85 protein-coding genes, 4 tRNA genes and 5 pseudogenes (1 of these 94 only partly in view) are annotated in these 115343 nt (G+C 60.4%); 63 read left to right on the top strand and 31 right to left on the bottom strand.

Annotated elements, in window-relative coordinates:
- Nucleotides 1–29 precede the first annotated feature (29 nt).
- Entirely contained in the window at nt 30–1187 is a 1158-nt protein-coding gene (locus ACIOTN_RS06620; RefSeq protein ID WP_402734963.1) for an NADH:flavin oxidoreductase, read from the top strand.
- Nucleotides 1188–1385: 198 nt separating this feature from the next.
- The gene (locus tag ACIOTN_RS06615; RefSeq protein WP_402734962.1) at nt 1386–2813 is read left to right on the top strand and encodes a hypothetical protein; all 1428 of its coding nucleotides are present in this window, start codon (nt 1386–1388) and stop codon (nt 2811–2813) included.
- Between the two features lie 189 nt (nt 2814–3002).
- Here ACIOTN_RS06615 and ACIOTN_RS06610 read toward each other — a convergent pair whose 3' ends face one another.
- From ACIOTN_RS06610 to ACIOTN_RS06600, 3 genes are read right to left on the bottom strand one after another with little or no spacing between them, the layout of a single operon-like run.
- A complete protein-coding gene (locus ACIOTN_RS06610; RefSeq protein ID WP_402734961.1) occupies nt 3003–4238 on the bottom strand; it encodes an ABC transporter permease in 1236 nt (411 codons plus the stop codon).
- On the bottom strand, nt 4235–4942 hold the full coding sequence (locus ACIOTN_RS06605; protein WP_105658038.1) for an ABC transporter ATP-binding protein: 708 nt from the start codon (nt 4940–4942) through the stop codon (nt 4235–4237). Before ACIOTN_RS06605 ends, ACIOTN_RS06610 begins: the two co-directional genes overlap by 4 nt.
- A complete protein-coding gene (locus ACIOTN_RS06600; RefSeq protein ID WP_332488687.1) occupies nt 4932–6011 on the bottom strand; it encodes an efflux RND transporter periplasmic adaptor subunit in 1080 nt (359 codons plus the stop codon). Before ACIOTN_RS06600 ends, ACIOTN_RS06605 begins: the two co-directional genes overlap by 11 nt.
- An 835-nt stretch (nt 6012–6846) precedes the next feature.
- On the opposite strand from ACIOTN_RS06600, the gene ACIOTN_RS06595 reads away from it, so the two are divergent.
- The gene (locus ACIOTN_RS06595; protein WP_402734960.1) at nt 6847–14742 is read left to right on the top strand and encodes an LPXTG cell wall anchor domain-containing protein; all 7896 of its coding nucleotides are present in this window, start codon (nt 6847–6849) and stop codon (nt 14740–14742) included.
- A 167-nt stretch (nt 14743–14909) separates the two neighbouring features.
- On the opposite strand, the gene ilvD is transcribed toward ACIOTN_RS06595, so the two are convergent.
- A complete protein-coding gene (gene ilvD, locus ACIOTN_RS06590; protein WP_105661080.1) occupies nt 14910–16829 on the bottom strand; it encodes a dihydroxy-acid dehydratase in 1920 nt (639 codons plus the stop codon).
- 85 nt (nt 16830–16914) lie between these two features.
- Here ilvD and ACIOTN_RS06585 point away from each other — a divergent pair, with 85 nt between their 5' ends.
- On the top strand, nt 16915–17694 hold the full coding sequence (locus tag ACIOTN_RS06585) for a helix-turn-helix transcriptional regulator (protein ID WP_402697527.1): 780 nt from the start codon (nt 16915–16917) through the stop codon (nt 17692–17694).
- Between the two features lie 434 nt (nt 17695–18128).
- Here ACIOTN_RS06585 and ACIOTN_RS06580 read toward each other — a convergent pair whose 3' ends face one another.
- Entirely contained in the window at nt 18129–19277 is a 1149-nt protein-coding gene (locus ACIOTN_RS06580; RefSeq protein WP_402734959.1) for an ATP/GTP-binding protein, read from the bottom strand.
- Nucleotides 19278–19419: 142 nt separating this feature from the next.
- The gene (locus ACIOTN_RS06575; protein WP_332498684.1) at nt 19420–20178 is read right to left on the bottom strand and encodes an alpha/beta fold hydrolase; all 759 of its coding nucleotides are present in this window, start codon (nt 20176–20178) and stop codon (nt 19420–19422) included.
- 116 nt (nt 20179–20294) lie between these two features.
- Between ACIOTN_RS06575 and ACIOTN_RS06570 the strand changes: the two genes are divergently transcribed.
- From ACIOTN_RS06570 to ACIOTN_RS06550, 5 genes are read left to right on the top strand one after another with little or no spacing between them, the layout of a single operon-like run.
- Nucleotides 20295–21020 (top strand): NrtR DNA-binding winged helix domain-containing protein, encoded by a 726-nt coding sequence (locus ACIOTN_RS06570; protein ID WP_332489031.1) that lies wholly within the window; start codon nt 20295–20297, stop codon nt 21018–21020.
- A 51-nt stretch (nt 21021–21071) separates the two neighbouring features.
- Complete coding sequence (nadA, locus tag ACIOTN_RS06565) at nt 21072–22355, top strand: quinolinate synthase NadA (RefSeq protein WP_332489029.1); 1284 nt, start codon at nt 21072–21074, stop codon at nt 22353–22355.
- Nucleotides 22352–23995: an L-aspartate oxidase gene (gene nadB / locus ACIOTN_RS06560; protein WP_402734958.1), complete on the top strand. Its 1644-nt coding sequence runs from the start codon at nt 22352–22354 to the stop codon at nt 23993–23995. The genes nadA and nadB overlap by 4 nt, the downstream gene beginning before the upstream one ends.
- Nucleotides 23992–24858, top strand: a complete 867-nt coding sequence (gene nadC, locus ACIOTN_RS06555) for a carboxylating nicotinate-nucleotide diphosphorylase (protein WP_332499035.1) — start codon at nt 23992–23994, stop codon at nt 24856–24858. The genes nadB and nadC overlap by 4 nt, the downstream gene beginning before the upstream one ends.
- Nucleotides 24855–25997, top strand: a complete 1143-nt coding sequence (locus ACIOTN_RS06550) for a cysteine desulfurase family protein (protein WP_402734957.1) — start codon at nt 24855–24857, stop codon at nt 25995–25997. Before nadC ends, ACIOTN_RS06550 begins: the two co-directional genes overlap by 4 nt.
- A gap of 65 nt (nt 25998–26062) precedes the next feature.
- On the opposite strand, the gene ACIOTN_RS06545 is transcribed toward ACIOTN_RS06550, so the two are convergent.
- On the bottom strand, nt 26063–27490 hold the full coding sequence (locus tag ACIOTN_RS06545; protein ID WP_402734956.1) for a D-alanyl-D-alanine carboxypeptidase family protein: 1428 nt from the start codon (nt 27488–27490) through the stop codon (nt 26063–26065).
- A 449-nt stretch (nt 27491–27939) separates the two neighbouring features.
- On the opposite strand from ACIOTN_RS06545, the gene ACIOTN_RS06540 reads away from it, so the two are divergent.
- Complete coding sequence (locus ACIOTN_RS06540; protein ID WP_166650847.1) at nt 27940–28449, top strand: GNAT family N-acetyltransferase; 510 nt, start codon at nt 27940–27942, stop codon at nt 28447–28449.
- A gap of 69 nt (nt 28450–28518) precedes the next feature.
- Nucleotides 28519–28995, top strand: coding sequence for an SRPBCC domain-containing protein (locus ACIOTN_RS06535; RefSeq protein ID WP_105658050.1), 477 nt, complete (start codon nt 28519–28521; stop codon nt 28993–28995).
- A gap of 13 nt (nt 28996–29008) precedes the next feature.
- Here the strand turns inward: ACIOTN_RS06535 and ACIOTN_RS06530 are convergent, their stop codons facing one another.
- The 5 genes from ACIOTN_RS06530 to ACIOTN_RS06510 all read right to left on the bottom strand — a co-directional run bounded on the left by ACIOTN_RS06530 (nt 29009) and on the right by ACIOTN_RS06510 (nt 32512).
- Entirely contained in the window at nt 29009–29602 is a 594-nt protein-coding gene (locus ACIOTN_RS06530) for a dihydrofolate reductase family protein (RefSeq protein ID WP_402697539.1), read from the bottom strand.
- 109 nt (nt 29603–29711) lie between these two features.
- Nucleotides 29712–30395, bottom strand: coding sequence for a hypothetical protein (locus ACIOTN_RS06525; RefSeq protein ID WP_105661090.1), 684 nt, complete (start codon nt 30393–30395; stop codon nt 29712–29714).
- A 122-nt stretch (nt 30396–30517) separates the two neighbouring features.
- A complete protein-coding gene (locus tag ACIOTN_RS06520) occupies nt 30518–30976 on the bottom strand; it encodes a MarR family winged helix-turn-helix transcriptional regulator (protein WP_105658053.1) in 459 nt (152 codons plus the stop codon).
- Nucleotides 30960–32093: an LLM class flavin-dependent oxidoreductase gene (locus ACIOTN_RS06515; RefSeq protein ID WP_105661548.1), complete on the bottom strand. Its 1134-nt coding sequence runs from the start codon at nt 32091–32093 to the stop codon at nt 30960–30962. The genes ACIOTN_RS06520 and ACIOTN_RS06515 overlap by 17 nt, the downstream gene beginning before the upstream one ends.
- 185 nt (nt 32094–32278) lie before the next feature.
- Entirely contained in the window at nt 32279–32512 is a 234-nt protein-coding gene (locus tag ACIOTN_RS06510; RefSeq protein WP_402734955.1) for a hypothetical protein, read from the bottom strand.
- A gap of 87 nt (nt 32513–32599) precedes the next feature.
- Between ACIOTN_RS06510 and soxR the strand changes: the two genes are divergently transcribed.
- A complete protein-coding gene (soxR, locus tag ACIOTN_RS06505; protein ID WP_105661092.1) occupies nt 32600–33109 on the top strand; it encodes a redox-sensitive transcriptional activator SoxR in 510 nt (169 codons plus the stop codon).
- On the opposite strand, the gene ACIOTN_RS06500 is transcribed toward soxR, so the two are convergent.
- From ACIOTN_RS06500 to ACIOTN_RS06490, 3 genes are read right to left on the bottom strand one after another with little or no spacing between them, the layout of a single operon-like run.
- Entirely contained in the window at nt 33090–33644 is a 555-nt protein-coding gene (locus ACIOTN_RS06500) for a response regulator transcription factor (protein WP_286134521.1), read from the bottom strand. The genes soxR and ACIOTN_RS06500 overlap by 20 nt on opposite strands.
- Nucleotides 33602–33766: a hypothetical protein gene (locus ACIOTN_RS06495; RefSeq protein ID WP_286134522.1), complete on the bottom strand. Its 165-nt coding sequence runs from the start codon at nt 33764–33766 to the stop codon at nt 33602–33604. The genes ACIOTN_RS06500 and ACIOTN_RS06495 overlap by 43 nt, the downstream gene beginning before the upstream one ends.
- Before the next feature lie 15 nt (nt 33767–33781).
- Nucleotides 33782–35131 carry a sensor histidine kinase gene (locus ACIOTN_RS06490; RefSeq protein WP_402734954.1) on the bottom strand — a complete coding sequence of 450 codons (1350 nt, stop codon included), beginning with the start codon at nt 35129–35131 and terminating at the stop codon, nt 33782–33784.
- Nucleotides 35132–35271: 140 nt separating this feature from the next.
- Here ACIOTN_RS06490 and ACIOTN_RS06485 point away from each other — a divergent pair, with 140 nt between their 5' ends.
- From ACIOTN_RS06485 to ACIOTN_RS06475, 3 genes are all read left to right on the top strand, one after another.
- Nucleotides 35272–36195: an ATP-binding cassette domain-containing protein gene (locus ACIOTN_RS06485; protein ID WP_402734953.1), complete on the top strand. Its 924-nt coding sequence runs from the start codon at nt 35272–35274 to the stop codon at nt 36193–36195.
- Entirely contained in the window at nt 36192–36641 is a 450-nt protein-coding gene (locus tag ACIOTN_RS06480) for a hypothetical protein (RefSeq protein ID WP_402734952.1), read from the top strand. The genes ACIOTN_RS06485 and ACIOTN_RS06480 overlap by 4 nt, the downstream gene beginning before the upstream one ends.
- 72 nt (nt 36642–36713) lie before the next feature.
- Entirely contained in the window at nt 36714–36986 is a 273-nt protein-coding gene (locus ACIOTN_RS06475; protein ID WP_402734951.1) for a hypothetical protein, read from the top strand.
- Between the two features lie 71 nt (nt 36987–37057).
- Here ACIOTN_RS06475 and ACIOTN_RS06470 read toward each other — a convergent pair whose 3' ends face one another.
- The 3 genes from ACIOTN_RS06470 to ACIOTN_RS06460 are packed head-to-tail and all read right to left on the bottom strand — an operon-like array spanning nt 37058 to nt 38397.
- Nucleotides 37058–37495: a hypothetical protein gene (locus tag ACIOTN_RS06470; protein WP_402734950.1), complete on the bottom strand. Its 438-nt coding sequence runs from the start codon at nt 37493–37495 to the stop codon at nt 37058–37060.
- Nucleotides 37488–37910 (bottom strand): organic hydroperoxide resistance protein, encoded by a 423-nt coding sequence (locus tag ACIOTN_RS06465; RefSeq protein WP_105658061.1) that lies wholly within the window; start codon nt 37908–37910, stop codon nt 37488–37490. The genes ACIOTN_RS06470 and ACIOTN_RS06465 overlap by 8 nt, the downstream gene beginning before the upstream one ends.
- A 34-nt stretch (nt 37911–37944) precedes the next feature.
- The gene (locus tag ACIOTN_RS06460; protein WP_181148888.1) at nt 37945–38397 is read right to left on the bottom strand and encodes a MarR family winged helix-turn-helix transcriptional regulator; all 453 of its coding nucleotides are present in this window, start codon (nt 38395–38397) and stop codon (nt 37945–37947) included.
- A 231-nt stretch (nt 38398–38628) separates the two neighbouring features.
- On the opposite strand from ACIOTN_RS06460, the gene ACIOTN_RS06455 reads away from it, so the two are divergent.
- The 3 genes from ACIOTN_RS06455 (at nt 38629) to ACIOTN_RS06445 (ending at nt 40441) form a co-directional block, all read left to right on the top strand.
- Entirely contained in the window at nt 38629–39069 is a 441-nt protein-coding gene (locus ACIOTN_RS06455; RefSeq protein ID WP_402734949.1) for a DUF6153 family protein, read from the top strand.
- 93 nt (nt 39070–39162) lie between these two features.
- A complete protein-coding gene (locus ACIOTN_RS06450; RefSeq protein ID WP_402734948.1) occupies nt 39163–39768 on the top strand; it encodes a DUF305 domain-containing protein in 606 nt (201 codons plus the stop codon).
- A 34-nt stretch (nt 39769–39802) separates the two neighbouring features.
- Nucleotides 39803–40441: a CueP family metal-binding protein gene (locus ACIOTN_RS06445; protein ID WP_402734947.1), complete on the top strand. Its 639-nt coding sequence runs from the start codon at nt 39803–39805 to the stop codon at nt 40439–40441.
- 87 nt (nt 40442–40528) lie between these two features.
- On the opposite strand, the gene ACIOTN_RS06440 is transcribed toward ACIOTN_RS06445, so the two are convergent.
- Nucleotides 40529–43876: an efflux RND transporter permease subunit gene (locus ACIOTN_RS06440; protein WP_402734946.1), complete on the bottom strand. Its 3348-nt coding sequence runs from the start codon at nt 43874–43876 to the stop codon at nt 40529–40531.
- 250 nt (nt 43877–44126) lie between these two features.
- Between ACIOTN_RS06440 and ACIOTN_RS06435 the strand changes: the two genes are divergently transcribed.
- Entirely contained in the window at nt 44127–44405 is a 279-nt protein-coding gene (locus ACIOTN_RS06435) for a hypothetical protein (RefSeq protein WP_105658066.1), read from the top strand.
- A 70-nt stretch (nt 44406–44475) separates the two neighbouring features.
- Here ACIOTN_RS06435 and ACIOTN_RS06430 read toward each other — a convergent pair whose 3' ends face one another.
- From ACIOTN_RS06430 to ACIOTN_RS06420, 3 genes are all read right to left on the bottom strand, one after another.
- On the bottom strand, nt 44476–45969 hold the full coding sequence (locus ACIOTN_RS06430) for a malate:quinone oxidoreductase (protein WP_286134275.1): 1494 nt from the start codon (nt 45967–45969) through the stop codon (nt 44476–44478).
- Nucleotides 45970–46041: 72 nt separating this feature from the next.
- On the bottom strand, nt 46042–47886 hold the full coding sequence (locus ACIOTN_RS06425; RefSeq protein WP_181148976.1) for an ABC transporter substrate-binding protein: 1845 nt from the start codon (nt 47884–47886) through the stop codon (nt 46042–46044).
- Between the two features lie 150 nt (nt 47887–48036).
- The gene (locus ACIOTN_RS06420) at nt 48037–48969 is read right to left on the bottom strand and encodes a 2-hydroxyacid dehydrogenase (protein WP_105658069.1); all 933 of its coding nucleotides are present in this window, start codon (nt 48967–48969) and stop codon (nt 48037–48039) included.
- A gap of 173 nt (nt 48970–49142) precedes the next feature.
- Between ACIOTN_RS06420 and ACIOTN_RS06415 the strand changes: the two genes are divergently transcribed.
- From ACIOTN_RS06415 to ACIOTN_RS06390, 6 genes are all read left to right on the top strand, one after another.
- Nucleotides 49143–49215 (top strand) — tRNA-Lys (locus tag ACIOTN_RS06415).
- 49 nt (nt 49216–49264) lie between these two features.
- A tRNA-Lys gene (locus ACIOTN_RS06410) sits at nt 49265–49337 on the top strand.
- Between the two features lie 506 nt (nt 49338–49843).
- A tRNA-Lys gene (locus ACIOTN_RS06405) sits at nt 49844–49916 on the top strand.
- A gap of 66 nt (nt 49917–49982) precedes the next feature.
- The gene (gene bcp / locus ACIOTN_RS06400) at nt 49983–50474 is read left to right on the top strand and encodes a thioredoxin-dependent thiol peroxidase (protein WP_105661104.1); all 492 of its coding nucleotides are present in this window, start codon (nt 49983–49985) and stop codon (nt 50472–50474) included.
- 92 nt (nt 50475–50566) lie between these two features.
- A tRNA-Leu gene (locus tag ACIOTN_RS06395) sits at nt 50567–50651 on the top strand.
- 117 nt (nt 50652–50768) lie between these two features.
- Entirely contained in the window at nt 50769–51329 is a 561-nt protein-coding gene (locus ACIOTN_RS06390; RefSeq protein ID WP_105658071.1) for a MarR family winged helix-turn-helix transcriptional regulator, read from the top strand.
- A 20-nt stretch (nt 51330–51349) separates the two neighbouring features.
- On the opposite strand, the gene ACIOTN_RS06385 is transcribed toward ACIOTN_RS06390, so the two are convergent.
- Nucleotides 51350–52813, bottom strand: a complete 1464-nt coding sequence (locus tag ACIOTN_RS06385) for an SDR family oxidoreductase (RefSeq protein ID WP_105661105.1) — start codon at nt 52811–52813, stop codon at nt 51350–51352.
- A complete protein-coding gene (locus ACIOTN_RS06380; protein ID WP_402734945.1) occupies nt 52810–53640 on the bottom strand; it encodes a tryptophan-rich sensory protein in 831 nt (276 codons plus the stop codon). The genes ACIOTN_RS06385 and ACIOTN_RS06380 overlap by 4 nt, the downstream gene beginning before the upstream one ends.
- Before the next feature lie 113 nt (nt 53641–53753).
- Between ACIOTN_RS06380 and ACIOTN_RS06375 the strand changes: the two genes are divergently transcribed.
- The 10 genes and pseudogenes from ACIOTN_RS06375 to ACIOTN_RS06330 all read left to right on the top strand — a co-directional run bounded on the left by ACIOTN_RS06375 (nt 53754) and on the right by ACIOTN_RS06330 (nt 60582).
- On the top strand, nt 53754–54242 hold the full coding sequence (locus tag ACIOTN_RS06375) for a MarR family transcriptional regulator (RefSeq protein ID WP_332728506.1): 489 nt from the start codon (nt 53754–53756) through the stop codon (nt 54240–54242).
- 12 nt (nt 54243–54254) lie between these two features.
- Nucleotides 54255–55358, top strand: coding sequence for a polyprenyl synthetase family protein (locus ACIOTN_RS06370; RefSeq protein ID WP_332727841.1), 1104 nt, complete (start codon nt 54255–54257; stop codon nt 55356–55358).
- A gap of 5 nt (nt 55359–55363) precedes the next feature.
- The gene (locus tag ACIOTN_RS06365; protein ID WP_402734944.1) at nt 55364–56308 is read left to right on the top strand and encodes a phytoene/squalene synthase family protein; all 945 of its coding nucleotides are present in this window, start codon (nt 55364–55366) and stop codon (nt 56306–56308) included.
- Nucleotides 56299–56367 (top strand): annotated as a pseudogene (locus ACIOTN_RS06360) (hypothetical protein); the annotation flags it as partial. The gene ACIOTN_RS06365 and the pseudogene ACIOTN_RS06360, both read left to right, overlap by 10 nt.
- Nucleotides 56368–56370: 3 nt before the next feature.
- Entirely contained in the window at nt 56371–57897 is a 1527-nt protein-coding gene (gene crtI, locus ACIOTN_RS06355) for a phytoene desaturase family protein (protein ID WP_353616142.1), read from the top strand.
- Nucleotides 57894–58256, top strand: a complete 363-nt coding sequence (locus tag ACIOTN_RS06350; protein ID WP_105661111.1) for a lycopene cyclase domain-containing protein — start codon at nt 57894–57896, stop codon at nt 58254–58256. The genes crtI and ACIOTN_RS06350 overlap by 4 nt, the downstream gene beginning before the upstream one ends.
- Nucleotides 58246–58566 (top strand): lycopene cyclase domain-containing protein, encoded by a 321-nt coding sequence (locus tag ACIOTN_RS06345; protein WP_105658079.1) that lies wholly within the window; start codon nt 58246–58248, stop codon nt 58564–58566. The genes ACIOTN_RS06350 and ACIOTN_RS06345 overlap by 11 nt, the downstream gene beginning before the upstream one ends.
- The gene (locus tag ACIOTN_RS06340; protein ID WP_105658080.1) at nt 58563–59426 is read left to right on the top strand and encodes a prenyltransferase; all 864 of its coding nucleotides are present in this window, start codon (nt 58563–58565) and stop codon (nt 59424–59426) included. Before ACIOTN_RS06345 ends, ACIOTN_RS06340 begins: the two co-directional genes overlap by 4 nt.
- A gap of 26 nt (nt 59427–59452) precedes the next feature.
- On the top strand, nt 59453–59977 hold the full coding sequence (gene idi / locus ACIOTN_RS06335; RefSeq protein ID WP_402734943.1) for an isopentenyl-diphosphate Delta-isomerase: 525 nt from the start codon (nt 59453–59455) through the stop codon (nt 59975–59977).
- An 80-nt stretch (nt 59978–60057) separates the two neighbouring features.
- Complete coding sequence (locus ACIOTN_RS06330; protein WP_402734942.1) at nt 60058–60582, top strand: hypothetical protein; 525 nt, start codon at nt 60058–60060, stop codon at nt 60580–60582.
- An 81-nt stretch (nt 60583–60663) separates the two neighbouring features.
- Here the strand turns inward: ACIOTN_RS06330 and ACIOTN_RS06325 are convergent, their stop codons facing one another.
- Complete coding sequence (locus ACIOTN_RS06325; RefSeq protein ID WP_105658083.1) at nt 60664–61125, bottom strand: hypothetical protein; 462 nt, start codon at nt 61123–61125, stop codon at nt 60664–60666.
- Nucleotides 61126–61744: 619 nt separating this feature from the next.
- On the opposite strand from ACIOTN_RS06325, the gene ACIOTN_RS06320 reads away from it, so the two are divergent.
- The 3 genes from ACIOTN_RS06320 to ilvC all read left to right on the top strand — a co-directional run bounded on the left by ACIOTN_RS06320 (nt 61745) and on the right by ilvC (nt 65304).
- Nucleotides 61745–63628, top strand: coding sequence for an acetolactate synthase large subunit (locus tag ACIOTN_RS06320; RefSeq protein ID WP_402734941.1), 1884 nt, complete (start codon nt 61745–61747; stop codon nt 63626–63628).
- A 3-nt stretch (nt 63629–63631) separates the two neighbouring features.
- Entirely contained in the window at nt 63632–64150 is a 519-nt protein-coding gene (gene ilvN, locus ACIOTN_RS06315; RefSeq protein WP_105658085.1) for an acetolactate synthase small subunit, read from the top strand.
- 122 nt (nt 64151–64272) lie between these two features.
- On the top strand, nt 64273–65304 hold the full coding sequence (gene ilvC, locus ACIOTN_RS06310) for a ketol-acid reductoisomerase (protein ID WP_013348730.1): 1032 nt from the start codon (nt 64273–64275) through the stop codon (nt 65302–65304).
- 115 nt (nt 65305–65419) lie between these two features.
- Here the strand turns inward: ilvC and ACIOTN_RS06305 are convergent, their stop codons facing one another.
- Nucleotides 65420–66028, bottom strand: a complete 609-nt coding sequence (locus ACIOTN_RS06305; protein WP_402734940.1) for a hypothetical protein — start codon at nt 66026–66028, stop codon at nt 65420–65422.
- 212 nt (nt 66029–66240) lie between these two features.
- Here ACIOTN_RS06305 and ACIOTN_RS06300 point away from each other — a divergent pair, with 212 nt between their 5' ends.
- Nucleotides 66241–66945: a class I SAM-dependent methyltransferase gene (locus tag ACIOTN_RS06300; RefSeq protein WP_402734939.1), complete on the top strand. Its 705-nt coding sequence runs from the start codon at nt 66241–66243 to the stop codon at nt 66943–66945.
- A 56-nt stretch (nt 66946–67001) separates the two neighbouring features.
- On the opposite strand, the gene rfbA is transcribed toward ACIOTN_RS06300, so the two are convergent.
- Complete coding sequence (gene rfbA / locus ACIOTN_RS06295) at nt 67002–67919, bottom strand: glucose-1-phosphate thymidylyltransferase RfbA (protein WP_402734938.1); 918 nt, start codon at nt 67917–67919, stop codon at nt 67002–67004.
- A gap of 105 nt (nt 67920–68024) precedes the next feature.
- Here rfbA and rfbB point away from each other — a divergent pair, with 105 nt between their 5' ends.
- The 11 genes from rfbB (at nt 68025) to ACIOTN_RS06240 (ending at nt 89764) form a co-directional block, all read left to right on the top strand.
- Nucleotides 68025–69041, top strand: coding sequence for a dTDP-glucose 4,6-dehydratase (rfbB, locus tag ACIOTN_RS06290; RefSeq protein WP_105658120.1), 1017 nt, complete (start codon nt 68025–68027; stop codon nt 69039–69041).
- The gene (gene rfbD / locus ACIOTN_RS06285; RefSeq protein WP_133834687.1) at nt 69041–70462 is read left to right on the top strand and encodes a dTDP-4-dehydrorhamnose reductase; all 1422 of its coding nucleotides are present in this window, start codon (nt 69041–69043) and stop codon (nt 70460–70462) included. The genes rfbB and rfbD overlap by 1 nt, the downstream gene beginning before the upstream one ends.
- A 435-nt stretch (nt 70463–70897) precedes the next feature.
- Complete coding sequence (locus ACIOTN_RS06280) at nt 70898–73426, top strand: LuxR C-terminal-related transcriptional regulator (RefSeq protein WP_402734937.1); 2529 nt, start codon at nt 70898–70900, stop codon at nt 73424–73426.
- Complete coding sequence (locus ACIOTN_RS06275; RefSeq protein ID WP_133834686.1) at nt 73423–76110, top strand: LuxR C-terminal-related transcriptional regulator; 2688 nt, start codon at nt 73423–73425, stop codon at nt 76108–76110. Before ACIOTN_RS06280 ends, ACIOTN_RS06275 begins: the two co-directional genes overlap by 4 nt.
- A 568-nt stretch (nt 76111–76678) precedes the next feature.
- The gene (locus ACIOTN_RS06270) at nt 76679–78208 is read left to right on the top strand and encodes a sugar transferase (protein ID WP_133834685.1); all 1530 of its coding nucleotides are present in this window, start codon (nt 76679–76681) and stop codon (nt 78206–78208) included.
- Nucleotides 78209–78835: 627 nt separating this feature from the next.
- Nucleotides 78836–79369, top strand: coding sequence for a hypothetical protein (locus tag ACIOTN_RS06265; protein ID WP_146112301.1), 534 nt, complete (start codon nt 78836–78838; stop codon nt 79367–79369).
- Complete coding sequence (locus ACIOTN_RS06260; RefSeq protein ID WP_105661122.1) at nt 79366–80631, top strand: hypothetical protein; 1266 nt, start codon at nt 79366–79368, stop codon at nt 80629–80631. The genes ACIOTN_RS06265 and ACIOTN_RS06260 overlap by 4 nt, the downstream gene beginning before the upstream one ends.
- 39 nt (nt 80632–80670) lie before the next feature.
- A complete protein-coding gene (locus ACIOTN_RS06255; protein WP_402734936.1) occupies nt 80671–86121 on the top strand; it encodes a PKD domain-containing protein in 5451 nt (1816 codons plus the stop codon).
- Between the two features lie 244 nt (nt 86122–86365).
- The gene (locus ACIOTN_RS06250) at nt 86366–87109 is read left to right on the top strand and encodes a CDP-alcohol phosphatidyltransferase family protein (protein WP_105658095.1); all 744 of its coding nucleotides are present in this window, start codon (nt 86366–86368) and stop codon (nt 87107–87109) included.
- A gap of 76 nt (nt 87110–87185) precedes the next feature.
- Nucleotides 87186–88478 carry a Wzz/FepE/Etk N-terminal domain-containing protein gene (locus ACIOTN_RS06245; RefSeq protein ID WP_332595080.1) on the top strand — a complete coding sequence of 431 codons (1293 nt, stop codon included), beginning with the start codon at nt 87186–87188 and terminating at the stop codon, nt 88476–88478.
- Between the two features lie 2 nt (nt 88479–88480).
- A complete protein-coding gene (locus tag ACIOTN_RS06240) occupies nt 88481–89764 on the top strand; it encodes an O-antigen ligase family protein (RefSeq protein WP_133834680.1) in 1284 nt (427 codons plus the stop codon).
- A 78-nt stretch (nt 89765–89842) separates the two neighbouring features.
- Here the strand turns inward: ACIOTN_RS06240 and ACIOTN_RS06235 are convergent, their stop codons facing one another.
- Complete coding sequence (locus tag ACIOTN_RS06235; protein WP_402734935.1) at nt 89843–92389, bottom strand: right-handed parallel beta-helix repeat-containing protein; 2547 nt, start codon at nt 92387–92389, stop codon at nt 89843–89845.
- A gap of 397 nt (nt 92390–92786) precedes the next feature.
- On the opposite strand from ACIOTN_RS06235, the gene ACIOTN_RS06230 reads away from it, so the two are divergent.
- From ACIOTN_RS06230 to ACIOTN_RS06210, 5 genes are all read left to right on the top strand, one after another.
- Nucleotides 92787–93974 carry a DUF1972 domain-containing protein gene (locus tag ACIOTN_RS06230; RefSeq protein WP_105658099.1) on the top strand — a complete coding sequence of 396 codons (1188 nt, stop codon included), beginning with the start codon at nt 92787–92789 and terminating at the stop codon, nt 93972–93974.
- 109 nt (nt 93975–94083) lie between these two features.
- Nucleotides 94084–94524: an adenylyltransferase/cytidyltransferase family protein gene (locus ACIOTN_RS06225; protein WP_402734934.1), complete on the top strand. Its 441-nt coding sequence runs from the start codon at nt 94084–94086 to the stop codon at nt 94522–94524.
- Nucleotides 94525–94543: 19 nt separating this feature from the next.
- A complete protein-coding gene (locus tag ACIOTN_RS06220) occupies nt 94544–95296 on the top strand; it encodes a hypothetical protein (protein ID WP_400290968.1) in 753 nt (250 codons plus the stop codon).
- Nucleotides 95293–98820 (top strand): PKD domain-containing protein, encoded by a 3528-nt coding sequence (locus ACIOTN_RS06215; RefSeq protein WP_402734933.1) that lies wholly within the window; start codon nt 95293–95295, stop codon nt 98818–98820. The genes ACIOTN_RS06220 and ACIOTN_RS06215 overlap by 4 nt, the downstream gene beginning before the upstream one ends.
- A gap of 70 nt (nt 98821–98890) precedes the next feature.
- Nucleotides 98891–100336: a glycerophosphodiester phosphodiesterase gene (locus tag ACIOTN_RS06210; RefSeq protein ID WP_402734932.1), complete on the top strand. Its 1446-nt coding sequence runs from the start codon at nt 98891–98893 to the stop codon at nt 100334–100336.
- Between the two features lie 25 nt (nt 100337–100361).
- Here the strand turns inward: ACIOTN_RS06210 and ACIOTN_RS06205 are convergent, their stop codons facing one another.
- Nucleotides 100362–101447, bottom strand: coding sequence for a glycosyltransferase family 4 protein (locus tag ACIOTN_RS06205; RefSeq protein ID WP_402734931.1), 1086 nt, complete (start codon nt 101445–101447; stop codon nt 100362–100364).
- 431 nt (nt 101448–101878) lie between these two features.
- Here ACIOTN_RS06205 and serA point away from each other — a divergent pair, with 431 nt between their 5' ends.
- The 7 genes and pseudogenes from serA to ACIOTN_RS06170 form a co-directional block, all read left to right on the top strand.
- Nucleotides 101879–103471 (top strand): phosphoglycerate dehydrogenase, encoded by a 1593-nt coding sequence (serA, locus tag ACIOTN_RS06200; RefSeq protein WP_402734930.1) that lies wholly within the window; start codon nt 101879–101881, stop codon nt 103469–103471.
- Between the two features lie 92 nt (nt 103472–103563).
- The gene (locus ACIOTN_RS06195) at nt 103564–105270 is read left to right on the top strand and encodes an ATP-grasp fold amidoligase family protein (RefSeq protein ID WP_402734929.1); all 1707 of its coding nucleotides are present in this window, start codon (nt 103564–103566) and stop codon (nt 105268–105270) included.
- A 36-nt stretch (nt 105271–105306) separates the two neighbouring features.
- The gene (locus tag ACIOTN_RS06190; protein WP_402734928.1) at nt 105307–107229 is read left to right on the top strand and encodes a hypothetical protein; all 1923 of its coding nucleotides are present in this window, start codon (nt 105307–105309) and stop codon (nt 107227–107229) included.
- Nucleotides 107229–108197, top strand: coding sequence for a glycosyltransferase (locus ACIOTN_RS06185; RefSeq protein ID WP_402734927.1), 969 nt, complete (start codon nt 107229–107231; stop codon nt 108195–108197). The genes ACIOTN_RS06190 and ACIOTN_RS06185 overlap by 1 nt, the downstream gene beginning before the upstream one ends.
- A gap of 34 nt (nt 108198–108231) precedes the next feature.
- Entirely contained in the window at nt 108232–109161 is a 930-nt protein-coding gene (locus ACIOTN_RS06180) for a hypothetical protein (RefSeq protein ID WP_402734926.1), read from the top strand.
- Between the two features lie 30 nt (nt 109162–109191).
- A pseudogene (locus ACIOTN_RS06175) lies at nt 109192–109476 on the top strand (transposase); the annotation flags it as partial.
- Between the two features lie 151 nt (nt 109477–109627).
- A pseudogene (locus ACIOTN_RS06170) lies at nt 109628–109984 on the top strand (transposase); the annotation flags it as partial.
- A 200-nt stretch (nt 109985–110184) separates the two neighbouring features.
- Here ACIOTN_RS06170 and ACIOTN_RS06165 read toward each other — a convergent pair.
- A pseudogene (locus ACIOTN_RS06165) lies at nt 110185–111396 on the bottom strand (IS3 family transposase).
- Between the two features lie 65 nt (nt 111397–111461).
- A pseudogene (locus ACIOTN_RS06160) lies at nt 111462–111740 on the bottom strand (IS481 family transposase); the annotation flags it as partial.
- Nucleotides 111741–112114: 374 nt separating this feature from the next.
- On the opposite strand from ACIOTN_RS06160, the gene ACIOTN_RS06155 reads away from it, so the two are divergent.
- On the top strand, nt 112115–115343 hold the 5' portion of the coding sequence (locus ACIOTN_RS06155; RefSeq protein WP_402734925.1) for a glycosyltransferase. 1205 nt of this gene lie beyond the right edge of the window; only the first 3229 of its 4434 coding nucleotides appear in the window; its start codon is at nt 112115–112117; its stop codon lies beyond the right edge, outside the window.

Below are 115343 nucleotides of genomic sequence, written 5' to 3'. Positions count from 1 at the left end.
CATACATTCCAGAGTGTGGATGTTGTTCGATGAACAGCATCGGCATTGTCGACGACGAGACCACTTCCGTTACCCGCCTAACCAAATCCGTATTCCATAGGAGCCGCATGACGAATCTTTCCGACCCGCTGGACCTGCGCCATGGGCACCTTCTGCCCAACCGCCTGGTCCTTGCGCCAATGACCAACCAGCAGAGCAATTCGAACGGTACCCTCTCCGATGACGAACTTGCCTGGCTGGTCGCCCGCGCTGAAGGTGAGTTCGGCCTTTTACAGACCGCGGCCGCCTATGTGCACCGGGGCGGACAGGTCTGGCCCGGCCAGCTCGGTATTTCCTCCGACGAGCATCTGCCCGGCCTCGAGCGCCTTGCCGCCGCTGTCTCCGCCGCTGGTGCCCGGTCCTCTGTGCAGCTCCATCATGGAGGCGTGCGTGCGGAGAAGACACTCACCAGCCAGGAAGTCGTGGGTCCGTGGGATGATGCGCAGACCGGCGTGCGAGGCATGACGACAGGTGAAGTTCAGCAAGCCGTGGAGAACTTCGCCGCGGCCGCCGCCCGCGCCGAGAAAGCCGGAATCGACGGTATCGAAGTGCACGGAGGCCACGGCTACCTAGTCGGTCAGTTCCTCGACGCCTCGAACAATCTCCGAACGGATGGGTATGGCAGTGACCCCGCTGGGCGAAGCCGCTTCGCGAAAGAAGTTGTGCAGGCAATCCGGGAACGCACCGGCCCGGACTTTCACATCGGGCTCCGATTGTCCGTTGAACGTTACGGTTTGGTCTTGGCGGACATGGTCCAGCTCGTCGGCGAGCTCTTCGCCGGCGGGAACATCGACATCCTTGACCTGTCGCTATGGGACGTGGCAAAGCTTCCCGCTAACGCCCCCGAAGGCAGCCGAACACTCCTCGAGCACTTCCTCGATCTGCCACGCTACGGAACAGCCCTCGGTGTCTCCGGACACCTAGCTGACGCCGCGGCGGTGCAGCGGGTACTCGACCAAGGGGCCGACCTCGCCTACATCGGCAAAGCCGCTATTGCCGACCACGCCTTCGCGCGCAGGGCAATTGCCAACCCCGGCTATCGTCCTCCGTCCTTCCCCGTGACACGGGACCACCTCCGCGTGGAAAAACTGGCGGAGCCGTTCGTGACCTACTTCGCCAGCAACTGGCCCCAGCTGGTGGATGACTGAAGTTATCCATCAGCTCCGTTGCGTCGTGGGAAAGGCTGTAGCAATGTCGCGATGCTCGCACGAATGAACCTGTATGAACCCCGACGCTATCGGAAGGAATCGATGGAGCAACATGCACCGCATGGCGTTCAACAAACGGGACGATGCAAACCGCCAGTTCAAGTTGTGATTTAGCCTCCAAACGAAGTTAACGGTCACATGCATAGCGAAACCTCTGAGTTTCTCCAAAACGACGCGGGAAATCTGCATAAAGCATCAAAAAGCTGGTTCGACAAGACTTCGGTCGGACCTCATTTTCTGGCCATGACTGCCGACGCGAAGCAAGCACTATCGGGTGCTCCAACGTTTGCTTTCGACAACCAGAAGGAAATCAGCAAGCTGACCGGCGCCGGTATCCGGATCGCTGGAATTTCACGTTCTCGTAGTGAGGCGGAAACAGGAGCCGGCAACGCTGAATACGTCGCCTTGCACCTGAAGCTTTCGAAAGAGGCATTGCAAACCCCCGGTTGGGTGACCTCTGCGCTGCACCGGCCGACTCGTGCTGGGCTACTGCCGGGCACCAACATCGATGGCAAGGACTTGCGAGCGGGTGTAAACAACGCCTTGCGTTCAGCAGGCTTGGCAGTAGAACTGAATAATGGCGGCGCTCTGCAATCAAAAGACAAGCAGGATCCATGGGGGAACATCTATACGATCTCCACTTTTATTCCGCAAGACAAGATTCCTCAGTGCCAAAAACACTCGCACGGACCGAGCGCGATGGACAACCCTGCAGTGCGCTGGGCGCATGCACTGAGCATTGCTCAAACCGCCACGCCTAAGCCAACTTTGAGCGACTGGTCCGACCTCGGAGTTAGCAAAGCCCAAGTCTCCCTTGGCCCGTCAATTGGTTGGTGCAGTGATCGGGGGATGGGGATTGTTGCCCAGTCCCGTCCGGATGGCGATCCTGAACACTGGATCGCAGAGACTGGGCATACGGTGGCCTTAGCGCATTCAGTCTTCGTCGATTTGGCGGTCTTGACGATGCAGCAAGATGAATTCTTGACCCAGCGCGCGGGACACCTGGCCAATCTAGCGGCAACCGGAAACCTTGAGGATTCCGCTGCTTCGCTTAAGCGATACAAGGACATTCAAAAAAGGTTTATCGAGTTCCACGGCAAGCGCTGGTTGCAGGAGATACCCGGACGTGAATCTGCAACTCGGGTGCTGCAAGCCATGCAGAACGTGCGCATGCTGGAAGAAAGAATCAAGCATTCACTGATCGAGCAGAAATCCATCATGGATTATCTGGAAGCCAACCAGCGCGCCGAAGAAGAGCAGGTAAATCGCGAACGAGCCGAACAACTGCGCGAAGAGGCGGTTAAGCGTGAGAAGTTCAGTCACCGAGTGAATATTTTTGCGTTTATATTCCTGCCGGCCACACTGATTTTCACCGTTACCGGAGGTCTGGGGATCCAGTTATCCACACTTTGGGGAACTATTTGGATCGGCATCGCTGCTGTCACTACCTTCGGGCTGATTGCTTGGATGAAGACGGAGGGTGGAAAGAGGAAGAAGGATAGAAAACGCGCGTCCGGAAGCGCATCGCCCAGCGACGAATCCCTACCTGCCGTGAACAAGGGATAAACAGATCAGCTCAACACAGTTCGCGGCCTCTGAGCTGGAGAAGAACCTCTTGGTTTGAGACCTCGGCGACGGAAGCCTTCTCATCGGTCCTCGGCTACCGCAGTCAATTTGCTGACTCATCGGGGGTACGCAGAAGGCGCTGGAACGGAAGTCATGATTCCGTTCCAGCGCCTTAGCGGCATCTGCATATTAGACGCGAATAGCATCCACAATCTTGACTCGGGCTGCCACCAGCGCGGGAAGCACACCGGTCAGTGCGCCTACGGCGATGGAAACTCCCATGCCAAGTAGGGCCGCACCGCTAGGGAATGCCGGCATTTGATCCAGCTCGGTAGCCATCACCATATTCAGCAGATTCTCGTTGGAGACCAAGGCAACGGAGATGAGCACGCCAATGCCACCTGCTACGGCCGTGGCCACGACGCTTTCCATCATCACCGAGAAGAATACGCGTCCGGTTGTTGCACCGAAGCTGCGTCGGATACCCACTTCGCGGATACGCTGCTTCATGGTCACCATGGCAACATTGAGCAGACTCAGGGAACCAAGCAGCAAGATGATGATTGCGATCCCGGCAACCACCATGGTCAACATCTTCAAGCTCTCATCGGCACCCCACATCAGATAATCTTCGCGGTGCGCATCAACTGTGAGACCAGGAAGTTCTGCCTGCATTTGCTGGCCGAAGTGCATGGCCAGCTCTTCGGATCCCTCGATGGGCACCCACAGCTTGTAGCTGACCTCATTGAGCGGAGCTTGCATGCCGAACCAGTGCTCATAGGTGGCCGGCAGCATCCACAGCTTGCCGCCCATGCCGTAGCTAGATGCTTTGGTGGTTCCGATGACCGTAACTGAGACGGTGTTCCCATTGCTCATCAAATCCACGGTTAAAGGCAGTCGCTGGCCTTCCAGTCCCAATTCTTTGATGAAGGTGTGGTCAACCACCGCCGCTGGGGCAAGATTCTGTGCATCTTCGGCTTCCAGCCAGCGGCCGTCAGTAACAACTAACCGGTGCATTGGAGCGTAGTCGGGATCAACCACCATGATCTCGGCATCAAGGCTCAGCCCTTGGGCTGAAGCCTTCTGGTCGTAGCTGCGTCCCATCATGGTGGTGTACTCGACCTTGAACCGGTCACTGGTCTTTTGAAAGGCCTCATCGATTTGGTTGTTGCCTGCAGGACCAGCATCCGAGTTCGGGTCGTAGGCGTAGACAACAATCATTGCTGGCCGACCCTCGCTTTCAAGGCTTTCGGTCATCATCTGACGCGCCATGCCAGCTCCGGCCAATGCCGTAGTCAACGAGGCCACCGCAATAGTGACACCAACCAAGGAGAGCAAGACGCGCAACTTGTGAATACGCAGTTCCTGCCATGCCTCCAGCAGCGCAGCAACAAAACCGGTTCCTAAGCGAGTTAAGGATTTCATCTTGCCGCCACCTCACTGAGCGGATGCAGCCGCCCGCCATCCAACTGCAGCTGTTCTCGGGCCAAGGCCGCAACATTGCTGTCGTGCGTGATGGTGATCAGGGCAGCGCCGGAATCAACCGTGGCGGAATCCAAGAGATCCATCACCGCACGTCCGGTAGTGACATCCAAGGCACCGGTGGGCTCATCGGCCAGTACGACTCGTGGCCGGCGGACCAGCGCGCGAGCGATGGCCACACGTTGCTGCTCACCACCGGAGAGGGTCTGGGGCATTGAATCCAAGCGTTTGCCCAGTCCTACGCGCTCCAAGGACTCGGTTGCTAGCTTGCGCCGATTCCAGAAGTCGCGTCCACCGGCGTACATCAGTGGAGCCATGACATTTTCCAGGGCAGTGCGTCCTGGCAGGAGGTTGAACTGCTGGAAAACGAATCCGAGGTCGCGCCCGCGTGCATGGGCCGCCTGTTTGGCGCTCAGCCGGGTCGCATCCTTGCCTCGCCACAGCAGGCTGCCGTTGGTGGGCCGATCAAGCAGGCCGAGGATATTCAGCAGCGTGGACTTGCCCGTACCCGAACGGCCGACAATGGCTATGTGATCGCCTTCGGACACTGTGAGATCAATCCCGTTGAGGATATGCAGCTCGCTGTCGTCGGGCAGCAGGACGCTGCGCGTGACATTCTCGAGCTTCAGCAATGGCTCACCACTCATCTGAGTAGGACTCCATATCCATCATTTCTTCAGGTGCCGGGGTGGATCCTGGGACGAAGCGGAGAATTTCCGTCTCATCCTTCAGTCCTGAAATCACCTCGATGACCTTTCCGTCGGTCACGCCAAGCTCTACCTCGGTGCGGATTTCCTTGCCGTTTTCATCCAGCCTCCACACCGCACCCTGGCCAACCAGGCCGCGAACAGCCGATACCGGTACGGTCAATACGTCCTCGGCGGTGCCTGCATCAATTTCCATGTTCATGCTCAGGCCGTCGAAAACCACGATGTCTGCGGGTACGGCACAAGAAATCTCGCTGCCCGAAGAGCTCTCCGTGGATTCTCCGGATGCCATTGGATCCATCTGCGATTCCATGTCCTGGTCTGCGGAGCCGGCGCTGGTTTTCTTCGAAGCGCTGTCACCGACAGACAGGTCCTTGCAGGTGAATGGCTCCGGTCCGCCGTCAATAGTGATCGTTGCTTCGAGGCTTTCATCGAGCAACCGGTAGCGGTCCAGCGGATCGATCGAACCGGCGGCCAAGAATTCTTGGGGCTGGATCGCGCCGAGTCCTGTGCCCTTGGTGACGTCATCGCCAACCTCGATCTGGAAAGCGCCGACCTTGCCTGTGGCCGTTGCGTAGACGTCGTGGTACTTCACCACTGGCGCAGCTTCCTGCGGTTGCTGCTCGTCTTGTGAACCTTCACTATCCGAGTCGTTGGCCTCAACGCTCTCTGGCTGGGATTCGGCGCGGACCTGGAAGATTCGATCGCCGAGGGAGACATTGTCGCCTGGCTTGACGAAAGCCCAATTGACAACGCCGTCCACGGGCGCATTCAGCTCTTTCGATTCGGTGAGCTTAATGGTTCCGGGAATGGACAGCTTGTTCTCTACCGTGGCTTTCTCAGCAAAGATGGTCTCTGCTGGGATCTCTCCGGTGGGGAACAGGTCATCATCGGCGCTGGCAGTGCCGCCGGCAAACGCGAGTTTCACGAGGCTGACGGCGATCAAGGCGCCGATAACTAGCCATGCAGCGGGAAGGAATATGCGACGGAACGCGCGTCGTTGGCTCATAGGGTTGCTCTTTTCACCATTCAATGATTACCAAAGTGTTCAGCAACTACCAAGCTCAAACGGAGAAAACACGCAACCTTTATCAGATTGAGATTTATTTTTACTTTGCAGGTCAGACCGGGTACTCAAATTAGTAGTTGAAGGTCGTAGTGAATCTTCTCGACGTCCCGGGGTGAAGCGGGGCAGTCTCCGGGGCTCGATGCCGCGGAGCTCTTCGGTGGATGTGGAGCTCCCGAGGCGTAGTGCCATTGCTTCTGTACTGGCCCCGGGGTCGGCAGGATTGTTCCAGGCCGGTTTCTGCCAAGCCTTTCGGGTGCCGCGGGCGAGCGGGGGTGCCAAAGCCGCTGTCGCAGAGCATCGACCTTCATTGCTGTCCGCTAGGGCCTGAATCGTGAATTTGGCAGGTGACAAGCACGTTTAATCCATGGGCAAAGAAGTGCACCGATCGCTTCATTTTCAGCCAAATTTATTTCCTTCCATTTGCTGGCACAAAGCCGAATGCCGGCGTAGGATGTCGGCATATCGTTGTCTTGAATTGGGGGATTTAAAGACGAATTGAAACACTCGCATTCATTTCGCATCTTTAGATGCATTGGGGAACTTATCCTGAGCAGTTGAGCCACATGGGGTGGCGGAATCATGGGCCAGGCTTTCATTATCTGAGGTCAAAGCCTTACTATAGCTCGCTCTTTTTCGGGTGGATCGCTCCTGCACGCCGCGCGATCCACTCAGGACATTCTTGTATGGGGGAGAAATGTCTAGGCATCAAAGGCGTGGCACTCTTGTGCCAAATTTGCGCCGTAAAACAGCTTTAAACAGATTATTAAAAGGATGCTTGGCGATAATTTCGTCGATTTCCTTGTGCTTTGTCATGACCATTCCGGGCATGGCAGTTGCTGCCGAAACTTCTGTTGGGGAAGAAGCCGAGGCCAAACAGCAGGGGACTGAACCGGAGAACTCTGAATCGGTCCTGGCCACCGGCTCGGCGGAGGAAACCAAGGCCGAAGCCGACGAATCGTCCACGGCTGACACGGGGCAAGAACAGCCAGCTGCTGAAGCAGTAGACAGCGCCAAGACCTCGGCGCCAGAGGAAGAAGCAGCGGCCGAACCTGAGTCCGCCCCTGCACCGGCACCGGCAACTCAGAAGCCAGAAAAGCCAAAAACTGTGGAAACCACGCAGCCGGCACCCGAAGCGCAACCTGTGGAATCAGCTGCGCCCAAGACAGAGAAGAAGCCAGTGGACAAGGCTTCACCGGAACTTGCGCAGCCGAAGGCCGAAGTTTCGGAATCGGAAGATTCTACCGGGTCCTCGACAGCGGCCCGCGAGCCGATCACGGCCGCTGCCCTTGAGTCAGGTGCTCCGCGGATTTGCGAGTACAACGAAGGAGACGGCTCGGTCGACACCTTCATGCAGAAGTCCGATGAGATGCCCGCCTTCGCCAACGGCAATGTCCACGACGGGCTCTATGAGGGCGGTGTGGTTCACCAGCGCTTGGAAATGACATTGCCCGCAGGCGAAAACGAGCTGGTCATCAATTACCAGGTCAAGCAGGCCGGCAAATGGGCCTATGACTATTTGCTCAACGAGACAGTGGACGGCGCGAACATCACCGGCTGGACTGTCGATGAAGGCGCCGGGAACGACCGCGTCGACACCGTCTTCATCACATTGATGGTCGACGGAGAAGAAGGCGACGAGTCAAGCGTCACCCTCTACTTCGATGCGCATATCGCCTCGGAGCTGGATCACGGCCCGGGCACCGGTGCTTCCTCAATCAACGGTTCGCCGTACCACGTCCTGATCTCGTCGTTGAACTGCAAGTCCATTGGACAACGCGACAACCAGATCCAGGCCGGTGCGGTCCAAGCCGGTTCCGTAACCGTCATCAAGGACGCGGTTCCTGCCGACGGCACGGATTTCGACTTCACCCTCGCCGAGGACCGCTTCGGCGACTCGACATCATTCAACCTCGATGACAGTGCCGATTCCGATACCGGCGCGAGCTTGCCGCAGAGCGTCACCTACACCGTGGCGCCAGCTACGATCACCGTCACCGAAGAGGACTTGCCAGCTGGCTGGAATCTTTCCTCGATCGCCTGCACCGGCGCCGCCGCTATCCGCAGCGGTTCGGCCATCACGTTCAACCTGGGTGACAACGATGAAGTCACCTGCACCTTCACCAACACGAAGACCACCTACGACGAGCTCACGGTCCACAAGGATGTGCAGGCATCCTATGACCGCGACTACGACTGGGATCTGGACAAGTCGCTGGCCGAGGGCCAGCAAGCCACAGTGAAGGCCACGGCCACCGGAGTGGACGTCGATTACAACGTGGTCGCCACCGCCAGCGAGGCCCAGGACAGCAACTTCCAGCTCTCCGGCACCATTACCGTGATGAACCCGAATGACACGGCGATGTCCGGGATCACCCTGGCCGACCAGCTTGATGGAGCCAATTGCGTCATCTCCGCTGGCGGTTCGCCGATCGCCAATCCGGTGACCATCCAGCCCGGCGAGAATTCCTTCACCTATGAATGCGACCTGCCCGAGGGAACCAGTGCCTCCAGCGCCGGCACCAACACGGTCAGCGCAACCTGGGACCCGGAGGCCTACTATGGCACCGATGGACAAGCCAGCGCCTCGGCCGGCTACGATTTCGCGTCCGTCTCGCCAACGGTGACCGACGAGGAAGTCACCGTCACCGATAGTGAAATCGACCTTTCGGGCATCGCCGGCGGTAACACCGTTACAGCGGGGGAAAGCCCGAAGACCTTCGCATACACCATCGAGTGGGACGGCGTGCTCGGAGAATGCACCGACTACCAGAACATCGCCAGCCTCGCCGCAGACGACGGCGAAACGCTGACCGACAATGCCACCGTGGAAATCTGCATCGGCCAGGATCTGGCCATCGAGAAACTGGTCGTGTCCAGTTTCAACCGCAGCTACGACTGGAGCATCGCCAAGGACGCAGTAGGCGAGCAGCCATTCACCGCGGATCCGGAAACCGGCGAATTCACCGCGCAATACTCCGTCACTGTCACTCCCGAAAGCTATTCGGACAGCGACTGGGCCATGAGCGGAACCATCACGGTATCCAACCCCAATGACTGGCAAGCCATTGACGTGACCGTCACCGACCAGGTCGATGTGGGCGGGGACGCAACCTGCCAGGTGGTCGGCATTGCCGGCGAACCGGACACGATGGACGCCGATCCGGCCGCACCGGGCTTCCAGGCAACACTGGATGCCTCCCAAACGCTGACCTTCAGCTACAGCTGCACCTTCGGATCGCAGCCGAATTACGAGGGCAGCAACACCGCCGAAGTGACGTGGTCCTCCAGCGAGGCCTCCACCGCTTCGGGCAGCGCCACCGAAGTTGTACCGGTGGATGCAGGCGACTGGACGCAGACACCACTGAACCAGACGGTGACCGTGACCGACCCGCTGCATGAGTTCGATCCGGCCTGGACCATCAATTACTCCGATGGCCCGCAGACTCGGACCTATGAATACACCTGGACGGTGGAGGAGGCCGGCAAGTGCCAGAGCTTCATGAACACCGCCACGATCACCGGCAGCAACCAGCTGGTCAAGAGCGATGACGCCCAAGTCGAAGCGTGCCGCCAGGCAGGGCTGACCGTCACCAAGGACGTGACGGCCTCCTATGACCGCACCTACTTGTGGAGCATCGACAAGCAGCTGGCCGAGGGCCAATCGCCAGATGCCGTGGTCGAGGAAGACGGAACCGCTACCGTTCACTACACGGTGCTGGTGGACAACACCGGCTACGAGGATTCCGGGCAGCAGCTTTCCGGATCCATTACCGTGGCCAATCCCAACGAATTCGAAGACCTCGAAGTGACGATCAGCGACGAGAATACCCTCTCGGCCGCCTGCACCATCGTGGCCGAGGACTCGAATCCGGGAATGGAAGGCATGCAGCAGGTGGTGCCGCGCAGCGGCTCGATCACCGTGGACTACAACTGCGATGCATCGGCCGTGGCGGAAGCCGACTACACCGGCCACACCAACACGGCGGTGGTCACCTGGGGTGATGGGCTGCAGGCTGAGAGCCAGCCGGTACCCATCGAATTCACCCTGGATGAGAGCACCGATGAATCCGTTGGCGTCTGGGATGACCAGGCTGATCCTTCCGGGGACCCGGTACTGCTGGGCACGGTCAACTACGCCGACGCCCCGCAGAGCTTCAGCTACGAGATCACCTACGAAGTGCCGCGCGATGAATGCCTGGTCTTCACGAATACCGCGTGGGTGGATCTGGCCGGCGAGGACATCGAGGACTCGCAGGAAGTGGGCATCTGCGACCAGAAGAATCTGGTTATCACCAAGGACGTGGACGCCAGCTACGCACGCGACTACGACTGGTCGCTTCACAAGCAGGTGGACCACAGCGAATTCACGGTCGCCGGCAACGGCACGGTTACCGCGCACTACACGGTAGTGGCCACCGCCGGCGAAGCGCAGGACAGCGCGAAGCAGGTGTCCGGGACCATCACCATCAGCAACCCGAACACGCAAGTCGGGGACCTGGCGGCCACGGTCACCGATGTGCTCTCCATCCCGTCGGCCAGCTGCACCATCGAGGGCACCGATGCGGATGGAAGCGCCGGCGGTTTCCAGCTCGTGCTCGGTGACGGGGAAAGCACCACCCTGGGCTACAACTGCCAGGTCCCGGCGGACACCGACATCACCGCCCAGTACACGAACACCGCAACCGTGGCCTGGGGCCAGGAGCGCCAGGCTGAAACGGAAGTCGATTTCGGGTTCGAGCTGGCCCTGCTGACCGACGGCGAAGTCGCCATCACCGATGACCAGACCGTTGAAGGCCAGGAAGTGGTGCTGGGCACCGCGATGGCCGGGGAATCGCCGAAGGCCTTCGAATACGACCTGGAACTGCAGGGCGTGGCCGGAACCTGCACCGAGTACACCAACACCGCGGTGCTCGATGAGGCCACCGGCGAGGGCGAGGAGAACACGGCTTCGGCCAGCACCACGGTGTGCGCCGGCGCAGATCTGGATATCGCCAAGAACGTCGTGACCTCCTTCGACCGCTCCTACCTGTGGTCGCTGGACAAGGAGCTGCTCTCCGGGCAACCGCTGGCAGCCAACCCGAGTACCGGCGAGGCCACGGCGAACTACCGGATCACCGTGACCCCCGAAGGCCACGAGGACGGCAATTGGGCGATGAGCGGAGAAATCACGCTGGCCAACCCGAACGACTGGCAGGACGCGCCGGTCACGGTGCAGGACTTCGCCGATGTCGGCGGGGACGCGGCCTGCACGATCACCGGGGTGCAGGGCGAAGCGGTGGCTGACATGTCCGCCGAGCAAGCCGGCTTCCAGACGGTGATCCCCGCAGGGGCCCAATGGGTGATGGCCTACTCGTGCACCTTCGAATCCCAGCCGGACTACGAAGGCAGCAACACCGCCACCGTGGACTGGGACGCCCAGGCGCTGAGCACGGCCAATAGCCAGGACTCGGACACCGTAGGGATCACGGAGCAGGACTGGAACCAGACGCCGCTGAACGACACGGTCACCATCACGGACAGCGCCCACGAGTTCGATCCGGCGTGGACAGTGGATGTGGCCGATGGGCCGCAAAGCCGGGACTACTCGGTGACGTGGAACGTGGAGGAGGCAGGCACCTGCCAGGTCTTCGAGAACGTCGCCACGCTCACCGGCGATGACGGATTCACCGCGACGGACAACGCGCTCGCCGAAGCCTGCCGCGAGGCGGCCTTGGAGATCAGCAAGACCGTCGAAGCCGCGTACGACCGCACCTACCAATGGCAGATCGACAAGTCCTTGGCCGAAGGCCAGGACCAGGAGATCACCACCAACGGGGCGGCCAGCGAACCGGTGGACTACGTGGTCAAGGTGGAGAACACCGGGTATGAGGATTCGGGATGGGTACTGGAAGGCCAGATCACCATCACCAACCCGAACCAGTACACGGGCATCGACGCCACGATCCAGGACGTGGTCGATCTGGAAGCGGTCACCTGCACCACCTCTGAATCGCTGGTGGGCATCCCGGCCAACGGGACAATCACCGTCGGCTACAGCTGCGATGTCTCCGCGGGAGTCGATCCGGGCTCCTATAGCGGCGGCACCAACACCGCCACGGTCAGCTGGGGCGATGACCGGGCATCGAGCACGCAGGTGCCCATCGAATTCGCCATTGATTCCCTCATCGATCGGCAGGTCGAGATCTGGGATGACCAGTCGAATCCCCAGGAGCCGGTGCTGCTGCGCACCGTGGACATTGATGATTCGCCGGTGCTCATCGAGTACCAGCTGGAGCATGATGCTCCGGCCGGTGAATGCATGAGCTACACGAACACCGCCTGGGTCGATATCCAGGCAGGGGAGGATCCGAGGGATGAGGCGACCGTGCAGCTATGCGGCTTGCTCGATCTGATGATTGCCAAGGATGCCGAAGCCAGCTTCGATCGGACCTACCTGTGGGATCTGGAGAAGAAGGTTGACCGCACCGAAGCTGTCGTCGCCGAGGACGGCACCGCCGACTTCTCCTACACCGTATCGGCCATCCCGGACGGATCGGAGGATTCCGGCCATGAAGTGCACGGCATGATCGTGCTGGTGAATCCGAACCGCTTCGCATCAGCCTCGACGGTAGCCACCATCACCGATGAAATCAGCATCGAAGGGGTCACGTGCACCATCGACGCCGAGGACGCCGATCCGCAAACCGGGGGCCTGCAAGTCGCAGTCCCGGTGGGCAGCGACGGAACCGGAGCCACGGTGCAACTGCCCTACAGCTGCTCGGGTACCCCCGGCCAGCTGCACGGCAGCAACACGGTTACCGCAACCTGGGGCGAGGGTTCGGTGGCCACGTCAACCGCACCGGTGGACTACCTGCTGGATGCTGAAACCGATCAGCAGGTCACCGTCATCGATGACAAGACCAATCCCGAGTCGCCGGTAGTGCTGGGCGAAGCGATCTGGAATGCCGAAGGCACCCCGGTCGACTTCGACTACACCCTGCGCCACCAGGCCCAGGCCGGCACCTGCAACGAGTTCACCAACACCGCGGTGATCCAGCAGACCGGGGCCGAGGATTCGACCACCGTCACCCTCTGCGGACAGAAGGCCCTGGGCCTGCAGAAGACCGCGCAGGGGCTGGTGGACCTGGATTACGAATGGGAGGTAGAAAAGCGGATCGACCAGAGCAAGCTCACCGCGAACGAGGATGGAACCTTCACCGCGCACTACTGGGTTCAGGCTCGCAACACCGCAGCCGTTGAGCAGAACTTGCGGCTGGCCGGTGAAGTGATGGTGCAGAACCCGAATGATTTCGGTTCCATCACCGCCACCTTGGAAGACCGGATCGATACCGCTGGCACCAGCTGCCGGATCGATCTGGAAGATGCCGATGAAGCGGCCGCTGGATTGCAGGTCGTGCTCGATGCCGGGGAGAACTTGGGGGCCCGGTATGAATGCGACCTCGCTAGCTGGCTCACCACCGATGCCTTCGAAGGAGCAGTCAATACGGTGATTGCCTCCTTCGATGACCGCGAAGTGCGTGCCGAAGCACCGGTTGATTTCCAGATCGATGCAGTCACGGACGAATCGGTGAGAGTCACCGACGACATGATGGATCCTGGCGCCGAACCGAAGGTGCTCGGGGTAGTCCATGTCCCGCAAGCTCCCATGCAGTTCGAATACGAACAGGTGCTGGAACCCGAAGCGGGAACCTGCACGGTATACACCAATACAGCGGCAGTCCATGAGAGTACCGACGGCAACGGCAAGGACGAATCCTCGGTGGACCTGCAACTGTGCATCGAGCAGGGCCTGATGATCGCCAAGAGCGCCGACGCCCAGTACGTCAGGGACTACGACTGGTCGACCCGCAAGGACGCGAAGGAAACGAAGTTCGAGGTTGACCCGGACGGGCAGGCCACGGCCAAGTACACGGTCCAGGCGATGCTGGAGGATTACGAAGACCAGGACTTCACCGTCACCGGTGAGATCACCGTGGCCAATCCGAATGACTTCAAGGACACGCAAGTGCTCCTGGAAGACAAGCTATCCATCGACGGGGCCAGCTGCTCCATCGAAGGATTGGTGGAGGGGAAGCTGGAGCTTGCGGCCGGGGAAACCAGCACCGTGAAGTACAGCTGCACCTTCGAAACACCTGTTGCCGAGGCCGACTACACCGGCCACGAGAACACGGTGAACGCCAGCTGGACCGACGTGGAAGGGACAACCCGCACGGTCAGTGCCAAGGCTCCGATGGAATTCGAGGCGGCTTCGGCCACCGATGAAATGGTGACGGTCTTCGATGACTACACCAATCCCGGCCAGCCGCGGGAACTGGGCACGGCCAAGGCCGAAGAGCAGAGCAAGAAATTCACGTACGAACTGGTCTTGGACGGCGTAGCCGGCAAGTGCCAGACGATGACGAATACGGCCTCGATACCGGAGAAGTCCGGCGAGGATGGGAACAATTCGGAATCGGCGGACGTGGAAGTTTGTTCCGAGGCTCCGCAGGCAGCGCCGCCGGCACCACCGGTTCCTCCGGCTCCGCCAGCGCCGGCAGCACCACCTGCCCCGCCAGCACCGCTTGCGGCAACCGGCCTTGACCAGGGCTCGTTGTGGCTGGCAGGGGCTGCAGGGATGGTGATTATCGCCGGAGCATTGATCCTGCTTCGGTACCGTCGCCGGAACCCATAGTCCGCGCGCCAGCTGGATGCCGGCCTTGCCTCTCGCGGCAGGGCCGGCATTCGGCGTGCGGGGAACAATCCCTGCTGCTTCGGGGCTAGTGCCTTGGAAACAGAACAGGCCCGGTCCGCTTATTCGCATAAGTGGTCCGGGCCTGTTGCCATGGTCAAGCCTTCTGGCTAGATTTGGGCCGCGCTTTGGGCCGCGGCTTCACGCTCATCGGCTTCGCGCATGGCACGTTCTACGCGATCCACGTCGCGGACTGCACCCTTGTCAGCGGACAACGCCATGGCGGCGTAGGCACGCAACGCAGGGGAGACCACGCGCTCGCGGCTCTTCGGGCGGTAGCCGGTGGTAGCGATCAAGCGTTCGCGGCGTTGTGCCAAGACCTCGTCAGAGACGTTGAGGGTCAGCTCGCGGGTAGGGATATCGATGGAGATGGTATCGCCATCTTCCACCAGGGCGATCATGCCGCCGGAAGCGGCCTCGGGGGAGACGTGCCCGATGGACAGGCCCGAGGTGCCACCGGAGAAGCGGCCATCGGTGATCAGTGCGCAGGCCTTGCCCAGGCCGCGGCCCTTGAGGAACGAGGTGGGGTAGAGCATTTCCTGCATGCCCGGCCCGCCCTTGGGACCTTCGTAGCGGATGACTACTACGTCGCCTTCCTTCACCTGCTTGTTCAGGATCTTCTCGACGGCTTCATCCTGTGATTCGCAGACCACTGCCGGGCCGGAGAAAGTCCAGATCGAAGGGTCAACGCCAGCGGTCTTGACCACTGCACCGTCCACGGCGATATTGCCGCGCAGTACGGCCAGGCCGCCGTCCTTGGAGTAGGCGTTCTCAACCGAGTGGATGCAGCCTTCTGCATCATCGGTGTCCAGCGCCGCCCACCGCTCGGACTGCGAGAAGGCGGTGGAGGAGCGCACGCCGCCCGGGGCCGCGTGCCACAGGTCGAAGGATTCCTCCTTGGCCTTGCCGCTGCGGATATCCCAGTCATCGAGCCATTCGCCCAGGGTTGCCGAGTGAACCGTGTGCACGGTTTCATCCAGCAGGCCGCCGCGGCGCAGCTCGCCGAGGATTGCGGGGATGCCACCGGCACGGTGGACATCTTCCATGTAGTAGATGGTGCCGTTGCCGGCAGCGTTGGGTGCAACCTTGGCCAGGCACGGGACACGGCGGGACACTTCATCGATCTCATCGAGGCCGAATTCCACGCCGGCCTCGCGGGCGGCGGCCAGCAGGTGCAAGATGGTGTTGGTGGAACCGCCCATGGCGATATCCAGTGCCATGGCGTTGCCGAAGGCCTTCTTGGTGGCGATGCTGCGTGGCAGGACCGTCTCGTCGTCTTCGCCGTAGTAGCGGTTGGCGATATCGACTACCAGCTTGCCGGCGTTTTCATACAGGTCCTTGCGGGCCGTGTGGGTAGCCAAGGTGGAGCCGTTGCCCGGCAGGGACAAGCCCATGGCCTCGGTCAGGCAGTTCATCGAGTTGGCGGTGAACATGCCCGAGCAGGAGCCGCAGGTCGGGCAGGCCGACTCTTCGATGCGCAGCAGGTCTGCATCCGATACGTTCTCGTTCACGGCCTCGGAGATGGCATCCACCAGGTCCAAGGTGCGCACGGTGCCATCTACCAGGGTGGCGCGGCCGGCTTCCATCGGACCACCAGAGACGAAGACCGTAGGGATGTTCAGGCGCAATGCGGCCATCAGCATGCCCGGGGTGATCTTGTCGCAGTTCGAGATGCAGATCAGCGCGTCGGCACAGTGGGCATTGACCATGTATTCCACGGAGTCGGCAATGAGGTCGCGCGATGGCAGCGAGTAGAGCATGCCTCCGTGGCCCATGGCGATGCCGTCGTCCACGGCAATGGTGTTGAATTCGCGGGGGATGCCACCGGCGGCAGTGATGGCGTCGGAGACAATGCGGCCTACCGGCTGCAGGTGGGTGTGCCCTGGAACGAATTCAGTGAAGCTGTTGGAGACAGCGATAATCGGCTTGCGCCCGAGGTCAGCGCCGTTCACGCCGGCTGCGCGGAACAGTGCGCGAGCGCCGGCCATATTGCGGCCATGGGTGACAGTGTGTGAACGAAGTGTGGTCATACCTAAAATCTCACCATATATTTGCCCTCAAACCCAGACGGTGACGATACTAGTAGTACTACTACCATGCAATGAGGTTTACCCCGTGACTCCAAGTCAAAGACGTCGCGAAGAACTCGCCGCGTTCCTCAAGGACCGCCGGGCCCGGGCTGACAGGGCTTCCCATGGATTGCCGGAGATCGGACGCAGCCGCGTGCGCGGCCTGCGCCGCGAAGAGGTCGCCACCTTGGCCGGCGTTTCCGTTACCTGGTACACCTGGCTTGAGCAGGCCCGCGACATCAATCCCTCGCGCCAGGTTCTGCAGTCCTTGGCACGGCTGTTCCGGCTCACCCCGGTGGAATCCTCGTACCTGTTTTCTCTGGCTGGGCACGGTGAGCTTGACCCGATTGGCACCGGCGGCATGACTCCAGCCCTGCAGCGTTTGCTCGATGCTTTGCAGTTCCCGGCCTTCCTGCTCTCCGCCGACTGGACCATCCTGGGCTGGAATGAGGCCTATGAACAGCTGTATCCGCGGGTGGCTTCACTGGACAGCGAAGATCGGAACCTGTTGTGGCTCGTTTTCACCGATGCGCAATTGCGTGAGATGCTCCCGGATTGGGAAGTGCAAAGCCGCGGTTTCGTGGGAAGCTTCCGTGCCGAAACGCGTGGATGGCTCAGCCCATCGGGGGACAGCGGCATTGTTGCCCGGGTCTCGGCGGCCTCCCCGGAATTCGCCGCTATCTGGAATGAACGGGACGTTGCCGGTTTCCGTACTGGTGAACGGGTGTTCCGGCACCCAGCTAAAGGCCTGACCCGCTATGAGCAGCACAACCTGACCCCTACCGAAGCCTCGGACCTGACCTTGTTGATGTACACGCCGCTGTAGATGGAACCGATTTCGCAATGAGTTTGTCGTAGGGAGAGCTTCGTAACAGAACGCATCACATTGCCATTCGGTTCCAGTACTGCAAATTAGTCCCGAAACCGAACGCTCCGTTTAAAGATCCTTATCCCAAATTTCACTGTATTCCGTGCTGAAGGCGGGCCAAATTTTGGATCGAACATCATCGAGACACGAAATGCCCTTCATATCGTCGCCTGTGAGGACAAATTCATGAGGAATGACTCGGCCCGATCTGTCCTTGCGGTCCAGCGGATCAGCGAAACGAATAGCTATGGAATCGGCGTCTCGGTGGAATACTTCTAATTCGTCGTCGACTTCAGAAAACGCTCGATTGTAGAATTCCAGAGGCTTTTCGTGACTCCCATCTCGAAGAAATCGAAATCCCCAAATCCTGCCCCGTGTGGCCCAAATGACGCTCAACGTGGGCTCCTGAGCAATACCTTGTCAGATTCAGCTTGTGAGAGTTCTAATTGGAAACCCGCAATAATGGCACTGATAAAGTCCTTCTTCTGTATTGCCTTCTTCTGGAGTTTCTCCAAACCTTCATCCGCCATGTTTGCTACGTGAGCCATAGCTTGTGGCTGGACATGATTAAATAGCGATGCGATGCGATTGGGGAATCGATGTTGGACCAGTTGAACCGCCGCAGCGATTAGTCCTACGCCATTTAGCAGTTCTTTCGCAACCTTGCCGGGCAGGACACGTGCATTCGCCCAGCGAAGATGGCGTTGCATTGGCAGCGCTGAAGCGAGGGGTAGGACCAGATTGATGCCAACGCGATCACCGAGATCGATATGGCCAGATTCAAATTTCGCTGATGATGTCAGCACGAAGTCTTCCCCCACAGACAGTGCTTCATTTCCAGTGACAAACCCTGACAAAATTTGCCGGAGATCTGCGATTTCGCCTGCGACCTTACCGATCAAAAGATCGCGAAAACGATACGCATCATAATCTGGCAGCAAGTCACATTTCGTCAGTGCAAACATCCAGATTCGAGGGAACCTGACGAGCTTCTTGCCATCATGCAGCAATTCGTCTTGAAGTGATAGGAGAGTGCTCTTGAGATTTCCTAGCAAGGACTTGAGGTAACGCTCGATGTCGTCGTCATCGTCAAGGAGTCGCGAACTGTCGACGAGGATCAAGGCAACGTCCGACCGGATCAAGTCGTTGAAGGTCTTCAGACGGATCTCGGCTTCTTCTTCAGTATTGGCTCCGTGGCTGAGCCATTCGCCTGGATAATCGTGCCATACGAGCCTGAGCGCATTGAAAGGGATGCTCGGATGGTTTTGTCCGTTGTTTTCTTTCAGCTTTAAAGTGAATGAGTACGTTTCGTTCTTGAAGCGGTTGGCTAGCGGTGTGCGCGAATTTTCCCGCATTCCCAAGTAGTTCTTATGAAGTTTTGCACCCTGCTTAAAGTCGTCGGCAACTATCCGATAGAGGTTGCGTTCGGTGAACTCCGGTTCTTGCGCGGCTCCGTATAAAGCGGACAGTAGAACTGTTTTTCCGCTACCACTTTCGCCGAAGACAGCAATGTGCTGCTCAGGTGTTTTAGTACTCGCCATGGAATCATTCCTCAGGCTTATCGCGCAATTAGCGCTGTCAATCGATTTCTGTTGGGATCAGCTTATAGGCATACAGCGACGAAAGGGCGGAGGTGTCTAATAGGCGAACTATTTTGACTGCAGAGTAGCGGCGAAATGTAAATTATAAGAATTCAGCATTAACGAAGTTTAGTGCCTTTTCCTTGAACTCGCGGCTGGTTACCGCGTTGGCGTGATTGCGTCCTGCCAGCCACAGCACTTCATTGCGTGTTCCTTCGTCCTTCAGGAGGCGACGCAAATGCGGCATGGTGGTCGCGAGATCATCCTGGTCTCCGGCGACCAGCAAGGTGGGAACCGATGGCACCTTGGCTGCCGGATCGTAGGGCTCGGATTTGATTGCCTCAATCAGCTCAAAGAGCGCCGATAGATCATTGGACGGTTCAGCCTCGGCAATCCGCATGATGGCGGCGGTGTAGTCGTCATGGATCTTTTCGCCCGTCTCAACGTAGGTGCGGGCCTGGTCCAATTCGAAGGCGGCCAGCGGATCACCGGCTCCTGGACCCCCGATGACTAAATGATTCACCAAATCCGGATTGAAAGCGGCGAATTCCCAGGCCAGCCGGGAACCCAAAGAGTAGCCGATGACATCTACGGGTCCATCGTCCAGATCCATCACGATGGCAGCCAGGGCCTGGCGAATCTGGCTTGGTGCCCAGCTGCCGTCGTTGCGGCGAGGATCTTCTCCATGGCCCGGCAAATCAACCAGAAGGACATCGCGTCCTGCATCAGTGAAATATTTCAGCCACCGCGAGCGGTCCCAATTCAGTTCGCCGGATGAGGCGAAGCCGTGGATGAAAAGCACGGATGGGCTTTTCACCTCAGCGTTTGCGCGAACCACTCGAAGATTCAGATCCAATGTCATGCCATTGATCATAGGTCATTCACCCTTGAAATGTGATCTGGGCTAGCGCCTCAAGAGCGTTAATGTCAGAATGACTCTAACGAATCCGAATGTGCTGAAAACGAGGCAAATAAGAAATGTCATCCGTACCGGGTTGGGCGAATGTCGACGAACGCCGCAACCTCCCGCCCGCTCTTGCGGTTTCCACTGTGATCCTGGGAATCCGTGAAGGCAAAGATGGCGGACCCGACAAACTCTGCTTGCCAGTGGTACGCCGCATTCGCCAACCCCACACTGGAATGTGGGCGCTGCCAGGCGGACCAGTTGATCCGCGGGAATCCCTCGGCCAAGCGGCAGGGCGCAACCTTGCTGAAACCACAGGCCTACGCCCCACCTATCTGGAACAGCTCTACACCTTCGGGGATATCGACCGCTCGCCAACCCACCGCCTAGTCACCATCGCCTACTTTGCGCTGCTGAACGCTGACCAGGTCGGTGCCACCGTCCAAGACGACAACGTGGCCTGGTTCGATATCGATGATCCGCAGATTGCCCAGATGGCTTTCGACCACCGAAAGATCTTGGACTACGCCATGTGGAGGCTGCGCAACAAGACCGAGTACGGGCAGATAGCGCATCGATTGCTAGGAGAACGCTTCACCCTGGCGGCCCTGCGCGGAGTCTATGAAGCTATCCTCGGACGCCGCCTGGATCCTGCGAACTTCCGCCGAACGCTCAAGAACACTGCCTCCATCGAGGAGACCGATGAGTATCTGGCCGGCGGACAGCACCGGCCGCCACGGTTATACCGCTACGTGGGCCACGGACCAGACCCGTTGGAAGTCGACCCGCTGCACGACTAGCAAGCACCATTCATACTTTTCACCGTCATCCTGTAAGAAACGGACGAACCCATGAGCACCCAAATCACTGACAACGCCAATGCCTCGGTAGCCCAGAACATCGCTCGGCTCAATCTGCTGGCTCCGGAATCCACCTGCTCCACCGATCTGGCCTCCAACCCGTGGGACACCCCTGCGGGCTACGGGCCAGGTGCCTCCCAAGAGGATTCGGTTCCAGCTGGTTACCCGGTGCAGGGTTCCATCCCAGAGGAATACCTGGAGGCTAGCGACGCCGAGCTTGATACTCGCATCATTGCTGCCAAAGAAACCCTGGGGGACAGGGCAGTGATCCTAGGGCACTTCTACCAGCGCGATGAAGTGGTGAAATATGCGGATTTCGTGGGTGACTCCTTCCAGCTGGCCAACGCAGCATTGACCCGAGACAAGGCGGAAGCCATCGTGTTCTGCGGTGTGCACTTCATGGCCGAAACGGCAGATATTCTCAGCCGCGAGGACCAATCGGTGATCCTTCCGAATCTTGCAGCAGGTTGCTCCATGGCAGACATGGCAGACGGTCCGAGCGTGCAAAAGTGCTGGGAAGAGCTCACCGCCCTATATGCGGATGAAGCTGATGATGGGCGGATGCCGGTCATTCCGGTGACCTACATGAACTGCTCTGCAGAGCTTAAGGCCTTTGTCGGTCGCAACGGCGGACTGGTCTGCACCTCCTCCAACGCTGCAACTGTTCTGGAGTGGGCTTTCGAGCGAGGACGCCGCGTCCTGTTTTTCCCGGACCAGCACCTTGGACGCAACACCGCTAAGGCCATGGGCATTCCCCTGGAGCAGATGCCGATGTGGACTCCGCGCAAGGAATTGGGCGGCAACGAAGCTGACACGCTGCTCGATGCCAAGGTCATTTTGTGGCACGGCTTCTGCTCCGTGCACAAGCGCTTCAACCCCGCGCAGATCGCCAAGGCGCGTGAGGATTTCCCTGGCGTGCGCGTGATTGTGCATCCGGAATGCCCCATGGAAGTTGTGGACGCGGCAGATGAAGCCGGCTCTACCGACTACATCCAAAAGGCTATTGCCGCTGCTACCGAGCCAACTGCTTTTGCCATCGGTACCGAAATTAATATGGTCAACCGCTTGGCTGCCCAGTACCCGCAGCACAACATCTTCTGCCTTGATCCAGTGATCTGCCCATGCTCCACGATGTACCGAATCCACCCGGGCTACCTTGCCTGGGTGCTCGAAGAGCTGGTTGCCGGACGAGTGGTCAACCAAATTTCGGTACCGAAGGAACAACAAGGGGATGCAAAGATCGCCCTGGAGCGCATGCTAGCTGCCAAGCCATGAGCCAGGTCCAACAAGAACCGAAGAAGCTGGTGATCGTCGGCTCCGGTGTGGCTGGACTGTGCGCAGCTTTGCACGCCGTAGAGCTGGGCATCCAGCCGGTATTGCTGACCAAAGGGAAACTGGGGGACTCGAACTCTGAGCTCGCGCAGGGCGGGCTATCAGCTGTTACCGGAGCATCCATGGCCCAAGGCGACTCTGTTTCCAAACACGTTGCCGATACGCTCAAAGCTGGCGCGGGCCACTGCGGCGTGGAACCGGTGGAACACCTGTGTTCCTCAGGCGAAGAGCTAGTGCAGGCTTTGGAATCCTATGCAGTGGATTTTGACCGCAATGCAGATGGCTCCTACCAGCTTGGCCTTGAAGCCGCGCACAGCGCACACCGTATTCTGCATATCAATGGGGATGCCACCGGCGCTTCATTGGTGCAAACCTTGGTTCGTGCCGTGCGCCAACTGGAAACTGCAAACAAGCTCAGCATCTTCGAGGATGCAGTTGCCACCGAACTCCAGCTGCATGATGGAAAAGTCTCAGGGGTGCACTACTTGCGCAACGAGGCAGAACAACTGCTCCTGGCAGAAGCGATCCTGCTGGCTACCGGTGGACTGGGCCAGTTGTATTCAGCGACCACCAATCCTCAGGGAGCAACCGCCGACGGCCTGGGACTGGCCGCCCGGGCAGGTGCTGTCATCGCGGATGCCGAATTCATCCAGTTCCATCCAACGCTGGTTGACCCCGCCCGATATCCAGAAGCCGGGATGGTTTCCGAAGCCGTACGTGGTGAAGGTGCCATTTTGGTCAATGACGCCGGGCAGCGCTTCATGCCTGGAATTCACCCGGATGCTGAGCTGGCACCCCGTGATGTCGTGGCCCGAGGCATCCATGAACAGATCCAAGCCGGGCACCAGGTCTACCTTGATGCGCGGGCCGTGGAAGAAACGCGTGGCACAGGATTCCTCGCAGGCCGTTTCCCATCCATCACCGCCCGGCTCGCAAGTTGCACCGCGGGCGGCTCCGGCCTGGACATGGCTCATGACCTGATTCCGGTGGTAGCGGCCCAGCACTACTTCATGGGCGGGATCCACACCGACATCTCAGGACGAACCTCTGTCCCAGGCCTCTATGCGGCCGGCGAATGCGCCAACACGACAGTTCATGGTGCCAACCGCTTGGCCAGCAACTCCTTGCTGGAAGCAATGATTTTTGCCCGAGAAGCCATCCTGGCCTTGATCAGCGACCCACCAGATGCTCGCTGCAATACCGATGCGCTGACTATCCAGCAACTCTCCGAGCCTGCCCCGGAAGCACCCCTGGATCTTGAACAGCTGCAAACGGCAGCCAGCAGCAAACTTGGTGTCTACCGCACCGGCGAGGAGCTCGAAGAAATGGCCCAGATACTGGCGACGAGCGCGCCTGTCGCTGCCACTGCGCGAGAGCAGGCGGAACTGCGCAATCTGTGGATCGCTGCAAGGATCATCGCTGCAGGTTCCATGGCACGCACAAAAAGCCTGGGTGCACACCACCGCTTGGATTCAACCGAATTCACCAGCAGCCTGTCAGATGAGGGTGTGCGCTATGGCTGGACCCTGCACCCAAGCGAGCTGAACAACGAGAACCTTTTGAGCAAGGAAATGAACGCGTGAACACTTTGATCCATCCGGTACCCAACGCTGCCATGGACCGCATCATCGAGCTGGCGCTCGCCGAGGACAATCCGCGCGGCGATATCACCGCACTTACCATCGTTCCCGAAGGCGCGACAGCTACCGCCGTGGTGCAGGCCCGCCAGCCAGGCGTACTCTCCGGAGGGGCAGTATTTACCCGGACTATGCAGCTAGTCGATGCGCAGCTGGAGGTAGAGCAGCTGATTGCCGACGGAGACACGTTTGCCGCCGGTGACAGCTTGCTCAAGGTCTCCGGGCCGGCGGCGAGCTTGCTGACCGCTGAACGCGTGGGGCTCAATCTCCTGCAGCGCATGTGTGCCATCGCGACGGCGACCGCTGAGCTCGTCGGCCTGGTTGCGCATACCAAAGCCCGCATTGTCGATACCCGGAAAACTACGCCAGGCCTTCGCGTCCTTGAACGCTACGCAGTGCGCTGCGGTGGGGGAGTCAACCACCGTGACAACCTGTCGGATGCTTTCATGGCCAAGGACAACCACCTCGCTTTGCTGGATAACGGAGAGCAGCTTACCGCTGCCCTGAAGTCGGTACGTGCGCGGCTGGGGCACACCACGTCGATGGAAGTTGAAGTAGATTCCATTGCACAGATTCCACCAGTGCTCGCCGCCGGAGTGGACATCATCATGCTGGATAACTTTGATCCCGCTGACATTCCCGCAGCCATTGAACTGATCAACGGGCAAGCAGTAGTAGAAGCCAGCGGAAACATCAACGCATCAACAGTCGTGGCTGTCGCTGAAGCCGGTGTTGATGTCATTTCCTCGGGTGCCATTACACACTCGGTGAAAGCAATTGACCTTGGACTGGATATGGTTATTGCATGATCTACATGGATGCCGCATCCACCGCGCCACCTCGCCAAGACGTTCTCGACATGCTCAATCCGTTGTTGACCATGGATTTCGGTAATCCGGCCTCTTTGCACGAAGCCGGGCAGCAAGCCAAGCGGGCTAACGACTGGGCAAGAACGCAGCTGGCTAGCCAGCTGGGCGTGGCAGCAGAGGAAGTCTATTTCACTTCCGGCGGCACCGAGGGAGCCAACACTGCCGTGATCGGGGCGGCCTTGGCCAACCCCCGTGGACGTGTGGTGGTCTCAAGCTCCATTGAGCATCCAGCGGTGCTGGAAGCCTGCAAATACCTTGTTGAATTTCACGGATTCGAACACCGCGTCATCCCGGTATCGTCCACGGGGCTAGTCGATGTGGATGCAGCCCGTCAGCTGATCGATGCAGCTGTTGCCGTGGTTTCGGTGATGGCGGTGAACAATGAAGTCGGCACCATTCAACCGGTAGTGCAAGTTGCCCAACTGGCCCGCAAAGCTGGGGCGATCATGCATACGGACGCCGTGCAGGCCGCCGGCTGGATCGATCTCAAACCGTTGTGCGCCGCAGTGGACGCGTTGAGCATTTCCGGGCACAAGATCGGCAGCCTCAAGGGCAGCGGAGCGCTGTACCTATCCGCCGAGCATCGCTTCGTGCCGCTACTGCACGGTGGCGGGCAGCAGGGCGGAATGCGTTCGGGAACCGAGAACCCGGCGGCGGCCGTCGGCGTGGCCGCGGCATTGCAGGCAGCGAGCGCACAGCGCGAAGCAGGACTGGGCGAAAGCTTTGGCCCGTACCTGGTTGAACGGATTCTCAAGGAACTCAATGCCAAGCATCCGGGCAGCGTCCAGCTGACAGGGGATCCGGAACATCGTGTTGGCGGCATAGTCTCCTTCATCTTCCCGAAGACCGCCGGTGAAACTGTGCTGATTGAATTGGCCCGCAAGGGAGTCCTATGCTCTTCAGGTTCTGCTTGCGCAGCAGGCTCGACCGATCCTTCAGCGGTACTCACTGCGATGGGCTACGAAGAAGAACTGGCCCATACTGCTGTCCGTCTTTCGTTCACGCGCACCGCAAAAGAAAATGAGATCAGCCAGGTGGCCTCGGCTGTAGTTTCCTGTGTCTCCGGGCTCCTAAGCTGAAAATCCTGCTTCCCGGAACAGAAAAGTTCTTGGAAGCAGGACTGCAGCCAGCCGATGCCGGCGCCCTAGCGCAAGTACGTGCCGGAGACCCAGCCGTTCTTCCCGGCGTACTTCACCGGGTACCAGCCGGACTTCTTCGAGCCGCGGATGGTCACCGTCTTTCCTTTGGGAATAGTGAGGATGACACGCTTGCCTGTTCCCGCACCACTGCGCATGTTCAGGTTCGCGATGGTCTTCTTAGACGAGGACTTTGAGCTCTTGGGATTGGTGGTCTTCGGTGCAGTCCCGGAGGAGGAGAAATTGCTCAGGTAGGTGCCCGAGACCCAGCCATTCTTCCCTGCGTACTTCACCGGGTACCAGCCGGACTTCTTTGCGCCGCGAACGGCGACCTTCTTGCCATTCGGAATAGTCAGCACGACGCGATGGCTGGTGCCTGCCCCGGCACGCATATTCAAGTTCGCAGTGGTCTTGGCAGACTTGGCATTGCTGGTGCTCTTCTGAGGCGCGCTCTTCTTCGAATCCTTCTTCGGTGCTGCCGGCATCGAGATGTTCTTCAGGTACTTGCCCGATACCCAACCGGTTTTCGAGCTGTAGCGAATCTGGTACCAACCGGACTTCTTGGATCCGGTCAGTTGGACGCTCTTGCCTTTCGGGATGGTCACCAACAGTCGGTTTCCGGCGCCTGCCCCGGTGCGCATATTCAGATTCGCGGTGGTCCGCGCTGTGCCCTTGGTCTGCTTGGGAGTGCTCTTGGCTTTCTTGCCAGAAACCCCATAGAAGGCTTCGAGGCTCTTGGCGCCGGAGTTCTTCACGCTCTTGGCCAAGGAGGTACCCAGGTAGCGGAAGTGCCACGGCTCATAGGAGTAGCCCGTGACGGATTCCTGGCCCTTCTGGTAGCGCATGATGAAGCCGTACTTGTGTGCGTTCTTGCCGACCCACTTGCCCACGGGAGTGTTGGCGAAGCAGGCCTGCAAACCGCAAGCGCCGTTGGCATTTCCCACGTCAATGGCCAGGCCAGTCTGGTGCTCGCTGGTGCCCGGTACAGCGGAGATGCGTGAAGCGTAGCTCTTGCCATAGATGCGGGTGTAGTAGTTGAACAGCTCAGCCTGGCGGTTGTATGAACGATAACCGCTGACAGCCCGGATCTTGACACCGTCCTTCGCAGCTGCCTTGGCCATCTTGCTGTAGGCCTTGGCCGCCGAGGACTTTAGCCGGACGTTGGTGCCCTTGACCGCTACCGTCTTCGGTGCGTACTTAACGGGACTGAGCGGGTACTTCTTGTTGACGAAGACGTCATCCTTGCTCGGATTGCGCTGGATTTTCTTGGCGGCAATCTGCAGTCCGCCATCAACTGCCAGTGCCTGAGCCTGTACCGCTGAAGTTGCTGGAGCAGGGGCTGCGGCTAGTGCCGGGGTTGCCGGAAGCACTGTTGCAAGCAGTGCGGCCGACAGGACGGCAGCCATTGAAGTCTTGAACGCCCGAGGCAGTTTCATGGAACTCTCCGATAGAGGTGACAAGCGATGCGACCATCATTCCATCATCTATCCATGACTCGTTCAAGACGTTACTGCAAACGTTAGAGAAGGAATAGTCTCGTTGGGCGCATCTTTTGAATCAACTAGCGCGGCAGTTCCGCACTTGGCGCCAGAGGCCGGCAACCAGTTGCTGCTGGCGGTGTGGATATGGATAAACGGCCTCCCACTTGAGGCACCGCAAGTATTCCATGGGCCGTGGCCGCAGGGTCTTCGCAACTGGGTTTTCCAGTCGGCCAGGCGTGCCGCAAGGAGCGCGGCCTGGGAAAATGCTCGCTGAACTTTGCTTGCAAGAAGTCGCAATCCTCACGCCAGCCGCCAGGAAAATGCCCCGTTCCTGGAGTCAAGTTGGTGGAAGAACACGAAGGGCCAATTTTTCTAGCTCGGCGAGATTTGGTAGGTTTGCGTGCATGCGTATCCGTCCAGAAGTCTTCGATGACCGAGCTGCGGTGTATGCAATAACCCATGCTGCGTTCTCCGGCATCGATCCGATGGTTGAGCCTGAGGAAGTCGGACTGCTGCAGCGTCTATTCGACTGCGACCAGTACGATAACCGTTTCTCAATCGTTGCCCTGGATGACACAACGGTCATTGGGCACGTCATCGCTACATGGGGAGAAGTGAACGGGGAACCCTTGCTGGGACTTGGCCCGCTAGCTGTCGCCCCGGAATACCAGCACCGAGGTGTCGGGTCGATCCTGATGCAAGAAATTCATGACAGGGCCGAGCAAGAAAGCATCAGCGGTATCGTTCTGCTGGGCGCCCCTGGCTACTACCGCCGCTTCGGCTACGAAGCGGCGCAAGGTCGCGGGATCCTGCCTACGCGCACCTCATGGGGCGAGCACTTCATGGTGCGGGTCTTCGACGATAACCGCCTGCCGCGCGGCAACTACCGCTATGCCAAGCCGTTTGGTGTCTAAACGCTAATTTTCGCTGGGAATTTTCCCATATCTATTGTCACTAGTGCTCTTCGGGCGTAAACCTGTCTTATGGAACCACATGAAGAGCTTCGCGAACTGTCCTTCACCGTGTCGGGAATCATTTCCAAATCGATCAGGCAAGTATACGAAGCTGTGGCTGATCCAGAACAGCTTTCCCATTACTTCACTACCGGCGGAGCATCCGGGCACATGGAAAACGGTGCCACCGTGACCTGGGACTTCCATGATTTCCCCGGCCCGTTCCCGGTCAAGATCGTGGAAGTGGAAGAGCCAAAGCGTATTGTCCTGCAATGGGGCGGCCAGCAATCCACTGCTGCCGATGGCATGAATACCGTGACGTTCGAATTCGCTTCACTGGAAGACAGCACCCGAACCAAGGTGACCATCAGCGAGGCCAGCTGGGTGGCGACCTCCGAAGGAGCCAAGGCTGCCTTTGGGAATTGCGAGGGCTGGACCGGGATGCTGGCCGCGATGAAGGCGTGGCTGGAATACGGGATCAACCTCCGCGAGGGGTTCTACAAATAGCCGGGATCGGCAGCTAGCGGCGGCGCTGGTAGTAGACGTGCGTGGCAAGCGTCGTTTCGCGCCGTGACACGCGGTCCATATGCGTTTCTATATCTTCAACGCTGATCGGTTCGCCATGCCCGAGGCGGATGGGCGCGATATGCAGCCGCAGCTCGTCAATGAGGCCGGCTCGCAAGAACTGCACAATGGTGTTTGCTCCACCGGCGATGGCCACTGGATTCTCTCCCGCCGCTTCCTGGGCTTCGGCGAGGGCTTCCTCGATCCCATCGGGGACGAATTGGAAGCTGGTCCCGCCCTCCAGGCAGAGCATCGGCTTCGGATGGTGGCTGAGCACGAAGACCGGGGCATGGTACGGAGGGGTCTCTCCCCACCACCCGATCCAGTCGGCGTCGTCCTCACCGGCTGGAGGGCCGAACATCTTGCTCCCCATGATGAAAGCCGAGGCTTCGGTAATAGCGGAAATTTCCGCCTGGTTCTCGTCGAGGCGCTCAAACTGCCAGCGGTGCAGGGCTTCGGCTCCCTCGCCCAGCGGATTATCCATGCTCTGATTGGGTCCAGCGCAGAATCCGTCCAGGGAGACGGTGACATCGCAAACTACCGAGCCCATGGCAAATGCCTCGATTCAACCTACATGCCGGCGGGAGAGTGGCTACTCCTACAATGAACCTGCCCGGAGGCAGAATCAAGCCCAGGTTCGGGACAATGCACCCAGACGCCTAGCTCTCCACGTCTTTTGGCGCACCGGCAACATTCCACAGCGACAAGTGGTATTTCCGGATCAGCGCTGCTTCCAGGAGCAGGGCCGCCTTGCGGTGGATGCAGGTGACCCACCGGCCTTCAAGATTCAAGCGGTCAATGGCCAGGCGTGCCACTTGCTGGATTGAGCGGGATTCACCGCGGTCCGCCTCGATTGCCAGGTCCCGCAGCCACTGGGGATCCGCTAGTCCTTCGTCAAAAGCGTACTTGCCCATGCCGGAGGTCGCGCCCTGGCCGCTGGAATAGATCTTCAGTCTTCCGCGAAGTCCCTTGCCGCTGCGTTCACCAGCCTGGCCCACGTAGATTGGCTCATGGTCCGAGGCGCCCGCGCGGCGGAACATGTAGACGCCCGGGGCCACTGGCGCCGAGTCGGCGGTGGCTTCAAAGGAGTCCCACGGCGACCAGTCCAGGGATTCAATGACCTGGTCGTCAATGGGCGTGAGGGAAATTTCCAGCCCCGGCGCGCCGGCGAACTGAAGTTGGGTCTGCAAAGCGGCGGAGACATGCCAGTTGCCACCTGGCTGAGGCGGCTTCTGGATGGCGCCCTTGGGACGATGCTGGCGCAGATAGCTGCGCAACTCCTTGGTTTCTACGCCAAGGGTGCTGGCAGCTTCTTCCAAGCTGAATAGCTTTTCGTCCTTCAAGAGTGTTCTGCCTTCTGTGCGCCGTGATTGAACAGTTGATGCTGAATCAATTTAATCCCATGGAATGCCCGGGAGCCCGGAAGGAGCTGCCTATGGCATGTCCTTCCGGGCTGGGGCAAAAGCTACTGCACCGCTTCACGCAGTTTGGTGCTCAAGCGTTCCAACTCATGGAATTCTTCTTCGGTCAGTGCGGTGCCCAGCAAATTGTGCAGATGCTTGACGTGCTCCCTTCCGATTTCCTGCTGGAGCTTGCGGCCTGCCTCGGTCAGCGAGAGCTGCATGGCACGGTGGTCATCCGGGTCGGCCTCGCGAACTACCAGCCCCTGGTCTTCCAATCGGGTGACCATGCGGCTGAGGCTGGGCTGCGAAATCAGCAACTGCTTGTTCAGGTCTACCATCCGGCTTTTGCCGCCGGGGCAGGTGCGCAAGTTGAACAGCACGTCGTACTCGCGCATGGACAGCTTGCCGAACTCCGGCATTGCGGTGATCTGGCGCATGACCGCCACCTGTGCCCGGAAAAGAGCCTCCCAGGCATCGGTGGCGACCTTCAATGAGGCTGCTGGATTACTGGTCCCGGTCACTTGCTACAGGCTCCTTGGTGTTTGCTTGCTCAGCTTCCAGTTTAGCGTCGCGAGCAGCAACCAATCCCGCATGGGTAGGAGCCGGGGTAAGGTCCTTCGGTGCCCGGGAATCCATTTCCTTGCGCAGTTCAGGCAGTACGTACTCGCCGAACAGGTCCAGCTGGTTCAGCACGGTCTTCAGCGGCAGGCCGGCATGGTCGATGAGGAACAGCTGTCGCTGGTAGCTGCCGAAGTACTCCTGGAAGGACAGCGTCTTCTCCAGCACCTGCTGCGGGGAGCCAACGGTCAGCGGGGTCTGGGAGGTGAAGTCTTCCAGCGACGGGCCATGGCCGTAGACCGGGGCGTTATCGAAGTACGGGCGGAATTCCTTGACTGCCTGCTGGGAATCCTTGGCCATGTAGAACTGGCCGCCCAGGCCAACCACGGCCTGGTCGGCGCGTCCGTGCCCATAGTGCTCGTAGCGCTCGCGGTACAGGTTGATCAGCTGCTGGTAGTGCTCCTTTGGCCAGAAGATGTTGTTGGCGAAGAAGCCGTCACCGTAGTAGGCGGCGATTTCTGCTACCTGCGGGGTGCGGATCGAGCCGTGCCAGACGAATGGTGCCACGTCATCGAGCGGGCGCGGGGTGGAGGTGAAGTTCTGCAGCGGGGTGCGGAACTTGCCTTCCCAGTTCACCACGTCCTCATCCCACAGGCGGCGCAGCAGGTGGTAGTTCTCCACGGTCAGGTTGACCGAGTCCTGCATGTTCTTGCCGAACCATGGGTAGACCGGCCCGGTGTTGCCGCGGCCCAGAACCAGGTCCACTCGTCCATCTGCCAGGTGCTGGAGCATGGCGAAGTCCTCGGCGATCTTCACCGGGTCATTGGTGGTGATCAGCGTGGTCGTGGTGGAAAGGATGATGCGCTCGGTCTGGGCGGCAATGTAGGCCAGCGTGGTGGTAGGGGAGGAGGAGAAGAACGGGCGGTTGTGGTGCTCGCCGATGGCGTAGACGTCCATGCCGATTTCTTCGACCTTCTTGGCGATCGCCACCGATGCGTCGATGCGCTCTTTTTCGGTAGGGATGCGGCCGGTAGTCGGGTCGCGGGTGATGTCGCTGACTGAGAATACTCCGAATTGCATGTCCACTCCTGTTTTCCTGGTGCAAGCGTTATGTCCTGCCACCAATTTATATGCGTATGCATGTAATAACAAGTTGATGCGTCAAATATTCCCGGGCTCCTCGGAGATCTTTCTTCCTGGGGTGCACCGTCCGGCGGGTGCCCGCCGCACTGCCGGCAACGTGCAACGAGTCAATGAGCAATGAGTCAACGGCGGGTGGGGATGAAACCTGCACCCCAGAACAAGTTGCCTTGCTCGTGGGCCGGTTCCAAAGAGGGCTGCCCTGACGCGCACCGGCAATTGCGCCTGTGCTTGCGCAACTGGCGCAAAGCCCGTCGCAGCTGGCGCGCAGTCAGCGCGGATCCGGTATCCGTACCGGACTGCTGCTCCTGGATGCGAGCGAACAGGATGGTGCATGGCGGAATCTGGGTTGCGGTCATGAGTTGGCCTTTCGTAGAAGTTCATACGACAGCCAACAGGCTCCAGCTAACTTGAGGTCAAGCGGCCGGACCTGAATAATTCCTCATATGACATCCTCCAGCCAGTCCGCAGTTCCAACAAGGAAAAGCCAATTAGGCATCGGGGATCTCGCTCGGCGCGCGGGGGTATCAGTGGCGGCGATCAGGTACTACGAGTCGCGGAACCTGATTTTCTCCACGCGGACCAACGGGAACATGCGCGTGTTCCCCAAGCACACGCTGCGCAGGCTGGCGATTATCGCTGCTGGCCAGCGCGTGGGCCTGACCCTGGCTGAAATCGCCGGCACGTTGGGCGAGCTGCCCGAGGACCGGGCGCCACGGCAGAACGAATGGGAACAGCTCAGCATGCATTGGAAGAAGATCATCGATCGCCGCATGCTGCAGCTCGAATCGCTGCGGGATTCGCTGGATGGATGCATCGGCTGCGGATGCCTGTCGATCAAGAATTGCTCGCTGGTCAACCCCGGAGACGAGGCCGCCGCGGAAGGCGAAGGCTCTCGCTGGATCCGCAAACTCGATGCGAACTCCAACCACGGGGTTACCGGCGCCGTGGAGTGACGATTCCGCCCTGATAGGCAATCAGGGCGGCCTCCACGCGGTTGCGGGCACCGAGCTTGAGCAGGATCGCGGTCATATGCCCCTTGACTGTCGCCTCGGTGAGCACCAGCCGGGCGGCAATCTCCGCATTGGACAGGCTCTGGCCCACCAGCGCCAAGACCTCGCGTTCGCGCACGGTCAAGCCGTGGACCAGGGACCGGGCCCGGGACTGCGCGGCGGTGTCGATCCCGCGCACCTTGTCGATCACCCTCCGGGCAATGCGCGGGGAGAGCGCTGCTGCGCCTTCGGCCACCGCGTGGATGGCGCCAAGCAGTTCCTCGGGTCCCGAGCTCTTGAGCATGAATCCGCAGGCTCCGCCGGACATGGCCCGGTCGATGTATTCCTCCTCACCGAAGGTGGTCAGGACCAGCACCTTGGTTTCCGGAGCCTGGCCCAGGATGGCTTCCATGGCTCCCAGTCCGTCGAGCTGCGGCATGCGGATATCCATCAGGATCACCGAGGGGTCCAGGCGCGCGGCCAGTTCGATGGCGCGCACCCGTTCTCCGCTTCCCCGGCAATGAAGATGCCCGGGTCGCTGGACAGGATCGCGCGCAGCCCGGCGCGGATCAGCGCATCGTCATCCACTAGCAGGACGCTGACGGGGGTGTCCATGCTCATCTGCAGTTCCTTTGGCTAGCCGGCGGGGTAGAGGTGGTCGGTGGAAACCAGTACGTTTTCGGTGAAGCACAGGCGGAACATCTCGCTGCCCAGATCCAGCAGCCCGGTCCGGGCCGCATAGTAGCGGCACTGCGCATCCCCTGGCGGTGCCGGCTCGTCGATCACGGGAAGCGGCTCATCCAGGCCCGGGGCGTGGACCAGCGAAGCAACCTGCCGTGCGTCCATGCCCACCGAGAGCTTCTGGAAGTCCGAGGGGTGCAGGGCGGTGGCCTGGTAGGTGGCATGCTGCAACAGCAGCAGGGCCGCGGCAATCACCGTGACGGCGAGGGCCGGCATCAGCACCAGCATCGAGGTGCTCGTGCGCTTCACCGGCGGCTGCACCCCGGCAGGCGCCTGGCGCGGGGATGCCTGGGCAATGGAAGCGCGCAGTTCGAAACGCTCCTTGGTGCGGTGCACCGCCAGCGAGCCTCCGGCAGCTTCGAGGGTGCCGCGCAGCGAAGCTATCCCGGTGGCCCCAACCCGGCTGGGAGGCAGGGGGCCATGCAGCGGATTGGAAATGCTCAGCACCGCCTGCTCTGAGCGCGTATCGAGCTCGAGGTCCACCTCGGCATGCGGCGCGTACTTCGCCGCATTGGTCAACGCCTCCTGAGCCACCTGGCGCAGCACCGCGGCCCACCGGATGGATCCGGGGGCCCGGAACGAGGGGCCCTTCCGGGAGAAATTGATCGTCATGCCCTTGGCCCGGGCCTGTTCGACCAGCTGCTCCAGCGATGAACCTGCCGGGCCCAGCGGCGCTTGTTCGCCGTCCTCGTGCAGCACCCCGATGATCTGGTGCAGATGCTCGATGGACTCATCGGCCTGCTCGCGGATCCGCTTTGCCTGTTCGTAGGCCGGCGTGCCCTTTTCCAAGGACACCTGCAGCCCGCCGGTGGACAGTGCCAGCAGCGCCAGATCGTGGCCCAGCTGGTCATGCATGGCTTCGGCAATGCGCGCCCTTTCCCGCAGCTCGGCTTGCACCACCACATGCCGGCGCTCCTCGCTGCGGAACAGCACCGCATTGCGCCGCGCCCGGCCCGCCCACCAGGGCAGCAGCGCGAAAAGCACCAGGCCCGTAAGGATATTCAGTGCGAAGGCCAGCAGGCTCAGGTGCGAGGACCATGCCAGCGTCACCCCGGAGGCCAGCGTCCCTGCCCCGAGGGCCAGCAATCCATGGGCCAGCGCGGAAACATGCCGTCCGGCCAGGTAGCTGCAGGCCGCGGCCAGGGGAGCGAGCACAACCCAGGCCCCGTTCGTGGAGATGGGAACCAGATAGGCGCACAGGGCCAGCAGCAGCAACAGGACCGGCTGCTTCCACGAGGTAGTCATGATCAACATGCTACGCAGAATCGGCGCAGCCAGACACCGACCAAGGCAGGGGTTCGGGGCCGCGCGTTGGCCGACTTCCAGCCGGTGCGCGGCGGCCCGGGCGAATCCTAGGGTTGAGCGCAGAACCAAAGGAGCACACCATGATCGCACTTGAAGCGCTGAGCAAGGACTTCGGCGCCACCCGCGCAGTCAATGCGCTGACCGCCACCATAGAACCCGGGCAGGTGACCGGATTCCTCGGACCCAACGGGGCCGGCAAATCGACCACCATGCGGATGATCCTCGGACTGGACGCGCCAAGCAGCGGGCGGGCACTGGTCAACTCGGTTCCCTACGCGCAGCTGCGCTACCCGCTGCAGGTTCTCGGAGCGCACATCTGCGGCACGGCGGGGCATCCGGGGCACACCCCGCGCACCTTCCTCGGATCCCTGGCGCAAAGCAACCGGATCCCGGGAACCCGGGTGGATGAGGTACTGGCCGACGTCGGGCTGCAGTCCGTGGGCACCCAGCGGATCGGCGGATTCTCGCTGGGCATGCGCCAGCGCCTGGGCATTGCCGCGGCGCTGCTGGGCGATCCGCAGATCCTGGTCCTGGACGAGCCGATGAACGGGCTGGACGCCGAAGGGATCGTCTGGATTAGGCAGCTGCTGCGCGCCCGGGCGGATCGCGGCGGGACCGTCTTCGTCTCCAGCCACCTGATGAGCGAGGTGCAGCAGGTCGCGGACCAGCTGATCCTGATAGGCCGTGGAGAGCTGATCGCCCAAGCCCCCACCAGGGAGCTGATCAGGCAATTCACCCAGCAGGTCATTACGGTGCGTTCGCCGCAGCTCGCGGCGCTCGCCGGACTCCTGCAGCGACCGGGCATCGAGCTGAACGCTGGCGAGGACCGGCTGGAGGTCATCGGCCTGCCTCTGGAAAATGTCGGTGGGCTGGCCTTCGCCCATGGCATCGAGCTGCATGAACTGAGCGTTGCCCACGGATCGCTGGAAAACGCCTACAACCAATTGACACATGGCATGGTGGAGTACTCCGCCGAATCAGCTAGGGGAGCGGGAAGCAAATGAGCACGCTGCAGATCAAAGAGTCCGCATCCGGATACCTGGGCGCAGAGCTGCTGGCGGCGGCCCGCGCCGAGGCCGCTAAATTCTTCGGGCTGCGGTCGCTGCTCTGGCTTTATGCCTTGGGAATCGCGTTGTCCATCGCCCTGGGGTGGCTGCTGGGTGCCAGTGCGAAAGCCAGCGGGGACAATGGCTTCGACGCGGCGATGCCTGCCCCGCTGATGGTTTTCTCAACCCTGCAATTCGGCCAGTTGTTCTTCGCTGCCGCGGCGGCCCTGCACATCACCAGCGAGTACTCCAGCGGCACCATCACCACCTCCTTGCAAGCGGTACCGCGCCGTGGGCTGCTGCTGGCAGCGAAGGCGCTGCTGCTCTCCGGGCTCGGTTTCGCTGCCGGGGTGGCCATGATCGGCGTGGGCACCATTCCGGCAGCGCTCAGCGCGGGGCCGTAGGGAACCTTCACCGTCTCCGACCTGGTTTCGGCCTGCCTGGGCGCCGGAACCTACCTGGCGCTGCTGAGCTTGATGGTGCTCGGGCTCGGGCTGCTGTGCCGGAACTCGGCCGGGGCGATCGTCTCGGCGATCATGCTGGTGATCGGGCTGCCACAGATCCTGCAGCTGATTCCCTTCTCATGGGTGCAGACGGTGGCCGACTACCTGCCCAGCAATGCGGCGACGTTCATGGCCACCGGCGCCACCGAACCCTATGGACCGGCAGCGGCGCTGCTGGTGCTGGCAGGCTGGGCCGTGGCCCTGCTCGGAGCCGGATATGTTTCGCTGAAGCGGCGCGACGCCTAGCCGCAGGCAGCGCACAGCGGGGTATCGGGCGTGATGCCCGATACCCCGCTGTGCGCACTTTTCTGGCGTTGCTAGGCCTTGGACCGAAGCTGGGCACGGTCCCGCCATGCGGCGGTGCTCCACAGTGCAAGCGCTACCAGCGCTGGCTGGAAGAAGAGCCGGGCAAGCCGTTTCCCGTCGGTGTCCAGGCCGAACGCGTCGCGTCCCTCCTGCCACTGGGCGAGATTGCCGGGGAACACCGCGACGAAGAAGAGCGCGGCGATCCAGCCCACGGCGACCCGCTTCTTGAGCAGCGCCAGCAAGGAAAGTCCCAGGCCGATTTCGGCGACACCGGAAAGCATGACCGTCAGGTCCGGATCCAGCGGGACGAAGTCCGGGACCTGGGCGCGGAATTCCTCGCGGGCAAAGGTCAGGTGGCTGACCCCGGCGAAGCCCAGGAATGCCCCGAGCGCAATCCGTGCGCCGTGCCGGGCAATTCCCAGGGGCTTCGCCGCCGGGGACCTAGTCATCGCTGACGCTGACCAGGACATCGATGTTGCCGCGGGTGGCATTGGAGTAGGGGCAGACCTGGTGGGCCGCATCGGCCAGTTCCTGGGCCAGTGCGGGTTCCATGCCGGGAATGATGACTTCCAGCTCAACCGAGAGCTTGAACCCGTTCTCTCCGTCGCGGTTCAGGTGGACTCGGCCGCCGACGCTGGAGTCCTCGATCTTGACCTTGCGGCCGCGCGCTACCATATTCAATGCCGAGTGGAAGCAGGCGGCGTAGCCCGCGGCGAACAACTGTTCCGGGTTGGTGCCGGCTCCCGAGCCGCCCAGTTCTGCCGGGGAGGCCAGGGCCAGATCGAGCTTGCCGTCCGGGGTCTGGACGCGGCCTTCGCGGCCTTGGCCGGTGGACAGGGATTCAGCGGTGTACAGGGTTTCCATGAAACTGCCTTTCGATGAGGGTGAAATCTGGTAGCTATTTTCCGGAGGGTTGGTCCGGAGCGGGGATTTGCTGCATGGAGGCGGTGATGCGGTGCAGGGATGCCAGCAGCGCTTTGGCGCTTTCCATATCCGGCAACCCGGTGCCGCAGGCAATCTGCGCCGGGATGTGCGCCAGTTCCTTGCGCAGGGATACGCCAGCGGGGGTTAGGCGGACGTTGACGACGCGGCTGTCCTGGTCATCGCGTTGGCGTTCGATGAAGTCCTTTTGTTCCAGCCGGCGTAGCAGCGGGGACAGGGTGCCGGAGTCCAGCTGGAGCATCTCGCCGATTTCGCGCACCGGCTTATCGCCTTCGGACCACAGTGCAACGAGCACCAGGTACTGGGTGTAGGTCAGCTGCCAAGGGGCGAGCAGCTCGGTATATGCGCGGGTGGTGGCCCGGCTGGCCGAATAGAGGGAGAAACACACCATGTCGTCAACAATTGCCATGGAATAATGATTGCACGCAATTCAATTGTGCGCAACTTAAATTATTGATTCGCCAGTCGTGGCCCTGCGCGGACCGCAGGACGGGGGCTTGGAATCGGATTTGGAATTGGAGCCGGACCGGCACTGGAATCGGGGGACAATGACGGGTCGGAGCACCGGCAGGGATCTTGTCCCGCCGGTTGATGGGGTCATGTTTCGCGGCCTTGCGGTGGCGTCGCTAAGCTGGGAGCCATGAGCATCGGCAACTACCTGGCGAAGGCCGGAGGGCGCACCTGCCCCCGCCTGGCGGTAGTCCGCTCGCTGCTGCTGATCAGCGCGGTGCTTTTCGGCTTGTTCTCGATGCATGTGCTGCATCATGGAGCCTCGGCGCAATCCCCGGCCACGGCCCCGGTCGCGCAGGCGCATCCGGCTCACACCCAGCCCGCGCACCATGCTCCGCCAGCCGATGCGGGCGGCGAGGAACAGGGCTGTACCGACTGCCCGATGGGCCATGAGATGGCCGCCGCCGGTTGCGTCTTGGCGTTGCTGGCCATGCTGCTGTTCCTGCGGCCGCCGCAGACTGTAGCCGTTCTCCGGGCGGTGTTCCCGCTGACCTTGTGCGTGGCATCGGAACTGCGGGGGATCGCGCCGGATAAACCTGATCTGGTTGCGTTGGGGATCTGCCGAACGTGAGAACTTGGCCGGTCGATGCACTGGCCTCCAGCTAGTTCCGGCGCCGCCGCAGGCGGACGCCGCTCACGTTCCAGATCCACCAGGAGAATCACCATGAACAAGCAGACCCTCATTTCCAGCGCCGTCGTACTGGGTGCAACTCTCGCCTTCGCCGGATGCGCAGGGGAACCATCAAGCACCGAGGCGCCCAGCGCCTCGGCCTCCGGTTCGCATTCCGGGCATTCCATGGACCAGTCCGCATCGGCCAACGACGCCGATATGGCCTTCGCCGCGGGCATGAAGGTGCACCACGAACAGGCGATCGAGATGTCCGGCATCCTGCTGGGCAAATCCGGGATTCCCGCCGAGGTGGCATCCCTGGCCGAAAGGATCCAGGCTGCGCAAGCCCCGGAGATCGAACGCATGGACCGCTGGCTTTCCGAGTGGAATATGCCCGGCGGGATGGATCACGGGGGCATGGACCACGGCGACGGGATGGTCCCGGAGGAGGGCATCAAGGCGCTGGAAGACGCGACCGGCTCAGACGCTGCCCGGCTCTTTCTCGAGCAGATGATCATGCACCACGAAGGCGCCGTGGAGATGTCCCAGACCGAGATCAGCGAGGGAAGCTACCCGGCGGCCCTCGACCTGGCCCAGCAGATCGTTGATTCCCAGACCAGGGAAATCAACGAGATGAAGCAGCTGCTTGAGACGCTGTAGCCCGGAATTGGAGACAGGAAGGTTGGGAGTGGCCATGTCTGGAATATTTGCCGGCGGCAAGAGCTACCGTGCCCGCATTGCGGCCAGGGGCGCCGGTTCGCTGCTCGCGCTGGCCGTGCTGGCCGGATGCAGCACCGCTGCGGCACCCGTCGCGCAGCCCGAGCCAACGGTGGTTGCAGCCGAGGACACCGGTCAGTTCCTCGCCGAGCTGGGACTGGAAGGACTCGACGCCAAGGCGGCCATCGACCGGCTCGATCGCTTGCCGCAGGAGCAGCGGCCGGAGAACTTCACCGCCATGGTGCAGCCAACGCAACTGGTGCTGGCCGATGCGTCGGGACGCACCGCGAACCTGCCGCTGCCGGAAGGCCAGTACTATCTTTCGGCCGCGCCCTATGTGGACCAGACGCACAGCTGCCATTTCCATAGCCTCACCACCTGCCTTGGGCAGCTGCAAGGCAAGGAAGTGGGGGTCAAGGCCGTGAACGCCGAGACCGGGGAGGTGCTGGTGGACCAGGGCATGGAAACCTTCGACAACGGATTCATCGGCCTCTGGGTTCCGCGGGGAATCACGGTGGATCTTGAATTCACCTACCAGGGGAAGAGCGCCAAGACCACGGTGTCCACCGCCGGGCAGTCCAGCGCAACCTGCCTGACGGAGCTGCGGCTGGTCTAGGGCCAGCGGCCGCGGACAGCGCGCAAACGGACTCGGGCCTGCAACCACGAAGGTGGTTGCAGGCCCGAGTCATGGCGTCGCCAAAGCCTAGTCGTTGGGCTTGGGCGGTGCCTGCTTCATCAGCTCTTCGAAGGCCCGGCGTTCCTTGCGCGAGACCGGGATCTGGCCGGTCAACGGGTTGACGACCTGGCCAGCGGCTTCGGCAGGCGCGGGGGCAGCCGCGGGGCTCTTCCCGGCATCCGCGGTCTTCGAGGCCTCCGTGGCCGCGGCTTCTGGCGCAGCGCCCGGAACGATCTTGGCGCTGGCGCTGTCCATCGCCCGGGACAGGTCCTGGGCAGCGATATGCTGCTGCGCCGAATGCTTGCGCGCGCGGCGGGCCTTGGCGTTCTTCTCCTTGCGGGACTCGACCAAGCGGTAGAGCACCGGCACCAGGATCAGGGTGAGCACGGTGGACGAGACCAGGCCGCCGATCACCACCACGGCCAGCGGCTGGGAGATGAATCCGGACTGGCCGGTCAGGCCCAGGCCCATCGGCACCAGCGCGAAGATGGTAGCCAGGGCGGTCATCAGGATCGGGCGCAGGCGCTGGCGGGCGCCGTGCATGATGGCATCCTCCAGGGACATGGCCGGTCGCTCGGCGCTGTCCTGGCGGTACTGGTTGATCAGGTCGATCAGCACAATCGCGTTGGTCACCACGATGCCCACCAGCATCAGCATGCCGATCAGCGAAGGCAAGCCCAGCGGGATCCCCGAGATCAGCAGCAGGCCGATAGCGCCGGTCGCCGCGAAGGGAATCGAGACCAGCAGGATCAGCGGCTGGATCAGCGACTTGAAGGTGGCCACCATGATCACGTAGACAATCGCGATGGCCGCCAGCAGTGCCAGGTACAGCTGGTTGAAGGACTCGGCCTGCTCGGTTGCCGCGCCGCCGATCTCCGCGGTGGCGCCCTCGGGCAGCTGCACCGAGTCCAGGCTCGCGGCGACGTCCTTGGACACCTCTCCGAGCATGTTCTCCACCGGAGCCAGGGTGACCGTAGCGATACGCTCGCCGTTGGAGGTGGTGACCTGCTGGACCACCTTGGCACGCTCAACGGTGGCCAGATCCTGCAGTTCCCTGATGCCGGTGGCGGTAGGGATCTGCAGCTCGCGCAGCTTCGCCAGGCTGTCCAGATCCATCCCCTCGCCGATCTGCACCGTCATGTCGGTGTAGTCCAGGCGCAAGGTGCCTGCCGGAACAGGGGAGACCTGCGAAGCGACCATGCCAGCGAGCTGGGTCTCGGTCAATCCCGCCTCGGCAGCCTTCTGCGCATCGATATCGATGGACACCTGCTCGCGTTCGGCAGAGAGGTTATCGGAGATTTCGGTGACGTTCGCGGTACCTTCCAGTGCTTCGCGCATTGTGGAGGTCGCCTCGCGCAGGATCCCCTCGTCCGGGGCCTTGATCTCGATGGTGACATCGCTGGACATCATGGCCGAGGAGTTCGAGCCGAAGCTCAGGTCCAGGTCCTCGGCCAGGTCCAGGCCTTCCACCTGCTCGCGCACCGTGTTCGTCAGCGCTTCCTGGTCGGCATCGGCATCGGTGATCACGGTGAAGCTTGCGGTATCCGAGCCGGAGGAGAACATGGCAGCCATGCCGCTGGCGGTGCCCACGGTCAGCTGGATATCTTCGATTCCCTCGATATCAGCGAGCCCGGTCTCGATCTTTGCCGCTTGCTTTTCGGTGGTTTCCATGGAGGTGCCCGAAGGCATCTTGGCGGTGATGGAAATCGAGTTCTCGCCGGTGGAACCCAGCAGATTGGTGTTCAGCAGCGGGGTCATGGCCACGGTGCCGGCAAGGACCAGCACCGAGGCCAGCAAGGTGATGACCGGGTGCTTCTGGGTCCCCTCCAGCACCGGAATGTAGGCACGCTGCAACCACGACTTGTCTTCGGCCACATGCACGGTATGGGTTTCGCCGCTGCCCGGGCGGTGCGGCAGGAACCAGTACGCCAGTACCGGAACAATGGTCAGCGATACCAGCAGCGACGCCAGCAGCGCGATGGTCATGGTCAGCGCGAACGGGCTGAACAGTTCGCCGGCCATGCCGCCCACCAGGGCGATCGGCAAGAAGACCGCCACGGTGGTCAGGGTCGCCGCGGTAATGGCGCCGGCCACTTCCTTGACCGCCAGCAGGATCGACTGCGCCTTGGATTCGCCATGGGACAGGTGGCGCTTGATGTTCTCGATGACCACAATCGAGTCATCCACCACGCGGCCAATGGAAATGGTCAAGGCGCCCAAGGTGAGCATGTTCAGCGTGTATCCGAAGGCATTCATCCCGATGAAGGTGGCCATCAGGGACAGCGGAATGGAGATCGCGGTGACCAGGGTGGAGCGTACCGAGAACAGGAACACCAAGATGATGATCACCGCGAAGCCCAGGCCCAGGGCGCCTTCCAGCGCCAGGTGCTTGATCGAGTCCTCGATGAAGGGCGCCTGGTCGAAGATCGTGGTCAAGGTGGCCTTGTGGCCCAGCTCGGACTCCAGCTCGGCAAGCATTGCGGTGACCGCGTGCGAAATGGCTACCGTATCGCCATCGGGAGTCTTGGTGACCTGGATGGACAGGGTCTCCTCGCCGTTGGTGCGGGTAATGCTGGTGGCCTCATCGGCCTTGACCGAGACCTCGGCGACGTCCTTGAGCAGCACCGGACCGCCATCGGTGACCAGCGGGATTTCCTTGATGGCCTCCAAGCTGTCCGGGGTGGAGCCGGCGATGACCGGCAGTTCCAGGCCATCGACGTCCATGTTGCCGATTGGCATGGGGGAGCCGGCGTTCTCGATGCCGTCCTTCAGATCCGTGACGGCCAAGCCGGCATCGCGCATCTGGTCGTCTTTCGGGATCACCGCAATGTGCTGGGAGGCGCCACCGGAGACCGAGGCCTCGCGGACCCCCTCGATCTTCTGCAGCTTGGGCAGGGTGAGGCGCTCCACGTCGTCGTTGAGCGCTTCCAGCGACTGGTCCGAGGAGACGGCCAGGGCCAGGACCGGGAAGTCCGCGATGGAGCCGGCGAAAGCGGTGGGCTCGACATCCTCGGGAAGCTGGGCCTTGGAATTGGCAATGGCCCGTTCCACCTGGGTCCGGGCACGATCCATGTCCGTGCCGTATTCGAAGGTCAGCGAGATGCGGGTGAAGCCGGTCTGCGAGGTAGCGGTGGAGGATTCCAGGCCCTCAACTGCCTGCAAAGCGGTTTCCAGCGGCTCGGCCACCTGCTCGTCGATCACCTCGGGGCTGGAGCCCATTTGGGTTGCCATGACCGAGATCTGGGGGAATTCCAGGGCGGGGATCAGCTCCTGCTTGAGCGATCCCATGGAAATCACGCCGAAGACGGCGGCGAAAACCGTGATGAGCGCAATGAGCGCCCGGTTTTTCAATGACAAGATGGCCAAGCGCTGCATGCGGGTGTGGTCCTTGCTGTGTCGCAGTGGGAAGGGCTGATCTCAACTTTAGTTGGTTGCCATTGCTCAACGGTCACCGGGAGATGTAAAGCACTCAAAATCATCCCAATGGATTACCCCGAAGCGGCCTGGGGCAGCCCCGCCCGCACGTGCCCATGCTGCCGATGCCGCGGCGCGCGCAGTGGTGCTGGAGCGCCTGCCCGATTCTTAAGGAAGGCGGTGGCTGGTGGCCGCATGGAATACTGGAGACATGAGTCTGCAGATGCCGATTGCGGTGCAAGCCACCGCACAGCAAGGGATCCGGCGGCTGATCAGGATCCGCTACCGCTATTTCAGCTACGCCCTGCGCTACGCCGACGGGCGGGAAGTCTCCGGCCTGGGCTGGGCCGAGGCCGATAAATTGCTGCAAGGGCACCGGTATCCCGCTGACGCCTCGTGCACGCGCCACGGCGCCGAACGCCATTGCCCCGGCCTTGGCGCTGGTGCCTGGGTGGACTACCCCTACGGCGAGCCGCTGGACCGGCCATAGCCCGACCAGTGCCCGGATACGCGAGAACCGCCCACCAATGCTGGTGGGCGGTTCTCGTTGTGCTTGGTGCCTACAGTCCCAGGGACTTGTCGGTGGCTGCCTTGACCTCAGCGTAGAGTGCTGGGTTCTCGTTCAGCTTCTGGCCGTAGGAAGGAATCATGTCCTTGAGCTTCGACTCCCAGCCTGCGAACTGCTTGGGGAAGCAGCGCGACAGCAGCCCGACCATGATCGGGGTAGCGGTCGAAGCGCCTGGCGAAGCGCCGAGCAGGCCGGAGATCGAGCCGTCCGAGGAGGTGATGACCTCGGTGCCGAACTGCAGCACGCCGCCCTTCTTGGCATCCTTCTTGATGACCTGCACGCGCTGGCCAGCGGTGATCAGCTCCCACTTGGAACCATCTGCATCCGGGAAGTACTCGGCCAGCGCCTCGTCCTTCTTGGAGCGGGACTTGAGAACTTCCTTGATCAGGTAAGTGGTCAGATCCAGGTTGTCCTTGCCTACAGCCAGCATCGGGATGATGTTGTGCGGACGCAGGGACAACGGGAGATCCAGCTGGCCGGTGGACTTCAGGAAGTTCATCGAGAAGCCGGCGTAGGGGCCGAACATCAGCGAGCGCTTGCCGTCGACAAAGCGGGTATCCAGGTGCGGTACCGACATGGGAGGAGCGCCCACCGAAGCCTGGCCGTAGACCTTGGCGTGGTGCTGGTTGATGACGGTCTCATCGGTGCAGCGCAGGAACTGACCGGAGACCGGGAAGCCGCCGAAGCCCTTGATCTCGTCGATGCCGGCCTTCTGCAGCAGCGGCAGTGCGCCACCGCCGGCACCGACGAACACGAACTTGGCCTTGACGTTCTTGACTGCGCCCGAAGCGTTGTCCTTGACGCTCAGTTCCCAGCCGGCGCCCGAACGCTTGATGCCCTTGACCTTGTGGCCGTAGTTCACCGAGGCGCCAGCGGCGCCCAGCGAGTCGGTCAGGTCCCGGGTCAGGCGGCCGAAGTCGACATCGGTACCGGAGGCAACGCGGGATGCGGCAACCTTCTGCGAGGCATCGCGGCCCTTGGCCACCAGCGGGGTCCACTGGTTGATGGTGTCCAGGTCGTTGGTGATTTCCAGTTCCTCGAACAACGCATTGGGCTTCAGTGCCTCGTAGCGGGTCTGCAGGTACTTGGAGTGGTCCTCGCCGATGACGAAGGACATATGCGGCAGGGCGTTGATGAAGCTGTTGTCGGCAACGCGGTTGTTCTCGACGGCCCACGAGTAGAACTGGCGGGAAACCTGGAACTGCTCGTTGATGCCAATGGCCTTGGCCGGATCGACCGATCCGTCAGCCTTGGCAGCGGTGTAGTTCAATTCGCACAGTGCCGAGTGGCCGGTACCTGCGTTGTTCCAAGGGGAGGAGGATTCCTGCCCGGCCTTGTCCAGGTTCTCGAAAAGACCAATGGACCAGGTTGGTTCCAGCTGGTTGATCATGGTGCCAAGGGTGGCACTCATGATGCCGGCACCGATTAGTACTACGTCAAAAGATTCGGTTGACGTTTCAGAAGGCACGAGGATCTCCATCGACAGTGATACTTTGCTCTCTCCCAGAGTAGACCTATATCCCCGGGGGTTAGAAATCGTTAACTGGGTTAACGGTCACTAACTTGAGATAGACGGCGAGTTTGCCATCTGCACATCCGCGTAGCACTCATTGAGCATCGGCGAGGGCGGATAGAAGGTGACGTTGCCGTTAAACGCCAGCGCAGAGATCGGAAAGACCAGTGGGAGCGCGGGCAGATCCGCGTTCAGGGTCTTGAGGATATCGGCATAGGCGGCGGTCCGTTCCTCCCCGGAAGGGATGGAACGGGCCAGCATGATCTGTGAGTCAAGTAACGTCGAGGTGTATCCGAACTCATTCTCCTTGGCCGCCAAAATGCCGGAAAGGAAGTCGTCTGCCGAACGGTAGCCGCCGGAGAAGCCCAGCAGGTGCAGTCCCTCGAAGTCCTTGGACTGCACGGTCTGCACGTAGCCGTCGGTCCATGCAATCGGGCGCGGCTTGATGCGGATCCCCACTGCGGCGAGGTCCTCGGCGATCTGCGCGAAAGTGCGTTCAGGCAGCGGCAGGTAGTTGCGCGAAACCTGCAGCGGGTAGGCGAACTCGATCTGTTCGCCCTTGTAACCCAACTCGGCCAGCAAGGTCTTGGCCTTCGACGCATCGTGGTTCGGCGTATCTTCCGGTGCCGGAATGCTCAAGGCAGAGGGCAAGAGGGTCGAAGCGTGCTTGGACCCTTGCAGGAACAGCTTCTCAGCCAGCGAGCTGCGGTTGACCGCGTGCGCAATGGCCATGCGGAATTCCGGCTTGGCCAGCCACTTATTGCGCTGGTTCATGCCGAGGTAGAGCACGGAGAAGGGATCGCGCTGGACAACCACCTTGGCATTTCGCACCAGGGTGCGCATGATGTCCACCGAGACCATGTCGAAGCCGTCGATTTCATCGGCCAGCAGCGCGCCTTCGCGGTTGTAGGGCGAAGGAACAGCAGAGATCAGCGCAACCTCGGGATGCGCGGTGTTATTGGACAGCCGCGGTTGATTCCAATAGTCCTTGAAGATCTCCAGACGCACCACATTGTCCTCATGGGAAACGAAAGTGTATGGCCCGGTACCCACCGGGTGGGTGGAGAGCGACTCGGCCGGGTTCTGCCCGGGACCGCCGGTCAACGCGCTGGGCGCGGCAATGGCCATGCCCGGCAACGTCAGCGCTTCGATCAGCCCTGGCAGCCGGCGGCGCAGATTCAAGGCGACCAGGTACTTGCCGGTTGCCTTGACTGATTCGAAATAGCTTGCGGAACCGGCTGCGGACTTGCCCTCGAAGAGCTTGGTGTCAAACTTCTTGGTCAGCTCTTCAAGCTGCTTGGTGCGCAGCTGCTGGGTGGCCAGTTCCTCTTCGCTGGCGTCGGCAGCGCTCTTGAACTCTTCTTCAAGTTCCTTAGCCGTTGGAAGCTTGGGGATGTCGCTGTCGAAGTGGAAAACATTGGCAAAGCCCTGGCTGGATGAAGCGCGCAGCTGCGGAGACAAGTTTTCCCAGCGGTTGAAGTTGGCGACAACTGCTTCTGCGGTCAATTCGGTGCCGTCGTGGAAGAGCACGCCTTCGCGCAGGGTGAAGGTGTAGCGCAAGCCATCAGGGCTTTCGGTCCAGGATTCGGCCAGGCCCGCTACGGCGCCACCGGTATCGGGATCGATATCGACCAGCGTCTCGTACACCTGGCGGGTGATCCGGAAGGATTCGTTATCCGCCACGATGGCCGGATCGAGCTTGACCGGGGGAGCGGCTGCTGCCAGGCGCAGGGTCCGGGGAATGCGCGGCGCACTGGCCGAGGCTGAGGGCGAAGCGGAAGCCGCGGGCCCTGGCTTTCCGGTGCAGGCGGTCAGTGCCAGTGCGGTAGTCGCCAATGTACCGGTCAGCAATGCGCGTCGTGATACGAGTTTCAATGGCAATTCGGGCACTGGGATGACTCATCTTCCTATGGCAGGCGGTACTGCTTCGCGCAGGGAACAAGCAAGTAAATGTGCGCAAAGGTATTTATCAAAGATAGCGCACCACGGCCACGGCTCCGGGAGCCAAAACTCCCGGAGCCGTCAACTGTCGCTAAATTGTTAGCTGCGGTGCACGAGGTTCTCGCCGTCGTTGCCCGCGGCCCAGGCCTGCACCTGCTTCTTGAGCAACTTCACCATGCGCGGGAAGAACGCCTTGGTGTTGCCGCCGTTGTGGGGAATGACCAAGGCATTAGGGTGCTGCCACAATGGGTGATCGGACGGCAGGGGTTCTGGATCGAATACATCCGATGCCATATTCAAGCGGCCCGAAGCGACTTCTGCCACGATTGCCTCGGTATCCACCACCGGGCCGCGAGCGACGTTGACCACGGTTGCACCGTCGGGAAGCTGGGCCAGCAGATCAGCGTCAACCAGATGATGGGTGGAATCGTTGAGCGGCACGATCAGGATCAGCACTTCGATCTCCGCCGCGCGCGCTGCGAGATCAGAAGTTGCGAAGACCTCGCCATGCTCATCGGTGCGGGCCGTGGAGCCGAAGCGCAGGAGGTTGACCTCGAAGGGCTCCAGGCGCTTGCGGATCTCTTCGCCGATGCCGCCCACGCCAACCAATGCCACCGTCCGATCAGCCAAGCCGGGCCACTGCTGGGGATTCCATCGGCCCTGCTGCTGATCTCGGACCGCGTGCGGGTAGCCGCGCAGGGATGCGATGGCCAGGCCGATGGCCATCTCGGCGGTAGCCGCCGCGTGGACGCCGGCCGCGGTATTGATATCTGCGCGATCGCCAATCAGGTCAACCATTCCGTCGAAGCCGGTGGTCTGCGTCTGGACGATCTTGACGTTCGGTGCCTTGCGGATGTTCTTCAGCGTCTGGGGATTCGACATATAGGGAAGAATGGCAATGTCGATTTCTTCCAGCGCAGTTCCGGGGGTGCTCTCCAGGTCCCAGAGCACAGCTTTGAGGTTTTCCGGGATCGGACCGACCGCATCAATCAGATCTTGTGTCGGGAATGAAATCGTTCGTTGGGTGCTCATGGAAACACTGTACAAACCCCATCCGCGCTTTGGTAGTAACCCCTAGTCATGTCCTGTAATGAAGGTCACCGCAGAATACTGGCCCCCGAATTTGCGCTGAGGGAAATTGCTGGTAAAGTTTTATCTCGTTGCGAAAGCGCGAAGCCCGAAAAGCTTCTAGAACATCGCAGCGGGCGCCTCTAGCTCAATTGGCAGAGCAAATGACTCTTAATCATTAGGTTCCGGGTTCAAGTCCCGGGGGGCGCACGAACAATTTGTTCGGTTCACCAGACAACTTGTTTTCATAAATAAATACGCGCTTTTAGCTCAATTGGTAGAGCAAATGACTCTTAATCATTAGGTTCCGGGTTCGAGTCCCGGAGGGCGCACAAAACAAAGGTCAGGCTTCGGTCTGGCCTTTTTTGTTTGTCCCGGTGGACCAGCCAGCGCTTGACGCGGAACCACTTTGGCCTGTGGTCGCCGGTAGGCTGGCCCGCGCCGGAGCCGGGAGGGGATCGGGGAAAGGATTCGAGGCCACTGGCGGGAAATTGACCGGCTGGCGGCTGGTCCTTCGGGCGACGCCGCATTGCGGTTTCGTGGAAATCATTGCTGCAGGTGCGCCCGGAGTGCTGTGCGGACCGGAGCCGAGCGGGAGTGCTGGCCGCGAGTGGCAAATCCCGGATTTGCCCCGCCGGTGGATAGTGAGGTCCGGATCGGAAAACTATGTGTGTTTTAGATTACTTTCAAGCCGGACAAATGTGATATCATGAATCTGACTTGGACTTTTATGTTCTCAGGTCGGGTACTGGCCGATTTTTGCTTTCGCATCATTTCTGCCTATGATTGTCTACGTCGCAAAGATGAGTTCTGAAAAAGAACTAGTCAGAGCGAGGAAGCGCTTTTAGCTCAATTGGTAGAGCAAATGACTCTTAATCATTAGGTTCCGGGTTCGAGTCCCGGAGGGCGCACAGTAGATCCGATCTGATTCGTCAGGTCGGATTTTTTGTATACCGCAAAGAAAAGAGGATCAGCTCATGAGTGCTTCCGAAAAGACGAACCGTCTGTCCATCGGTGACCAGGCCCCTGATTTCACCTTGCAGGACGCTGCTGGCAAGTCTGTTGCCTTGGCCGATTACCGCGGCAAGAAGACCATCGTGTACTTCTACCCAGCCGCATCCACCCCGGGCTGCACGAAGCAGGCCTGCGATTTCCGTGATTCGCTCGAATCCTTGCAGTCCCTGGGGTACGCAGTTCTGGGCATTTCCCCGGACAAGACCGCCAAGCTGGAAAAATTTGTCGCCAAGGAAGAACTGAACTTCCCGCTGCTCTCCGACGAGGACCACGCAGTAGCTGAAGCCTACGGCGCCTGGGGAGAAAAGAAGAACTACGGCAAGGTCTACGAGGGCCTGATCCGCTCCACAATCGTGCTCGATGAAGAGGGCAAAATCGCGCTGGCGCAGTACAACGTTCGCGCCACCGGCCATGTAGCCAAGCTGCGCCGTGACTTGGGCATTGATCCCAAGTAGACCCCTTGTTTGGCTGATTTCATATCAGGCAGAACTTCCGCTACACTAAATGAGGTCGCCTTCGAGGAAACAGTGTTTCCGGTGTAGCGCTAGCGAGTATGGCGGAATTGGTAGACGCGCTGGATTTAGGTTCCAGTGTCTTCGGACGTGAGAGTTCAAGTCTCTCTACTCGCACCAACTGAACCCTGCGGTCTGATTCCATCGGCCGCAGGGTTTTTGCATGCATCCGCAGCGGTTGACCAAGCGTATGATCCAAATAAGGCAAGCGGCCGCGATCCGAGGAGGAGGGGCACCATGGCAGCCAAGGAACTGCCCACCATGTATGGGCTTTCTGAATCCGATCCTGGCCAGGACCTGATCAAGCGGGCGGGCATAGCCCCTGCCAATCTGGAGCAAATCGACCGCATCATGGCTGAAATGGGCCGGATGCGCCAGATCGAACGCCGCATCATGCGCAGCTCCCAGCAGTTCATGAAACTGAACGAAACCGACATGCGGGCGATCCGCAAGATGATCTCCGCCAAGCATGCGGGCCAATCCGTCACCCCGGGTGCGCTGAGCCAGTATCTGGGAATTTCCAGCGCATCGGTCACCAAGATGATTGACCGCTTGGAAGCCCACGGCCATGTGCGGCGCACCAGGCATCCAACCGACCGGCGTTCGCAATGCGTCGAGGTCACCGAGGAAACCCACCTGGCAGCACGGGAGCAAGTGGGGCGGCACCATGCCAAGAGATTCGAAGTGGCCAACGCGATGAGCCCCGAGGAGCGGGACGTAGTGATCCGGTTCCTTGCCGGGACCTCCGATGCCTTGGAAAGCAGCCTCGATTCAACGACTGCCGGCGAAGCGGACTAGTACCGGGACGTGCTGGATCCTCAGCCAGCCGCCTGCTTTTCCGCATCGCGCACAATGTTCTTGATGGTGACCGGGAAAATGGCCCCATGGAACGGGTATACCGCCCACCAGTAGCAGCGTCCGGCCAAGCCCCGCGGGAAGAACACCGCTCGCTGGATCAGTTCGCTTCGCCCGTCAGCTCGCTTGTCGATCCGGTAATCCAGCCATGCCTGGCCCGGGGCACGCATCTCCGCGCGCAAGCGCAGCAAGCTGTTTTCCTCCAGGGCTTCCACGCGCCACCAATCCACCACATCTCCTAGTGCCAGCGTGCTGTGCGAGCGGCGTCCGCGCCGCGACCCCACGCCGCCTGCCAGTTTGTCCATCAAGCCGCGCAGCTTCCACAGGGCGGGGAAGGCGAAATACGGTGATTCCCCGCCGAGCCGATGCAGCACGCTGAAGAGCTGCGCCTCGGTTGCCGTGGTGCTGATGCGGCGGATGTCGGTGTAGGCCTTGCGCCCTGACCAATCCGGATCAGAGGGCAGCGGTTCGGCGGGTGCCGAAATCGGCTGGGCGGTAGCCCAACTGGTTTGCACCGCGTCGGCATCCATCTTCTCCAGTGCCAGCTGCACCGCTCGCGGATAATCGCACAAGCCCTGGGCCGGCGGGGCAATCAGCTTATCGATGTCCCGCGAGCCCATGACGCAATCATGCTGCAGCGACTGCACCAGCGCGGAAGCCAGGGTGTGCGGCAGCGGCGTCACCAGATTCACCCAGTGCGAAGCCAGCCGCGGGGTGAGCAGCGGCAATGGCCAGACTTTCGGCTCGCGCAGGCCGGCCACCTGGGCATAGATCTTCATCAGCTGCGCGTAGCTGTAGGTGCCGGGGCCGCCGATGTCATAGGTTCCCTGCGCGGGCTGCGCCAGCTCGGCGCAGGCCGCCAGGTAGTGCAAGGTGTCGCGGATGGCGATGGGCTGGACCTGGTTCAGTACCCAGCGCGGGGCCGGCATCACCGGCAGCACATCGCTCAGGTGCCTGACCATTTCGAAACTGGCCGAGCCGGAGCCGATCACCAGGCCCGCCTGGAGCACCAGGGTGCTGGCGGCCGCTGACAGGATCTGCCCCACGGCCACGCGCGAAGCCAGATGCTCGCTGAGTTCACCTGCAGGATGCAACCCGGAAAGGTAGACCAGCTGGCTGACGTCCTGTTCGCGTACGGCCTGCGCCATGACCTGCGCGCACGCTTTTTCCTGAGCCGCGAAATCCCGGGTCCCGGACATCGAATGCACCAGGTAGTAGAGCAGGTCCGCGTCCTTGCAGAGCTTGGCCACTGCGTGCTCATCTTGCAGGTCGCCCTCGACGATCTCGACTTGGCTGCGCCATGGGGTATCGCGCAGGCGCTGCGCGTCACGGGTGAAAACCCTGACCTGGTGCCCGTTGCGCAAGAGCAGGGGCACCAGCCGTCCGCCGATATATCCGGTTGCTCCGGTCACTGCTATCAGGCTCATGGAGTTCGAACACCGCGCTTGCGCCAGGCGATCACCATGGATCCGAGCAGGAGCAGCGCGGCGCAGCCCAGCGCGGCGTACCCGGCCAGTTCAGACTGATTGGTTCCGGACAGCCGGCTCACGCCGATCCAGCCCAGGCCCCAGGCGATGGCCAAGGCGGTGAAGATCCTGCCCGAGTAGGCGGTGGTGCCCAGCCCGATGGCCGCTGCGACCACCAGCAGTGCCACTGCCGCTCCTGGTGCCCAGGAGGCGTCCTGGCCAAAGCCCAGGGAGAGCAGCCATGCGGAGGTGTTGGCGATGCTGGCTACGCAGACCCAGCCCAGGTAGATGCCGAAGGTCAGCCACATGATCCAGTATTCGGTGCGCGAAGACGGGGTGCCTGTCACCATGATGGTCAGCATCCAGGCCAAGCACGCGACGAGGATGAAGATCACCGCGACGCTGGCCCCCAGCCAGCCCAGCTGGACCACGGTAATCCATGCGGCGTTCAGCAATGCGGAAAGCAGCGCGGGAATCCGCAGCTTGGCAGCCCAGGCCGAGCGGCGTCCGGCGGGGGTGAGCTGGAAGATGCCGTAGACGGCCAGCCCGGCGTAGATCAAGCTCCAGATGGAGAAGGCCGGACCCGCGGGGGCCAGCAGCGTCGAGTCAGCGCCCAGATAGCCGCCGGCTGCCTGCTGGACCGGAGTTCCGCCCAGGGCCCCGCTTCCGATGAATGAAACGGCAATGGCCAGGACCAGGGCAATCGCCGTGAACACCGGCAGTGCCCAGGATGTTGCTGACGCGGGGGCTCGATAGGGAAAATTCGGGGAATCCGTGGAACTGCTCATCGCGTGCTCCTGATGTCGGTTGAAAATTTTCCCGCTTCGAGTCGACAAAACGAGATAGTTAAACCATGATGTATCTAGAAAAGCTAAATATCAACTACGCGAGAGAAGTTATCATGGATTGTTCACGTCCGCTGATTGCCTCGGAAGTGTTCCGGTTGTTGCTCAAGCTCCAGCGGTCCTATGCACTGAGCGAAGCGCGCCTGCGCCACAGCCTTGACCTGAACGATACAGATTTGCGTGCGGTGAACCTGCTGCGTTCCATGCAAACGCCCAGCTCCGGGGAACTGGCCCGCGAACTGGGAGTGTCATCGGCAGGAATCACCTCGGTGCTGGACCGGCTCGAAGCCCGCGGGATGGTTGAAAGAAGGCACCATGCCGCGGACCGGCGGCGCACCCTGGTAGTCCCGGGGCGCAATTTCCCGGTGTCCACCGGGCCAGGGCAGGTGCTGCTGCGCAAGCTGCACACGTTCTACGCGCAGCTGGACGAGCCGTCCCGCAGGAATCTGGGCGCGCTGTTCGAAGATGCCCGGCGAGAGCTGGAGACGCGGGACACCGTGAGCAGCGAAGAGAACCAAGCAAACCCCACCACATCCTTTCAGTAGGGAACCATGAGAATGCACACCACCACACACCAGGCCCCGCAGGCCGCAGCGGCTGGCGCGCCAGCCTCAGGCGGGCTCATCGATGCACCCACCCGGCGCGCCATCAGCGATCGGCTGGAACTGCTGGCCACGCAGGCCCAGCACCGCAGCGCCGCCTACTCCGCGCAGACTGCGCTGCTCTGGTCCCGGATCTCCGAGCGGCTGGCTACCGGCAAGCTGATGCGCCCGGGGCTGGTAATGCTCGGCTACCGTGCCTTCGGCGGCCGCAATGAGGCCCGCGCCATCGACCTGGGCTGCGCCTTCGAGCTGCTGCACGCCGCCTTGCTGATCCACGACGACGTGGTGGACCGCGACTTCGTGCGCCGCGGGGAAAAGACCATCTCGGCGCTCTACCGCGACCACGCCATCGCCAGCGGCCGGAACCGGGCCGATGCCGAGCATGCGGGCAATTCCGTGGGAATCATCGCCGGGGACCTGCTGATCAGCGAAGCGATCAAGCTTGCGGCCAGGGCCTCGGCCGGAAGCGACAGCGAGGCCGGGGTCCAGCAGGCCTTCTTCCAAGCCATCGAGCAGGCAGGGGCCGGAGAGCTCGAGGACCTGCTCTACTCGCTGGCCCCGGCTCCGGCCACCACCAGCCAGGTGCTGCGCATGGAACAGATGAAAACCGCGGCCTACTCCTTCCAGCTGCCGCTGCAGGCCGGAGCGCTGCTGGCCGGGGCGCACCCCGGGCAGGCCGAGGCCCTCGGTGCGGTGGGCTGCCAGCTCGGGGTGGCCTACCAGATCATCGATGATGTGCTGGGCACCTTCGGTGACCCGGCACGCACCGGCAAGCCGGTGGAATCGGACTTGCGCGAATTCAAGAGCACCATCTTGCTGGCCCTGGCCAGCGAGCAACCCGAATTCGCCAAGCTGCTGGGCGGATTCCGCGAAGGAACAGTGGATGCCGGCCGGATCCGCCAGGAACTAGCCGCGCAGGGGGCCGAGCGCTTCGCCCGGCAGCTGGCCCAGCAGCTGTGCTCGCGGGCCACCGGCTCCGCGGCCTTCCTGGACCTGCCCGAGGAAGCCCGGACGCTGCTGCGCGAATGCACCGGCCTGATCCTGGATCGAAGCAGCTGAACGCCATGAAACCTGACAATTCCCCAAACAGCACCGCAGGCACCGCCGCCTTGGAGCACTATTCGCGCACCGCCCAGCGCAGCGCCAGGGTGGTGCTGGGCGAATACTCCACCTCGTTCTCGCTGGCCTGCAGGCTGCTGGATGCCGCCAGCGCCAGGCACATCGCCAATATCTATGCGCTGGTGCGCCTGGCCGATGAAATCGTGGACGGGGTGGCCTGCCAGGCCGGCCTGGACAACCAGGCCATCGCCGCGTGCCTGGACGAGCTGGAAGCAGAAACCCTGCGCGCCATGGAACGCGGGTACAGCACCAACATGGTGGTCCACGCTTTCACCATTTCCGCCCGGGCCACCGGCATCCACGCCGAGCTCACCGCCCCGTTCTTCGCCTCCATGCGCGCGGACCTGGGCACCGGGCAGCATGATGCGCGCAGCTTGCAGGACTACATCTACGGCTCGGCCGAAGTCATCGGGCTGATGTGCCTGCAGGTCTTCCAGGCGATGCCCGCCGCGCCGGACTTGACGCCTGCCCAGGCGCAGCGCGCCAAGCACGCCGCCCGCAGCCTGGGCGCGGCCTTCCAGAAGGTCAACTTCCTGCGCGACCTGGCGGAAGACAGCGAAGATTTGGGACGCAGCTACTTTCCCGGCCTGGACCCGGCAGGATTCGATGAGCCAAGCAAGGCGAAGCTGGTTGCGCAGATCGAGCAGGACCTTGCGCAGGCCCGTGCCGGCCTGCCCTACCTGGCCCCGTCCGCTGCCCGAGCGGTGCGCCTGGCCCATGACCTGTTCCGCGAACTGAACTCCCAGCTGGACAAGGCCCCGGCCTCCCAGCTGCTGCGCACCCGCATCTCGGTCTCCGCCCCGCGCAAGGCGCTGATCGCCGCCCGCGTGCTGCTGGGCACCCGGGGCACCACCGGCCGCAAGCCAAGAATGGAAGTAGCAAGCAGATGAACCACGCACAAAGAGAAGTCGTAGTCATCGGGGGCGGATTCTCCGGCCTGGCCAGCGCCGGGTTGCTCGCCGCCCGAGGCTGCAAGGTCACCTTGATCGAGCAGCAGCCGCATCCAGGCGGTCGCTCCGGACGCCTGGAGCGCGACGGGTTCCGCTTCGACACCGGCCCCTCCTGGTACCTGATGCCCGAGGTCTTCGAGCACTGGTTCAAGCTCATGGGCACCAGCGCCAGCGAACAGCTGGAGTTGCGCGAACTGGCCACCGGCTACCGCACCTTCTTCCAGGACCGCGAAGAACCGGTGGATGTCGGAACCGGCGCTGCGGCCAGCGGACTCTTCGAAGCCCTGGAACCGGGCAGCGGCCCAGCCTTGGAGCGGTACCTGCGCACAGCGAAGGAGGGTTATGAATTGGCCTTGGAGCATTTCCTCTATGACGATTTCAGCTCGCTCACCTCCCTGCTGCACCCAAGGATCCTGCGCCGGACCCCGCAACTGGCCCAGCTGCTGGCCTCCAGCCTGGAAAGCCATGTCGCCCGGCGCTTTTCGAGCAACGAGATCCGCCAGCTGCTCGGATACCCGGCGGTGTTCCTGGGCTCCAGCCCGAGCCGCACCCCTGCGCTCTACCAGCTGATGAGCCACCTGGACCTCACCGACGGGGTGAAATACCCGATGGGAGGCTTCGCTGCCGTTGCCGATGCCATGGCCGAACTGGCACGGAAACACGGCGCGGCCATCCATTTGGGCGCCACCGCAACGGCCATTGAAACCAGCGCAGGAAAAAATCCACGGGTCAGCGCGGTGCGCTGGATCGACGCGCACGGCAGGCAGCAGCGCACCCCGGCGACCCATGTGATCGCAGCCGCCGATGTGCGCCACCTGGAAGGCCATTTGCTGCCCGAGGAGCTGCAGACCCATACCGCCAAGAGCTTCCAGCGCAAAGACCCCGGCCCCAGCGCGGTGCTGCTCTGCCTGGGCATCAGCGGCAAGCTGCCGCAGCTGGAGCACCACAACTTGCTGTTCACCACCGATTGGAAAGAGAATTTCTCGCGGATTCGCCAAGGGCGGATGCTGGAGGCGGAAACCAGCATCTATGTCTGCAAGCCCAGTGCCACCGACCCCTCGGTGGCCCCGGAAGGCTGCGAGAACCTGTTCATCCTGGTTCCGGCTCCGGCCATGCCCGAATGGGGGATCGGCGCAGCCGATGGGGCAGGAGATGCCGCGGTGGAAGCGGTGGCCGACGCGGCCATCGACCAGCTGGCCGCATGGGCTGGCATCAAGGATCTTCGCGAGCGGATCGTAGTGCGCCAGAGCATCGGCCCGGGGGACTTCCTCCAGCAGTACGGCGCCTTCAAAGGCGGTGCGCTGGGCCTGGCCCATACCCTGGGGCAAAGCGCCATGCTGCGTCCGGGCAACCGCAGCGCCAAGGTGGGCGGGCTGCACTATGCCGGCAGCACCGTGCGCCCTGGAATCGGCGTGCCGATGTGCCTGATCAGCGGGGAACTGGCTGCCAAAGCGGTGCTCGGGATCAAGGCCGCGGGGCCCATGGACGAAAACTTCGCGGCCACGGTGCGGCAGGAGGCAGGAGCATGATCTACCTGGGCATCTTGCTGGCACTGCTGGCCTGCATGGGGCTGCTGGACGCGAAGGGAAAGCTCTTCATCTTCCGCCACCCGGTGCGCGGGATCCTGGCCCTGGGGCTGGGCACCGGATTCTTCGTGCTCTGGGATGTGCTGGCCATCAGGCAGGGCATCTTCCTGCACAAGGAATCAGAGCTCATGACCGGAATCATGGTGGGCGAGCAGTTCCCTGTGGAAGAAGTCTTCTTCCTGGTCTTCTTGTGCTATTGCGCCATGATTGCCTTCACCGGGCTGCCAGTGCTGGCCGGAATGCTGCGCAACCGGAACCAGAAAGCACCCAAGCGCACGTTAGGGGAGAACCATGTTCCTTGAATTGAGCTTCTGCTTCCTATTTGCGGCCATGGCCGTCTTTGCCGCCGGTCTGGCCGCCAGCAAGCAGCGCCTGCGCTCGGTCGCCAAGCCGCTGGGCGCTGCCATGGCCTTGATGCTCGTGCTCACCGCGATCTTCGACAACCTGATGATCTACGCCGGGCTGTTCGGCTACGGCAGCGGGACGCTGTCCGGGGTGCATCTGGGCCTGGCCCCGATTGAAGACTTCTTCTACGCCGCCTGCGCGGTCTTCCTGGTTCCCGGGCTGTGGTGGCTGCTCGGTGCCCGCAGCCACAGAAAGGACGCTTCATGATCCGCGGAATCGTATTGAGCTCACGCCCCATCTCCTGGGTGAATACCGCCTACCCGTTTGCCGCCGCCTATCTGCTGGCCGGCGGCGGGATCGATTGGCGTTTGGTCCTGGGCACGGTGTTCTTCCTCTTCCCCTACAACCTGCTGATGTACGGCGTGAACGACGTCTTCGACTACGAGTCGGACCTGCGCAATCCGCGCAAGGGAGGAATCGAGGGGGCGCTGCTGTCCAGGCAGAGCCATAAGTCGCTGCTCATCGCCTGCGTCCTGTGCGCCGCGCCGTTCCTCGCGGTGCTCGTGGCGGCCGGGGATGGCGCAGCCAACCTCGTTCTGGCCGTGTCGCTCCTTGCGGTGCTGGCCTACTCCGCACCGCGGTTGCGCTTCAAGGAAAGGCCCGGGCTGGACTCGCTGACCAGCGCGGTGCACTTCGTCTCCCCGGCGGTCTACGGGTGGGTGCTGGCTGGCGCCAGCGTGCAGGCCGAGCAGTGGCTGGTCTTCGGCGCGTTCCTGCTCTGGGGGATGGCCAGCCATGCCCTGGGCGCAATCCAGGATATTGTTCCCGATCGCCAAGGCGGGCTGTCCTCGATCGCCACCGCCTTGTCGGCCCGCACGACCATCTACCTGGTCTTGGCCGCCTACCTGCTGGCCGGAGCGCTCGTGGCGGTGGGCCTGTCGGGCCTTGGCCGCTGGGCAGCGGTGCTGGCCCTGGCCTATGTGCTCAACGTCCTACCCCATCTTGGAATCAGCGATGCAAGCTCGGGTACGGTTAATCGAGGATGGAAGAGATTCTTGTGGATCAACTACCTGTGCGGTTTCCTGCTGACCATGCTCCTGATCTTTTCGGCACTTTTCACCTACTAGACCCGGATGGGGATTCAAGGATTTCAATGGACGTCATTTTGCTTTCGGATCAAGGCCAGCCTATTGGCACGCACCCGAAAGAATTGGTTCACACCACGGATACCGTGCTGCACCAGGCATTCTCCTGCCACGTGCAGAATGAAGCCGGCCAAGTGCTGGTGACGCGTCGTGCCCTGTCCAAGGTGACCTGGCCAGGGGTCTGGACGAACTCCTTCTGCGGGCATCCCCAGCCCGGCGAGAGCTTCGAAGAAGCCATTACGCGCCACGCGGCCCATGAGCTCGGCTTCAAGGTCAGCCGTATCGAATCGGCGCTGCCGGACTTCCGCTATCGCGCCGTGGATGCCTCGGGCATTGTGGAAAACGAAATCTGCCCGGTCTTCACCGCGATAATTGACAGCGAAATCACTGCGAACCCGGACGAAGTCATGGACTACTGCTGGGTGGATCCGGCACAACTCGGTGAAGCCCTGCGCGCCACCCCCTGGGCCTTCAGCCCGTGGCTGGTGATGCAGGCTGCAGGGATGTCCCTGTACCAGGCCGAGCAAGGCTGATTCCGGGCCCGCCGCCGGCGTGGAATCCGTGCAGGGTGATTCCTGTGGAATTGTCCGGGTCATTGGCTATGCTCGATTGCATGGTGCTTCAAGTAATTTCTTCCGGTATCCAGCGGCACGGCGCGGCCATCCATGCGTTGCGCAAGGCCAGTGTGGTCGCCGGTGGCCTGGTGCTGGCTTCGTCCCTGGCCAGCTGTGCCCCGCTCCAGTTCGAAGCATCCGCGCAAACTCCTGGCGTGAGCCCGCAGATCGCGGCCTTGCCGAAGTATGCCGACAACCTCCAGGAAGTCGAAGGGCGCCAGGAATGGGCGGATCAGAAGATCTTCCAGTACCTCAATGGCCAGGGCGCCGCAGGCTTCCATTCATTCGCCCACGATTCCATCCAGTACGCCACCGTGGGGTGGCTCTCTCCGGTCCAGGGCGTGCTCGCCATTGTGGTGGAGGGCAGTGATTGGATCGCGGAGGGCAGTGCTGCCGGCTATGCCGAGCGGGTCATGACCTCCGTCGGCTACGAATCAATCGAGTTGGACCGGGTTGAGATCCTCACCGTCGAAGGGCAGCTGCTCGCCTCCGACTACCGCGGGAATCATCCCGGGGCTTTGTAAGCGAAAAGGCCATCTCGCCGCGTAGCTCGTAATGGAGCTAGCTGGCGGGATGGCCTTTGCTATGGCGAATTCTCTTGCTGGTTATACGAAGTTCTCGGTGCCTTCGATGGTGTTCATGAAGTGGTCCATGAAATCAGCGAAGTCCTCTGCATCTGATTTCTGGTCAATGGTGGCACCAATGCTGATGGCATCATCGACATGCAAGTCGATGCTCGGCGCTTCGGGAATGCTGAAGCGGAACACCCGGCCCGAAGAGATCGCGATTTCGTAGCCGCCATCGCTGAGCTCGGCGAGCTGGTTCACATTCGTATTGTTGATGTTGATCGCATCCTCGGATGCTTCCAAGCTGCTGGCATTCACTGGCGCAATAATCAGTTCCGCTGGTTGGCGCCGATATCCAATGACCTTGAGCCCTCCGGAGCCGGCGATGCCGGTGCCCGCCACGAGATTGTAGCTGGCGAAGTTGGGGATCTGCGAGTCGAAGGCCTCATGGAGGCGGGCCTTTACCTGCTGGGTTGGATTTTCGTCTGGGCGCTTGTCCATAACCAATACTCTACCGATAACTTTGGACAATTTGACCAGTCGCAACATTTATCGAAATGTGTCATCGGCACGTCATGGGTTATCTGATTGGTCATATTGACTTCTAGAATGGGATTAATGAGCCAGGATGCTGATTGAGTCGCCAAGCCATGCGCCCGTGTGGCCATCGACGGAACTCATGCCTTTCCCGGCTCAACGCTGCAAGCGAAACCAACTGCATGGCAGGGGACTTCCTTGGAGCAAGGGGTGCGCAGCGCGAGCGATGCGCATTCCCGGCAGTTGGTGCTTGTCTCCAGCTAATCCCGTTTCGACAGGCACTTTTGGTGCCTATGAAGCGAAAAAACCAAGTCTTGTTTGCGGTGTCGCGTCCAAGGCTTGGACATCCATCTCATATAATGAGATAAACAGGGTGTCTAGTTGCTCTTTGCCGTGAGGTGGAGAAAACTAGAGGCATGCAAACAAACACCGATGTACTACTAGTTATCAGGCGCGGAGCCTGAGGCACTGTCCAACAACACGGACAGTACGTCGGTAACGCGCAAGCCCCCTTTCGTCAGTAGTGACGGCCGCGGGGCGTTTTTTATGCGCAAACGAAGAGATAGATATGGAAAGGATCCCGATGAGCAACTCAACACCCGCCAATCCGGCGTCGGTTGCGAAGTCAATCAATCGAACCAAGGATGCCGCCGCCGCTGTCTCTTCCGTCGTGGAGGCTTCGAACCCGGTACAGGGTCCGAATAATATCGTTGCTCCCACACAGATGACGGGCTCACAAGCCATCGTCCGCTCGCTGGAAGAACTGGGCGTCAAAGACGTCTTCGGATTACCAGGTGGGGCCATCCTTCCCACCTATGATCCACTGATGGATTCGACCAAGATTAACCACATCTTGGTCCGCCACGAACAGGGTGCCGGCCATGCCGCACAGGGTTACGCCATGGTGAGCGGGGAAGTGGGCGTATGCATCGCTACTTCCGGACCAGGCGCAACTAACCTCGTCACCGCACTGGCCGATGCCAATATGGACTCGGTACCAATGGTGGCAATCACCGGTCAGGTCAATAGCGCTTTCATTGGCTCTGACGCATTCCAGGAAGCAGACATTGTCGGCATCACGATGCCGATTACCAAGCACGCTTTCCTGGTCACCAACGCGGAAGACATTCCGCGCACGCTGGCCAGCGCGTTCTACCTGGCGCAGACCGGCCGTCCCGGTCCGGTGCTGGTGGATATCACCAAGGATGCCCAGCAGAGCGACATGACCTTCTCATGGCCGCCAAAGGTCGACCTGCCTGGCTACCGTGTGGTCACCCGCGGACACAACAAGCAGCTGCGCGAAGCCGCCAAGCTCATCGCTTCGGCAACCCGCCCGGTGCTGTATGTTGGCGGTGGCGTGATCAAGGCCAACGCCCATGAGCAGCTCAAGGAATTCGCGGAATTCGTCAACGCTCCGGTGGTCACTACGCTGACCGCACGCGGTGCCTTCCCGGACTCGCATGAACAGCACGTGGGCATGCCAGGCATGCACGGTGCCGTCTCTGCGGTCACCGCACTGCAGCAGTCGGATTTGCTCATTACCCTCGGCGCCCGCTTCGATGACCGCGTCACCGGCGTGCTCTCCACCTTCGCGCCGAACGCGAAGGTGATCCACGCCGATATCGATCCTGCGGAAATCTCCAAGAACCGCGTGGCCGATGTGCCGATCGTCGGCTCGCTGGATGAAATCATCCCGCAGCTGCACGAGGCCTGCGCCTCGCGCTTCGAGAACGAAGCCCAGCAGGATCTGGCTGGCTGGTGGGGACTGCTCAACCGCCTGCGCGAAACCTACCCGATCGGCTACACCGAAACCCACGATGGCCTCTCGGCTCCGCAGAACGTCATTGGGCGCATCGGCGAGCTGACCGGTCCGGAAGGCGTCTACGTGGCAGGCGTGGGCCAGCACCAGATGTGGGCAGCGCAGTTCGTCAAGTACGAGCGCCCGCGCTCGTGGCTGAACTCCGCCGGCCTGGGCACCATGGGCTACTCGGTGCCTGCCGCCATGGGCGCCAAGGTGGCGCAGCCGGACCGCGTGGTCTGGGCCATTGACGGAGATGGCTGCTTCCAGATGACCAACCAGGAACTGGCTACCTGCGTGATCAACCGGATCCCCATCAAGGTTGCCATCATCAACAACTCGTCGCTGGGCATGGTCCGCCAGTGGCAGACCCTGTTCTACGATGGCCGCTACTCCAACACCGATTTGAACACCGGCCACGGAACCGCCCGGATTCCGGACTTCGTGAAGCTGGCCGACGCCTACGGCTGCGTGGGCCTGCGCTGCGAACGCGACGAGGATATCGATGCGACCATCCAGAAGGCATTGGAAATCAATGACCGTCCGGTAGTCATCGACTTCGTGGTCTCGGCCGACTCCATGGTGTGGCCAATGGTCCCATCGGGAGTCAGCAACGACCAGATCCAGATTGCCCGCGGCATGACCCCTGAATGGGAAGAGGAGGACTAGGACATGGCAAAGCATACGCTTTCGGTACTGGTTGAAGACGTTCCCGGCGTGCTCACCCGCGTCGCCAGCCTCTTCGCCCGCCGTGCCTTCAACATTCACTCGCTGGCCGTTGGTCCCACGGAAATTGCCGGCATCAGCCGCATGACCGTGGTGGTGGACGCCGAAGGGGATTCCCTGGAGCAGGTCACCAAGCAGCTGAACAAGCTGGTCAACGTCATCAAGATCGTGGAACTGCTGCCGGAAACCTCGGTGCAGCGTGACCACATCATGATCAAGGTGCGCGCCGATGCGGCGACGCGACTGCAGGTCACCCAGGCCGCGGAGCTGTTCCGCGCATCGGTGATCGACGTATCCACGGACTCGCTGGTCGTTGAGGCCACCGGCAATGCGGCGAAGATCGAAGCACTGCTGGCAGTACTTGAGCCATTCGGCATCCGCGAGATCGTCCAGGCCGGAACGCTGGCCGTGGGACGCGGAACCAAGTCGATGAGCGACCGTGCCCTGAAGACGCTGTCCGCCTAAGCGCACAACGACTTCAAGAGACACGAACTACAAATTTAGGTATTTGGCACCTAGCTTAGAAGAAAGCAACAGTGCCTAAGCACAAGACTTCTTTACCAGAAGCACAAATAAGGAGAATTACAGTGGCTGATCTGTACTACGAAGACGACGCAGACCTCTCGATCATCCAGGGCAAGAAGGTAGCTGTCATTGGCTACGGGTCGCAGGGCCACGCCCACGCATTGAGCCTGCGCGACTCGGGCGTCGAGGTTATCGTCGGCCTGGCTGAGGGCTCCAAGTCCCGTGCCAAGGCCGAGGCCGAAGGCCTGAAGGTAGCTACCGTTGCCGAGGCAGCGGCTTGGGCAGATGTCATCATGATCCTGACCCCGGACCAGGTCCAGGCCCAGGTCTACACCGAGTCGATCGCCGAGCACCTCGAAGAGGGCAACGCGCTGTTCTTCGGCCACGGCTTCAACATCCGCTTCGGCTTCATCCAGCCACCAGCCAACGTCGACGTTGCACTGGTTGCTCCCAAGGCGCCAGGGCACACCGTGCGCCGCGAATTCGAAGCAGGCCGCGGCATCCCTGACCTGATCGCCGTGGAGCAGAACTTCACCGGCGGCGCCAAGGAACTGGCACTGTCCTACGCTGCAGGCATCGGCGGCACCCGTGCCGGCGTTATCGAGACCACCTTCACCGAAGAGACCGAAACCGACCTGTTCGGCGAGCAGGCTGTGCTCTGCGGCGGTACCTCCCAGCTGGTCCAGTACGGCTTCGAGGTCCTGACCGAAGCTGGCTACAAGCCGGAAATCGCCTACTTCGAGGTGCTGCACGAGCTGAAGCTGATCGTTGACCTGATGTGGGAAGGCGGCATCGCCAAGCAGCGCTGGTCGATCTCCGACACCGCTGAGTACGGCGACTACGTCTCCGGCCCACGCGTGATCACCCCAGAGGTGAAGGAAAACATGAAGGCTGTGCTGGCTGATATCCAGTCCGGTGCTTTCGCCAACCGCTTCATGGAAGACCAGAAGGCTGGCGCTCCGGAGTTCAAGGAACTGCGCGCCAAGGGCGAAGCCCACCCAATCGAGACCACCGGCCGCGAACTGCGCTCGCTGTTCTCCTGGATCTCGGATGCATCCTCGGATGACTACGTAGATGGTTCGGTAGCCCGCTAATCATGCGGCTGCCTGCATAATCTGCACACAATAAATCGACCTCGGTTGCTTCCCATTTGGGAAGCAACTGAGGTCGATTTTTCAGTCTGCTGGGTCGGATACCAGCCAGGCAGGTTTAGAGCTTCGAAGCCCGGTAGCCGGCCTTGCGCGCATCAGCTGCAGTCTTGAAGCATTCTTCTGGCTTCGTGATGTTGTAGAAGCGCTGTCCCTTGACGTGGTACTTCCACTCCTTCTGGCTGCCGGTGCGGTTGCCCTTCACCGGGTACCCCGCAGGGCAGTTCTTTGCCTTCCCGCTCATCTTCACGGAACGCTTGGCGACCGCCTTCTTCACCAGCAAGGTCTGCGTCTTCTGCACGGTCGAGGTCTTGCCCTTGAGCTGGTACTTGACCGTGGTGGTGACCTTGTAGGTGCCCGCTGCAAGCTTGACGGACTTCTTCTTGCTGGCGACGGTCTTCCTGCCCTTGACCACCTTCAGCAACGCCGACTTGATCTTCACGTTCTTTGCCTTGGAATAGCTTGGCTTGATGGTTGCCTTGGCTGAACCCTTGACTGTTTTCGTGCCGATTTTCTTGATGGCTACCGCAGGAGCCTTTTTCTTCGCAGCAACGATGCTGGCAGATGAAATGCTGGTGGGCAACGGAGCGGCCGTGGCTGCGGAGACACCGGAGAATACAAGTGCTCCCGAAGCTATGACAGCGAGTGAACGCTGAACTAATTTATTCAATTTCTCCCCATGGAAAGTCGAGCGAGCATGGGCACTGATCGGTCCCATGTGCTGATTCTAATCTGGACTGGGAATAGAAACTATGGTTGGACGCGATTGCGATCGATTGCGGCTATTGCCGTCAAAGCGTTACCCGAGCAGTCGAGTGTTTTCCCAATGATTAGTTGAAGCCTTTGCTAGGCTCGGGCAAAACCATGCAAAGGAGCGCGCCCGTGCCACAGGAAAGCAACTACGACGATTTCGCCCAGGACTACGCTGACGAGAACGAATTCAGCATGCTGAACGCCTACTATGAGCGGCCAGCCACCCTGGAACTGGTGGGAGAGGTTGCCGGCCGGAACATCCTGGATATCGGCTGCGGCGCCGGTCCTCTGTCCGAACAACTCATGAGCCGTGGCGCGAGCGTCTCGGGCTTCGACACCAGCCGGGCCATGGTGGATCTGGCACGCCAGCGGCTGGGCGAGGACGCGGACCTGAAAGTGGCGACATTGGGGGAGAAGCTCCCGTATGCCGACAACAGCTTTGACGATGCCATTGCTTCCTTGGTGTTCCACTACTTGCCGGACTGGGACTACGCCTTGGAGGAAGTCCGCCGGGTGCTCAAGCCCGGCGGCCGGCTCATCATGTCGGTGAACCACCCGATTCTCTACCCGTTCAACCACCGCGGCAAGGACTACTTCCAGCTCACCCAGTACACCGACGAAGTGACTTTCAAGGGGAAGCCCGCCGAACTGACCTATTGGCATCGGCCTTTGCACGAAACCATGACGGCGCTGATCTCCGCAGGCTTCGCGGTGGAGCGTGTCTGGGAGCCGCCGTATATCAAGGATGCGCCCGACGGCGTGATTCCAGAAGCCTTGCGTGAACGCGACGCGTTCTTGAGCTTCCTGTTCTTCTCGCTGCGCTCGACGCGCTAGCCAGCGCACTGCTTCCGGGTGCCAACGGCGTCCGGAAGCCGCGAAGCCCTCGAATATCAGCTGATAGCCGGCATAGCGGCAGGACGCGTTGAATGATGGGGATCGACGAAACTGTTTTCTGCCAGCTGAAGCAAGTAATCGCCATACCCGCTCTTGCCCAGCTCCCGGCCCAAAGTGCGCAACTGGTCATCGCAGATGAACCCCTGGCGCCATGCAACTTCCTCGGGAGAACCGATCTTCAAACCCTGCCGCGCTTCGACAGTGCGCACGAAGTTGGAGGCGTCGTTGAGCGAATCGAAGGTTCCGGTATCAAGCCACGCAGTTCCGCGGGCCAGCACCGTGACGTTGAGGTTGCCCTCTTCGAGGTACAAGCGGTTGATGTCGGTGATCTCAAGCTCTCCACGGGCCGAAGGCTGCAATGTCCGGGCTTTGCCAACCACGGAATTGTCGTAGAAGTACAATCCCGGAACAGCGTAGTGGCTTTTCGGGTCCAGCGGCTTCTCTTCCAGCGATACGGCCCTTCCGGAGCTATCGAACTCGACGACGCCGTAGGACCTGGGATCCTTGACCCAGTAGCCGAAGATCGTCGCGCCGGTCTGGTCGGCGTAGCTTCCCAACTGGGTGCCGAAGCCCGGTCCATGGAAGATGTTGTCACCCAGCACCAGCGCCACGGATTCCCCTCCGATGTGCTCGGCGCCAAGTATGAACGCTTGGGCCAGGCCTTCAGGCCGGGCTTGCACGGTATAGGACAGATTGATGCCGAACTGCGAGCCATCGCCGAGCAAGGACTTGAACTGCCCCTCATCCTGCGGCGTCGTGATGACCAGGATGTCCCTGATTCCAGCGAGCATCAGGGTGGTCAGCGGATAGTAGATCATCGGCTTGTCGAAGACAGGCACCAATTGCTTTGAGATGCCTCGCGTGATCGGGTGCAAACGAGACCCGGTTCCCCCAGCTAGAATTATTCCCCTCATGGCTATCGAGCCTAATGAAGCGGGCAGCGATCTTGTCAGAGTAGTCATACTCGAGAATTGCTAGGAAGCTGCTTGGCCGCGGTGCCCACTGGCTACATTGGTGAGATGAAAAGAATCCTTGTAACTGGGGGAGCAGGATTCATTGGGGCAAATTTCGTGCACCATATGATTGCGCATTCCGACAGTGAAATCACCGTATTGGATAAGATGACCTACGCCGCCAACCGGCAGTCGCTGGAAGGCTTGGACAGCAAACGCGTCAACCTTGTTGTTGGCGACATCTGCGACTACGTGTTGGTCAACGAACTGGTGCCGCAGCATGATGCTGTGGTCCACTTCGCGGCAGAGACGCACAACGATAATTCCTTGCATGACCCGCGCAGCTTCGTGAATTCCAATGTCTTGGGAACTTTCGAACTCCTGGAAGCCGTGCGTAACCACGGTGTGCGCCTGCACCATATTTCCACCGACGAGGTCTATGGGGACCTGGAACTCGATGATCCGCAGCGCTTCACCGAAACTACGCCCTACAAGCCATCCAGCCCTTATTCGGCTACCAAAGCCTCCAGCGACCTTCTGGTCAAGGCCTGGGTCCGTTCCTTCGGGATCGAGGCGACGCTGTCCAACTGCTCGAACAACTACGGTCCGTACCAGCATGTGGAGAAGTTCATCCCGCGGCAGATCACCAACGTCCTGGGGGGATTGCGGCCCAAGCTCTACGGCAATGGGGCAAATGTGCGCGACTGGATCCACGCCAGCGACCACTCCTCGGCGGTGCAGCTCATCCTGGAAGCGGGCCAGACCGGGCGGACCTATTTGATTGGTGCGGACGGGGAGAAAAGCAACCGCGAAGTGCTCGCACTGATTCTGGAGCTGATGGGCAGGAAAGCCGATGACTTCGATGCGGTGGCCGACCGGGCCGGCCATGACCTGCGCTATGCCATCGATTCCACGGTGCTGCGCACCGAGCTTGGCTGGCAGCCGCGGTACACCGACCTGGTGCAGGGCCTGGAGCAGGCCATTGGCTGGTACCGTCAGCACCGCTCCTGGTGGGAGCCGGCCAAGGCACAGACCGAGCAGCGCTATGCGCAGCAGGCCGATGCGTTCAAGGTTGCCAGCTGATGGGCGGCGCGGCACAGCTACGGGTAGAGGACAGCCCGATTCAGGGACTCAAAGTGGTCAGCCTGCCGGTGCACCGCGATGAGCGCGGCTGGTTCAAGGAGAACTGGCAGCGGGAGAAAATGGTGGCTGCGGGTTTGCCGGACTTCCGTCCGGTGCAGAACAATGTCTCCTTCAATGGCCAGCGCGGGACCACTCGCGGATTGCACGCCGAGCCATGGGACAAATACATTTCGATGCTGTCTGGGGAGATCTTCGGCGCCTGGGTGGACCTGCGTCCCGGGCACGGTTTCGGCAGGCTGTTCACCGCTCAGGTGGGCGAAGGCCAAGCGGTCTTCGTGCCCCGCGGGGTGGCCAACGCCTTCCAGACCTTGGCCTCGAATACCGTGTACTCCTACCTGGTCACCGAGCACTGGACCGAGCCAGCCCGGTTGGAATACAGCTACGTCAATCTGGCCGACCCGGATTTGGACATCCCCTGGCCCATCAGCTTGGATGAGGCCATAGTTTCACAGGCGGACAAGGAGCACCCACCGCTGGCGCAGGCGAAACCAGTGCAGCCCAAGAAAATTGCGGTGCTCGGCGGGAACGGTCAGCTCGGACGTGCCTTCGCCCAGCTGGCGAAGTCAGATGAACGGATCGCTTTGTATACCCGCGCCCAGACCGACTTGCAGTCCCCGGGCTTCGCGGCATCGCTGGACCTTGCAAATTGCAGCCACGTGGTCAACGCGGCGGCGATGACCTCAGTGGACCGGGCGCAAACCCCTGCGGGCAGTGCCGAAGCGTGGCAGGTCAATGCCGTGGCCGTGCGCCAGCTGGCGTCACGATGCGCCGAGCGGGGGGTGCCGCTGGTGCATGTGTCCACCGACTATGTGTTCGATGGCGCGCAACGCGAGGTTGATGAGTTGCATCCGATCGCGCCGCTCGGAGTCTACGGCCAAAGCAAGGCCGCCGGCGAGCAGGCCGTGCTGGCCCACACCAGAAACTATGTGGTGCGCACCAGCTGGGTTATCGGGCAGGGCAACAATTTCGTGTCCACCATGCGCCGGCTCGCCGAGCAGGGAATCGCGCCCAGGGTGGTCGATGACCAAATTGGCCGGTTGACCTTCGCCAGCGAGCTGGCCCGCGGCATCATGCATTTGATTGATGCCGGCAGCGCCCCGGGGACCTATCACCTGCAGGGTGGCGGCGAACCCGCCAGCTGGTACCAGGTTGCCCGCGAGGTCTTCGCCTTGTGCGGCCATGACCCGGATTCCGTGCAGCCGGTTTCCACCCGGGAGTATGCCTTGGGCCGGCCGCAGTTGGCACCCCGGCCGGCGAACAGCACGCTGGACACCGCAAAATTGCAAGCGACCGGCTTCGCGCCGAAGCCGTTAACCGACTTGCTGGATCAGTTCCTTGGCCAGAATCGCGTAACGCCATAAAAACCGGGTAGGTAAAAATCGGGTGTGGTCCCAGTGAATGGCAGGTGAACGGCCAGAACCCCTCATCCAGGCTCGGCAATCCTTCCCAAGGTGCGAGTTATTCCAAGTCAACTAGAAAAGTCATGGGCACTAACTCGTTGTTCCCGAGTGAAGGCGAAGTGCTGTGCAATCACTGGGAAAAGAAGAAAAAGTGACTGAGCTTCATTTATCCTGCCGAACCCAGTGTTCTCGCTGCCTTTAAGTCCTAGGATGGGGAAACACGAGGAAGAGTCCTGACAGATTCTTTCACGGTTAATTTGGGGGAACGAACCGATTGGGGCGGTTTGAATAATGGAATATTCACGAATTCTCTCGCTGGCGGGCACTCGCAATGCTCGATCGCAGCGGGGAGATAGCAAGACAACTTCGAAACTTTCGCGGATTTCGCAAGGCATTTTGGGCAGGGTCCTGAACGACCCGCATTGCGCCGGAGCTGTGGTCTCCGGACCACCGGGCAGCGGTCGAAGGGCGCAGCTGGAAACCGACTTGGGCCAGATGGCCGAGCCGCCGAAGCTGATCCGGCTGAACGGAAGCAACTTCGGCACGAAAGTGCCTTTCGGTGTGCTTTCATTCCTGCTTGCCCAAGTCGACGTGGCCGGAGCTTCGAGCCGTCATGAGCTGATCCACCAGCTGGGCCGGGTGCTGTGCACCGACCAGCGCCCGTCAATGGTGGTGCTCGGGCGGCCTGAATTGATCGACGAGCAATCCAGCTCCTTGCTCGCCCAGCTGGCCACGATGGGCAAGATCAAGCTTTTCGTGATCTGCGAACACGTGCAGGATCTTCCTGGGGACCTGTTCGCCTTGTACCGTTCGGGCCGGCTGGCGCACCAGCGCGTCGAGCGCATGGGCAGCATGGAAACGCACGCTTTCGTCCAGCAGGAATTGGAAGGGCGGGTCTCCGCCTACGCCTCGGCAACCCTGTGCTACTTGGCCGGGGGCAACCGCTCGCTGATGCTCAAGCTGATGCACAGCTGGCGCGAAGACGGCCAGCTGCTGCAGCGCAACGGTACCTGGGCCTTGCGGATGAACGCGCTCGATTCCGGGCCAGCGATGCAGGCCCTGCACGCTTCGCTGGTCCATGGGCTCGATGACGGTGAACGCGAACTGCTCGGGGCCCTGGCACTGGGCGGGCCGGTGGAACTCAACCGCATCCGGCGTTCGGGCCTGACCTGCGAGCTTGACGGCTTGCTGAACCGTGGCCAGGCCAAGTACCTGCCCGGCGCCGCCTACAAGGTAGGCATATCCAATCCGCTGCTGTCCCTGCTCGTGCGCGCCGAATCCAGCAACCAGGCCCACCCTCACGGTGTGGAACTGCTGGCCAAGCTGCACAAGGACCCATTGGCTGCCCGGATCCTTGCGCAACTGAAATCCCTGAACGACCTTGGCGACTACGAATCGCAGCTCAGGGTGGCAGAAGACTTCCAGCAGCAGGGCTATCACGCCGAATGCTGGCCAACTGACCCGCGCACCCGGGTGGCCATCGTGGAGATGCACGTGCGCGCGCAGGCCATGCTCGGCCAGCTGTCCAACGGACTCGAAGCAATCGACCTGGCCAGGGCGGGACTGGCCCAGGCCGCCAGGGAGTCCGGTCCGCGCGAATCCCTGGATACCGCATTCCAGGAACTGGAACTGCTCAGCACGTTCGCGACCTTATTCAGCACCGAGATGACCAAAGAAACGAGCATCGCCGGCAGCAGCGAGTCACTGCTGTCTTCGTCAGGCTGGATGAGCGAGTCATTGCACCTGCGGTCCCTGTCGTTGCAAGCTGCCAGCTGGGCGGCGCAGTCGCGACAGGCCGATGCCATGAAGCTGGTCAGTTACGTGGACGGGGAACTGCGCAATATCCGCTTCAACGGCCCGACGGTCTCGAATTTCCATTCCGAGGACGCAGCAGATATAGAGTTCCAGCTGCTCCAGGCCGAATTGCTCTCCGGAGTCTGGAACGCGGCATCAGCCCGCGCCCAGCGCCTGGCCGAAGGGCAGTACATCAGTCCCTTGCTCATTTCCTACGGGGACATCATGCGGGGGATCCTGCTGGGACTGGGCAATGACTACGACGCTGCCTTGCGCCTGCTGGAACCGAACCTGCACCAGATGCAAGTGGCCGGAGACCGGGGAACCGAAGCGCTGATTGGGTCGGTCATTGCCTATGCGCTGGCTTGCTCCGGGAGGCGGGTGGAGGCATCCGCACTGGTATGCCCTGAATACGGGACCCCCGGAGCGATGCAGATGCCGCTGAGCTTCTACTCCTGGGCGGCAGAAGTCTTCTCCTGCCTTGCGTTGGCCGAACTCGGCTCGCCGCAGGCTGCAAGGCTGCGGCTGGCAACCTTCGCCCAGCGTGCCCGCGGCGGCCAGCACACCCTGCTCGAAGCGCTGACCTTGGGGTTCGCCGCGCGGCTGGGAGACCAGCTGGTGCTGCCGCAGCTGCGCAGCGCCGCCAGACGCTGCGAGGGCCTTGTCGGACAGAATCTGGAGGCGCTCGCAGACGCGGCGGCGGCCAAGGACTCGCCGCGCTTGGCAGCGGCTCTGGACAGCATGGTCGAGGCCGGGCACTTGCTCATGTCCGTGCCATCGAACAACGAGTTCGTCACATCAATGGAAGCCAGGGATCAGCGCAAGCTTGCCCGGGCAGTCAACGGCCGCAAGCGGGACTCGGCTCCGCAGATCCAGCAGCACGACGAGCTGCAGTTTGAAGCCATCGAACAGCAGCCGGGCTGGATGCGCGAGTTGACCAAGCGTGAGGCCCAGATCGCCAAGATGGCCATAACTGGCAAAACGAATTCGGAAATTGCAAAATTCAATGGCGTCTCGATTCGCACCGTGGAGGGGCATCTGTACCAGGTATATTCCAAGCTCCAGGTCCGAAATCGCCAGGAGCTCACTGCGCTTGACCGCACCAGCCGCCGTACCGCAGGGCTGCGATGAAACAGCATCAACTGATTACCAAGACCAGGCCAACTGAATACAACCGGCTGCTGCAGATCCTGCAAAGGCCAGGTCCCGCCGGCGTCTTGCTGCTGGGCGAGCAGGGCGTGGGCAAGACAAGCCTCGTGGAGGCAGTGCTTGCCTCCTCGGGCGCGGGCGAGCCGGTCATGACGCTGTATGGCACGCCGTCCTTGAGCACTGTTGCCCATGGTGCCTTGTCGCCATATCTTGGGGCCCTGGAGAGCATCGACGAGCCGGTGAGCGTGCTGCGCGAACTGAATCGGAGCCTGCTTTCCAGCCGCGGGCAGCTTGAACCGCATATCGTTGTCGTCGAAGATGCGCAGTTCCTGGACCCGCAGTCCTGCTTTATCCTCTCTCTGCTGGTGGAAAACGCCGAGGTGAAGGTGCTGGCCCTGGGCAGCGGGTCGTTGGAAGCGGATAGCCCGCTGGGCGCGCTGGCCGAGCTGGGATCCTTCACCACCATGGCCCTGCAGCGCCTGGACCGCAAAGGAGTGCGCGCGGTGGCCGAAGGCGTGATCGGACGCAAGCTCGCCGAGGGCACGGTGAGCCTGATCGACGTGGTCACCGGCGGTAACCCCAGCTTCGTTGAAGCCTATGCTGCATCCTGCCTGGAACAAGGCACGCTTTTCCACGATGACAGGTTGCTGCAGAGCCACGGGCTCCACGAGCCGGTATGGATCGTGGCCCGCGCACTTCCGGAAATCGATACGCCGATGTTGACGCTGGGCCGGGAAATCACCCGGACCCTGTCCGTTCAGGAGCAGCAGTCGCTGTTGCTGTTGGCTTTGGCTGGCCCGCAGCCCCCAGAAGTGCTGGAGCAGTGCGGATTGCCTTACCAACGGCTGCTGAAAATCGGTGAGCTGATGCAGCAAGGCCCGGCAATGGTCTTGAAATCCAAGCTGATGCAGCGGATCGTCCGCGCCTTGGCCACCGAACATGACATCGCACAGCTGCATGACCTGTGGGTTACCGCGGCGGTCTCGCTGGGAAAAGAGCCAAACGCCCGCGAGGTGCTGTGGTCCTTGGAAACCGGTAAGCAGGTGCCCATGAAGTTGGTCCTGGATCTGGCCGAGCAGGCCGCTCGGGAACTGAATTTCGGGTTGGCCCTGCGCCTATGCGTCCTGGGTAAGCTCGCCCGGCATCATGGGCAAGGAGCGCTGCTCGAAGCGCGGATGCTGCTGAGCATGGGGCGGCACCATGCCGCGCGCGCGCTGTTGCTGCGCCTGATCGATCAGCTGACCGATCTGGCGCTGCTGGGGCAGGCCTACGCCTACCTGCTGGAGGTCACCACGAATATCGGAACCGACGGCGTCGAATTGGGGCGGATCCTGGACGATTGGAAGCATCGGGCCCTGGGGCACGCGGACGCAGAAGAGGTAGCCAGCTTCTTGGCCCTGCATAGCGCAGGGGCCAGGGTCCTGGATTTCTGGCTCAGGGTCAATACCGCCCGCGGTCCACTGCCGAGCGTTTCCGAGCTGCAAGAATTCCTGGAGGACCGGCTGCTGCCCGCGCAGGTGCGCTTCATCGGCATGATGGTGCTCAGCGACCTGCACACGTCCGCCGGCCGGTGCCAGCAGGCCTTGGATCTGATGGAACCGGCTTTGCAAGACCTCAAGGAGAACCCGGCCCCGCAGGCCATGTACGAGGTCCGGGTGTTCTTCCGCATTGGCTGGAACCTGCTGTTCTTGGGACAATACGAGCGCGCCGCGGCATTCATCGACTCCTACCGCCATGCCCGGCTCCGTTCCATCCAGTACTACCAGGGGGCAATCTCGCTGCTCGACGGCGTCAGCCACCTGCTGCAAGGCAGAGTACAGCTCGCCATGGCCAAAATGGCCGAGGCCGTGACGGAACTGCAGATTGCGGACACCACTCAACTGCTGGCCTTGGCCAGTAATCTGTACCGGCTGCTGCTGGCCCGGTTGGGCTTTCCGGTGCCTGAAGCCCTGGTCACCGGGCCCGAGTCCTTCAGTTCCAGCGGTACGATTTCGCTGAACGGACAACTGGGCGAGGAGTCGTCGAAGCAGCGCATCTTCGCACGGGCCTTCGCAGCGGGACTGGGCCATCCGTATCCGGGTGAGTCGCTGGAGTGCTTCCCGCTGGTGGAACGCGAATTCCTTTTCAGCATGACCCGGCAGCTGGGGGACCAGGAGCTGGCCGAATCCCAGATGGGTGAAAGACTGCGTGCCTTGGCTGCGGGGCAGCAGGGATCGCGAGCGGCGTTTTTGGCGCGCCTGATGGACTTGCGAGGCTCAGAGCTTGGCGAGCCGCTGGAGCAGCTGGCCCAGGACGCCCTGGCCAAGAAAGAATACCTGGTGGTGATCGAGGCCTGGGCCCGGGCGGCCGAACGCTACGCCCAGTCCGGGGACCAGCGGCGCTGCGGCGCCTTGCTGCGCCGGGCCGCCCAACTGATCGACCAACAGGGGATGGACCCGGGAAAGTACATCGCCCGTGTCCTGGCGCTGACCGAATTGACCGCCCGGGAAGCGGAAATCGTCGGTTTGGCCCGGCAGGGATTGAATAACGCGCAGATTGCCCGGACCTTGACGGTCTCGCAGCGCACGGTGGAGGGGCATCTCTACCGGGTATTTTCGAAGTTGGGGATTACCGAGCGCGCGGAATTGGATCACGCAGGGCTTGAAGCGGGTACAACCGGCAGGTAGCACGTGCCGGTTTGCGCAAACTTGGAGTAGGTACCACCCGTGCCCGGCCCAGCACAGGTGGGTAATGTGATTTGCGGGAGCTGGAGACTTACGCAGGCGTTCTTTTGCGAACGAGTGCCTATCCGTAGGGTGCGCGGTCGGTGCCGTGGCGGCGAAGCTCTTCCCTGAAACGGGGCCGGCGGCCAGCGAATCCGCGAGGATTACCCCCAGCGCGACCGCCGGTCCCTTCCCGAAAAGGCCCTGTATCGGCAACCCCTCTGCGCCGGTGCAGGGTTTTTCCATGCCCGGAAACTTCCTTCCAAGTAGCGAGCGAGTATGAACCAAGTGCCGTGTGAGTATTTGAAGGATATGCAGGCCATCTTTTGAGTGTTCTTCCACTCGTGCATCGGATGCATTCGCATCATAGGCTCAAGGTCGAGAACGGCAGCCGGGCTGGTGGGACAGCGCGATTGCCATGTGTATTGGGGAACTCGCTTATTTCTTGGGGGAATACAGATGATTGACGTTGTGTTGCCGGTCTGCGACCACCCTTGCTGCGTCGAATCGCTAGCCAGGGTGGGAACAAGACATGTCGCAAATTAGCAGCAGGCTGCGCGAAGATCGCGTATCTTCTCTCGGCACCTGGACGTTCGCACCTCCAAGGACAAATCAGGAAACCGGTACCGCCAGTGCCCGGGGCCGCGCTTATCTGCGTCGGCTTTACGGCACTGATCTGCTGGTCATTTCCTTGGTGAGCTCCTTGCCGGCAATCACGCAATTCCAGAGCTCGCAGATGCCGCAGTTCATTGCGGGTAGCACGCATTACTACGTGCTGGCCGGGTTGCTGCTCACCTTCGCCTGGATGGCCAGCTTGCTATCCTTCAAGGCCCACCGGCTGGGAAGTGTTGCCGTGGGGATGCAGGAATACAAGATCATGGTCTATTCGGGGCTGGCACTGTCGGGCTTCATGGGGGTACTTATCGTGCTCACCGGCCAGGACAGCCTGAAAATTTTCCTGGTCCTCTCTTTGCCGCTGGGACTGCCCGCACTGCTGCTGAGCAGGTGGACCTGTCGCCAGTGGCTGAGCTGGCGCAGCCGAAGCGGCTACGCCTTGAGCAATGTGCTGATCTACGGCCAGCCCACCGACGTCCCGTACGCCGTCCGCCAGATTTCCAAGAAATCCGGGCCCGCCTACCGGGTTGTTGGCGCGCTGATGGACGGCGCGGCGGATCCGGAAGCCGAACGCGATATCCGCAAAACCGATCCGACCCTTCCTCTGGCCTACGACACCGGCGCCATCGAGCAGGAAATCCAGCGGTTGCATGCTGATTCGGTGATCGTGGCCGGACCATTACCCGGTGGCAATGAAGCCTTGCAGCAACTGGGCTGGCGGCTTGAGGGCACCGGGACCAGGCTCATCGTGGCCTCCTCGATCATCGGGGTTGCCAGCCGCCGCGTGCGGACCAGCCCCGTGGATGGGATGCCGCTGCTGCATGTGGAACTGGCAAAGTTCACCGGAGCGCGATACCTCTGCAAGCGCGGCTTCGACATCGTCTTCTCGCTGCTCGCCTTGCTGGCCTTGTCACCGGTTTTCCTGGTGATCGCCTTGCTGATCCGGCGCGAGGGCCCGGGGAAGATCTTCTTCCTCCAAGAACGGGCCGGACAGGACGGCCGCCCCTTCAAGATGATCAAATTCCGCACCATGGTCCACGATGCCGAAGCGCAATTGGCCGCCCTGCAAAAGCTGAATGAAGGGGCAGGGCCGCTGTTCAAATTGAAAGACGACCCGAGGGTCACCCGGTGCGGCAACTGGCTGCGCAAGCATTCATTGGATGAGCTGCCGCAGTTCCTCAACGTCCTGCGCGGGGACATGTCGGTGGTCGGACCCCGTCCGGCGCTGTTCGCCGAAGTGGAAACCTATGAGGGCCAGGCCCGCCGCAGGTTGCTGCTGAAGCCGGGGGTGACCGGACTTTGGCAGGTCTCCGGACGGTCAAACCTGGAGTGGAAGGAAAGCGTGCGGCTGGATCTGTACTACGCAGAGAACTGGACCGTGCTCAGCGATTTGCGGTTGATCTGGCGTACCTTCCAGGTCATGGTCAAGCCCGACGGTGCCTATTAGGAGCCAGGATGAGAACTTGCAGCTTGCCCGCGGGCACGCCGTGGCAGGGCCACTGGGACAAGCAGATATCGGGCCGGATCAATTTGCAGCCAGGATCCGCAAGCATGCGCTACCTCTCATCGGGTGCCAAGCGCAACCAATGTTCGAAAACAAAGCAGTACGGATTCTGTGGGGGATCAGAAAATGCGTTCGTTGCGAGCACATGAGCCTGGAAGCACTCGGGCTATCAACAAGAATTGCTCTGGCGGGACACCGCCGGATGCGCATCAACCAGTCCATCCGATTTCCTGCGCGGGAGAATTCCCGCTTGCGAGTTCCGGGTGGGCTCATGAGGCGGAGTCGGCGGCATGTCAGTCGCGCGAAAACACGACTTGCCCCCCAGCTGCCGCCGACTCCTTTGCCACGAAACCCGCCGGACGGATAAGAATTCTGTCAACGCTGGCGATGCTCTGCTCGTCGATCTTTTTGCTTGCAGCGTGCACTTCAGCTGCGCCCCAGGCGAGCGAGCTGGACAATGCGGCGCCGCAAGAACAAGCACCATCACCGTACGCACCGCCAACTGGGAAGCCCCAGGCCAATCCGACGAAGGCACCGGAAGACAGTGCGCCGCAGCTGGAAGCTACCAAAGTGCCCAGCGACGAGCCAACACCCGAAGTAGAGAAGCCAGCGGACTACAGCGGGATAGCCTTCGAAGCCGGCGATGGAAAGCTGCCGGTGGTGAAGCGCTCCGGTGAAGCAGTCAGGGCCGCAGACCGCATGCCGGCGAATATGAAGGATGCGACACAAGCCAGCTATCGGGACGGCGTCAACGTCACGGTTGCCGCGATCGGCAATGGCATCGTGAAAAGCGAGGGACCAGGCTATTTCACCGGAGCGAAATACCGGGTGTACGAGGTCCGGATTAGCAATGGATCCGGTGAGGAACTGGACATCTCCAGTGTGATCATTAACCTCGTGCCGGGCAAGGGCCAGCAGGCAGCACTGCCGCTATACGGCGAGGTCGAGGCCTATGACTTCTCTGGCACGATCGAGGCAGGAAAGCAGGCCAGCGCCCACTACGCCTTCATCGTCCAAGATGCCGGCGCCGTGGCAAAGGTGCAGGTGGATCTGGACAACCAGCACGCTCCAGGGTTGTTCACGTTGAAGGCAGAGAAGAAATGACTCTAGCCAGAACCCTGCTGAACAAGGTTGCCGGTGTAGCTTCATCTTCCACGGCACAGGCAATCCAGTCCCTGACGAGCCTGATTGTGCTGATGCTGGCCGCCAAGCTTCTCGGGCTGGAGGCGCTGGGCCTCATTTCGACGCTTTACGGAGCGCTGATCCTTGCAGCCGCCGTCATCTCCGGCTTTGTCGGCGACTCGCTGACGGTACTGGACCGGCATGATCCGCATGTGCGGGCCGGACTGCGCTTCTGGCTCGCGTTGCTGGCCCTGTCCCTGGGGGCCATCGGAGCGTTGCTTTGCTGGGCGGGTACCGAGCTGGGCTTGCTCGGAGCTGTGCTCTACGGCCTGGCAGTGGTTGCCTACGTCGCTGAAGAGCTGGTTCGGCGCAGTTACATGGTGATCCTCAGCTTCGGAAAGCTGATCGCGGTGGACCTGGTGGTATTGGGAACCACCAGCATGGTGCTGCTGGGATTCGGCGTCTTCTCCACCCTGACGCTGGAAGCGTTCTTCTTGGCGGTCCTGGCCGGGCAATGCGCCGGAACCGCCTTCGGTTGGCTGCGCCTGCCAAACAGCGAAAAAACGCCGGCCCGCCGTCCGGCGCAAATCCGGGCTGTGGCCAGATTCGGAATCTGGCGCTCTGCCCTGCAAGGACTGCGCCCGGCCCAGCTGACCGTGATGCGCGTGCTCGTCACCGCCTTGATCGGCCTCGCCGCAGCCGGCGCGCTGGAGGCGGCTAGGCTTTATGCTGCTCCTGCGATGCTGCTGGTCACCGGCACCTGTGCCTACCTGTTTGCGTCGCTGGCCCGCGACCGAGATGCCGGTCCTTGGCGCCAGCTGAAGAACACTGATTCGGTGGTGCTCAAGCTTTTGCTGGCCACCGCAGGCTGCGCGGCCATTGGGCTGGTGCTGCTGCCTTGGGGCGGACCTCTGCTGACGGGCATCCGCCCGTCAGGTCTTGCTGTTACCGGGTGGCTGGCGTATGCCAGCGCGGTGGCGGCATCCACGCCGTATGGCCTGCTGGCTGCGGTACACGAGAATGCACGGCCGGTATTTGCTATCAGGTTCATGGACAGCATCCTGTCCGTGGTGCTGATTGCCTCGGTCCTGGTATTCACTTCGGACTACCGGCTGGTTCCGTGGGCCGCCGCCGCTGGTGCCTTGGCCGGCGGCTTGGCCATGCGGCGGTGGCTGCAGAAATCGGTTGCCGTGCACTTGCCCCGGCAGGGGCAACCAGCGGGCCGATTCGCCCAGCAGCGCTGACTTGGCAAAGCCCCGGTATCAACAATGAACGGAATGGACATGGAAGAGCAGCAGATAACGGCAGGCCGGCGCACACCCGTGCGGCGATTCACACGGGTGCTGGCTTCGGTCGCCGCGGCTGTGCTGGTCATTGCCGGCCTGAGCGCAATTCCGGCGACAGCCGCTGGCGAAGAGGAAATCGAGCTGCCCGAGACGGTCAGCGCAAATCATCTTCCTACCCCGCAGCTGAACGGGGTGGCTTGGGACCTGCGTGTGCGCGGGAATGTGGCTTATGTGGTCGGTTCGTTCACCCGGGTACGGCCAAGCGGTGCGAATCCTGGCGGCGCCGGGGAAGTGGTTCGCAATAACGCCATGGCCTTCAACATCACCAACGGGCAGATCCTGCCCTGGAACCCGAACTTCAACGCTCCAGTCATGGATATCGAGTTCTCTCCGGATGGAAGCCGTTTCTACGCAGGTGGACAGTTCACCGCCGTCAGCGGCCAAGCCCGCAGCAAGATCGCTGAATTCACCACTTCCAACGGGGCGCTGACTTCCTTCTCCGCCAGCGTGGGCGGGTCCGTGGAAACCCTTGCAGTGACCAGCGACGCTGTCTACCTGGGCGGCTCCTTCAACTCCGTGGCCAACCAGACCCGGCGCAATGTCGCCAAGCTGAACCGCGCCAACGCGGAACTTCAGGCGTGGGCACCGGCCACCGATGATATCGTCCACGGCATCATCGCCACCGACCAGAGCGACCGCGTGGTCATTGGCGGACGCTTCCAGACGATCAACAACGAGCCCAAGGTCGGCATCGGCGCCGTGAATGAGACCACCGGCCAGCAGGCGGCATGGAGCTCCACTCCGGTCCCGGCGCGGATCGATGACAATGCCCGTGCATGGGTCGTGGACCTGAAACTGGAAAACGGCGTCATCTACGCGGCGAACAACGGCATGGGCTGGCACTGGTTCGACGGCCGATTTGCCGCCGATTACGCCACCGGAGACCTGATCTGGCTCGATAATTGCTATGGATCGACCTCATCGATCAGCATCATGGGCGACGTGGTCTACTCGACCCCGCACGCCCACGACTGCTCGTCGGTCAACGGGTTCCCCGAGGAGAATCCGATGATCTGGAAGCGCGCGCTGGCGGAGACTGCCTTCGCCACCGGTACGGATGCCACTGCGCCGTCGAATAATTCGCTGGTGCGCAACCAGCCAATCCCGACCTTGCTGCACTGGTATCCCTCAATCAATACCGGTACCTATACCGGGCAGTACCAAGGTGGCTGGGCCATGGACAATAACGGGGACTACCTGGTTCTCGGCGGCGAGTTCACCAGGTTGAACAACACCAACCAGCAGGGCTTGGCTGTCTTCCCCAAGCGGTCGCTGTCGTCGAATTCGATACGGCCCGAGTACACCGCGGGGCTGAAGCCGTCGGCGATCTCCCAACGCAGCGGCTCCGTGCGCGTGGCCTGGCCGACCACCTGGGATATCGATGACGAAACGCTCACCTACGAGCTGCTGCGCGATAATTCGCTCACCGCCATCGACAGCCAGGATGTGTCCTCCATCTGGTGGAAAAAGCAGTCGCTGGGCTTCCGCGATGACAGCGTGGCTCCGGGCAGCACCCACACCTACCGGGTACGCGTCTCGGACCCGTGGGGCAATAACTACATCGGTCCGCGCTCGGATCCGGTGACCGTCAGCAACAGCGCCGAGAGTCCGTATACGCAGGTCCTGCGAGAGACCGGCGCGGATATCTACTATCCACTGAACGAATCCGATGGCAGCGTAGCCTTTGACAACATCGGCTTCGTCGATGCCGACGCCAGCGCGGCCCTGCAGCGCGGCCTGCCCGGTGCGATCAGCGACGATGATGCCAGCGGATTCAGCGGGCAGTCGCTGGCGAGCCGAAATGCCGCGACCGCGCCGGACACCTTCACCACCCAGCTGTGGTTCAAGACCGAGAGCGACCAGGGCGGCAAGCTGATCGGCTATGGCAGCTCGGCCACCGGCGACTCCGGTAGCTACGACCGCCATGCCTGGATGGACAATTCCGGACGCTTGCACTTTGGCACATGGCTGGGGTGGGCGGCAACGGTCAGTTCCTCGGCGAGCTACAACGACGGGCAGTGGCACCAGCTCACCGCAACACTGGGCCAAGCCGGAATGCACCTGTACGTTGACGGGCTGAAGGTCGCCGAACGCACCGATGCCAGCAGCGGCCAGGCCTACTCCGGCATGTGGCGCATCGGCGGGGACAACCTCAACGGCTGGCCGAACCAGCCGTCGAGCAAGGCCTTCAACGGCGAGCTGGACGAGGTGGCGATCTTCAACGAGCAGATTGACGCAGCCACCGTGCTGCAGCTCTTCCAATCCACCGGGCGCACTGCGGACATTCCCGAGCCTCCAGCCGATGCCTACGGCATCGCGGTCTACGCCGATGAACCGCAGATGTACTGGCGCCTGGATGAAACCGGGGGCAACGTGGCCACGGACAGCACCATCGCCCGCAACGACGGAACCATCAACGGCCCGGTCCGCTACGCAGAAGATTCCGCCATCGGCCACGGCACATCGCTGGGCTTCGGGGAGTCCGATGCCGCGGTGGTCTCGAACCGGGCGGTGCAGAACCCGACAGTGTTCTCCACCGAGGCCTGGTTCCGGACAACCACGGGCAATGGAGGCAAGATCATCGGTTTCGGCAATGCGGCCAGCGGCCTGTCCTCCAGCTACGACCGGCATGTCTACATGCGCAATGACGGCACCTTGGTCTTCGGCGTCTACACCGGAGCTGAAAATCTGGTCACCACCGGCCGGGCCTACAACGACGGGGACTGGCATCATCTGGTTGCCACGTTGTCCGGCGAGGGCATGAAGCTGTACGTAGATGGCGCCCTCACCGGCACCAACCCGCAAACCGCGGCCGAGCCGTTCAACGGCTACTGGCGCATTGGCGGGGACCGGGTATGGTCCGGAGCCAGCTCCGCATGGTTCGATGGCGAAATCGATGAGGCCGCCGTCTACGCCAGGGCACTGAGCCAAGCCGAGGTCAATGAGCACTACGGGATTGCCGGCGAGCCGAACCAGGATCCGCTGGCCGACTTCACCAGCACCAGCCAAGGTCTGGCGGTGGCCTTCGACGCCAGCGGATCAACCGATGCCGACGGCACCATCGCCAGCTACGCCTGGGACTTCGGCGACGGGCAAAGCACCACCGTGCAGACCGAAGGAGTGCTTCATGAATACGCCCAGGCCGGCACCTACACGGTGGTGCTGACCATTACCGATGACCGCGGTGGCACTGCCACGAAGACGCAGCAGGTCGAGGCCAAGGCGGTCAACCAGCCGCCGGTGGCCGCGATAGCCAGCGAACAGACCGGTTTGAAGGTAAGCCTGAGCGGTTCCGGATCCGAGGATCCGGAACAAGGAGAGCTGTCCTACGAATGGGACTTCGGCGATGGCAGCCAGAAGGCCTCCGGCCAGGACGTGGAGCATGCCTATGGCGCAGGCGGAGAGTACACGGTGACCCTGACGGTGACAGACAACGCTGGGGCCACCGCCCAGGCGCAGAGCATCCTGACGGTGGAAAACTCCGCTCCGCTCGCGGCCATGGAAGTGGTTGTTGACGGCCTGGGCATCCAAGTCAACGGATCTGGCTCCGCAGACCCCGAGGGCGGGGAACTGGACTATGCCTGGGACTTCGGCGACGGGACCGAGGCCACCGGGGCCGAAGCCGCCCACGAATACGCGGAACCGGGAACCTACGAGGTCACCCTCGTGGTGGCCGATGAGCACGGGGCCACCGGCACAGTGGCGAATTCGGTGCAAGTGAAGGTGCCGAACACGGCACCGGACGCTGCCTTCGAATCCACCGTCGACGGACTGGCCGCCGTCTTCACCGCTGCACCATCGCAGGATGCCGATGGGCAGATCGTGTCCTGGGAATGGGACTTCGGCGACGGGACCACCGGAACCGGGGCCGAAGCCATGCACCAGTACTCGAGCAGCGGCACCAAGACCGTGACCCTGACCGTCACCGACAACGAGGGCGCCACCGGCACCGCTTCCAGCGAAGTCACCGTGCAGGACCCGGCCGAGCTGGATCCGACCGCGGCCTTCACCTGGGAAGCCGATGAGCTCGCGATTACCGTGGACGCCTCCGATTCGCTGCCTCCGGCAGCCGGCGGGGAGATCACCGGGTACCTGTGGGAGTTCGGCGATGGAACCCAGGCCAGCGGAGTGGCGGCCAGCCACAGCTACGAGTCGTCCGGCACCTACTCGGTGACGCTGACCGTCCAGGCAGGGGAGCGGGAAAGCACCATCAGCCAGGTGGCCACGGTTGCCGCCGCCCAAGGTCCGCAGGCGCAGTTCAGCACCTCGGTCCGCGGACTCGCACTGGGCGTCGATGCCTCGGGCAGCACGGCCGGGGATACGCCGATTACCGGATACCAGTGGGACTTCGGCGATGGGCAGAACGCTCTGGGAGAAACTGCGCAGCATCGCTACGCCGAGGACGGCCGGTACACGGTCACCCTGACGGTCAGCGATGGGAACGGGCTGGAATCACGCACTGAAACCGAAGTGGATGTCCAGAATTCGGCACCGGTGGCGGCCTTCGCCCTGGAAGTGAACGGACTTGAAGTCCAGGTCGATGGCGCCGCCTCCAGCGATGCTGATGGCCAGATTGCCACTTACGCATGGGATTTCGGAGACGGGAACACCGCCAGCGGCCAGAATGCCTCCCATGAGTACGCCGAGCCAGGCGGCTATCCGATCAAGCTGGTGGTCACCGACGAGGACGGCGCAAGTGCCGAGCTGGTCCAGCAAGTGCAGGTCGCGGCCGTCGCCGAACCGGCCCTGCTGGTTTCAGATGCATTTGGACGCACCGTTTCCGATGGCTGGGGTGACGCCGATACCGGGGGAACCTGGACGCGGCAAGGCTCATCGTCCAACTTCAGCGTGGCTGGAGGCACCGGAACGATCCGCATGTCCTCCGCCGGCAGTGGACCGCTGTCGTGGCTGCCAGCCACGGTACGGGAAGGCGACATGCGCATCAAGCTCAGCCGCGACAAGGCTGCCACCGGCGGAGGCATCTACCAGACGGTGACCATCCGGGATATTCCTGGCGTCGGGGCGTACCGCGCCAAGGTCAGGTTCCTGTCCAACGGCTCGGTGGCGGTGACCCTGGAGAAGGTTGTCTCCGGCAGCGTCAGTGCGTTGAGCGCCGAGACCGTCATCGGCCAGGTAGACGGTTCGCCGGGCAAGGCCGTGTGGCTGCGTTTGCAGGCTCAGGGCAGCAGCTCCACCAGCTTGCGGGCCAAGGCCTACAACCAAGGCCAGGATGAGCCGGTGAACTGGCAGCTCAACGTCACCGACTCCACCGCCGCACTGCAGGCCGAAGGCCGTTTGGGGTTGTCGGTCTACCTCTCCGGCTCGGCGGGTAACGCGCCGGTCAACGGCGGGTTCGATGATCTGGAGGTGCGGGAAATCGCCGAATGAGCCCGGCCGTTCGCGGTTCGTTGCGCCAATGCGGTGCGAATCGCGAGCGCTGGCTCAGCGGCTTCGCCTAGGAATAGGAATTCGATGGATAGAACACGGGAAATGAACTAGATTGTTTTCAGCTTGGGTTGTCCCCTGGGGATGCGCTGCACAAATGCGGTGCTTGGGGACAGGGCTGAATATCGGGGGCGCTTGCGGCCGATCGCGGCCGCAAGCACATAAGAGTTCACTGGGGAGGACTCACATGCTGCAAGAACAACAAGGATACCGTTGGGCAGTCGCAGAACTGCGCCAGCGGCAGAAAACCAATAAGGGAGCGCCAGCCTACTCGCGCTTCGTCAACAGGCCACTGGGCCGCCGGCTGGCGGCACTGGCCTATCTGCTTCGGCTAACGCCCAACGGCGTCACCGGCATCAGCGCTCTATGCACGGCTGGCGGACTGGCGGTGATCGCGCTGCTGGAACCGTCCTTCGGCTCTTCGCTGCTGATCACAGCTTTGCTGGTGCTCGGCTACGCGCTGGATTCTGCTGATGGGCAGCTGGCCCGTCTCCAAGGCTCCGGATCCGCTGCCGGCGAATGGCTGGACCATATTGTCGACGCGATCAAGACCGCCGCCCTGCACGCGATGGTGCTGATCTCGTGGTACCGGTTCTACCCGGTAGAAGGCGCCTGGTACCTGGTGCCCATTGCCTACCAGGTCGTGGCCTGCAGCCTGTTCTTCTCCATGATCCTTACCGATCAGCTGCGCCGGCTGAACTCCGGGAGAACGGGGCACTACCTGCAGGGCCAGGGCAAGAGCTCGGCCCTGTATTCATTGGCCGTCGTGCCTACCGACTTCGGCCTGATCTGCCTGGCCTTCCTGACGCTGTGGCTGCCATCGGTGTTCATTCCGGTGTATGTCCTGCTGCTGCTGGCCAACGCAGGCTTCCTGGCGCTGGCCCTGGGCAAGTGGTACCGGGAGGTGAAGGGCCTTGGCCAAAGCGCTTGATTACCAAGAACATCGCACCTGGCCAGCTGCACCGGAATTGGGCTGGGGACAGCATGCGCATCGGGAGGCGGCAGGCATGGATCTGAGTGATTTCCTCTTCGTGCTGCGAACCCGCATGTGGTGGATCGCGGCCAGCACCCTTGCCGGGATACTCGCCTCCATCGCCATCACCCTGGGGATGACCCCGGTCTACACCGCGAAGTCGACCTTGTTCGTCAGCGTCAATTCCAGCCAGGACACGGCCTATGCCCGTGGCCAGTTCGCGCTGCAGCGAGTGGGGTCCTACCCGCAGCTGGTCAATGATCCGCAGCTGATCAACCAGGTGATCCGCGAGCTCGATCTGGATCGCAGTTTCCAGGACGTCAAATCCAATGTGAACGCCACCAATCCGGTCGATACCGTGCTGCTGGCCGTGACGGCGAAGGCCCCGGAGGCCCAGCAGGCCGCGGACATCGCCAATACGGCTGCCGGGTTGCTGGCGGAGTCCATCCAGAAGCTGGAGAACACCGACCCCAAGAAGCTCGAAGTCAAAGCGGAGCTGTCCGTGCCGGCCGCGGCACCGCAGTACGCCACCGCGCCTCGCAAATCCGTGAATCTGGCCCTGGGCCTGGTTTCGGGAGCCAGCTTGGGATTGCTGCTGGCCCTGGCGCTGCACAAGTTGGATCCGAGGATCCTGCGCGGCCGCGACGCCGAACGGCAATTGCGCATGCGCGTGCTGGGCACCGTGGCGGCCCGGTCCAAGGACGGAGCCCGTGCCAACCCGACCGGCATCCAGGTCGGTTACCGCCAGCTGGTATCGAACCTGCTGATGGCCAATGACGGGCGCCTGCCGCAACGCATCCTGGTGCTCAGTACCCGTGCCGATGCGGTTCTCGATGGGCAGCAGCTCGCCCAGACCCTGGCGGCCATGGGCAAGCGCTCGGTGATCGTGCAGGCCGACCGTCAACTGGAGCCGCTGCGCCGCGACGAGGCAAGTGGAACGGGCCTGGCCCAAGTGCTCGCTGGCACCAGCGAGCTGCATGATGCACTCACTCATATCGAATCGGTGCCGATGGGCTACCTCCCTGCCGGACCGCAACCTGAAACGCTGCGCCGTTTCGATGTGTTCGCCGGATTGGACAGCTTGATCGCTTCCCTTGAAGAGGATTTCGATGTAGTGATCTTCGTAGCCAGCATGGAGGGCCAGCCGGTGGACGCCACCGCAGTGGCCCTGCACAGCGATTGCGTGATCCTCACCGGTCGTGAACGGCGAACCACCTACCGACAGGTTGCCGATGCCCTGCAGGAGCTGAACGCTGTGCGAGTCGGAGCGACCGGGCTGGTGCTGGTGCGCAAGCCTTCGCGCTTCCGGCACCGGCGGGGTACCTGATCATGCCTCCGGCCGTCAGCGCGTCCTGGACGCCGGCGGAGCAGATTCCGGTGCCACGGCGCTACCGGGTTCCGCGTCTGTGGCAGTTGAACCTGCTGTGGATCCTGATGGTCTTCAGCGTGGTTGCTTGGCGCCAGGGAACGCTGTTCACCGGCGGACTGGACCTCGTGGTCGTGCTCAAGGCGCTGTTGCAAGGCGCCGTGCTGTGCTGGGCGATCCTGCTGTGGATGTGGAGTGGGGCCAGCCAGCCGGTAGGCGTGCGCAGTATCGCGCTGCTCGCTCCGGTTCTGGCCCTGAGCGTGATCGGGGCGATGGCAGAAGGCAATGTCATGGCCTCGGCCATCATCGCGATCCGCGTGGCGATGCTGGCAGCGACAGTGCTGTTCATCATGCGGGTTTTCCCGGCCCACCAGGTGCTGCTGGCCATGTGCGTCGGTTTGGCCGCGGTGGGCATCATCAGCGCGGGGACCGGGCTGGCGCTGGGCGGAGGCGGGCGCTTGACAGGCGGCATCCCTCCGCTGAGCCCCAATGAGATTGCCTTGCTTTCCGGTATCCCGGCACTGGTTCTTTTCCACCAATCGCTGCGCGCGCATGTGCGGTGGTGGCACGTGGGGATGCTGGTGTTGCTCAGCGCCATCCTTCTGCTCTCCGAGTCGCGCACCGCTCTCATCGCGGCTGCTTGCACGGCAGCTGGCATGCTGCTGATGCTCCGCCGAATCCCGTTGCAGACCATCGTGGCGGCGCTGGCGGCCCTTCCGCTGGTGTTCTACCTTGCGTTCCTGACTCCGGTTTTGCAGAATCTGATGGCTCGCGAGGACAGTGCCTCGGTGATGACGTTGAACTCCCGGACTATCAGCTGGTCGGTCGTGCTGAACCTGCCCAATGATTCATGGCAGAGATGGATCGGTGCGGGATTGAGCCAGAAGACCATTGCTGTCGAAGGGCAGTACTGGGACGAGCAGGTCTTCGATTCTTCGTGGATTTCCTTGCTGGCGCAAACTGGAATCATCGGAACGCTGCTTGTGGCTTTCTGGGTTCTGCTGACGGTTTTCGCCGCATTGCGTTCAAGCAGGCTGCGCAGCTTGCTGTTCCCGCTGCTGGCATTCGTGATCATCCGCAGCGTGATGGAAAACGGGCTGGTAGATGCCGGTGCGCTATTCCTGATTTTCCTGGTGTTCGCCCTGATGCTGGAACCGGCCAGCAGCCGAGCGGCCTTGGACTGGGAACACGCTGCACCCCTGCAGCGCAAGCAGCCATCGAATCCGCCGGTGGCGATGGGCAGCTGAACCCGAATGCACCGGATCCCGGCTGGGCACAATGCCGAGCCGGGATCCGTTGCTTGTACTGCCAGGGTGGCCCGGAGCCTAGCGCGGGTAGCTGCCGATGCGCTTGGAAGCGGGGGCCTGTCCTATCAGGGAGGCAATATCGCTAGGCAATGCGGTAGCCTGGCTGTTCTTGCCCGTAACGCTGGTAGTCGGATTATTGGTACTGCTCAGCACCGTGCTGGAGGTGAGTTCAAAGGAATTCAGCTCTTGTCCGGTGGACTTGGCGAAAGCCGGCAAGGTGGTGAACACCGCGGGGTTTCCAGCGCCTTTGGACCAGACGGAGGACCACTTCGGATTCGTGGAGTTGACGCGGTGATAGGCATTGGACGCCAGGGAGATCTTCATCTGTTCTGCCGTGTAGCTGCCCGAGTAATCCTCGACGGCAAGAATTGCGTTGCCACCGCCGGTATTGGAGAACACGTTGTTCTTCGCGACAATGTTCTTATTGATCCAGGTCATGGTGGTGTCAGGGAATGGCTGGCGCGGATCGTGCCCGGGGTCGGACTTGTTCGCTGCGCGGCGCGCATCCTGCACGATGTTCAGCACCCGGTTCTTGCCGCTGATGGTGTTGTTCCAGATCTTCACATCGCTGGTGTTGTTCAGTTTGAAGGCGAATCCGGAATTCTTGGTGATGCGGTTGTTGGCCACCACTGCTTTTGCGGAGATCTCCAGCGACAGTCCGTGCCCGGTATTGGAGATCAGGTCATTATTCAGGATCTTGGAATCGTAGACGGATTCATCCAGCCATAGTCCCGGACCGTAGTTGCTGTTGAGCTTGGAATCCTTCACCGTCACGCCCCGGGTGCGTCCGATCTTCAGCCCGCCGGAGACAGGCGAAGTGTTGAACCGCTCGTGGTTATTGCCTGTGGAGGCCAGTTTGTTGACGACCAGTCCGTCAGCGTACACGGCGTTCATGCCCAGCATGCCGCTGCGCTGGATTTTCACGTTGCTCACGGTGTTCTTCACAGCGCTGACGTTCAAACCCGTGGTTGCCGTATCCTCGATGGTCAGGTTCTGCACAGTGATGCCCGGCTTCTCCGCGGTGACCGCACCCATGTCGGGCACCGAAGGAGCGAACTTGCGCACATTGATACCTGAAACACTGGAATTGCGGCTGCGGATGCTCAGGGCCTTGACCAGCGTAGAAGCGCGCACGGACTTTCCGGTTGGGTCGGTGCCGAGGTGCAGCTTGTTGTTGGCGCGGTCCACATGGAAGGCACCCGGTTTGAGCTTGGCAACCGAGGATACCTGGATCTGCTTGGTCCCGTTGATCCATACCTGGTCGGGGTGGGCTGCCATGGGATAGCTGGAATTGATGAAGCCCCATGCTTCAGCCGTATTGTCTGTGGCTCCCCGGGTGTAGGTCGGGCTAGTATCGAAATCGTAGTCCCAGCCGGATTTCACCCATCCATTGCTCGCGGCGGAGAAGCCCGTGATTGCCTTGGAACCATCGAGCCAGACGGTCTCTCCCGGGTATTCGCGCAGCTTGAGGCTCTTGCCTGCGGGGATCACTACCGACTCATGGTAGCTGCCACCACGCACCACGATGGTCTGTCCGCTGGAGGCTTTGGAAATGGCCTTGGACAGGGTGCGCAGTGGCGCTGAGGCGGTACCGCCGGAGGCATCATTTCCGGATGACGAAACATAAAGTGCTGTTGAAGGGATGGCGCCCAGGGTTCCCGCCTGCGGTGCCTGCTCGCCACCGCTGACCTCTTCGGAGTGGGGAACGGTTCCTTCGGCATCAGGTGCAGGTTCGGGAGTTGGGGAAGGCGATGGGGCAGGTGCCGGTTCCGGGGCCTGCATCGCCGGTTCGGTAGCTGAACGCGCTACCAGATTGTCAACGTGCAGACCGGAGTTGCCGGTGGCGCTGGCCGAAAGGTAACCGCCTATGCGCAAGCTGCCTTTGGCCGAGGCCAGCGCTGTGGATGCATCTTCCGATTCCAGTTGCCATTCGGGGGTTCCGCTGCCAGCTGCGAAGGCTCGGGCCTTGAGCGACGCGGTGCCGCTTCCGGTGACGGCGAAGTCAACATGGTACGCAGTCCCCGGGCGAGCCGCTGCGCTGATCTGCCGAGAATCGAGCACGATCTTCTTACCGCTGACGGTCCGTGAAATTTCCAGGGACAGATTGCCAGTGCTTTGCAGCCGAAGCGAAGCGGTGTATTGGCCATCTGCGGTACTTCGGGCACCTAGGTGCGCATAGGACGAACCCGTGCTGGGCAGCGAGTCGAAGGAAATATCGACGCCGGCCTGCATGTCGGCAGCGTTGATGGCGGCGGTGGCATGGCTGAGCTTGCCGGGGACCAAGGTAATTTCACCCTGGGAACCATCTACGGCGAAACGGCTTGGACTGTTGGCTAGGTAGGGGATTCCACTTGAAGCAGAGCCCCAGCCGGAGCCAACTGTGCGGTTCATGGCATCGGCGACCAATGTGGTCGAAGCGGCCACGGGCACCGGGTTCAAGGAGGTGGCGACGATGCCGCACGCGGCGGCCAAGGCCAATGCCGCGATCAGGCGCGGCCGCTGGGAAGATTGGCCAGATGTATCCGGACCGAGGGGCAAGAGGTTCTTGGGGGAAAGGTTCTGCAAAGGATCCTCGGAGCTTAACCCGTGCTCCCCAGCGAAACAGGCCCTGCTCATTCAATATAGACGATGGTTTAAGGGTCACGCGGGCCCTGCTGTAAATGGTGGCATGGAATGAACCGTTATTCAATCGTGATGTTTCTCTCTCGATCCCTGGACTTCGAGGTTGACGAGGAAACTTCCCCAGTGGCCAGTGAGTATTCCAAGTACCCCCGAGCAAGTAATTCGCGGGTAACGCAAGTGCGGGTGCACTCGTGTGCCGCAACGGCACGACACATATGCTCGGTAGATGAGAAACGCATGCTTGCGGCATGTTCCGGAACTCGCCGTTGATTTTGGGGATCGACGCTGGTGCGGCAAGCAAGCGAACGTTGATTCTGCTGTTTAAATTTGGGGGAACAGAATGCAACGCACCGAGCACCATGACTCGCGCGCCAAGCTGCGCATCGCCTTGATCGGCACCAGGGGAGTACCTGCACGCTATGGCGGTTTCGAGACCGCTATTGAAGAGGTAGGGCGCCGCCTGGCCGATCAAGGGCACGAGGTGACCGTATATTGCCGTGGCACTGCCAAAGACGAGCGCATGAGCGAATACCAGGGCATGAAGCTGGTGCATTTGCCTGCCATGAGGCGAAGGAGCCTCGAGACGCTGAGCCATACTGCACTGTCGGTGATCCATGCCCTCTTCAACCGGCCCGATGCGGCGATTGTCTTCAACGCGGCCAATGCCCCGCTGCTCCCGCTGCTGCGTTTGGGAAGGATTCCCGTCGCCACGCACGTGGATGGGCTGGAATGGAAACGGGCCAAGTGGGGACCTATTGGCCAGAAGTACTACCGGCTATGCGAGCGCCTCTGCGTCTGGTGGAGCAGGGAATTGATTGCCGATGCCCTGGGTATCGCCAACTACTACGCGGCGAAATTCTCGCGGGCAACGAGGCTCATCACCTATGGGGCACCGCAAATTCCCGAGGCTGCTGCAGTGAAATTGGCTGAGCTCGGCTTGGAATCCGGAAAGTTCCATCTGGTAGTGGCCCGCTTCGAGCCGGAGAACCACGTGGAGATGATTGTCCGTGGCTACAGCCAGTCGCAGGCCAGGCTCCCGCTGGTGGTCGTCGGTTCGGCGCCCTATGCCGAGCAATACACTCAGCAGGTTCATGCCGCGGCCACGGAACAAGTCCGCTTCCTAGGCGGGGTATGGGACCAGCAGCTGCTAGATGAGCTCTATGCCCATGCACTTGCCTATTGGCATGGCCATTCGGTCGGCGGTACCAACCCATCATTGCTCAGGGCGTTGGGTGCCGGTACGGCGATCAACGCCTATGACGTGAACTTCAACCGCGAAGTGGCCCAGGCAGCCGGCGAATACTTCAATGACCCGCAATCCGCGTCCAGGCTCTTCGACCGCACCGAATCAAAGGACGATGCCGTTCGCCAACGCGCCCAGCTCGCACGAAAGCGCGCTAGCGACTATGACTGGGACGATGTTGCCCGGGCCTACGAAAAGCTGTGCTTGGATTTGGCCGGTGCCGGAGAGCCTTCGGTGGAATTTGACGCAGAACCGTCTGCGGAAATTGGCCGCCGCCGCGCCTGAGGCTGGCACGAGAATTCTGGGAAACAGTAAAGCGTCCAGGCCATGGGGATGGCCCGGATGCTATGGGGAATCGAATCAGCAACTGGTTCATGAGAAATTGGGGAAAATAATGATCACTGGGTACGCCGCAGGTGCTTTCGACCTGTTCCACGTCGGGCACCTGAATATTCTCAGGCAAGCCAAGTCCAGATGCGACTATCTGATTGCCGGTGTGGTCAGTGATGAAAGGCTGCTCCAAACCAAGGGGAAACGGCCGGTGATACCGGAAAGCGAACGACTGGATATCGTCTCCTCGATAGGCTTCGTGGATGAGGCGGTTCTCGATTTTCATCCGAACCGATTACTGACGTGGGAGGATGTCAGATTCGATGTGTTCTTCAAGGGAGATGACTGGAAGGGAACCCGCGAAGGAAAAGGACTAGAAGAGCTCTTTGCAACCGTCGGGGTGAGAGTCGAGTACTTCCCCTACACCGTGCATACTTCCAGCACCAAGCTCAGAGTGGCCTTAGGGCAATTAGGCTCGCCATCTATCCAGGTCCAGCGGGCCTGAGCGCAGAACCAGACAGATCATGCAACGCGCACAAGCAGCAGAACCTCCGGCCTGCGGCCATGTCCCAGCCAAGATGCGCATCGTTCCGATGCTGCTCTTGCTGGGAATCGCCCTGGTTTCCTGCACGGTAGAACCCCAGGCTTCGCCGCAAGCGGCCATGCCTGGGGAACCAGCCGAAACTACATTGGCGACTATCGATCAGCAGCTGCACGAATCAGCCTTGGCGGCGCCCTCCACCAAGGCGGGCAAGGCCGCTGAAAAATCCGAGGATTCAGCTTCTCCTGCCGAGAAAGCAGAGAAGTCCACATGGAAAAAGGACAAGGATGCGCAGAAAGTGGCGCCGGATGCCCAAGCGGCTGGCAAGCCGCCTGCCACAGCCAAGGCAGTGGACCTTGCTGAAGAAGTCCAGGCGGGCCCGCATGCGCAGATGCGGATCAAGCGCATCGAGCAAACCCAGTCCGAAGCAGAAGGCATCGGGCAAATCGCCGGGGCCGCGACACTGGTTGAAATCGAGTTATCCAACGACGGAGTCACCGCGCTGGACTTGGGCGAGGCCCAAGTGCGCTTGTTCTACGGGGACGGCAGGGAACCGGCGGCCGTGCTCACCGACACACGCAGCACCGTACTTCCTCCACAACTGGCGGCAGGCAAGCAGGCTACTGCCACCTATCTATTCAGCGCCCAAACGGAATCAGCGTCTGACGTGACCCTTGAATTCGAAACTGGCGCAACCAAGAAAATCCAACAGCTCGCAGGTGAGGTATCGCCATGATCCGCAGATCCGCCCCGGCCATCGCCCGATGGGCCATGACCATGATTGCTGCAACCGCGCTGATCGCGGCCGCCGCATTAGCCACGCCGCCGCAGGCACTTGCAGATAGTGTGCCCGCGGATCCGTCAGACCCGCTCACCCCTGCGACCGTCACCGCCGATGCCCTCCCGACCGTCCAGATCGATGGCGTGGTCTGGAGCCAAGTGGTCATTGGCAACACGGTATATGCAGGAGGAAGTTTCGCTACCGCGCGTCCTGCAGGTGCTGCGGCCGGGACGCAAACCGCAACACGCAAGAACATCCTCGCCTACGACATTCGAACCGGAGAACTGCTCAACAGCTTCACTCCGGAATTCAATGCCCAGGTACTCACTCTTGCTGCCTCGCCGGACGGCAGCCGGCTCTACGCTGGCGGCGACTTCACCACCTTGGACGGGCAAAGCGCTTCGCGCATTGCGGCACTGGACCCGGTGACCGGAGAACGCATCGAGGAATTCGACCCGCAGCCTTCAAATTCCGTGCGCAGCATTGTCGCCACGAACACCACGGTTTACCTGGGCGGTTCGTTCTTCCGCATTGGCGAAGCCTGGCGTGAGCAAGCGGCTGCGTTGCGTGCCAGCGACGCGGCCCTCCTGTCGTTCAGGCCCGTGGTCGCAGGAGGGCACGTCGAGTCCATGTCGCTGTCGCCCGATGGGACAAAGCTGGCCTTGGGCGGCAAATTCACGCAGGTGAACTCGACCAGTGACTTCGCCAACGGCCTAGCCGTCGTGAGCACCGAGACCAGCGGGAAGTACCCATATCCGGCAGCCTCGCATGTCCGCAATGGCGGGGAGACTGGTTCCATCACGTCCATTGCCACAGACCAGGACACTTTCTACGCCAGCGGCTACACGTTCGGTCGAGCGACCACCCTGGAAGGCGTGGTGGCCATCAAATGGGCAGACCTCGAAACACGCTGGGTAGAGGACTGCCACGGGGATACCTACTCCGTGCACGCCACCGGAGACCTGCTCTACCTTGCCGGCCATCCGCACTATTGCGGAAACATCGGCGGATTCGCCCAGGAACCCAACTGGCAGTACAACCGCGCCATGGCCTTCAGCAAGGAAACAGCAGGGACAATTGACCGTGAAATCCACGGATATACCAATTTCGAAGGACTGCCGCATCCGCGGCTGCAGACCTGGTTCCCGGCGTTGAGCACCGGCACCTATACCGGGCAGAGCCAAGGCCCATGGAGTGTCACTGGCAATGACGAATACATTGTCTATGGTGGGGAATTCCAGCGGGTGAACTACAAGAACCAGCAGGGGCTAGTCCGCTTCGCTATCCGCAGCCTGGCGCCCAATGACAGGGGCCCGCTGCCAAGCGGCGAGGACTTCGTTCCGACCCTGAGCTCCACCACTGCAGGCGAAGTGCGCATCCGCTGGCAGGCAGCCTCGGACATGGACAACGGGACCCTGGCCTACAAGGTGATCCGTGACGGGGCGAATAACGCGCCCATCCACACGGTCCAAGCCGACTCGACCTTCTGGATGCGCCAAGGCATGTCCTTCGTGGACAAAGACGTGGAGCCGGGAAGCACGCACAGCTACCGGATCTTCGCCGTGGACCCGACGGGGAAGGAGGCACGCAGCACCACCGAAAGCATCACGGTGGCACAGGACACCGTTGCCTCCACCGCATACGAAAAGGTCATCAAAGCTGACAAGCCCAAGGCCTACTGGCCATTCGGAGCAGCTGACAACTCCACTGCCCTTGACGCCTCCGGAAGCGAAGACCTGCAGCTCGCAGGAAATGCAGGAGTCGATTCCTCATCAGCTATTGCCGGGGGAAATGGCCGCAGCCTGTCCCTGGGCGGCAGCGGGGCGCAGGACATGGTTCGCTGGCAGCGTCCGCAGGAGTTCACGACCGAACTGTGGTTCAAGGCCTCGCCCCTGCAGCGTGGCCGGCTCATCGGCTATGGCAATGGACAGAATGCGGACTCGACCGACCATGACCGGTTGACCTATGTGAATTCCCTGGGACGGTTGTCCTTCGGCGTGACCGAACGCGGCGCTCGCCGGGTGATCACCTCGTCCGGGATCTACAACGACAACAGCTGGCATCATGTGGTCTCAAGCCTGGGAGAAGATGGCATGCGCCTGTACGTGGACGGGCAGCAAGTAGCCTCGCGTGCAAGCACCAAATCCGCATTGGAACTCGACGGCTTCTGGCGAGTGGGCAATGACCGTGTCAGCGGATGGAGCTCGGCGCCAACTGGCGGTTTCGCCGGACGGGTCGACGAAGTCGCGGTCTACGGCAAGCAGCTGAGCCCGGCCGCGGTGGCGAACCATTACCAGGCTGGAATCGGACGACCTGCCAATGCCAGTCCGACGGCTGAATTCACCCATGAGATCCAGGGCCAGCAGCTCACCGTGGATGCATCGGAGTCCACGGATCCCGACGGCACCATCGCCAGCTATGGATGGGATTTCGGAGATGGAAACAGCGCCGAAGGCATCACCGCCGGGCATAGCTACGCAGAACCCGGGACCTATCAGGTGAAGCTGACGGTCACCGATGATGCCAACGGGACGGATACGGCCACGAAGCAGGTCACCATCCTGCCGCCGCCCGAACCCAACCAGCCTCCTGAAGCGGCCTTCGAAATTACTGAAGTGGACGGGCTGAAGGTCACCGTTGATGCCTCGCAGAGTTCTGATCCCGATAATGATGAGCTCAGCTACCGCTGGTCCTTCGGCAACGGCAGCGACTGGGTGGAGGGCTCAGCCATTGAATCGTTCAGCTACAGCGAACCAGATGAGTACACGATAACGCTGGAAGCCAGTGATCCGGACGGCTTGGTGGATAGCCACACCGAAACGGTGAAGGTCTCGCTACCGCCAAGGCCGGTGGCAGTTGACGCCTTTAGCCGCAATGTCACCGGCAATTGGGGCGCTGCCGATACCGGTGGCACGTGGACGCGGACCGGATCCGCGGCGACCGCCAACGTCGCTGGGGGAGTTGGCCAGCTTCTGGGCCTGAATCCCGGTTCAGGGCCGGCCATCTACCTGCCGGTGGTTGACAGCACCAGCACGGAAGCCGCTGTCCAGGTGCAGCTGGATAAGCAGCCGACCGGCAATGGAACCTATGTGTCCTTCTCGTCGAGGTATCTGGGCAATGCGAACCAGTACTACCTCAAAAGCCAGTTCACTTCCTCGGGCGGCATCCAGATCCAGCTGATTCGTGCCGTGGGCGGTGCGGAGAGTGTTCTGGCCACGCAGTACCAGTCCTCCTTCGGGTACCAGGCTGGCGAGGCGGTCCACTTGAAGCTGTCGGTGACAGGAACCAACCCGACGCAGCTGGCGGCAAAGATCTGGGCTGCCGCAGACAGCGAGCCAGCCGACTGGCAGCTCAACGCCAGCGACTCGACCAGCGAGCTGCAAGTTCCAGGAGGCATAGGCCTGCGCCTGTATCTCTCCGGCTCGACATCCAATGCACCGGTGACCGCGTCCTTCGACAACCTGTCCGTGACCGGTTAGCAAGGATCCGCACAATGCCAGACCCGCCAGAGCCCAGGCCTTGGCGGGCCTGGGCTGCCGAAGGGGCATCATGGAAACCGGAACTGCAGGTCCGCTCGCGGTCAGCCGCCGCACGTTCCTGGGCTTGGCTGCCGGCGCATTGCTGCTGGCCGGGTGCTCAGGGGAATTAGTGGCAAAGCGCGCCTCGCCCAAGGCGGTCAGCGCGGCAGACCTGCTCGGGCAAGATCTCTTCTACATTGCCCACCGCGGGTCGGGGGATAACTGGACCGAGCATACGCTGCATGCCTACCGGCAAGCCCTCGCCCATGGTGCCCAAGCCATCGAGATCTCGGTGCACCGGAGCAAGGACGGCCATTTCGTTTGCCACCATGACGCCAGCCTGGAGCGCCTGTGCGGAGTCCCGCGGCTGATCAGCGAAACCGCGTGGGACGAGCTCCAAGCACTGCGCAACGATGCTCGCCAATGGCTTGGACCGAATGCTGCGTTGGAGCCCTTGGCACGCCTGGAAACCGTTCTGGAAGCACTGGCGGACCAGGCGGTCCTCTTCATCGAGGACAAGAGCGGACAGCACGCCGCCGAGCTGATCGAGATGATTGCCGCTTCCCCGGTTCCTATCGAATCGACGGTGTGGAAGCAGCCGGCAACCGGCACCGGAGCCGAATTGGCATCGGCCGCCGGGATGAAGACCTGGGGCTACTTCGCCCCGGAGAATTTTGGCGGCATTGAACAGCTTGCTGGTGGGTTCGATGCACTAGGAATCCACGATTCGGCTGACCCGGGCACCATTGAACGAGCAGTGGAGACGGGGCTTCCAGTGATCTGCTGGGAAGTGCACCGCAGAAGCCAGAGGGACTGGCTGGCCCAGCAGGGCGTGCGGGGGATGATGTGCTCGAACTTGCCCTACGTAACTTCTTCACCGCAAGCCGTGCCGACGGTTGCAGACGGCTTCACCAGCGGCCTGCGGGCCGCGGGTGATCTGCCCGATGCGATCACCTGGAAAGCGCAGCCGCAGATCTCTGCCGCAGAAGGCATTCTCACGCTTGGCGACTCCCGCAAGGCATCCTATGCCCTGGGATCAATGGCCTTGGCGGGGGCCGGTAATTGGCGTTTGAAGGCCCAGATCCGCTGGCCGCAGCGGGGAAGCGGGAACCAGATTGCCGGACTGGCCTTCGGACTGCCAACGGATGAGCCCTACCGGGCATTCGAGGAATCGCAGGCAGACGGATTCCACCTCCAGCTCGAAAGCCACGGCGAAGTATCGCTCTGGCGAGCAGGCGGGAAAACTCCGCACAAGCTGGGAAGGGCAATGTGGAATGCGCCTTCTGGAGGTGAATGGGCGCAGATCGAGCTGGTGATGGCGGATGGACGGATCCTGGCCGAATGCGGTGGCGAGGCATTGGCAGCGGAACTGGGCGAATCTGTTGCGCCAGGCTACCTGAACCTGCTGAACCTGATTCCGGCCGGGCATGGGGTGGACTTCCGAAAGGTGTCGCTGGAGCTGGAAGCGTCGGCGTAACCGGGCCAGAGCATGGAGCTGGAGACTATCCGGAGGCAAGAAGCGATTTCAAGGCGGAATCCATGCGCTGTCCGAAGAGCTCGGGGTCGTGGAATTCTCGCGCCTTCACCGCCGACTGCTGCGCCGAAACTCTGAACTGCTCCCACCCGCTGCGGATCGTCTCGATGGCCGCCGCCAGCTCTTGGGGACTTCCTGGTTCAACGAGTACCGCGCTGGAATACGGTTCCACGGCTTCCTGCAAGCCGCCGATGCGCGAGGCAATGACCGGACGTTCGGCGAGTATGGCTTCCACCGCGGTGTTCCCGAAGGATTCTTCGAGCTGCGCGGGGACCACAGCGATGTCCGCGGATTCATAATGGGGCCAAACATCGGATTGGAATCCCAGGAACTCCACAAGTTCGGGTCGCGGCAGAGCCTTGACGCGATCTTTGAGCGCCTGTTCGAAGGCTTCGTAGCCTTCGAATACGGCCCCGACCAGGCTCAACGACACGTCCACGCCTTGCTGTTGCAGTATCGTGACGGCATCGAGCAGCACCAGCAACCCTTTTCGCTCAGAGAGCCGTCCGACGTAGAGCAATCGCAAGGGGCCGTTAAGTTTCTGCCGGGCCGGCGCTGGATGCGGGGGTCCTGCGATGCCGTTGTAGATGACTTGGCTGTTCTTCTGCGCCCAAGGCACGTGCTGGAGGTACGCGGCATTGGTGAAGCGGCTGTTGGCGATGATCCTGTGAGCGAAGGTCCCGGGCAGGGACAAGCCCAAGCGCATCGGTTTGGGGGAATGGGATTCGGACTCGTGCACGTGCAGGGCAACCTTGTGCCCCGACAGGCGGGCATAGGCGACCCATAAGGGGATGATGGTGGTGTTCACCAGGACAGCGGATGGCTTGGTGCTCTTGAGCAATGCATGCATTTGGCGCACGCCTTGGAAAGTGTCTTTGGCAAACCCCACGGCCCCGCGCGGGGTGAAGATTGACTTGCGCAGCACCGGCGTATTGCAGACCACTACCTTGGCGCCCTGCTCACGCAAGGCCGACGCCAGCAGACCCTCGGCAGGAAGTCCGACGGTGACCCTCCAACTTCCCCGCAACAAGCCTTTGACGTCCTCCAGCAGCATTCTGTCGGATCCATACATTTCGGAACCTGGATGCGCTACCACGATCGTTCGGTTCGATGCCTTTGCCCCCATGAAGTGATCTTCCCATTCGAAACTGATATCCGATAGGAGCAGTCAGTCTCAGATCTTGTATCCAAGTAAAAGTAGGGGGACCGCAAAAAATCCGCCAGCAATGCGGCGAAGTTGGTGTGGATCCGGAAACACAGGGATGAGAGATGGCATCCTGAGCGGAAACGTAATGTTTCGCACCGGCATTCGATACATCCTATCCAATAAGTGAAAGTTTTCACAAAGTCGGTTTTTCCCTGCGTAACATGCATGAATTCGAGGGAAAACGGGGGATGCATAGCGCTACTCTGGAAATGTAGGCAGTGGAAAACAGCTGCCTCCATGCAAGCATCAGCCCAAGAAATCGCAAAGGTGCCACACCCGTGTCTGACAACAAGCCAATCGTACTTCTGGCCGAACAACTCTCCCCAGCAACCGTTGCTGCTCTCGGCCCCGACTTTGAAATTCGTCAGACCGACGGAGCTGACCGCTCCCAGCTGCTCGAAGCCATTGCCGAGGTAGATGCAATCCTCGTTCGCTCCGCAACCCAGGTGGATGCCGAAGCTATCGCCGCAGCAAAGAACTTGAAGGTTATCGCCCGTGCCGGCGTGGGCCTGGATAACGTAGACATCAAGGCAGCCACCCAGGCTGGCGTCATGGTGGTCAACGCTCCAACCTCCAACATCATCTCCGCGGCTGAATTGACCGTGGGCCACATCGTGTCCCTGGCACGCCGCATTCCTGCTGCCAACGCATCGCTGAAGAACGGCGAATGGAAGCGCAGCGCCTACACCGGCGTTGAACTCTTCGAGAAGAAGGCCGGCATTATCGGACTGGGCCGCATCGGTGCACTGGTTGCTGCCCGACTGCAGGGCTTCGGCATGGAGATCGTTGCCTACGACCCATACGTCACTCCTGCCCGTGCAGCACAGCTGGGTGTCACCTTGCTGACCTTGGACGAGCTGCTGGCTGAGGCCGACTTCATCACCATCCATATGCCAAAGACACCGGAAACCCTGGGCATGCTGGGCAAGGATGCCTTCACCAAGATGAAGAAGTCCGCATACGTGGTCAACGTGGCCCGTGGCGGTCTGGTGGATCAGGATGCGCTTTACGAAGCATTGAAGAATGAAGAAATTGCAGGCGCCGGCATTGACGTGTTCGTCAAGGAGCCAAGCACCGATCTTCCATTCTTTGAATTCGAGAACGTCACCGTCACCCCGCACCTTGGCGCTTCAACAGATGAAGCACAGGAAAAGGCCGGTGTCTCGGTTGCCAAGTCGGTTCGCCTGGCACTGGCCGGCGAATTGGTCCCGGATGCTGTGAACGTTGCCGGCGGCGTCATCGATGAGAACGTGCGCCCTGGCATCCCGCTGATTGAGAAGCTGGGCCGTATCTTCAACGCCTTGACTTCCGGCTCGCTGACCAGCATTGACGTTGAAGTTGCCGGCGAGATCGCTTCACTGGATGTCAAGGCACTGGAGCTCTCGGCACTCAAGGGCGTCTTCATGGACGTTGTTTCGGATCAGGTCTCCTACGTGAATGCCCCGGTCTTGGCTGAGCAGCGCGGTGTTGCTACCCGTCTGATCACCACCCCTGATTCGCCTGAATACCGCAACCAGCTTACCATCAAGGGGTCCACCAACGAGGGCACCCAGCTTGCTGTGGCGGGCACCTTGACCGGGCCTAAGCAGATCGAGAAGCTCGTAGGCATCAACGGCCACGAAATCGAAATCCCTATTTCGGATCACATGATTGTCGTTCGCTACGCGGATCGTCCAGGTGTCGTTGGCTCGCTGGGCAACGTGCTGGGGGAGCAGGGCGTCAACATTGCAGGTATGCAGGTATCGCGCGATGAAAAGAGGTCGGAAGCCTTGGCGGTCATCAATATTGATTCGGCGTTGCCGCAGGGCGTTCTGGATGTCGTTGGTGCTGCCATCGGTGCAAGTGTGGCGAGGGAAATAAACCTTCGTTAGATTCGTTAAATCTCAACTATAGTATAGGGTAAGGCGCTGAGCTTTACCCTATACCTATTTTACAATCTATATTGCACATTGAACGGAAAATCTTGAAAGCCGAGCAGATAAATCAGGACGCCTCGAATGTAAATATTCGTAAAGTCTATAACCCAACTAAGTTGGATATCGACCCCCATGAAACAGTATCTCGGTACGTCTACGAATGGAATATGGCTGAGCTCCATGCGCTCTTGATTAATAAGTCCTCCGATACGCTAGTCGTAAGCTTTCATGGCGCAGTCGATCGAACCTCCACGCGACTTCCAAGGTTTGAAAGACTAAAGAGCCTAAAAGAACGAGACCATAGTTCAATGTTCATAGCTGATCCGACTTTGTTCTTGGATAAGAACCTCAGCTTGTCTTGGTATGTAGGTTGGCAACAAGTCGACGTTCAGCGACTTATTGCAAAATGGATCGTAAAAGTTGTAGAGCAACTTAATATTCGAAACTTGATACTTTGCGGATCTTCTGGTGGGGGATTCACTGCTTTACAAGTTGCTTCGTTTATTCCTAATTGTGTTGCACTGGCATTTAACGCTCAGACAGACATATCAAAATATTTAGTTGACGGTGAAAGCCCTGCCGCGAGAAAAAACTTCATCAGGGTTTCGCGGCCGGACCTGTGGGAGGAGATGAATGCCGAAGAACGCCAACTTGGGGAAATTGACTGGGAAACAGGTTTCGATTCGAGATATGCACCTGTCGAGCGATACAAACAACGGGTCGAGAACTATGTTTATATAGTGCAGAACGAAGAGGAATTTCATTTCCATGATCATTATCTGCCATTCGTCAAAGTCCTCCAAACATATCAGAGGAAAGGTACTTACAGAACGGCGATCACCCGGGAAGGCACGAGACATAACCCGCCTTTGATGACTAATTTCATCGAACACTTGGATAAATCTATTGCTTGGGCAAGTAAATTGCCTCCAGCGGCACGGTCGACTTCGCGGATTCCAGGAAGAAACTCTTGGTTTGACCTTATGTCGGAACGAATCGCTGGGAACGACAGAAGCTACGACACACAACTTGAGAACAAGATCCATTTCGATAGATTCTGCCGCGAAAATTCTATTCCCACACCTGAACTGTTAGCTGTACTTTCAGACTTGAACGATTTGAATAAACTACCAAAGAATGATCAGATCGTTTTGAAGCCTGTTGAATCGAGTTCAAGTAGGGGAGTTCTTGTATTAAAAAGACATCCAAAAGGTTTCCTCAACCTTGCTAATAATGAAATTTATTCGGCAAAAAATCTTATTGATTTTTACAAAGACCTGTTTGAGAAATATCCTCAAGAAAATAACCAGCTGATGGTTCAGGTAAAAATACACGATAGAGGAAAATATACGATACCCAGAGATTTCAAGTTATATGTGTTCAACGGAGAAGTTGAGATAATCCAGTGTATCGATCGGAATGAGACACCAAACGCCGTATCGTGGTGCGATGCAAACTTCGTACCACTAAGCAAGGATCAAGTCGACGTTAATAGCACTTTGGCCCGAAGGACGACTTTCGCTTCACCAACAGGGTTAGCCGACATGAAAATACTCGCATCAAAAGTAGCAACTCTTATCGGAACGGAATTCTTAAGAGTAGATTTCTACATGTCGGGCCTGGGACCTATTTGCGGCGAAGTAACCTTCACACCTGGCGGGCCGTATTTTGAACAGATTGAAACTTTTACTGCAGGTTTCCAAATGGAACTTGGACTCAATTGGTCGCAAAACAACCGTTCCAATGGCGCATGATGCGCCCATCGATGAACTACATGTAAGGGAATTAGGATGATATTTTCAAAAGACTGGCATATTTCAGGAAAGAATAACAGTGTATCTGTAGAGATTTCCGACGAATTTTATCGCGTCGTCGTCGACGTACAAGATGACAAACCTTGTTATCTTGTACATCGTCGTGATGAGGCAAACTTCACGGAGGCGCCGGTGCGGTCGAGCATTGATATTGGTGGTGCGGGGTGGCTGAGCCTGACTTACGAATGCGAAGTTGAACAAAGTACCGTATCGAGCCGAAGAATAGAGGGAGGGGTTGCCACGTACGTAAAACGTGCTGGATCAACCCACGAGAAACACCTCTACTTCGCTGAGAATAATAGCCTTTGGAATGAAATTCCCGATCATACAGATTCATGCACTTTGTTTTTCAGGATTTCAGGCAAGGGGATATACACAATCTCAGAAATTGATCTAGTCTGGTTTGACCAGTTGTTCTATGACGATGTGAACACGCTAGGATTTTCGTCCCGTGTTCTCGACAGCATCGATGACTCGAATTCTGTCCACATAAATGTCAACTCGTACTCACCAACTGGATCCGAATCCAGCGCTATCATCACGGCAGCCTGGAGCGATTCGCAAGGCCATCAAGTGCCGGGAGTGCCAGAGTACGCGATTAATTCCCAACTCGGTCCATACCAGTATCTTGAACCTTCAAAATCAGTTTATAACTTTTCTGTACCTCAGTATGCATCATCTGTCGAAATTCAGATACGTTCATGGAAGAAAAAAAGAGACTTTCTCCTTTCCAGAGAATGGACAGTTGAGGGTTTTACTGAACCGTTGAATGACGATCTTATCGACGAAACTAATTTGAATAGTATCCTTGGCTTGATCCCGTCCGATGATAGATTAGTTGTACTTCATACAACTGCTCCACCGTTGGGCCATGCCACATTGTCACTGCGACCTAATCGTTTGGCAGCAGAATTCACCAAACTAGGTATTTACGTAATTTTCTTGCCATTTAGCAAGGTGCCTGGTGGCATAGAACGACACAGTGATAAAGCATGGATCGTATGTCGCTCCTTGTGGCCCAAGCTTCAGTATCTTCTTAGTAAGAGAAACAATTCTAAAGACGTATTTGTTTGTACTTCGTTTCCAAACTTTGAAGCGGTCTCCGCGCTTGATCTCTTGAACTCTTCTGGATGGACAACAGTCTATGAAATTCGAGACGATATGGAAGAGTTCAATCGGGTCGGTTATTCGAAATGGTTCGATAATCAGCTCGAACAGTACGTGCTGGAGCGCGCGGACCACGTAACCACAGTTAGTCCCCGTTTGGCAGAAAAGGCGGCCATCATTGCAGGACGCAATGACGTCAGAGTCGTACCAAACGCCGTATCGGACTTTCTACTTGAAAATGGCAAGCCCCACCGCACCATTGAGTCTCAGCGGCGAAAGTATGGGTCTAAAGTCGTGGGATATTTGGGGCATTTGACTGACTCTTGGTTTGACTGGTCCACTCTATTGGACGTAGCGACACAACTCGAAGAATACGAGTTCAGGGTAATTGGGCACGGTATGCCAAACCATATGGTTGATAGACTCCCGAGCAACGTAAACTATCTTGGTCCAATGGACCACGCAAGTTTTGTGGAAGAGTCAAAAAACTGGGCAGTAGGATTGATTCCATTCAAATTATCTCCTCTCACTTTTGGTGTAGACCCCAATAAACTCTATGAGTATTTGGCGTTGGGAGTAAAAGTAGTTTCCGCGCCAATGGGCGGCGTCGGCTCCGCACCTTGGTCAAAGGTCTATCGAGGGGCCGAAGAAATGAAACAGTCGATTGTTGCAACCTCATCCGAAAGAGTGACAGAAGAAGATATAGCAGAGTTAGATGCGTATTTGAATTCTTCGAGCTGGGGCGAAAGAGCTCAACAAATGATTAATATATTCGAATCTGAGGTATCCTAATGAAAAAAATTCTCGTTGTTTATCCGAATTGTAGCATGGGGGGAATGGCCTCCGTTTATCGTAACAGAGCATTGTCGGATGAAAATAATCTTTATCACTTTATATTCAATAACGATAAAGGTGGCGTGTCATTTTACGAGGATTTAGAAAATGCTCAAATAACCATTGTAAGAAAAGATAGACTTGTTAAATATTTAGAATACTTAATTAGCATTACTGAATACGATGAAGTATGCATAACCTCCATTCCTGAGGTTGTTAAAATTTTCAGCGATTCAGATATTCGAGTCACCTATGAATTTCATACTTCTACCGATAGCATCATTGAAAGCGAATGCAAAGCGTTTGATGTTCAAGAGGTCGATAGCATTAACGTACCGAGTGAGTATCTAAAGGCAATCGTGAGCCAGTTTGTGGATTCCCAGGCAATAGGAAAGCTTTCGGTAGTTCCCAATCTCGTTGACGTAAGCATATTCAATTCTGAACCGATTGCAGGGTTGGACTATAAATTCGGGTCTGACGAAAAGAAACCGCTTATCTGGATAGGTCGTCTTGATAAGGGCAAGAACGTGAACGACTTCTTAAGGCTGCTGAAAGTCCTTGGTGAAGACTATGTTGGAATTATACTGCTTGGACTGGAGGATGATCCTGAGCGATTCTCTAGATTTATGGGCTACGCATCTTCGCTCGGAGTGAAAAATCGTGTGTACACGCTCGTCAATGTTCCTCAGCCCGGGATTGCGAGCTTGTTCTCCATGGTGAAGGCCCGTAATGGGTTCTATGTGAGCACGAGCCTTGGGGAATCGTTCGGGTATGGGGTGCAAGAGGCTCTAGATAGCGGTGTTTCTACGGTTGCTTATGATGTCGGCGCATTGTCGGAGAGGAATTCTCGGTCATCCGAAGTTACCTACGATCTAGTTGATGTGGGGTCAATCTCGGAAATGTCACGAGCGATTAGAGGACATTAAATGGTACTAAGTCCAGCGTTTGATACAGGTATATATGGTTGAACTAAAGAATTTCATCTATAGAGGCTTTTCGGCTGAATATGACGATCTGATGAAAATGCCTATTCGAAGGTTTGGATCAATTAACAAGTTGGTAGTTGATCCTGATGTTTCGTGCAGATATATCATTCAAGAACATAGTTGTGATTTACCAATTGACTTCGTCTACATTCCAGGTAGTGGAAATAGGTTATTAGTAGGATTTCACGGTGCAGAAATGCGCAAAATAGCCGATCTGCCAAAATTTCAGTTTGTAGGATCATTGCGATCTCGTACTGAACCTTTTGTATCTTTTTCTGATTCCACTCTTCTCAAGAATGAGAAGCTTAGTATCGGTTGGTACGCCGGCGATTCCTTATTTGATTTATCGCGTAATATTGCTGAAGTAATACGTAAGATCGAAAAGGTAATGAATTTCACAAAAACAATATTAATGGGACATTCGGCGGGCGGTCTAGCTGCTATAGCAATTGGTATGCAAATCCCCAACTCCCACGCAATATCTGTAAACGGCCAAACTATCGCGGGAATTCATCGTCCATGGGTCATTAAGAATCTGTATAATTCCGCTTTTCCGGAGCTTTCCTCATCGGAAGAGATGCTTGAACGCTATCCGGATCGTTTTGACATCAGAAGAATGTCAAGCGATAGGAGTAGCGGTGCAACTTTCACCTTATTTAGTCACAAAGACGACCCGATTTCTTTCTCTGAATATCCGCATTTCCCACTGCTTTCTGAGTATTTCGGATTGGGTTCAGAAGGAGGGCTTACTGAATTCGGTGATGCGCTGGTGCCTTGCCGTTGGGAGACCCTGAATCCGAGCGCACATGCACTTCCAGGAACAGTTCTGCCATTTTTGCAGGCTACTCTTGGGGAGGCTGTTGGCGTTCCCATTACATACGATTTTGTTCTTCCGTCCCGATAAATACCACAACGCAATGGATTGTCCCCGAAAGCGTTCGGCGCGAACCAGGCCTGGGCGAATCTGGCGATGCTCGCTTTGAACCTGGTGACATGGCTGCAGCTGGCGGTGCTGCCGGCCGAGCATGCCGCCGTCAGTTGGGATTTGAAGCGGTGGCGATATCGTATCTGGTCGCTGGCCGGGAAGCTGGTGACCGGCAGCCGAAGGCCGCGAATACTGGTCAACCAGGACGCACCAGAAGCGGGTCTGGTGCTGTTGTTGCAGGAGCGGATCAGCAGGCTGGCTGGCAGGTGGCGAGACGGGCACTTGGCAGCCTGAGCCGCTGGCGTCCGGTCCTTGATTCCTTCAACGGCAATGCAGTTTTCGGTGGGTGGTGGCCGGTGCATGCGCCAGCGGGTGGCGCTCTTCGTCGTGCCCGCAAATGGGGAAACCCACCAGTGCGTGGCTTACGCCAGTCGTAGGTGGGTTTCCGGACCGTCATGAAAAAGTTGGGCTAGGGCCCGTGACCACGGCATGGATTCTCATGGCCTATTCTCACAATGGGCGCGTTCATTCTGAAGCTGCGTTTGCCGCTCTGGCTGGCGTTGCTCCGTTACAAGCTTCGTCGGGAAACTATGAGCGTCACCGCCTGAACCGTCATGGTGACCGGCAACTGAACAAGGCGTTGGACGTGGTCGCGCGGACGAGGGTGGGACATGCTGAGGCAACGAAACGCTATGTCGAGAAACGTACGGCTGAAGGTTTGAGCTCGAAGGATATCAAACGGATTCTTAAGCGCTATATAGCTCGGAGCATCTATCGTCAGTTGCAGGTGATTACGGCTTGATAAAGGTCATAGAAGGGTCTCTCGTGCTGCTGGTACGCCCACGACCCAACGTCGTAGCGGGTTGCGTCATCGATCAGCTGGTAGACAGTGCTGACCTTACCGCCGCCGGTCCGGTATTCGAAGACATCCAGCTGCCATGATGCCTTGGCCTGAGCTGGTCAAGTTCTTGAGACACGATCTTTGATCTTTTCTAAATATTCTCAAGCCGCCAAGGCTAAAGAATTTCTTTCCTGGTACGAGTCCAGAACTGCCTGAGGGCTGAGCCCTCCGTTAGCTGTATGCGGTCGCTTCCGGTTGTACCAAACCTCGATGTATTCCATCACCGCGGTACGCGCTGCTACTCTGCTGGTGAAAGCCCGGTGGTGATACATTTCGTTCTTGATCGTCGAGAAGGTTGACTCTGCGACGGAGTTGTCCCAGCACACCCCCCGTGCGCCCCATCGACTGCCGCACCCCTTGCTCAGCGCACCGTGCCTGGAACGCGCCAGAGGTGTACTGCGTGCCCCGGTCTGAATGGAACACGGTGCCAGACTGGATAAAGCCCCGCGACGCGGCAAGCTCCATCGCGTCAATGACCAGCTGAGTTTGCATGTTCTCGCCCATTGACCAGCCCACGATCTGACGCGAATACAAATCGATGACCGTCGCCAAATACAACCAGCCTTCGCCGGTGCGCAGGTATGTGATATCGCCAACCAGTTTCGCCCCAGGACGGCAAGAGCGGAAGTCCCGCCGGCCGAGCTTATCGACCATATGGTTCTTGATATGCGCCGTCCGGGCCTGATGATCACGCACCGTCGTGGTCTTGAACGCGCTCATCCGCTTGGCTTGGATCCCCAGGTCTTTCATGATCGAGAGCACCGTGGACTTCGGGATCTCTTCTTCATGGTTGTTGCGGAGCAGGTCCACCAGTTGGCCGGCCCCAGCAACCTGGTTGGATGCTTCGAACTCGGTATGGACCAGTTCGGTGCGGCGCATGCGCAGTGCTTTGGCCTCGCTCAGCTCCTCACAAGGGTTCAGCCACCGGTAACAGGACGCCCTGGAAGCCTGCAGTTTCTGGCACATCCAGTTCACCGGGTACTGGCCGGCATGGGCTTTGATGAAGGTGAAGATTGCGCTTATTTCTTGCTGTTCGAGGCGAAATAGGCGCTGACATCTTTTAAAAAGTCGTTCTCCCGTTTCACCTCCAGCAGTTCCTTGCGCAGCTTCTCGTATTGGGCCCATTCCACTGGACCGCGTTCCTCGACTTCCGATTCTGGGTGCTCGGACCGGTAAGCACGGACCCAGTTGCCCAGGGTCCCTTCGTTGATGCCTAGAGAGGCTGCGACCTCGACCAAGCTCTTCTGGGAGGAGATCACTAGTTCGACTGCTTCGGCACGGAACTCCGGGGTGAACTTCTGACGTTTGGACATGCACTCATTCTCCTACGAACGTGTGTCTCACAACATCATGACAGCTCAGCCGTTGACTTGACGAAGGGCAGGTACGAGGACTTCGGTCGCTTGAGCTGTTTCCGGATGCGGACCAGCTCGTTGACGACCTCGGGTCCGTATCGTCGGGCAGGATGGTGGGGCGCTCTGGACTGTGGATGGAGTGCGGAGGCGGACTCGATGGAGGCACGAGAACAGATGCGGTAGAAAATGCTGCGGGAGATCTTCTGTGTTTTGCAGAATTCACTAATCGTCAAAGCGTCGGGTTGGGCCGGATCGAAGTTGATGATCATGGCGCGTACGCGCGGTGGCAGTGGCTTGTTCATGTATTGAAACTGCCAGATTACCCACGTGAAACTGTCCACGATGTATTGAGACATTCTGTCCACAATGTCATGAGATCGGTTGTCAACGATGTGACGAGATTCGGTGTCCACGAAGTCACGAGATTTCACACCCGGTTGCCAGAACAGAGGTACCTTCAAACGCTACTCTGCAGACCATCAATCCAAAAAGTATTGAAGTTCCTGATCAGGCTCATCGCCAAAAACGCGTGGAACGTGAATTCTATCGACAACGCGACGAGTTGAGCAGGGCTTTGCGGAAACTCTTTCGCTAGATTGTGTCAAAATTCAGCTCTTCCAATCGAACCGCTAGAATTACTTGTGGATAAAAATACAAAGTTGAGGGAGTTTCCTCGTTGAAACGATCGAATCGCAAGACCGCTCAAGCAATGAGTTCGCGTGCCGAACTTTTTAGCATTAGACAGGAATATCTGAATCTTGAAGGTGACTTTGAGACCAGGGTACTGGATGATTTGGCTAAGTACCGTGCGCAATCATCGAAATTATCGCGGGAGAACGAGTCTCTGCGATCGCGCAAGGTGAAGTCAGATGGTCTAATCGCAAGGCTCGAACGAGAACTTGCTGCCGCTAAGGACGCACGACAGAAATTCAGCCGTGAGGCATCGATTCTCAAGAAACAACTCGCGAATGAGCATGACCGGGCCGAGAAATTCAAAACGGCGTATGAGAATCTAAAGAACCATCCGGTCGTTAGAGCCGCACGCGGTTTGAAGAGCCCCTTTGCGCGTAAGCCTGTTGCTCCTCGCCAGATTCAAAAGAATGTTCCAGTCCTGGCGGCATCACCAAGCATTTCCAACTTCGACAATGTAAGTCGGCCAGGCAGTCCTGCCGGAACCGGCATCGAAGAAAGCTTCATCGATGCTATTAAGCGTGAAGCGGATGCATATATAGCCCGTTACCGCGACCAGGGCGAGATTGTTGAACCGTCAGAAGGGTTAGTTGCTCTTGCTGCGAAGGAGGAATCGCCTTCAAGCTTCGGAGCCTTGCACGATCAGATTCTGGGACAAGCCCGACTATTCGATTCCTTGCCGGTAGTTCCGGCGAAGACCTCTACGCCTGCTTATATGCCGCAGCCGGATAAAGTGATGTATTGCGCGCACAGCACTGGCGAATACAACAGCAACGGTTATTCGACGCGTACGACTGGTCTCACCACTGCCGTCACCGAAGCCGGCATGGATCTCTTCATTGCAGCGCGACCTGGCTACCCTTGGGACTCCAAAGTCAACAAGAAGATGCCGAAAGAAAAGCGCCTGATTCGCGATTACCAGGGCGTCGATACGTACTTTAACCCGGGTGTGTCACTACGTAGCGATCCACTGGATAAGTTTGTGCAGATCGCGGCGGATATCTATGTTCGCGAAGCGATGATGAATCGACCTTCAGTGATCGTTTCTGCGTCCAATCACATTACGGCGTTGCCAGCATTGATCGCAGCTCGTCGTCTTGGAATCCCGTTCATCTACGAAGTACGTGGGCTTTGGGAAATTACCGCAGCCGCTGGTAACGAAACCTGGCATAAATCGGAACGATTCGAACTAGCACGCCGCATTGAGACTCTGGTGGCGAACGAAGCGGATCGCGCCTTCGCAATCACGGAGGAAGTCCGTGAGGAACTGGTGAAGCGCGGTGCAGAAAGAGACAAGATTGAAATCTTGCCGAATGCTGCGAACATTTTTCAGTACGTCCCTCTCCCAGCTGAGCGATCGAAGGTCGTTGACAAGAAAAAGAAGGGCGAGTTCCTTCTTGGATATGCTGGCAGCCTTGTGGACTACGAGGGGCTGGATCTACTAATCAACGCGGTAGCCGAGCTACCAGAATCTCTGTCGCACGTTGGCGCACTAATCGTTGGCGACGGCTTGGTCTTACCCGCGCTCAAGCGGCAAGTGACCGAATTGGGCTTGGAAGAGCGAATTCGTTTCACCGGGCGCGTACCGAATGAACAAATCAACGATTACCTGGCAATTTTTGACGCCGTGGTCTGCCCGCGAAAATCGAATATTGTTACAGAACTAGTTTCACCATTGAAGCCTATTGAGGCAATGGCTGCAGGCCGTCCGGTGATCGGTTCCAACGTTTCGCCAATTGCTACGTTGCTTGGTGCCGATAGTGCTCGAGGCTTGCTCTTCGAAGCGGATCATGTGCAGTCCTTGGCTGAATCGATCGCCCTCCTGGCTAATGATCCGAGGACCGCGCAGGATATGGGGCGTCGTGCCCGTAAGTGGACGGTAGAGAACCGTACATGGCCAATCGTGGCAAAAACTTTCGTTGCCCAAGCTGCCACTGTCCAGAGCCGTAGGCCAACGGGCAAGAAGCTTAATGAGATTCGTATGGCTCTTATCGCTGACGAATTTACGACCTCAACCATCAGCCGCGAAGTTAATGTGGTGTCGCCAACTCCTGAGAACTGGCGAGAAGCCTTGACATCGAATCCGGTCGATGTGCTCTTCGTAGAATCGGCGTGGGCAGGCAATGATGGAACTTGGACCCGCAAGGTCGGTTACTACGATGATGAGCAATGTGCGGATCTAGTAGCGCTAATTGGCTACTGCCGCAGCAAGAACATCCCAACAATCTTCTGGAACAAGGAAGACCCGGTTCACTTCAATCGATTCCGCCGTACCGCAAAGTACTTCGACGTTGTTTTGACTACTGACGCCAACTGCTTGCGGGACTACTGGGATCACCGTGGTGGAAATCTCAAGGCGTTGGGCAGCCTTTCCTTCTGGGCGCAAGCGGAAATCCACAATCCAATGGGATCTTCCCGCACCTACTCGCATACTGTGGCGTACGGTGGCTCCTATTATGGTGATCGTTATGCGGAGCGTTCGAAGGAACTGCGCGCAATCCTCGAGGGAGCACGTCCCCAGGGGCTGACCATCTATGATCGCCAAGCCGATAATCCTGAATCGCCATACAAGTTCCCACCAGCATTGCAGGACTATGTCCAGGGCGGTCTGACTTACGAAGAAATGGTAGAGGCTTACAAGTCTCATCCGGTGCACGTGAACGTTAACTCGGTGAATGCCTCGCCAACTATGTTCTCCCGTCGAGTTTTCGAGCTTGCGGCATGTGGTACTCCGGTAATTAGCGGCAAGAGCTTCGGCGTTACTTGGATGTTTGATGGGTCGGTTCCTGTGGTCGGTTCGCGCCGGGAATCGGAACTGATTTCAACACTGTGGATGAACTCCGAAGCTGATCGCGTGGCCGATGCTTGGGAGCCATTGCGTGTGACCTTCCGCAAACATCTGGCGCACCATCGTTTGGCCATGGCGCTTCGCATGGCTGGTCTCGCAGTTGATATCCCGACTTTGCCATCACTTGGCATTGAACTGAAGACGTTAACCGAAGAAATTGCTTGGGATCTTGTAGCAGCTAGCGTGCGACCTATGCAGGTATACGTTGCCGGGTTCAGCGACGATGATACTGCAGTAAACATTCTGCGAACTGCAGGAATTGCAGTAATGAGCAATGACGCAGTTCGTGAAGCAGAGGTGATTGCCTCCAACGCTGAAGAAATTCTCCAAGATCATCAGGTTCTTGAAGACATGCTAACTGCCATGT

This window comes from Glutamicibacter sp. NPDC087661, assembly GCF_044743275.1.
Taxonomy (GTDB): Bacteria; Actinomycetota; Actinomycetes; order Actinomycetales; family Micrococcaceae; genus Glutamicibacter.
Note: the sequence above shows the minus strand (reverse complement) of the source record. Positions and strands in the feature narration are given on the sequence as shown.

Excerpts from the sequence above, each read along its gene's own strand:
- ACIOTN_RS06450 (WP_402734948.1), top strand. The coding sequence starts at position 39,163 with ATGAACAAGCAGACCCTCATTTCCAGCGCCGTCGTACTGGGTGCAACT.
- ACIOTN_RS06260 (WP_105661122.1), top strand. The coding sequence starts at position 79,366 with ATGACTCTAGCCAGAACCCTGCTGAACAAGGTTGCCGGTGTAGCTTCA.
- ACIOTN_RS06275 (WP_133834686.1), top strand. The coding sequence starts at position 73,423 with ATGAAACAGCATCAACTGATTACCAAGACCAGGCCAACTGAATACAAC.
- ACIOTN_RS06220 (WP_400290968.1), top strand. The coding sequence starts at position 94,544 with ATGCAACGCGCACAAGCAGCAGAACCTCCGGCCTGCGGCCATGTCCCA.
- ACIOTN_RS06470 (WP_402734950.1), bottom strand. The coding sequence starts at position 37,495 with ATGACTAGGTCCCCGGCGGCGAAGCCCCTGGGAATTGCCCGGCACGGC.
- ilvN (WP_105658085.1), top strand. The coding sequence starts at position 63,632 with ATGGCAAAGCATACGCTTTCGGTACTGGTTGAAGACGTTCCCGGCGTG.
- ACIOTN_RS06600 (WP_332488687.1), bottom strand. The coding sequence starts at position 6,011 with ATGAGCCAACGACGCGCGTTCCGTCGCATATTCCTTCCCGCTGCATGG.
- ACIOTN_RS06435 (WP_105658066.1), top strand. The coding sequence starts at position 44,127 with ATGAGTCTGCAGATGCCGATTGCGGTGCAAGCCACCGCACAGCAAGGG.
- ACIOTN_RS06345 (WP_105658079.1), top strand. The coding sequence starts at position 58,246 with ATGTTCCTTGAATTGAGCTTCTGCTTCCTATTTGCGGCCATGGCCGTC.
- ACIOTN_RS06320 (WP_402734941.1), top strand. The coding sequence starts at position 61,745 with ATGAGCAACTCAACACCCGCCAATCCGGCGTCGGTTGCGAAGTCAATC.
- ACIOTN_RS06330 (WP_402734942.1), top strand. The coding sequence starts at position 60,058 with ATGGTGCTTCAAGTAATTTCTTCCGGTATCCAGCGGCACGGCGCGGCC.
- ACIOTN_RS06420 (WP_105658069.1), bottom strand. The coding sequence starts at position 48,969 with ATGAGCACCCAACGAACGATTTCATTCCCGACACAAGATCTGATTGAT.
- ACIOTN_RS06580 (WP_402734959.1), bottom strand. The coding sequence starts at position 19,277 with ATGGCGAGTACTAAAACACCTGAGCAGCACATTGCTGTCTTCGGCGAA.
- nadB (WP_402734958.1), top strand. The coding sequence starts at position 22,352 with ATGAGCCAGGTCCAACAAGAACCGAAGAAGCTGGTGATCGTCGGCTCC.
- ACIOTN_RS06390 (WP_105658071.1), top strand. The coding sequence starts at position 50,769 with ATGGCAGCCAAGGAACTGCCCACCATGTATGGGCTTTCTGAATCCGAT.
- ACIOTN_RS06535 (WP_105658050.1), top strand. The coding sequence starts at position 28,519 with ATGGAACCACATGAAGAGCTTCGCGAACTGTCCTTCACCGTGTCGGGA.
- ACIOTN_RS06385 (WP_105661105.1), bottom strand. The coding sequence starts at position 52,813 with ATGAGCCTGATAGCAGTGACCGGAGCAACCGGATATATCGGCGGACGG.
- ACIOTN_RS06540 (WP_166650847.1), top strand. The coding sequence starts at position 27,940 with ATGCGTATCCGTCCAGAAGTCTTCGATGACCGAGCTGCGGTGTATGCA.
- ACIOTN_RS06575 (WP_332498684.1), bottom strand. The coding sequence starts at position 20,178 with ATGACATTGGATCTGAATCTTCGAGTGGTTCGCGCAAACGCTGAGGTG.
- ACIOTN_RS06465 (WP_105658061.1), bottom strand. The coding sequence starts at position 37,910 with ATGGAAACCCTGTACACCGCTGAATCCCTGTCCACCGGCCAAGGCCGC.
- ACIOTN_RS06225 (WP_402734934.1), top strand. The coding sequence starts at position 94,084 with ATGATCACTGGGTACGCCGCAGGTGCTTTCGACCTGTTCCACGTCGGG.
- ACIOTN_RS06445 (WP_402734947.1), top strand. The coding sequence starts at position 39,803 with ATGTCTGGAATATTTGCCGGCGGCAAGAGCTACCGTGCCCGCATTGCG.
- ACIOTN_RS06515 (WP_105661548.1), bottom strand. The coding sequence starts at position 32,093 with ATGCAATTCGGAGTATTCTCAGTCAGCGACATCACCCGCGACCCGACT.
- ACIOTN_RS06460 (WP_181148888.1), bottom strand. The coding sequence starts at position 38,397 with ATGGCAATTGTTGACGACATGGTGTGTTTCTCCCTCTATTCGGCCAGC.
- ACIOTN_RS06215 (WP_402734933.1), top strand. The coding sequence starts at position 95,293 with ATGATCCGCAGATCCGCCCCGGCCATCGCCCGATGGGCCATGACCATG.
- idi (WP_402734943.1), top strand. The coding sequence starts at position 59,453 with ATGGACGTCATTTTGCTTTCGGATCAAGGCCAGCCTATTGGCACGCAC.
- ACIOTN_RS06490 (WP_402734954.1), bottom strand. The coding sequence starts at position 35,131 with ATGACTACCTCGTGGAAGCAGCCGGTCCTGTTGCTGCTGCTGGCCCTG.
- ACIOTN_RS06485 (WP_402734953.1), top strand. The coding sequence starts at position 35,272 with ATGATCGCACTTGAAGCGCTGAGCAAGGACTTCGGCGCCACCCGCGCA.
- ACIOTN_RS06380 (WP_402734945.1), bottom strand. The coding sequence starts at position 53,640 with ATGAGCAGTTCCACGGATTCCCCGAATTTTCCCTATCGAGCCCCCGCG.
- ilvD (WP_105661080.1), bottom strand. The coding sequence starts at position 16,829 with ATGACCACACTTCGTTCACACACTGTCACCCATGGCCGCAATATGGCC.
- ACIOTN_RS06545 (WP_402734956.1), bottom strand. The coding sequence starts at position 27,490 with ATGAAACTGCCTCGGGCGTTCAAGACTTCAATGGCTGCCGTCCTGTCG.
- ACIOTN_RS06370 (WP_332727841.1), top strand. The coding sequence starts at position 54,255 with ATGCACACCACCACACACCAGGCCCCGCAGGCCGCAGCGGCTGGCGCG.
- ACIOTN_RS06250 (WP_105658095.1), top strand. The coding sequence starts at position 86,366 with ATGCTGCAAGAACAACAAGGATACCGTTGGGCAGTCGCAGAACTGCGC.
- ACIOTN_RS06530 (WP_402697539.1), bottom strand. The coding sequence starts at position 29,602 with ATGGGCTCGGTAGTTTGCGATGTCACCGTCTCCCTGGACGGATTCTGC.
- bcp (WP_105661104.1), top strand. The coding sequence starts at position 49,983 with ATGAGTGCTTCCGAAAAGACGAACCGTCTGTCCATCGGTGACCAGGCC.
- ACIOTN_RS06185 (WP_402734927.1), top strand. The coding sequence starts at position 107,229 with ATGAAAAAAATTCTCGTTGTTTATCCGAATTGTAGCATGGGGGGAATG.
- ACIOTN_RS06350 (WP_105661111.1), top strand. The coding sequence starts at position 57,894 with ATGATCTACCTGGGCATCTTGCTGGCACTGCTGGCCTGCATGGGGCTG.
- rfbD (WP_133834687.1), top strand. The coding sequence starts at position 69,041 with ATGGGCGGCGCGGCACAGCTACGGGTAGAGGACAGCCCGATTCAGGGA.
- ACIOTN_RS06180 (WP_402734926.1), top strand. The coding sequence starts at position 108,232 with ATGGTTGAACTAAAGAATTTCATCTATAGAGGCTTTTCGGCTGAATAT.
- ACIOTN_RS06210 (WP_402734932.1), top strand. The coding sequence starts at position 98,891 with ATGGAAACCGGAACTGCAGGTCCGCTCGCGGTCAGCCGCCGCACGTTC.
- soxR (WP_105661092.1), top strand. The coding sequence starts at position 32,600 with ATGACATCCTCCAGCCAGTCCGCAGTTCCAACAAGGAAAAGCCAATTA.
- ACIOTN_RS06340 (WP_105658080.1), top strand. The coding sequence starts at position 58,563 with ATGATCCGCGGAATCGTATTGAGCTCACGCCCCATCTCCTGGGTGAAT.
- ACIOTN_RS06365 (WP_402734944.1), top strand. The coding sequence starts at position 55,364 with ATGAAACCTGACAATTCCCCAAACAGCACCGCAGGCACCGCCGCCTTG.
- ACIOTN_RS06615 (WP_402734962.1), top strand. The coding sequence starts at position 1,386 with ATGCATAGCGAAACCTCTGAGTTTCTCCAAAACGACGCGGGAAATCTG.
- rfbA (WP_402734938.1), bottom strand. The coding sequence starts at position 67,919 with ATGAGGGGAATAATTCTAGCTGGGGGAACCGGGTCTCGTTTGCACCCG.
- ACIOTN_RS06230 (WP_105658099.1), top strand. The coding sequence starts at position 92,787 with ATGCAACGCACCGAGCACCATGACTCGCGCGCCAAGCTGCGCATCGCC.
- ACIOTN_RS06455 (WP_402734949.1), top strand. The coding sequence starts at position 38,629 with ATGAGCATCGGCAACTACCTGGCGAAGGCCGGAGGGCGCACCTGCCCC.
- ACIOTN_RS06255 (WP_402734936.1), top strand. The coding sequence starts at position 80,671 with ATGGAAGAGCAGCAGATAACGGCAGGCCGGCGCACACCCGTGCGGCGA.
- ACIOTN_RS06550 (WP_402734957.1), top strand. The coding sequence starts at position 24,855 with ATGATCTACATGGATGCCGCATCCACCGCGCCACCTCGCCAAGACGTT.
- nadA (WP_332489029.1), top strand. The coding sequence starts at position 21,072 with ATGAGCACCCAAATCACTGACAACGCCAATGCCTCGGTAGCCCAGAAC.
- ACIOTN_RS06245 (WP_332595080.1), top strand. The coding sequence starts at position 87,186 with ATGGATCTGAGTGATTTCCTCTTCGTGCTGCGAACCCGCATGTGGTGG.
- ACIOTN_RS06620 (WP_402734963.1), top strand. The coding sequence starts at position 30 with ATGAACAGCATCGGCATTGTCGACGACGAGACCACTTCCGTTACCCGC.
- ACIOTN_RS06495 (WP_286134522.1), bottom strand. The coding sequence starts at position 33,766 with ATGAGCATGGACACCCCCGTCAGCGTCCTGCTAGTGGATGACGATGCG.
- ACIOTN_RS06190 (WP_402734928.1), top strand. The coding sequence starts at position 105,307 with ATGATATTTTCAAAAGACTGGCATATTTCAGGAAAGAATAACAGTGTA.
- ACIOTN_RS06480 (WP_402734952.1), top strand. The coding sequence starts at position 36,192 with ATGAGCACGCTGCAGATCAAAGAGTCCGCATCCGGATACCTGGGCGCA.
- ACIOTN_RS06240 (WP_133834680.1), top strand. The coding sequence starts at position 88,481 with ATGCCTCCGGCCGTCAGCGCGTCCTGGACGCCGGCGGAGCAGATTCCG.
- ACIOTN_RS06605 (WP_105658038.1), bottom strand. The coding sequence starts at position 4,942 with ATGAGTGGTGAGCCATTGCTGAAGCTCGAGAATGTCACGCGCAGCGTC.
- ACIOTN_RS06325 (WP_105658083.1), bottom strand. The coding sequence starts at position 61,125 with ATGGACAAGCGCCCAGACGAAAATCCAACCCAGCAGGTAAAGGCCCGC.
- ACIOTN_RS06510 (WP_402734955.1), bottom strand. The coding sequence starts at position 32,512 with ATGACCGCAACCCAGATTCCGCCATGCACCATCCTGTTCGCTCGCATC.
- ACIOTN_RS06440 (WP_402734946.1), bottom strand. The coding sequence starts at position 43,876 with ATGCAGCGCTTGGCCATCTTGTCATTGAAAAACCGGGCGCTCATTGCG.
- ACIOTN_RS06475 (WP_402734951.1), top strand. The coding sequence starts at position 36,714 with ATGGTGCTCGGGCTCGGGCTGCTGTGCCGGAACTCGGCCGGGGCGATC.
- ACIOTN_RS06610 (WP_402734961.1), bottom strand. The coding sequence starts at position 4,238 with ATGAAATCCTTAACTCGCTTAGGAACCGGTTTTGTTGCTGCGCTGCTG.
- rfbB (WP_105658120.1), top strand. The coding sequence starts at position 68,025 with ATGAAAAGAATCCTTGTAACTGGGGGAGCAGGATTCATTGGGGCAAAT.
- ACIOTN_RS06205 (WP_402734931.1), bottom strand. The coding sequence starts at position 101,447 with ATGCTGCTGGAGGACGTCAAAGGCTTGTTGCGGGGAAGTTGGAGGGTC.
- ACIOTN_RS06570 (WP_332489031.1), top strand. The coding sequence starts at position 20,295 with ATGTCATCCGTACCGGGTTGGGCGAATGTCGACGAACGCCGCAACCTC.
- ACIOTN_RS06270 (WP_133834685.1), top strand. The coding sequence starts at position 76,679 with ATGTCGCAAATTAGCAGCAGGCTGCGCGAAGATCGCGTATCTTCTCTC.
- ACIOTN_RS06375 (WP_332728506.1), top strand. The coding sequence starts at position 53,754 with ATGGATTGTTCACGTCCGCTGATTGCCTCGGAAGTGTTCCGGTTGTTG.